Annotated in this window: 117 protein-coding genes, 1 tRNA gene, 2 other RNA genes and 4 pseudogenes (2 of these 124 cut by a window edge); 57 read left to right on the plus strand and 67 right to left on the minus strand. The window is 41.7% G+C overall.

Annotated features, from left to right (window positions below):
- Together PY04_RS03525 and topA are read left to right on the plus strand one after the other, a co-directional pair.
- Positions 1-1,135, plus strand: the 3' portion of a protein-coding gene (locus PY04_RS03525; protein ID WP_237710141.1) for a DUF460 domain-containing protein. It extends 698 nt beyond the left edge of the window; the window shows 1,135 of its 1,833 coding nt (coding positions 699-1,833); the start codon falls outside the window, past its left edge; it ends in the stop codon at positions 1,133-1,135.
- Positions 1,132-3,207, plus strand: a complete 2,076-nt coding sequence (topA, locus tag PY04_RS03530; protein WP_014733804.1) for a DNA topoisomerase I — start codon at positions 1,132-1,134, stop codon at positions 3,205-3,207. Before PY04_RS03525 ends, topA begins: the two co-directional genes overlap by 4 nt.
- Here topA and PY04_RS03535 read toward each other — a convergent pair.
- A complete protein-coding gene (locus PY04_RS03535; RefSeq protein ID WP_014733805.1) occupies positions 3,204-3,629 on the minus strand; it encodes a HEPN domain-containing protein in 426 nt (141 codons plus the stop codon). The two genes, topA and PY04_RS03535, sit on opposite strands and share 4 nt — an antisense overlap.
- Positions 3,630-3,768: 139 nt before the next feature.
- Here PY04_RS03535 and rgy point away from each other — a divergent pair, with 139 nt between their 5' ends.
- Together rgy and trmBL2 are read left to right on the plus strand one after the other, a co-directional pair.
- Complete coding sequence (rgy, locus tag PY04_RS03540; RefSeq protein WP_014733806.1) at positions 3,769-7,416, plus strand: reverse gyrase; 3,648 nt, start codon at positions 3,769-3,771, stop codon at positions 7,414-7,416.
- A gap of 247 nt (positions 7,417-7,663) precedes the next feature.
- Positions 7,664-8,458, plus strand: coding sequence for an HTH-type transcriptional regulator TrmBL2 (gene trmBL2, locus PY04_RS03545; RefSeq protein ID WP_048055954.1), 795 nt, complete (start codon positions 7,664-7,666; stop codon positions 8,456-8,458).
- On the opposite strand, the gene PY04_RS03550 is transcribed toward trmBL2, so the two are convergent.
- The 9 genes from PY04_RS03550 to PY04_RS03590 are packed head-to-tail and all read right to left on the minus strand — an operon-like array spanning position 8,455 to position 15,898.
- On the minus strand, positions 8,455-8,667 hold the full coding sequence (locus tag PY04_RS03550; RefSeq protein WP_014733808.1) for a FaeA/PapI family transcriptional regulator: 213 nt from the start codon (positions 8,665-8,667) through the stop codon (positions 8,455-8,457). The genes trmBL2 and PY04_RS03550 overlap by 4 nt on opposite strands.
- The gene (locus PY04_RS03555; RefSeq protein ID WP_014733809.1) at positions 8,664-8,981 is read right to left on the minus strand and encodes an Sjogren's syndrome/scleroderma autoantigen 1 family protein; all 318 of its coding nucleotides are present in this window, start codon (positions 8,979-8,981) and stop codon (positions 8,664-8,666) included. Before PY04_RS03555 ends, PY04_RS03550 begins: the two co-directional genes overlap by 4 nt.
- A gap of 32 nt (positions 8,982-9,013) precedes the next feature.
- Positions 9,014-9,727: an arginase family protein gene (locus PY04_RS03560; protein ID WP_014733810.1), complete on the minus strand. Its 714-nt coding sequence runs from the start codon at positions 9,725-9,727 to the stop codon at positions 9,014-9,016.
- Positions 9,728-9,737: 10 nt separating this feature from the next.
- Positions 9,738-10,574: a class I SAM-dependent methyltransferase family protein gene (locus tag PY04_RS03565; RefSeq protein ID WP_014733811.1), complete on the minus strand. Its 837-nt coding sequence runs from the start codon at positions 10,572-10,574 to the stop codon at positions 9,738-9,740.
- The gene (locus tag PY04_RS03570) at positions 10,549-11,094 is read right to left on the minus strand and encodes an NTPase (RefSeq protein ID WP_048055955.1); all 546 of its coding nucleotides are present in this window, start codon (positions 11,092-11,094) and stop codon (positions 10,549-10,551) included. The genes PY04_RS03565 and PY04_RS03570 overlap by 26 nt, the downstream gene beginning before the upstream one ends.
- Positions 11,095-11,127: 33 nt before the next feature.
- Entirely contained in the window at positions 11,128-11,844 is a 717-nt protein-coding gene (locus PY04_RS03575) for an ABC transporter ATP-binding protein (protein WP_014733813.1), read from the minus strand.
- Positions 11,837-12,838: an iron ABC transporter permease gene (locus PY04_RS03580; protein ID WP_014733814.1), complete on the minus strand. Its 1,002-nt coding sequence runs from the start codon at positions 12,836-12,838 to the stop codon at positions 11,837-11,839. Before PY04_RS03580 ends, PY04_RS03575 begins: the two co-directional genes overlap by 8 nt.
- 19 nt (positions 12,839-12,857) lie before the next feature.
- Positions 12,858-15,308 carry a tRNA(Met) cytidine acetyltransferase TmcA gene (locus tag PY04_RS03585; protein ID WP_014733815.1) on the minus strand — a complete coding sequence of 817 codons (2,451 nt, stop codon included), beginning with the start codon at positions 15,306-15,308 and terminating at the stop codon, positions 12,858-12,860.
- A gap of 41 nt (positions 15,309-15,349) precedes the next feature.
- On the minus strand, positions 15,350-15,898 hold the full coding sequence (locus PY04_RS03590) for an HTH domain-containing protein (RefSeq protein WP_014733816.1): 549 nt from the start codon (positions 15,896-15,898) through the stop codon (positions 15,350-15,352).
- Positions 15,899-16,002: 104 nt separating this feature from the next.
- On the opposite strand from PY04_RS03590, the gene PY04_RS03595 reads away from it, so the two are divergent.
- Together PY04_RS03595 and PY04_RS03600 are read left to right on the plus strand one after the other, a co-directional pair.
- Entirely contained in the window at positions 16,003-16,197 is a 195-nt protein-coding gene (locus PY04_RS03595; protein WP_014733817.1) for a class III signal peptide-containing protein, read from the plus strand.
- Positions 16,198-16,297: 100 nt separating this feature from the next.
- Complete coding sequence (locus PY04_RS03600) at positions 16,298-16,495, plus strand: hypothetical protein (protein WP_048055956.1); 198 nt, start codon at positions 16,298-16,300, stop codon at positions 16,493-16,495.
- On the opposite strand, the gene PY04_RS03605 is transcribed toward PY04_RS03600, so the two are convergent.
- From PY04_RS03605 to PY04_RS03620, 4 genes are read right to left on the minus strand one after another with little or no spacing between them, the layout of a single operon-like run.
- Positions 16,470-18,476, minus strand: a complete 2,007-nt coding sequence (locus PY04_RS03605; RefSeq protein WP_014733818.1) for a glycosyltransferase family 39 protein — start codon at positions 18,474-18,476, stop codon at positions 16,470-16,472. The two genes, PY04_RS03600 and PY04_RS03605, sit on opposite strands and share 26 nt — an antisense overlap.
- A complete protein-coding gene (locus tag PY04_RS03610) occupies positions 18,466-20,658 on the minus strand; it encodes a DUF6541 family protein (RefSeq protein WP_148266004.1) in 2,193 nt (730 codons plus the stop codon). Before PY04_RS03610 ends, PY04_RS03605 begins: the two co-directional genes overlap by 11 nt.
- Complete coding sequence (locus PY04_RS03615; protein WP_014733820.1) at positions 20,622-20,912, minus strand: MazG nucleotide pyrophosphohydrolase domain-containing protein; 291 nt, start codon at positions 20,910-20,912, stop codon at positions 20,622-20,624. The genes PY04_RS03610 and PY04_RS03615 overlap by 37 nt, the downstream gene beginning before the upstream one ends.
- A gap of 4 nt (positions 20,913-20,916) precedes the next feature.
- On the minus strand, positions 20,917-21,732 hold the full coding sequence (locus tag PY04_RS03620; RefSeq protein WP_014733821.1) for a DNA-3-methyladenine glycosylase: 816 nt from the start codon (positions 21,730-21,732) through the stop codon (positions 20,917-20,919).
- A 200-nt stretch (positions 21,733-21,932) separates the two neighbouring features.
- Between PY04_RS03620 and PY04_RS03625 the strand changes: the two genes are divergently transcribed.
- Positions 21,933-22,454 carry a multiprotein bridging factor aMBF1 gene (locus tag PY04_RS03625; RefSeq protein WP_014733822.1) on the plus strand — a complete coding sequence of 174 codons (522 nt, stop codon included), beginning with the start codon at positions 21,933-21,935 and terminating at the stop codon, positions 22,452-22,454.
- Here PY04_RS03625 and PY04_RS03630 read toward each other — a convergent pair whose 3' ends face one another.
- Entirely contained in the window at positions 22,455-23,828 is a 1,374-nt protein-coding gene (locus PY04_RS03630; protein WP_014733823.1) for an acetyl ornithine aminotransferase family protein, read from the minus strand.
- 93 nt (positions 23,829-23,921) lie between these two features.
- Complete coding sequence (locus tag PY04_RS03635; RefSeq protein ID WP_014733824.1) at positions 23,922-25,475, minus strand: sodium:alanine symporter family protein; 1,554 nt, start codon at positions 25,473-25,475, stop codon at positions 23,922-23,924.
- A 140-nt stretch (positions 25,476-25,615) separates the two neighbouring features.
- On the opposite strand from PY04_RS03635, the gene PY04_RS03640 reads away from it, so the two are divergent.
- From PY04_RS03640 to PY04_RS03660, 5 genes are read left to right on the plus strand one after another with little or no spacing between them, the layout of a single operon-like run.
- Positions 25,616-26,425, plus strand: coding sequence for a DUF4129 domain-containing protein (locus PY04_RS03640; RefSeq protein ID WP_014733825.1), 810 nt, complete (start codon positions 25,616-25,618; stop codon positions 26,423-26,425).
- Positions 26,415-26,819: a hypothetical protein gene (locus tag PY04_RS03645; RefSeq protein ID WP_014733826.1), complete on the plus strand. Its 405-nt coding sequence runs from the start codon at positions 26,415-26,417 to the stop codon at positions 26,817-26,819. The genes PY04_RS03640 and PY04_RS03645 overlap by 11 nt, the downstream gene beginning before the upstream one ends.
- Entirely contained in the window at positions 26,816-27,760 is a 945-nt protein-coding gene (locus PY04_RS03650) for a MoxR family ATPase (protein ID WP_014733827.1), read from the plus strand. Before PY04_RS03645 ends, PY04_RS03650 begins: the two co-directional genes overlap by 4 nt.
- 5 nt (positions 27,761-27,765) lie before the next feature.
- Entirely contained in the window at positions 27,766-29,013 is a 1,248-nt protein-coding gene (locus PY04_RS03655; protein ID WP_014733828.1) for a DUF58 domain-containing protein, read from the plus strand.
- A complete protein-coding gene (locus PY04_RS03660) occupies positions 29,010-29,423 on the plus strand; it encodes a hypothetical protein (protein ID WP_014733829.1) in 414 nt (137 codons plus the stop codon). Before PY04_RS03655 ends, PY04_RS03660 begins: the two co-directional genes overlap by 4 nt.
- Here PY04_RS03660 and PY04_RS03665 read toward each other — a convergent pair.
- The 4 genes from PY04_RS03665 to cgi121 all read right to left on the minus strand — a co-directional run bounded on the left by PY04_RS03665 (position 29,406) and on the right by cgi121 (position 32,552).
- Positions 29,406-30,596: an MFS transporter gene (locus tag PY04_RS03665; RefSeq protein ID WP_014733830.1), complete on the minus strand. Its 1,191-nt coding sequence runs from the start codon at positions 30,594-30,596 to the stop codon at positions 29,406-29,408. The genes PY04_RS03660 and PY04_RS03665 overlap by 18 nt on opposite strands.
- A gap of 11 nt (positions 30,597-30,607) precedes the next feature.
- Positions 30,608-30,871, minus strand: a complete 264-nt coding sequence (locus PY04_RS03670; RefSeq protein ID WP_014733831.1) for a TMEM165/GDT1 family protein — start codon at positions 30,869-30,871, stop codon at positions 30,608-30,610.
- A 12-nt stretch (positions 30,872-30,883) separates the two neighbouring features.
- A complete protein-coding gene (locus PY04_RS03675) occupies positions 30,884-32,056 on the minus strand; it encodes an aminotransferase class I/II-fold pyridoxal phosphate-dependent enzyme (protein ID WP_014733832.1) in 1,173 nt (390 codons plus the stop codon).
- 61 nt (positions 32,057-32,117) lie between these two features.
- Entirely contained in the window at positions 32,118-32,552 is a 435-nt protein-coding gene (gene cgi121 / locus PY04_RS03680; protein ID WP_048055957.1) for a KEOPS complex subunit Cgi121, read from the minus strand.
- 190 nt (positions 32,553-32,742) lie between these two features.
- On the opposite strand from cgi121, the gene PY04_RS03685 reads away from it, so the two are divergent.
- The 5 genes and pseudogenes from PY04_RS03685 to PY04_RS03705 all read left to right on the plus strand — a co-directional run.
- Positions 32,743-32,934, plus strand: coding sequence for a ribbon-helix-helix domain-containing protein (locus PY04_RS03685; RefSeq protein WP_014733834.1), 192 nt, complete (start codon positions 32,743-32,745; stop codon positions 32,932-32,934).
- Between the two features lie 21 nt (positions 32,935-32,955).
- Positions 32,956-34,197: a cell division protein FtsZ gene (gene ftsZ / locus PY04_RS03690; protein ID WP_014733835.1), complete on the plus strand. Its 1,242-nt coding sequence runs from the start codon at positions 32,956-32,958 to the stop codon at positions 34,195-34,197.
- A gap of 56 nt (positions 34,198-34,253) precedes the next feature.
- Entirely contained in the window at positions 34,254-35,021 is a 768-nt protein-coding gene (locus PY04_RS03695; protein ID WP_014733836.1) for a ParA family protein, read from the plus strand.
- Positions 35,011-35,340, plus strand: coding sequence for a hypothetical protein (locus PY04_RS03700; protein WP_014733837.1), 330 nt, complete (start codon positions 35,011-35,013; stop codon positions 35,338-35,340). The genes PY04_RS03695 and PY04_RS03700 overlap by 11 nt, the downstream gene beginning before the upstream one ends.
- A 37-nt stretch (positions 35,341-35,377) precedes the next feature.
- A pseudogene (locus PY04_RS03705) lies at positions 35,378-35,524 on the plus strand (glutaredoxin); the annotation flags it as partial.
- A gap of 187 nt (positions 35,525-35,711) precedes the next feature.
- Here the strand turns inward: PY04_RS03705 and PY04_RS09645 are convergent.
- Both PY04_RS09645 and PY04_RS09485 read right to left on the minus strand, forming a co-directional pair.
- On the minus strand, positions 35,712-35,864 hold the full coding sequence (locus PY04_RS09645; protein WP_167884978.1) for a hypothetical protein: 153 nt from the start codon (positions 35,862-35,864) through the stop codon (positions 35,712-35,714).
- A gap of 350 nt (positions 35,865-36,214) precedes the next feature.
- The gene (locus tag PY04_RS09485) at positions 36,215-36,355 is read right to left on the minus strand and encodes an energy-coupling factor ABC transporter permease (RefSeq protein ID WP_371136987.1); all 141 of its coding nucleotides are present in this window, start codon (positions 36,353-36,355) and stop codon (positions 36,215-36,217) included.
- Between the two features lie 169 nt (positions 36,356-36,524).
- On the opposite strand from PY04_RS09485, the gene acdAII reads away from it, so the two are divergent.
- The 3 genes from acdAII to PY04_RS03730 are packed head-to-tail and all read left to right on the plus strand — an operon-like array spanning position 36,525 to position 40,456.
- Entirely contained in the window at positions 36,525-37,898 is a 1,374-nt protein-coding gene (gene acdAII / locus PY04_RS03720; protein WP_014733838.1) for an acetate--CoA ligase I subunit alpha, read from the plus strand.
- Complete coding sequence (iorA, locus tag PY04_RS03725) at positions 37,899-39,845, plus strand: indolepyruvate ferredoxin oxidoreductase subunit alpha (protein WP_014733839.1); 1,947 nt, start codon at positions 37,899-37,901, stop codon at positions 39,843-39,845.
- Positions 39,842-40,456, plus strand: coding sequence for an indolepyruvate oxidoreductase subunit beta (locus tag PY04_RS03730; RefSeq protein WP_014733840.1), 615 nt, complete (start codon positions 39,842-39,844; stop codon positions 40,454-40,456). Before iorA ends, PY04_RS03730 begins: the two co-directional genes overlap by 4 nt.
- Here the strand turns inward: PY04_RS03730 and PY04_RS03735 are convergent.
- The 5 genes from PY04_RS03735 to PY04_RS03750 form a co-directional block, all read right to left on the minus strand.
- Entirely contained in the window at positions 40,434-41,783 is a 1,350-nt protein-coding gene (locus PY04_RS03735; protein ID WP_048055958.1) for a sodium:proton antiporter, read from the minus strand. The genes PY04_RS03730 and PY04_RS03735 overlap by 23 nt on opposite strands.
- A complete protein-coding gene (locus tag PY04_RS03740; protein WP_014733842.1) occupies positions 41,761-42,210 on the minus strand; it encodes a Tfx family DNA-binding protein in 450 nt (149 codons plus the stop codon). The genes PY04_RS03735 and PY04_RS03740 overlap by 23 nt, the downstream gene beginning before the upstream one ends.
- Positions 42,211-42,255: 45 nt before the next feature.
- Positions 42,256-42,311: C/D box small nucleolar RNA (locus PY04_RS09490), an RNA gene on the minus strand.
- Between the two features lie 74 nt (positions 42,312-42,385).
- A complete protein-coding gene (locus PY04_RS03745) occupies positions 42,386-43,702 on the minus strand; it encodes a DUF4139 domain-containing protein (protein ID WP_237710142.1) in 1,317 nt (438 codons plus the stop codon).
- A gap of 233 nt (positions 43,703-43,935) precedes the next feature.
- Positions 43,936-44,013 (minus strand) — tRNA-Arg (locus PY04_RS03750).
- Positions 44,014-44,102: 89 nt separating this feature from the next.
- Between PY04_RS03750 and PY04_RS03755 the strand changes: the two are divergent.
- The 5 genes and pseudogenes from PY04_RS03755 to snatA all read left to right on the plus strand — a co-directional run.
- Positions 44,103-44,453 (plus strand): annotated as a pseudogene (locus PY04_RS03755) (FAD-dependent thymidylate synthase); the annotation flags it as partial.
- 522 nt (positions 44,454-44,975) lie between these two features.
- Positions 44,976-45,056: pseudogene (locus PY04_RS09735) on the plus strand (hypothetical protein); the annotation flags it as partial.
- Between the two features lie 213 nt (positions 45,057-45,269).
- A pseudogene (locus PY04_RS03760) lies at positions 45,270-45,704 on the plus strand (FAD-dependent thymidylate synthase); the annotation flags it as partial.
- A 127-nt stretch (positions 45,705-45,831) separates the two neighbouring features.
- Positions 45,832-46,416 (plus strand): hypothetical protein, encoded by a 585-nt coding sequence (locus tag PY04_RS03765; protein ID WP_148266005.1) that lies wholly within the window; start codon positions 45,832-45,834, stop codon positions 46,414-46,416.
- A gap of 37 nt (positions 46,417-46,453) precedes the next feature.
- Positions 46,454-47,056, plus strand: coding sequence for a neutral amino acid NAAT transporter SnatA (gene snatA / locus PY04_RS03770; RefSeq protein WP_014733845.1), 603 nt, complete (start codon positions 46,454-46,456; stop codon positions 47,054-47,056).
- Here the strand turns inward: snatA and fbp are convergent, their stop codons facing one another.
- Positions 47,057-48,184 (minus strand): fructose-1,6-bisphosphate aldolase/phosphatase, encoded by a 1,128-nt coding sequence (gene fbp / locus PY04_RS03775; protein ID WP_014733846.1) that lies wholly within the window; start codon positions 48,182-48,184, stop codon positions 47,057-47,059.
- 227 nt (positions 48,185-48,411) lie between these two features.
- On the opposite strand from fbp, the gene PY04_RS03780 reads away from it, so the two are divergent.
- Positions 48,412-49,197, plus strand: a complete 786-nt coding sequence (locus tag PY04_RS03780) for an extradiol dioxygenase (protein WP_014733847.1) — start codon at positions 48,412-48,414, stop codon at positions 49,195-49,197.
- Here PY04_RS03780 and PY04_RS03785 read toward each other — a convergent pair.
- The gene (locus PY04_RS03785; RefSeq protein ID WP_014733848.1) at positions 49,187-50,323 is read right to left on the minus strand and encodes a DUF763 domain-containing protein; all 1,137 of its coding nucleotides are present in this window, start codon (positions 50,321-50,323) and stop codon (positions 49,187-49,189) included. The two genes, PY04_RS03780 and PY04_RS03785, sit on opposite strands and share 11 nt — an antisense overlap.
- Before the next feature lie 45 nt (positions 50,324-50,368).
- Here PY04_RS03785 and PY04_RS03790 point away from each other — a divergent pair, with 45 nt between their 5' ends.
- The gene (locus tag PY04_RS03790; protein WP_014733849.1) at positions 50,369-50,659 is read left to right on the plus strand and encodes a transcriptional regulator; all 291 of its coding nucleotides are present in this window, start codon (positions 50,369-50,371) and stop codon (positions 50,657-50,659) included.
- A gap of 26 nt (positions 50,660-50,685) precedes the next feature.
- Here the strand turns inward: PY04_RS03790 and PY04_RS03795 are convergent, their stop codons facing one another.
- From PY04_RS03795 to PY04_RS03815, 5 genes are all read right to left on the minus strand, one after another.
- Positions 50,686-51,054 (minus strand): ribonuclease III family protein, encoded by a 369-nt coding sequence (locus PY04_RS03795; protein WP_014733850.1) that lies wholly within the window; start codon positions 51,052-51,054, stop codon positions 50,686-50,688.
- Position 51,055: 1 nt separating this feature from the next.
- The gene (locus PY04_RS03800; RefSeq protein WP_014733851.1) at positions 51,056-52,186 is read right to left on the minus strand and encodes an iron-containing alcohol dehydrogenase; all 1,131 of its coding nucleotides are present in this window, start codon (positions 52,184-52,186) and stop codon (positions 51,056-51,058) included.
- Positions 52,183-52,857 (minus strand): hypothetical protein, encoded by a 675-nt coding sequence (locus tag PY04_RS03805; RefSeq protein ID WP_014733852.1) that lies wholly within the window; start codon positions 52,855-52,857, stop codon positions 52,183-52,185. Before PY04_RS03805 ends, PY04_RS03800 begins: the two co-directional genes overlap by 4 nt.
- A 77-nt stretch (positions 52,858-52,934) precedes the next feature.
- Positions 52,935-54,116: an MFS transporter gene (locus PY04_RS03810; RefSeq protein WP_014733853.1), complete on the minus strand. Its 1,182-nt coding sequence runs from the start codon at positions 54,114-54,116 to the stop codon at positions 52,935-52,937.
- Positions 54,109-54,408, minus strand: a complete 300-nt coding sequence (locus tag PY04_RS03815; RefSeq protein WP_014733854.1) for a PadR family transcriptional regulator — start codon at positions 54,406-54,408, stop codon at positions 54,109-54,111. The genes PY04_RS03810 and PY04_RS03815 overlap by 8 nt, the downstream gene beginning before the upstream one ends.
- 85 nt (positions 54,409-54,493) lie before the next feature.
- Between PY04_RS03815 and hypE the strand changes: the two genes are divergently transcribed.
- Complete coding sequence (hypE, locus tag PY04_RS03820) at positions 54,494-55,504, plus strand: hydrogenase expression/formation protein HypE (protein ID WP_048055961.1); 1,011 nt, start codon at positions 54,494-54,496, stop codon at positions 55,502-55,504.
- On the opposite strand, the gene PY04_RS03825 is transcribed toward hypE, so the two are convergent.
- Complete coding sequence (locus PY04_RS03825; RefSeq protein ID WP_014733856.1) at positions 55,501-55,968, minus strand: Mut7-C RNAse domain-containing protein; 468 nt, start codon at positions 55,966-55,968, stop codon at positions 55,501-55,503. The genes hypE and PY04_RS03825 overlap by 4 nt on opposite strands.
- A gap of 86 nt (positions 55,969-56,054) precedes the next feature.
- Here PY04_RS03825 and tdt point away from each other — a divergent pair, with 86 nt between their 5' ends.
- Positions 56,055-57,020: a tellurite-resistance/dicarboxylate transporter gene (gene tdt / locus PY04_RS03830; RefSeq protein WP_014733857.1), complete on the plus strand. Its 966-nt coding sequence runs from the start codon at positions 56,055-56,057 to the stop codon at positions 57,018-57,020.
- A 154-nt stretch (positions 57,021-57,174) separates the two neighbouring features.
- Positions 57,175-58,197: a M42 family metallopeptidase gene (locus PY04_RS03835; protein WP_014733858.1), complete on the plus strand. Its 1,023-nt coding sequence runs from the start codon at positions 57,175-57,177 to the stop codon at positions 58,195-58,197.
- Here the strand turns inward: PY04_RS03835 and PY04_RS03840 are convergent, their stop codons facing one another.
- From PY04_RS03840 to PY04_RS03855, 4 genes are read right to left on the minus strand one after another with little or no spacing between them, the layout of a single operon-like run.
- Positions 58,198-58,644 (minus strand): adenylyltransferase/cytidyltransferase family protein, encoded by a 447-nt coding sequence (locus PY04_RS03840; RefSeq protein WP_048055962.1) that lies wholly within the window; start codon positions 58,642-58,644, stop codon positions 58,198-58,200.
- Positions 58,623-59,141: an RNA-binding protein gene (locus tag PY04_RS03845; protein WP_014733860.1), complete on the minus strand. Its 519-nt coding sequence runs from the start codon at positions 59,139-59,141 to the stop codon at positions 58,623-58,625. Before PY04_RS03845 ends, PY04_RS03840 begins: the two co-directional genes overlap by 22 nt.
- An 18-nt stretch (positions 59,142-59,159) precedes the next feature.
- Positions 59,160-59,783 (minus strand): orotidine-5'-phosphate decarboxylase, encoded by a 624-nt coding sequence (gene pyrF, locus PY04_RS03850; RefSeq protein ID WP_014733861.1) that lies wholly within the window; start codon positions 59,781-59,783, stop codon positions 59,160-59,162.
- A complete protein-coding gene (locus PY04_RS03855; protein WP_048055963.1) occupies positions 59,780-60,373 on the minus strand; it encodes a DUF4443 domain-containing protein in 594 nt (197 codons plus the stop codon). Before PY04_RS03855 ends, pyrF begins: the two co-directional genes overlap by 4 nt.
- A 119-nt stretch (positions 60,374-60,492) precedes the next feature.
- On the opposite strand from PY04_RS03855, the gene bpsA reads away from it, so the two are divergent.
- Complete coding sequence (gene bpsA, locus PY04_RS03860) at positions 60,493-61,542, plus strand: N(4)-bis(aminopropyl)spermidine synthase (RefSeq protein WP_014733863.1); 1,050 nt, start codon at positions 60,493-60,495, stop codon at positions 61,540-61,542.
- A gap of 63 nt (positions 61,543-61,605) precedes the next feature.
- Here bpsA and PY04_RS03865 read toward each other — a convergent pair whose 3' ends face one another.
- The 4 genes from PY04_RS03865 to PY04_RS03880 form a co-directional block, all read right to left on the minus strand.
- Positions 61,606-65,013 (minus strand): CARDB domain-containing protein, encoded by a 3,408-nt coding sequence (locus tag PY04_RS03865; protein ID WP_237710149.1) that lies wholly within the window; start codon positions 65,011-65,013, stop codon positions 61,606-61,608.
- A 159-nt stretch (positions 65,014-65,172) separates the two neighbouring features.
- Positions 65,173-66,120: an ornithine carbamoyltransferase gene (gene argF, locus PY04_RS03870; RefSeq protein ID WP_048055964.1), complete on the minus strand. Its 948-nt coding sequence runs from the start codon at positions 66,118-66,120 to the stop codon at positions 65,173-65,175.
- A gap of 126 nt (positions 66,121-66,246) precedes the next feature.
- Complete coding sequence (dph5, locus tag PY04_RS03875) at positions 66,247-67,044, minus strand: diphthine synthase (RefSeq protein WP_014733866.1); 798 nt, start codon at positions 67,042-67,044, stop codon at positions 66,247-66,249.
- A 23-nt stretch (positions 67,045-67,067) separates the two neighbouring features.
- Positions 67,068-67,907: an MBL fold metallo-hydrolase gene (locus PY04_RS03880; protein WP_014733867.1), complete on the minus strand. Its 840-nt coding sequence runs from the start codon at positions 67,905-67,907 to the stop codon at positions 67,068-67,070.
- A gap of 48 nt (positions 67,908-67,955) precedes the next feature.
- Here PY04_RS03880 and PY04_RS03885 point away from each other — a divergent pair, with 48 nt between their 5' ends.
- Positions 67,956-69,101 (plus strand): M20 family metallopeptidase, encoded by a 1,146-nt coding sequence (locus tag PY04_RS03885; RefSeq protein ID WP_048055965.1) that lies wholly within the window; start codon positions 67,956-67,958, stop codon positions 69,099-69,101.
- On the opposite strand, the gene pyrI is transcribed toward PY04_RS03885, so the two are convergent.
- Positions 69,098-69,556, minus strand: coding sequence for an aspartate carbamoyltransferase regulatory subunit (gene pyrI / locus PY04_RS03890; protein ID WP_014733869.1), 459 nt, complete (start codon positions 69,554-69,556; stop codon positions 69,098-69,100). The genes PY04_RS03885 and pyrI overlap by 4 nt on opposite strands.
- Positions 69,557-70,483, minus strand: a complete 927-nt coding sequence (gene pyrB, locus PY04_RS03895) for an aspartate carbamoyltransferase (protein WP_014733870.1) — start codon at positions 70,481-70,483, stop codon at positions 69,557-69,559.
- Positions 70,484-70,598: 115 nt separating this feature from the next.
- Between pyrB and PY04_RS03900 the strand changes: the two genes are divergently transcribed.
- The 4 genes from PY04_RS03900 to PY04_RS03915 all read left to right on the plus strand — a co-directional run bounded on the left by PY04_RS03900 (position 70,599) and on the right by PY04_RS03915 (position 73,723).
- Entirely contained in the window at positions 70,599-71,759 is a 1,161-nt protein-coding gene (locus PY04_RS03900) for a CGP-CTERM-anchored Cys-rich protein (protein WP_014733871.1), read from the plus strand.
- On the plus strand, positions 71,756-72,649 hold the full coding sequence (locus tag PY04_RS03905) for a thiamine-phosphate synthase family protein (RefSeq protein WP_014733872.1): 894 nt from the start codon (positions 71,756-71,758) through the stop codon (positions 72,647-72,649). Before PY04_RS03900 ends, PY04_RS03905 begins: the two co-directional genes overlap by 4 nt.
- A gap of 108 nt (positions 72,650-72,757) precedes the next feature.
- Positions 72,758-73,201 (plus strand): flavin reductase family protein, encoded by a 444-nt coding sequence (locus tag PY04_RS03910; RefSeq protein WP_014733873.1) that lies wholly within the window; start codon positions 72,758-72,760, stop codon positions 73,199-73,201.
- A 108-nt stretch (positions 73,202-73,309) separates the two neighbouring features.
- Positions 73,310-73,723: a secondary thiamine-phosphate synthase enzyme YjbQ gene (locus PY04_RS03915; protein ID WP_014733874.1), complete on the plus strand. Its 414-nt coding sequence runs from the start codon at positions 73,310-73,312 to the stop codon at positions 73,721-73,723.
- On the opposite strand, the gene PY04_RS03920 is transcribed toward PY04_RS03915, so the two are convergent.
- A complete protein-coding gene (locus PY04_RS03920; RefSeq protein WP_014733875.1) occupies positions 73,710-74,330 on the minus strand; it encodes a M48 family metallopeptidase in 621 nt (206 codons plus the stop codon). The two genes, PY04_RS03915 and PY04_RS03920, sit on opposite strands and share 14 nt — an antisense overlap.
- 50 nt (positions 74,331-74,380) lie before the next feature.
- Here PY04_RS03920 and trm10 point away from each other — a divergent pair, with 50 nt between their 5' ends.
- The 3 genes from trm10 to arcC all read left to right on the plus strand — a co-directional run bounded on the left by trm10 (position 74,381) and on the right by arcC (position 78,827).
- On the plus strand, positions 74,381-75,490 hold the full coding sequence (gene trm10, locus PY04_RS03925; protein WP_048055967.1) for a tRNA (guanine(9)-/adenine(9)-N1)-methyltransferase: 1,110 nt from the start codon (positions 74,381-74,383) through the stop codon (positions 75,488-75,490).
- Between the two features lie 48 nt (positions 75,491-75,538).
- Positions 75,539-77,710, plus strand: coding sequence for an ATP-dependent DNA helicase (locus tag PY04_RS03930; RefSeq protein ID WP_014733877.1), 2,172 nt, complete (start codon positions 75,539-75,541; stop codon positions 77,708-77,710).
- 169 nt (positions 77,711-77,879) lie between these two features.
- Positions 77,880-78,827 carry a carbamate kinase gene (arcC, locus tag PY04_RS03935; RefSeq protein ID WP_048055968.1) on the plus strand — a complete coding sequence of 316 codons (948 nt, stop codon included), beginning with the start codon at positions 77,880-77,882 and terminating at the stop codon, positions 78,825-78,827.
- 12 nt (positions 78,828-78,839) lie between these two features.
- On the opposite strand, the gene PY04_RS03940 is transcribed toward arcC, so the two are convergent.
- The 9 genes from PY04_RS03940 to mmdA all read right to left on the minus strand — a co-directional run bounded on the left by PY04_RS03940 (position 78,840) and on the right by mmdA (position 85,835).
- A complete protein-coding gene (locus PY04_RS03940; RefSeq protein WP_014733879.1) occupies positions 78,840-79,082 on the minus strand; it encodes a hypothetical protein in 243 nt (80 codons plus the stop codon).
- Between the two features lie 34 nt (positions 79,083-79,116).
- A complete protein-coding gene (locus PY04_RS03945; protein ID WP_014733880.1) occupies positions 79,117-79,818 on the minus strand; it encodes an ABC transporter ATP-binding protein in 702 nt (233 codons plus the stop codon).
- Positions 79,819-79,820: 2 nt separating this feature from the next.
- The gene (locus tag PY04_RS03950; RefSeq protein WP_014733881.1) at positions 79,821-80,273 is read right to left on the minus strand and encodes a hypothetical protein; all 453 of its coding nucleotides are present in this window, start codon (positions 80,271-80,273) and stop codon (positions 79,821-79,823) included.
- Entirely contained in the window at positions 80,270-81,022 is a 753-nt protein-coding gene (locus PY04_RS03955) for a hypothetical protein (protein WP_014733882.1), read from the minus strand. The genes PY04_RS03950 and PY04_RS03955 overlap by 4 nt, the downstream gene beginning before the upstream one ends.
- The gene (locus PY04_RS03960) at positions 81,019-82,059 is read right to left on the minus strand and encodes a hypothetical protein (protein WP_052306413.1); all 1,041 of its coding nucleotides are present in this window, start codon (positions 82,057-82,059) and stop codon (positions 81,019-81,021) included. Before PY04_RS03960 ends, PY04_RS03955 begins: the two co-directional genes overlap by 4 nt.
- Positions 82,060-82,237: 178 nt before the next feature.
- On the minus strand, positions 82,238-83,440 hold the full coding sequence (locus PY04_RS03965) for a sodium ion-translocating decarboxylase subunit beta (protein WP_014733884.1): 1,203 nt from the start codon (positions 83,438-83,440) through the stop codon (positions 82,238-82,240).
- 5 nt (positions 83,441-83,445) lie between these two features.
- The gene (locus PY04_RS03970; RefSeq protein WP_014733885.1) at positions 83,446-83,880 is read right to left on the minus strand and encodes an acetyl-CoA carboxylase biotin carboxyl carrier protein subunit; all 435 of its coding nucleotides are present in this window, start codon (positions 83,878-83,880) and stop codon (positions 83,446-83,448) included.
- Between the two features lie 2 nt (positions 83,881-83,882).
- Positions 83,883-84,257 (minus strand): OadG family protein, encoded by a 375-nt coding sequence (locus PY04_RS03975; RefSeq protein WP_014733886.1) that lies wholly within the window; start codon positions 84,255-84,257, stop codon positions 83,883-83,885.
- 9 nt (positions 84,258-84,266) lie between these two features.
- A complete protein-coding gene (mmdA, locus tag PY04_RS03980; protein WP_014733887.1) occupies positions 84,267-85,835 on the minus strand; it encodes a methylmalonyl-CoA decarboxylase subunit alpha in 1,569 nt (522 codons plus the stop codon).
- 195 nt (positions 85,836-86,030) lie between these two features.
- On the opposite strand from mmdA, the gene PY04_RS03985 reads away from it, so the two are divergent.
- The gene (locus PY04_RS03985) at positions 86,031-87,800 is read left to right on the plus strand and encodes a ribosome biogenesis/translation initiation ATPase RLI (RefSeq protein ID WP_014733888.1); all 1,770 of its coding nucleotides are present in this window, start codon (positions 86,031-86,033) and stop codon (positions 87,798-87,800) included.
- A gap of 43 nt (positions 87,801-87,843) precedes the next feature.
- Complete coding sequence (locus tag PY04_RS03990) at positions 87,844-88,227, plus strand: RidA family protein (protein ID WP_014733889.1); 384 nt, start codon at positions 87,844-87,846, stop codon at positions 88,225-88,227.
- Between the two features lie 6 nt (positions 88,228-88,233).
- On the opposite strand, the gene PY04_RS09495 is transcribed toward PY04_RS03990, so the two are convergent.
- Positions 88,234-88,290, minus strand: an RNA gene (locus PY04_RS09495) — C/D box small nucleolar RNA.
- Between the two features lie 52 nt (positions 88,291-88,342).
- Between PY04_RS09495 and PY04_RS03995 the strand changes: the two genes are divergently transcribed.
- The 6 genes from PY04_RS03995 to PY04_RS04020 all read left to right on the plus strand — a co-directional run bounded on the left by PY04_RS03995 (position 88,343) and on the right by PY04_RS04020 (position 94,508).
- Positions 88,343-89,212, plus strand: a complete 870-nt coding sequence (locus PY04_RS03995; RefSeq protein ID WP_014733890.1) for a lysylphosphatidylglycerol synthase transmembrane domain-containing protein — start codon at positions 88,343-88,345, stop codon at positions 89,210-89,212.
- Positions 89,188-90,345 carry a glycosyltransferase family 4 protein gene (locus tag PY04_RS04000; RefSeq protein WP_014733891.1) on the plus strand — a complete coding sequence of 386 codons (1,158 nt, stop codon included), beginning with the start codon at positions 89,188-89,190 and terminating at the stop codon, positions 90,343-90,345. The genes PY04_RS03995 and PY04_RS04000 overlap by 25 nt, the downstream gene beginning before the upstream one ends.
- Positions 90,323-91,027 carry a polysaccharide deacetylase family protein gene (locus PY04_RS04005; RefSeq protein ID WP_014733892.1) on the plus strand — a complete coding sequence of 235 codons (705 nt, stop codon included), beginning with the start codon at positions 90,323-90,325 and terminating at the stop codon, positions 91,025-91,027. The genes PY04_RS04000 and PY04_RS04005 overlap by 23 nt, the downstream gene beginning before the upstream one ends.
- A gap of 40 nt (positions 91,028-91,067) precedes the next feature.
- Positions 91,068-92,420, plus strand: a complete 1,353-nt coding sequence (gene purB, locus PY04_RS04010) for an adenylosuccinate lyase (protein WP_014733893.1) — start codon at positions 91,068-91,070, stop codon at positions 92,418-92,420.
- Between the two features lie 282 nt (positions 92,421-92,702).
- A complete protein-coding gene (locus tag PY04_RS04015) occupies positions 92,703-94,058 on the plus strand; it encodes an RsmB/NOP family class I SAM-dependent RNA methyltransferase (RefSeq protein WP_014733894.1) in 1,356 nt (451 codons plus the stop codon).
- 117 nt (positions 94,059-94,175) lie between these two features.
- On the plus strand, positions 94,176-94,508 hold the full coding sequence (locus PY04_RS04020; RefSeq protein ID WP_048055969.1) for a hypothetical protein: 333 nt from the start codon (positions 94,176-94,178) through the stop codon (positions 94,506-94,508).
- Positions 94,509-94,904: 396 nt separating this feature from the next.
- Here PY04_RS04020 and PY04_RS04025 read toward each other — a convergent pair whose 3' ends face one another.
- Both PY04_RS04025 and PY04_RS04030 read right to left on the minus strand, forming a co-directional pair.
- Positions 94,905-95,828 carry a helix-turn-helix domain-containing protein gene (locus PY04_RS04025; RefSeq protein WP_014733896.1) on the minus strand — a complete coding sequence of 308 codons (924 nt, stop codon included), beginning with the start codon at positions 95,826-95,828 and terminating at the stop codon, positions 94,905-94,907.
- Positions 95,825-96,163 (minus strand): DUF134 domain-containing protein, encoded by a 339-nt coding sequence (locus PY04_RS04030; protein WP_048055970.1) that lies wholly within the window; start codon positions 96,161-96,163, stop codon positions 95,825-95,827. Before PY04_RS04030 ends, PY04_RS04025 begins: the two co-directional genes overlap by 4 nt.
- A gap of 56 nt (positions 96,164-96,219) precedes the next feature.
- On the opposite strand from PY04_RS04030, the gene PY04_RS04035 reads away from it, so the two are divergent.
- The gene (locus tag PY04_RS04035) at positions 96,220-96,639 is read left to right on the plus strand and encodes a PPC domain-containing DNA-binding protein (protein WP_014733898.1); all 420 of its coding nucleotides are present in this window, start codon (positions 96,220-96,222) and stop codon (positions 96,637-96,639) included.
- A gap of 14 nt (positions 96,640-96,653) precedes the next feature.
- Here the strand turns inward: PY04_RS04035 and PY04_RS04040 are convergent, their stop codons facing one another.
- Together PY04_RS04040 and coaD are read right to left on the minus strand one after the other, a co-directional pair.
- On the minus strand, positions 96,654-97,904 hold the full coding sequence (locus PY04_RS04040; protein ID WP_014733899.1) for an NAD(P)/FAD-dependent oxidoreductase: 1,251 nt from the start codon (positions 97,902-97,904) through the stop codon (positions 96,654-96,656).
- Position 97,905: 1 nt separating this feature from the next.
- Positions 97,906-98,379 (minus strand): phosphopantetheine adenylyltransferase, encoded by a 474-nt coding sequence (coaD, locus tag PY04_RS04045; RefSeq protein WP_014733900.1) that lies wholly within the window; start codon positions 98,377-98,379, stop codon positions 97,906-97,908.
- A gap of 67 nt (positions 98,380-98,446) precedes the next feature.
- Here coaD and PY04_RS04050 point away from each other — a divergent pair, with 67 nt between their 5' ends.
- Positions 98,447-99,784 (plus strand): acetate--CoA ligase family protein, encoded by a 1,338-nt coding sequence (locus PY04_RS04050; RefSeq protein ID WP_048056206.1) that lies wholly within the window; start codon positions 98,447-98,449, stop codon positions 99,782-99,784.
- Positions 99,785-99,810: 26 nt separating this feature from the next.
- On the opposite strand, the gene PY04_RS04055 is transcribed toward PY04_RS04050, so the two are convergent.
- Both PY04_RS04055 and PY04_RS04060 read right to left on the minus strand, forming a co-directional pair.
- Positions 99,811-100,026, minus strand: coding sequence for a hypothetical protein (locus PY04_RS04055; RefSeq protein WP_148266006.1), 216 nt, complete (start codon positions 100,024-100,026; stop codon positions 99,811-99,813).
- Between the two features lie 166 nt (positions 100,027-100,192).
- Positions 100,193-100,378, minus strand: a complete 186-nt coding sequence (locus PY04_RS04060; RefSeq protein ID WP_048055972.1) for an N-acetyltransferase — start codon at positions 100,376-100,378, stop codon at positions 100,193-100,195.
- On the opposite strand from PY04_RS04060, the gene PY04_RS04065 reads away from it, so the two are divergent.
- Complete coding sequence (locus PY04_RS04065) at positions 100,377-100,607, plus strand: hypothetical protein (protein WP_048055973.1); 231 nt, start codon at positions 100,377-100,379, stop codon at positions 100,605-100,607. The two genes, PY04_RS04060 and PY04_RS04065, sit on opposite strands and share 2 nt — an antisense overlap.
- A gap of 13 nt (positions 100,608-100,620) precedes the next feature.
- Here PY04_RS04065 and ileS read toward each other — a convergent pair whose 3' ends face one another.
- From ileS to PY04_RS04080, 3 genes are all read right to left on the minus strand, one after another.
- Positions 100,621-103,824: an isoleucine--tRNA ligase gene (gene ileS, locus PY04_RS04070; protein ID WP_014733902.1), complete on the minus strand. Its 3,204-nt coding sequence runs from the start codon at positions 103,822-103,824 to the stop codon at positions 100,621-100,623.
- A 124-nt stretch (positions 103,825-103,948) separates the two neighbouring features.
- Positions 103,949-104,548, minus strand: a complete 600-nt coding sequence (locus PY04_RS04075) for a hypothetical protein (RefSeq protein WP_014733903.1) — start codon at positions 104,546-104,548, stop codon at positions 103,949-103,951.
- Between the two features lie 6 nt (positions 104,549-104,554).
- Positions 104,555-105,319: a ZIP family metal transporter gene (locus PY04_RS04080; RefSeq protein ID WP_048055974.1), complete on the minus strand. Its 765-nt coding sequence runs from the start codon at positions 105,317-105,319 to the stop codon at positions 104,555-104,557.
- 65 nt (positions 105,320-105,384) lie between these two features.
- Between PY04_RS04080 and PY04_RS04085 the strand changes: the two genes are divergently transcribed.
- A complete protein-coding gene (locus PY04_RS04085; protein WP_014733905.1) occupies positions 105,385-106,266 on the plus strand; it encodes an acetamidase/formamidase family protein in 882 nt (293 codons plus the stop codon).
- Here the strand turns inward: PY04_RS04085 and PY04_RS04090 are convergent, their stop codons facing one another.
- The gene (locus PY04_RS04090; protein WP_014733906.1) at positions 106,267-107,136 is read right to left on the minus strand and encodes a cation diffusion facilitator family transporter; all 870 of its coding nucleotides are present in this window, start codon (positions 107,134-107,136) and stop codon (positions 106,267-106,269) included.
- Between the two features lie 103 nt (positions 107,137-107,239).
- Here PY04_RS04090 and PY04_RS04095 point away from each other — a divergent pair, with 103 nt between their 5' ends.
- From PY04_RS04095 to PY04_RS04120, 6 genes are all read left to right on the plus strand, one after another.
- The gene (locus tag PY04_RS04095) at positions 107,240-108,562 is read left to right on the plus strand and encodes an RNase J family beta-CASP ribonuclease (RefSeq protein WP_048055975.1); all 1,323 of its coding nucleotides are present in this window, start codon (positions 107,240-107,242) and stop codon (positions 108,560-108,562) included.
- A 195-nt stretch (positions 108,563-108,757) separates the two neighbouring features.
- Positions 108,758-109,006, plus strand: a complete 249-nt coding sequence (locus tag PY04_RS04100; protein ID WP_148266007.1) for a hypothetical protein — start codon at positions 108,758-108,760, stop codon at positions 109,004-109,006.
- 42 nt (positions 109,007-109,048) lie between these two features.
- Entirely contained in the window at positions 109,049-110,017 is a 969-nt protein-coding gene (locus PY04_RS04105; RefSeq protein ID WP_014733908.1) for a hypothetical protein, read from the plus strand.
- Between the two features lie 155 nt (positions 110,018-110,172).
- Positions 110,173-111,201: a polyprenyl synthetase family protein gene (locus PY04_RS04110; protein ID WP_014733909.1), complete on the plus strand. Its 1,029-nt coding sequence runs from the start codon at positions 110,173-110,175 to the stop codon at positions 111,199-111,201.
- Complete coding sequence (locus tag PY04_RS04115; protein ID WP_014733910.1) at positions 111,202-111,819, plus strand: DUF3267 domain-containing protein; 618 nt, start codon at positions 111,202-111,204, stop codon at positions 111,817-111,819. It begins immediately after the preceding gene.
- A gap of 79 nt (positions 111,820-111,898) precedes the next feature.
- Positions 111,899-112,732, plus strand: coding sequence for an NAD(+) kinase (locus tag PY04_RS04120; protein WP_048055977.1), 834 nt, complete (start codon positions 111,899-111,901; stop codon positions 112,730-112,732).
- Here the strand turns inward: PY04_RS04120 and PY04_RS04125 are convergent.
- Positions 112,729-113,373, minus strand: partial view of a homoserine dehydrogenase gene (locus tag PY04_RS04125; protein ID WP_014733912.1) — the 3' portion only. 318 nt of this gene lie beyond the right edge of the window; 645 of the gene's 963 nt are visible here — the last part of the coding sequence; its start codon lies off the right edge, out of view — the gene reads right to left on this strand; the stop codon is at positions 112,729-112,731. The two genes, PY04_RS04120 and PY04_RS04125, sit on opposite strands and share 4 nt — an antisense overlap.

A 113,373-nucleotide genomic window follows, 5' to 3' on the forward strand; every position in this document is an offset into this window, starting at 1 on the left:
AATTGGTCACCCAATAATAATTGCAACTGATGTTAATCCAGCACCCGGACTAGTTGAAAAAATAGCAAGATCCTTTAAGGCTCAGCTTTTTGTTCCCAGAGAGAGCTTGAAAGTTGAAGAGAAGAATGAGCTCCTCAGAAATCTTGGAATTAACGTGGAGGATGATCATCAGAGAGACGCACTTGCGGCGGCCTACAAAGCCTACCTTAGATACAAGCCAAAATTAGAGCATATAGAGGCGAGGTTAAGAGAATTAGGCTTGTGGAAGAAGAGAAATGAAATAAAGGCCCTAGTGCTTTCTGGATACAGCCTTGGAGAGGCCATAATGAAAGTCAAACTTTCGGACAGATTAAAGGAGGAGAAGATCCCAGAGGTTAAAGAGGAAGTCGACTTAACTCCATATGTAGAAAAAATCAAGGAATTGGAGAAAACTATTGCAGACCTTGAAAGGGAAAATGCTGAACTTAGGGCGATAATTGAAGAACAGAAGAAGATTATAGAAAGACTTGAAAGAAAGTTGGAGGAATACGATGAGAAAGTCCGCTTTGAAGTTCTTAAAGAAAGAGAGATCAAAGCCAGAGACGAAAGAATAGCAATTCTCGAAAAGAAACTTAGGGAAGAAAAGGAAAAGGTTGAAATTCTTGCAAAGAAGCTCGCTCAAACGAGGAAGATGAGAAGGCTTGAACTCAGTGGAAAGGTATACCCAATGAAAGTCATAGAGAACCTCACTTGGAGAGATGTAGAAGAGGTTGAGGAAGAAGTTGGAATCAAAAGGAACGACATACTATATATTGTAAATCCCGCGGGGGCTGGTAAGAAAATAGCTGAACACCTGGCTAAAAAGAAAATACGGGCTGTGGTGTCTAGTAAGCTCCTCCCACTTCCTGTTATGGAAGTATTTAAAGAAAAGAGAATTCCTGTTCTTCTAGAGGGGAAAGACATAGAGGTAATAAGGCTGGATGAATTCGCTGTAGTGAGGAGGGAAGATATAGAAAGGGCAATAGAGAGAAAAATTAAAGAATGGGAGGAAGAGGAGAAAGAAAAGGAACTTGAGAGCGTTTTAAAAGTTATCGAGGAGTACAGAATCGAGAGAGTCAAAGAACTCATCAGAAAGGCAGAGGAGGAAAGACAATGATACTTGTAATTGCCGAGAAGCCCAACGTTGCTAGAAAGATAGCTGGAGCTCTAGCTGAAGGAAAACCAATAAAAAAGACTCTCTTTGGAGTTCCCTATTATGAATTGTTTAGGGATGGGAAGAGGTTAATAGTTGCCCCTGCCGTTGGGCACCTTTATGGTTTAGCACCAAAGCAAGACTTCTACGGATACCCGATATTTGATATAGAATGGGTCCCGGTATATATAGCAGAGAAAGGAAAGGAATACGCTAAGGATTACATAAAACTACTTTCCGTTCTTGCAAAGAGGGTTAAGGAATTTGTAGTTGCTTGTGACTATGACACAGAGGGAGAAGTTATTGGTTATACTGCTTTAAAGTATGCATGTGGCGTTGATCCTGGGATAGCTAAGAGGATGAAGTTTTCCGCTCTAACTAAAAGGGATTTAATAAAGGCCTGGTACAATTTAGAACCGACGATAAACTTTGGCATGGCAAATGCTGGAATAGCAAGGCATATTCTTGACTGGTATTGGGGTGTTAACCTCTCGAGGGCTTTGACTCATGCAATAAAGAAAGCGAGTGGTAGATGGATAGTTCTCAGCACCGGAAGAGTTCAAGGACCCACCTTAAAGTTTCTCGTTGAGAGAGAAAGGGAGATACAGAATTTTGTTCCAAAGCCGTACTGGATTATCAAGTTAGTATTTGAGAAAAATGGGAAAAAATTCACAGCAACATACGAGAAAGACAAAATTTGGGATGAAAACGAGGCCAAGAGAATAGTCTTGGAAGCCAAGAAGGGGCCTGTAAGAGTAGCTGATATAGATGTTAAGAGACAGAAAAGAAATCCCCCCGTCCCTTTTGACTTAGGAACATTACAAAGGGAGGCTTATTCAGCGTTTGGCTTCAGTCCAAAGAAGACACTAGACCTTGCCCAAAGTCTCTATGAAAAAGGATTTTCCTCCTATCCAAGAACGGAGAGTCAAAAGCTTCCTAAGAATTTAAATTTCCGCTATATTATTCAGAACATAGCAAAGATGCCCGAATATAGACCTTATGCCCATCTCCTCTTAGGGATGCCAGAATTAAAGCCAGTTGAGGGTAAAAAGGATGATCCTGCTCATCCCGCTATATATCCTACAGGAGAAATACCGAGACCCGGGGATTTAACTAAAGATGAAGCAAAACTCTATGACATGATTGTGAGAAGATTTCTCGCCCTTTTCATGGAGTCTGCTATTAGGGAAAGCGTTAAAGTCACGATTCGTGCGGGCCCGCATAGGTTTATTTTAAGCGGTGGTAGGACTGTCAGGGAAGGATGGTTGAGCGTTTACGGAAAGTATGTAAAGTTTGAGGAAGTAACGTTGCCCACGTTTTTAGTGGGAGAACGCGTGAAGGTTCTCCAGATAAAGAGAGAGAAGAAAAAGACAAAGCCTCCAGCTCGATATTCTCCAGCGGCCGTTATAAAGAAGATGGAGGATCTTGGACTTGGTACAAAGGCTACAAGGGCACAGATTTTGGAGACTCTATATCAGAGAGGATATATAGAAGGGAAGAAAAGTATAAAAGTTACACCCTTGGGTATGAAGGTCATCGAGACTCTAGAAAAGTATGTTCCGGAGATAATAAGTGTTGAGCTGACGAGGGAGTTTGAGGAGAAAATGAACCTTATAATGCAGGGTAAGTTGACAAAAGAAGAAGTTATAGAGGAAGCTAAGGCAAGATTAATGAAGATACTTGAAGAATTCAAGAAGAGGGAACTTGAAATTGGAATGGAGCTAGCAAAAATTGTTGTTGGAGAATCCAAACTTAAGGAAGGCTTAAAGAAAGAGGAAAAGCCCCTTATTGTTGTAGGGAAGTGCCCGAAGTGTGGCGGTGATTTGGTCGTTAAGTATAATAAGAAAACAGGAAAGCGGTTTGTTGGGTGTTCAAATTGGCCAAAATGTGATGTCACTTATCCAATCCTCCAAAGGGGTGAGATAATACCTACAGGAAAAACATGTTGCAATGGAGCACCCGTTGTTATAATCCGAGAAGAAGATGGGTATGAAAGGGAGATATGTCTTGACATTAGTTGTAAAAAGAAATTCTAGTCATTTTCGTTTTCTTCAAGTTTTTGAAGAGCGATCTTTTTTGCAAATTCTATGAGCTCTCTTGAGTAATTTATCAGCTTTCTTGCTATCTCCTCTGAATAATATTCGTATGGAGAGCCCTCAGAATATGCAAGTGGATACCTTGAGGTTATGTAGTTCCTGTCCAGTTCCATTGCCATATCATAAAGCTCTGGCGGCACTTTTATTCCCTTCTCTTCTAGGGCTTTCAGTAACTTTGTTATCGAGTGTCCAGTAAGAATTATTCCTAGGGCTCTTGTTATAGCTTTCATTGCAAGTTCTGAAGCTTGTTGTGCTTTAAAGCTTGCCCATTCGTAATCCTTATGTTGTAAATCTCTCTCGGCAGATTGTAAGGTTCTTTCTGCCTGCTTTATCCATCTCTCATACTCACTACTCTCAAACATCTTCCTTCCCCAAGATATTAGTAGCCCTATTGGAAAATATAATTATTTCTAACCATTTTATGGATTATTTTTGAATTTAGAAGCCTGAGAAACCTTTTTAAGAATAAAATTAGCGAGAATAAAGTAAGAGGGAGATAGGATGAAAGCGATTTACAGGGAGATGTGTCCTAATTGTAACGGGGCAATAACTGATGAGAGACTTGCGAGCAAAAATCCCTGTGATGCTTGCTTAGATAAACCTGAAATTTCCGAGAATTACTTTGACTTAGTAACTGCTGTTAGAAATGCACTTAAGCTTAGGGGGACTTTGAAGCATTGGGAAGAGTTGTATAAGCTGAATAAAGAAGTTAAAGAGGTAGAAGATCTCTTTAAGAAAGCAACTGGATTTACATTCTGGAGTGCTCAGAGAACATGGGTTAAGAGAATAATTAAGGGCAAGAGCTTTTCGATAATAGCTCCGACTGGGATGGGAAAGAGCACATTTGGAGCTTTCATTTCGATATACTTTGCCATTAAGGGAAAAAAGAGCTATATAGTTGTTCCTACTACTCCCTTAGTCATTCAGACTGTTAAGAAGATTCAAGGGATGCTTGAAAAAGCGAATGTGAATGTTAAATTACTTTACTATCATGGCAACATGAAAAAGAAAGAAAAGGAAGAAGCATTAGAAAAGATTAGATCAGGAGATTTTGACATACTCGTCACTTCAAGCCAGTTCCTTGCTACAAGATTTGAAGAACTTTTAAGGGACAAGCACTTTGACTTAATCTTTGTTGATGATGTTGATGCATTCCTTAAGGCAAGCAAGAACATAGATAGATCCCTACTAATGCTGGGCTTCAATGAGGATATCATTGGAAAGGCATGGGAAATTATAAAGCTTAAAAAACAATTAGCAAAGCTATTGTCAAATGAAAACGCAAGTGAAGAGGTTGAAAAGCTAAATAAGGAAATTGAGAAATTAGAAAAAGAGATAGAGAAGTATAAAAAGGATCATGATATTGGAATTTTGATAGTTGCCTCGGCAACGGGTAGCGCAAAAGGAGATAGAATAAAGCTTTACAGAGAACTTCTCGGGTTTGAAGTAGGTAGCGGAAGGAGTGTTCTGAGGAACATAGTTGACACCTATATTGTTCCTCAAAAGTCTGTTGAGGAGCATATTGAAGAACTCCTGAAAAAGCTTGGAAAGGGAGGATTAATATTCGTTCCCATAGACAAGGGAATTGAATACGCTGAAAAATTAACGGAATACTTGAAGAATAAGGGATTCAGAATTGAGCTTGTTTCTGCAAAGAATAAGAAGGGTCTTGAGCTGTTTGAGAAAGAGGAAGTCGATTATCTGGTTGGCGTTGCTACATACTACGGAACGATAGTCAGAGGTCTTGACCTACCACACCTTATAAGGTTTGCAATATTTGCGGGAGTTCCAAAGTTTAGATTTTCCCTGGATCTGGAGCAGCCCACAATATATAGAGTGCTCGGTTTGATGAGTGAAATTCTAGAATTTCTCCCAGAGGACAAGAGGAGCGAAGGAGAAAAACTATATGCCAGGTTAAGGAGACTGATAAGAAACATTCCTCAGTATGATCTTATGAAAATTGAAGAGGCCTTAGCTGAAGGATTAGAACTTGAAGGGTTTTACAGCCATGTCCTTGAAGTTTTTAAACAGGCTGTTGGATTTCTTAGGGAGGCTCTAAAGGATGAAGAAGTACTCAGAAAAATAGCAGAAAATCCATTTCTGAGTCTTAAAAAAGAGGGAGAAAAGTGGTACATAGAGATTCCTGACGTAAGAACATACATTCAGGCAAGTGGGAGAACATCAAGACTCTTTGCTGGTGGAATAACTAAGGGTCTCAGCGTCATAATCGTAGATGACCAGAAGGTTTTCAACGGATTAGTAAGGCAGATGCGCTGGCGTTTTGTTGAATTTGAGATCAAGAGCTTTGAGGAGATAAACTTAGAAGAAGTTCTTAGAGAGATTGACAAGGATAGGGAGAAAGTCAGACTGGTTATAGAAGGAAAAATCAGTGAACAAGTTAAGGATTTAGTGAAATCTGCACTGATGATTGTTGAAAGTCCAAATAAGGCCAGAACAATAGCAAACTTCTTTGGACAACCGAGTAAGCGGAAAATTGGGGATCTAGTTGCTTATGAAGTTAGTATTGGAGATAAAATGCTTACAATACTTGCAAGTGGAGGGCATATGTTTGACCTTGTGACGACAGAAGGATACCATGGTGTTCTAATGCTTGAGAAAAATGGGAAGAGATACTTTGTTCCCGTTTATGACACTATAAAGAGATGTAGGGATTGTGGGCATCAGTTCGTTGACTGGGAGCAGAAGGGTGTTTGTCCGAAGTGTGGAAGTAGGAATGTTCATGACGCTCTTGAGAATGTGAAAGCGATGAGAGATCTAGCTCAAGAAGTTGATGAGATACTCATAGGTACAGATCCAGATACTGAGGGAGAAAAAATAGCGTGGGATATAAGGAATGTTCTTGCTCCCTACGCTCCTAACATAAAAAGAATAGAGTTTCATGAAGTTACAAGACCTGCGATTCTTAGGGCAATAAAAGAAGCCAGGGATATAAATGAAGATAGGGTAAATGCGCAACTAGTGAGAAGAATAGAAGATAGATGGATTGGATTTGAGCTTAGCCAAGATCTCTGGAGAGTGTTTGAAAACAGGAATCTATCAGCTGGAAGGGTTCAGACTCCCGTTTTGGGATGGATAGTTCAGAGGTACAAGGAATTTACTGAAAGTGAGACCGACTTCCTTGGAGTGACACTCGAAAATGGCATATCAGTGACAATTGAAGGTGCTAAAGGGGAATTCGAGGAGGTCTTAGTGAAAGACGTGATTATAGAAGAGAGGGAGATAAATCCATTACCCCCATACACTACCGATGCCATGCTACAGGATGCCTCAAGGTTCTTAGGCTTCTCTGCAACGAAGACTATGCAGCTTGCACAGGATCTATTCGAGCTTGGTTTAACAAGCTATCACAGAACGGATAGCACACATATAAGTAATACTGGAATTGAAATAGCAAAAGAGTATATAACCCAAGAAATTGGTGAAGAATATTTCCAGCCGAGAAAATGGGGAGAAGAGGGTGCTCACGAAGCTATTAGGCCCACGAGACCTATAGATACTGGAAGGCTGATTCAGCTGATTAGGGACGGCATAATAACTTTACCAAGGAATTTAACAAGGGATCATTTCAGACTTTATGACATGATATTTAAGAGGTTCATAGCCAGTCAAATGAAACCTGCGAGAGTTGTCTATGAGAAGGCAGTTCTAGAAACACCCTTTGGGGACGTGGAGATTGAGGGATATATAGAGGTTCTATACGATGGATGGTCTAAAGTAAGGCCGCTTCCTCTCAAACAGATTCCAAGACTCGAAAAGGGCCAAAGGATAAAGGTCAAGGAAATTAGACATTGGAGGGCTCCAAAGGTCTCCTTGTATACCCAGGGAGATGTTATAGCATTAATGAAAGAAAGGGGGATTGGAAGACCCTCGACTTATGCAAAGATAGTCCAGACGTTGCTACAGAGAGGGTATGTTATTGAGACTAAGGGAAAGAAGAAACTTGTTCCTACTGAAAAGGGTATAAAAGTATATCATTATTTAGTAAGCAGATATAAGGATTTGGTCAGCGAGGAGAGGACTAGACAGTTAGAGAGTATAATGGATGCGATAGAAGAGGCTAGGGCTAATTATCAGGATGTTCTCAATGATCTTTACGAGGAGATAAGAAGATATGTGAACAAATCTTGATATTTTACTTTTCTTTGTCGAGTTATTGTCTCATACTTGGAACACGGAATTGTCGATAGTAGATTGTCGTAGTATCAAAAACTTTATTAGGTAGAAAGGATATGCATGAACATGCAATCTTTCTATGCATATATCAAGTACTTACTCCTTCGACCATGTAAAGTTAATGCTTTATCTCTTAATTAGGAAAAATCTTATATAATCTAAAATCACCACTAATATTGACAAGTTCGTGACGGTGGTAAAGATGAGTAAGGATAGGATGGTAGAACTATTACAAGAGCACTTTGAGTTAAACTTATACGAAGCCAGAGCATATGTTGCCCTTGTTGCGTTTGGAATTCTTACACCTGCTGAGTTGGCAAGTGTTTCTGAAGTCCCTGCTCCAAGAACTTACGATGTACTGAGAAGTCTTGAAAAGAAAGGATTCGCAATGAACCAACCGGGCAAAACCAACAAGTACAGGCCAGTCCACCCAGCAAACATATTAGAGAAGTTCATTCAGGACTGGCAAGAGAGAGTTAAAGAAGAGCTTGAGGCAAAGAAAAAGGCCAAAGAAGAGCTTCTTGAGCTCATGGCACCATTAATTGAGACTGAGGTTCCAAAGTACGGTGTTGAGAGAGTGTGGGTAGTCAGGGGAATTAAGAACTCAACGCTTAAGACAAGGGAAATGCTAGAGGAAGTTCAGAAAGAGCTTCTTCTTGCAGATGATGGATTCATAGCAGTAAATCTTGAAGATGATATAATCAAGGCTGTTGACAGGGGAGTCAAGGCTAGGATAATTCTAACCAAAAACTTACTTCCGAGAATTAAGGGATCAAAGCTTGTCCAGTATGCAAATGAGGGCAAAATCGAGCTTAGAGCCCTTGACAAGTTTGACCTACCAATGCTAATCTGTGATGAAGAGGTGTTCTTCGCACTGGAAGACCTGGCAGCAAGGTACTTTAACTATGAGACCCAGGTTTGGATAAAAGACCACAGAGTGGTTAACCTATTCAAGAGCAAGTTCGAAGAATATTGGAAGAGTGCTGAGAAAGTTTAGACGTATTTAAACTTCTTTTCTTCCGGTTTTTCTTCTCTAATTCTCCAGTATATCTTCCCTCCCTTTTGAAAGCTTTCAACTTTTCCCTGTTCTGCTAATCTTAGGAGAAATCTTCTAGTCTCAATTCTTGATAATCCCGTCGCTTTTGATATTTCTTCTTCGGTTTTTTCTCCGTTCTCCAAGGCTTCTAATATTTTTATGTGCTTCATCCTTCTCCCTCCAGCTTTTTGTATCTCTCAATAATTGTCAGGAGTTTCTCCATAACTTCCAGATGAACTTTAAGCTCTTCAATTCCCTCAGGCATTGAAGAAGCTAGCTCTTTAAACTTTTCCATAAGAATCTCCTCAACTCCCTTTAATTCCTGTCTCTTTTTCTTCTCTCTGTACTCACATACTGGGCAGAAGACCCTGCCATCTTTTTCAAAGAGAGGTGACCCACACTTCGGACAATGCTTGTCGAGCATCTTTGCTCCAGAGAGGAGGAGGGGAGCTATTACCTTCCTAATCTCTTCGTCTGTTATCATCTAACCACCTCCCTTGGTGGAGCCCTTGCTACTCAAGACGAGGATATCAGCTCCCTTAAGGTAGAGAACACCTCTATCACAGCTCTCCTTCCAAGTTTTGATCTAGAAACCCTCTCAGAGATCTCTGCCATATCTGCTGCAACTATTTTAAATTCCTCTGATATAGCCTCAATTATGCTAAGAAGTTCTTTAAGTGTAAGCTCTCCATGCTGAAACCTAGCTATCCTATACTCGGGTCTCAACACATCCAGGTCTATTGTTAGGTATACTTCCTCTCCAAGAAATTCCTTGGCCTCCTTAATGACCTTACCTATTCCATGTTGCTTTAAATTGATATATCTCTTCCATTTTCCCCTAACTCTTCTTGTCCTCGGCAGAGCGGGGAATATCTTAACTCCCTTGGTCCAAAGTTTTGTTCTTTCTGTTGTTGGAACCATTAAGACGGCTCCTATTACCGATGCCCTTTCAATTCTCTCCTCCTTTAGAGCATAAGCAAGCCAAGATGCATGGTCAAAGTAGTCCTGCATTAGGTCTGTGTGTGCGTCTATACTTATCACTGCTCTCGGTTTTAGGATCTTGATTATATCATACGTTGTAGAATGGTCTCCTATTATGTAAATTTTATCTCTACTAGGCCTTTGTAGTATTTTTGGTTCATCTATGAGCCCCTGTCTCTTAAGCAACTTGGCTACATACACCACTCCTTCTTTGTTGGGATCTTCACCACTTGGAATAAAGACCGTCATTTTCCTCCACCTATTTTTTGTAAACTCTCACGTCGACTACTACATGCCATACTCCTGGAGCATATCTCTTTATTTTGAGCTCATTGAGCTTTTCAGCTTCGTATCCGTGCTCTTTTGCAATTTTTAGGAAAGTCTCAAAAGGTTCTTTGGGCATTAATTTCTCTGGCACGGTATTGTGGTAGTGTATTATGGCTTCGTCCTTAGCTATGCTTAGGGCTTTTGGTATGAATTCGTGGGTTCTAACTACATATCCCATTAGGATCCTATCCGCTATATTCTCTCCAGGAAAGTCTCGGTTGTCCATGTTGTATGCCATCATCCTATCCTCAACTTTGTTCAGCTGAATATTCTCAACGAGGAATTTGAAAGTATAGGGGTCTTTCTCTATTGCTATTACTTTTGCCTTACCATAAACTGCTATGGGAAGGCTTAGATGGCCAATTCCTGCAAACATGTCTACGACAAGTTCATGAGGTTTTGCCACTTTTGCCATTCTAACTCTCTCCTTAACGTTTGCGGGGGAGAACATAATCTTTGCAACATCAAGCTTGTATTTTATTCCGTTTTCGATGTGCACCGTTATGGTGTCGCTTCCGTAGAGAATCTCATAGTCGGGTTTTCTCGTTTCTCCCTTGATGTGGCCCTTTCTCAGGACAGCTTTAGCTCCGATAACTTGGGCGTAAACCTCTGCTATTTTGTATTTGTATGGCTCGAGCTCTTTTCGGAGGGGGAGCAGTAAAACATCTCCTATTTTAACCCATCTCTTGGGTAGAAGATCAACTAGCTCGGGAGGCAACTCTTTTGAAAGTATCTCTTTAATCCTAGGTTTTATTACCTGAGTCCTCATTTTTCCTTCCTGTGAGAATCTTTCTTATTTCAGCTAGGATTTCTGCAAAGATTTCATTTCTATTGTCAGGTGTTAACCAATAGTATTCTCCAAGAGGTCTATATCTATCAACTAACTTCCTATGAACAGTTGCAAGCAGTGGCTTCTCGCTTTTAAGTACTAAGCCAAGAGCCTTTAGGAATTCATTGCTTTTGAACTCCATTGGCCCTATTTCATCTATTATTATGAGGTCTGCCTCTCTCAAAGCTCTGGACATTGCAGGAATTGCAACTCTTTCAAAACTCTCCACATCTATGACGTATTTGCCAAGTCTTGGGTAACCGTAACCGACGTGGGCAAGTCTCCCGATTTCTCCTGTGTCTAGGGCTATAACTCTAAAACCAGTTCTTTTTACTCCACTCCTAATTTCCTCCGTTATTATTCCCCCTACCTTGAATCCATCTCGTCTTATTTCATCTGCTATTCTTTTAGCTAATGTCGTCTTTCCTACTCCGGGCATTCCGCTCACAAAGAACCTCATGGTCTAAGGTATTAACTCCCTCCTTAATAATGTTTAAGGTATGACTGCTCTTAATCCATTGTTCGATATTATCCTCGGCTTCATGTTGTAGCTTTTCTCGATGACCTCTTCTGAAAATTCTTCCCTTGGCCCTCTCCATATGACCTTTCCGAACTTGAGCACTAGTATTTCGTCTGCGTAGTTGATAGCTATGTTGAGATCGTGAAGAACTGCCACTATTATCTTCTCATCTTTCAATGATGTTAGTATCTTAATGACTTCTTTTGCATGGTTTATGTCAAGATGGCTTGTTGGCTCATCGAGTAACATTACATCACTACCTTGGGCTAACGCCCTTGCTATGAGGGCCAGTTGATATTCCCCTCCGCTTAGATTCGTTATAGGTTCATTTTTCTTATCAAGAAGGCCGACACTCTTTAGGGCTTTATTCACATCTCCCCCTGTTGCATAGGTTCCCAGTTCAACAAACTCCTCAACGGTAAATGCGAATTCTGGGAATGAACTTTGTGGAACATATGAAACAATTTTAGCCCTATCCCTTGGTTTTAGCGTTGTAAGCTCTACATTGTCATATCTTATACTTCCACTTGGCCTCAATATCCCCGCTATACACTTTAGCAAGGTTGACTTGCCAGAACCATTAGGCCCTACTATTGCCAGTATTTTACCCTTTTCTGTTGTGAACTTAACATTATCAAGGACTTTTCTTGTCCCATATGCAAATGATATATTAACATGCAACCTAGGCATAGAGCTCACCTCTCTTCCTACGGACTAATAAGTAAGCAAAGAACGGCGCTCCAAACATGGCAGTGACGATTCCTATTGGAATCTCTGCAGGAGCTATTGCGGTTCTTGATATTAGATCTGAGATAACTAGGAGCGTACCTCCAAACATTGCCGCATTTGGGAGAAGTCTCTTATGGTTTGGACCTACTATCAGCCTCATTACGTGTGGGCTCACCAGTCCGACGAACCCTATTATCCCACTCTCCGCAACTGCAACTCCTGTCATTATCGATATTGCAAAAATTATCATCTTTCTGTAGAGATTAATATCCAATCCAAGGGCTATGCTCTCCTCTCCCAGGAGAAGGAGATTTAATTCTCTCCAGCTCGTTAAAAGTAAAAATCCTCCGACTAGTGTTGCAATGAACATTATACTAACTTTCCCCCAAGTTGCTAAGGCAAATGTCCCAAATAACCAGAGCAGACCTTGGTGAATTTTATCTTTGTTTGTGTACAAAATATAAGAAGTAATGGCATGGGAGAAGAAGCCTACCGCTATCCCTGCCAGAAGTAGAACGTCAACTGGAATGTGGCCATTCACCTTCGATATCCTATAGACGGTATAAACTGCCGCAACAGCTCCCAAGAAGGCAAACAGTTCGATGTATTTAGGGTTGTAAGCTAAGGCTAGAGCCGCTCCAATTGAGGCTCCTCCGCTAATCCCCAAAATGTATGGATCAGCGAGAGGGTTTCTGAATAGGGCCTGACTAGCTGTTCCAGATAGTGCTAATGCGAATCCCACCAAATAAGCCAGAAGAACCCTGGGTAGCCTTATATCTAATATTATAAATTCTAGGCCTGATAACTTTCCTTCCCGATAGAGAGAGATCGTGGAGGGGGAAAGTGAAGAGAACACTTCTTTGAGCGGAATTTTAACTGACCCAATCGATAGTGCTATCACTATCGAAAATCCTGAGAGGAGGACCAGGAGTAGGGTTGTTTTTCTTGTGTTCACAAGTTGGATAAATATTCCATTAGCTTATATCATTTTCCTCCTTTATCATATGCTTATAGTAGTACCACAATCCCCTTATTATGTCTCTGAGCTCTATCATAGTGTAAAGCTCGGTTCTATTTATCAGTTTGGCAGTTTCCTTCCAGTCATGTGCCTGAAGAACCCTATGAATCAAGAGAATTATCTGCCTTTCATCTAGGTATGGCCTCATCCAGCCGTCGAGGAAGTACAGCTTTACGAGAGGCTTCACGGCATCGACGACGGTATCGTAGGTTAGGACTCTCTTAATGAACATCTCAAGCCTTCTCTTCTGGGTCTTGGTTAGGTAAATTGGATAACCAACTGCTTCTCCGAATGGTGTTTCAAAAAGCCATCTCGCGATTTCTGGTTCTAGGTCTTTGTGGGTGTCTCCGAGCCACTCTGTCAGTCTTAGTCTGAATTCGTCATTGGCTTTCTTCACGATTTCTTTTGCCCTTTCACTTATTGGTTTTATTACTATTGCAGTGTACTCTCCGCTAACTGGATTTCTCGTGGGGCTTAAATGCACCACGGCAAATCCATTTCTAACCCAGAATCTTATGAGCTCTGGACTCGCCCCAAATCCAGACCCAACCCAATCATATCCCTTTTCTTCTGCCTCCCTAACTAGCAACTCCAAGGCTTTGCTTCCAAGTCCAAGGTCCATTGCATCTGGATGAGTTGCTATTCTAACAACCCTGTATCCTCTAAGCCTTGCGAACTCTTTTGCATAGTGATGTTTGACCATCATATCGGGGATTATGTTCCCTGGAGGTTTGTATCCCTTGGCCATCTTGTCTATTACTCCCTTGGGTATTCCTCCTTCTCTGGCAATCTGGATTGCTGTAACTATCTTTCCATTTTTCAACCTCAGAACCCTAGCCTCATGATGGGGAGCATCTGCAAGGAGAGCAACATCGCTAGGCCTGTTTCTGTAGTGAGCGAGGACGTAAATTCCCACAAAGTGTCTTAGGTCTTCCCTATCATTTTCAAACCAATCGTCAAGATCTGGCTCCTCTAGGTATACCTCCATCTTTCTTATAAGCTCGTAATCTTCCTCAGTTAACTCAACTGGTTCTGCATCTAAAAGGAGAACGTCGAATAGCCATTTCTCTATTGGATCCCCCTCGGCGTATCTTATTGGAACTGACAAGTGAACTTCTTTGTACTCTCTCTTTTCCTTGGCTTTCTTTAGGAACTTTACGGAGAAACCTCTACCAGCACCTTCATATCCGTGTATCGTTGATGAGAATACGACCCTCCCTTTTTCGAGGTACTTGTGGAGTATTGGAACGTGTATTCCTGCAGCTTCGTCAACTATGTATAGATCTGCTTTCTGTCTGTAGCCCTTTGTTGGAGGATAATATCTTAAGGCTATCCCCCTGGCATACAACTCCTTTATTAGGCCATTTTCTGTTACAGTTTTGGTTTTGTATCCGAGAACTTCTAGGCTTTTTCTGGCAAATTTGAATAGACTTTGGACATTCTCTAATTCTGGGGAAGTAACGACTATCCTAAACCTCTTCTTCTTGCTGGTTACTGCCAGTCCAATGGACGCTATTCCTACAGAAACGCTCTTCCCCCTTCCCCTATCTGCAGTTAGGACAATCATTCCTTCTTTTTCTATTAGGTCTTCAAGAGCTTTTAGAACATCAACCTGCCCCCTAGTCAAACATAACTCGTAGAGTTCTTTAGGAAACTTTATCTCTTTAGGAATCTCGATTTTTTCTCTTTCTGGGAGCTTTGCTTGGCTCTTGTGTTTTCTTGGCTTTCTCTCTGCTTTCATCTTATCAGCATTTATAATGTAAATCCCCTTATGTTCGCTGAACTTTCTTATGAGTCTTCTATTGAATCTCTTTTTCACGTCTTCTATTGTATACGGAGGGGTAACTAGACTCTTGTGAAAACCTGTCCACATATCTTTCCACTTTTCAAAAGGGTTCGTTAGGACAAAAATTATTCCTCCTCCTCTTACAGTTTCTATTATCCTCCCGAGGTCATTTGGGGAATAGTCATAACTCAGGTCTATTATCAGAATATCAAATGTTCTTCCCAGGATATCTCTACTGTACTTGAAAGTCACCGACGTCAACTCAGCGTTTGGGGCTATGACAGAGAAGTGCTTTCTAAATTCCTCAAATCTCTTTCTCCCGTAGGTTTCTTCTCCAAGTGCATCCGTAGCGTATAGAACTTCGACTCTGTCGGTATCTCTCAGCTTTCTCTCTAATAACTCTGGAATATGTTCAGAGAGAATCCTCGCGACACCACCTGCCAGTATTCCTGCTAGCTTCGCCTTGTCAAGCTTTTCCCCTTGGAGGACTATCATCCTTCTATGAAAATTAGTTATTGCTTCGGCAAGGGCAGTTTCGGTGAGCTTGATAATTGACTCCTTAACCTTCTCTTTTCTCGCATACTCACGAATATCTTTAGGAAATCTAACTTTAAGCGTCATCTTTCATCCCAATTAAAGAGAAATTTCTGAGCTTAAAAACTTCAGCCTTCTTGATTTTTTAGTATCTGTTGAATATCGTTGTATATCGTGTCCCTTGAAACTCCGAACATTCTTGCCAGTTCAGATATGTTGAGGGCCTTTGGATTAAAGTTCACAAGCTCTAGGAGCTTTGCTAGGACTTTTCTTCTGTTTTGAAGCTTCATCTCTTCGAGGCCAGATCTTATGGGTCTGTTGTAAAGGACTACCGCTACTGCATATGTCCTCCTTGTTACGGGAGTCGTGTATGTTTCTATCTCTAGGTCAGCTATTTCCATGTCGGGTGTTATTTTAGCATTCAGTTTTTCTTGTAGCTCTTCTATCGCTCTCTCTTTGTTCCCAGAGACCGCATATTCAACTATTATCCCTGGCTTATAAGGCTCTGCAAGGTCAAAAGTTGCCATTATTGAAATAGTTAAAAATGCACCCATTGTAACTTTTATCTTTGAATTTATAGCCTTTCCTCGTGGTGGGAACTTTCTTTGAGCTAGATCTGTCAGTTTTTTTATGCATTCCCTTACATTAGCCCCCTCACAGTGGAGTAGGGTTATCATAGTAAACACCTGCAAAATTATCTATACCATAAGCAGAATTGAAGGTGAATGTATATATAGGCTTTGTTTTTTCTTAAATTTAGAAAGGCTAGGAGGTGGAAAAGATGAGGAGGGCCCAAGGAGCAATTGAGTATCTATTCATGATTGCGGCAGCGTTGATAATAATTGCAGTTGTAATAAGGTATCTTAGAAGCACAGGAGAAACTGCCGGTCAGCAGGCAAATACTACTGTCTCACAAGCAGGATCCCTTATCCAGAGTGCAATAAGCCAAGCAATTGAAAACGCTACTAAAGAGTGATAACTCTTAGTTAATTTGCTTTCCTTTTTATGAAATATGCTATTTTCTCTTTTTCTCAGAGCTAGGAGCTAGATAATAACGGGAGAGTGGAGATGATAGTATGGCAAGAAGGTCGCAGGCTGCGATAGAATATCTAATCTTGCTGGGAGTGACAATAATAATAGTTTTTATAGTTGTTGGATATGTGGTTCTTTACACTCATAGTGAAGCAAAAACCGCAAGTACTACGGGGGAGTCTGTAATTTCAAATGTCAAGAGTGGTATTCTTAATATCACTTCTCAGGAGTTAAATAAGTGACTAACATTCTGATTTTCCCATTTTTTGAATAGACCTTTATACCTTTGTTCCACTCACCTATATCCCCTTGGGTTATAGTTATATTAAATTGATTAACGAGGATTGTATTTCCAATCTTTGTAAAGCTTTTTTGTAATCTTAGAAATATGTTTTTCACGTTTTTTATCTCTATTATCTCTCTTCTTATCTCAATATCCCCTGAAATGTTTCCTTGTATGGCTACATATATACCTCCTCTCTTAATAAGAACTGTTTCTGGGGGATTTTCTGTTATGTCAAAGCTAAAAATTGGAGAACCATTATAAAACACCCATATATGTCCATTATATGTCCCTATACTTATATTTTTGTTCATTGTTCTTTTTCCATAAATTTCGAGCCCCTCACCGTCTGGGAAGGAATGTCCATAAACTAAAGAATAGCGTTCCCTAATCATTTCTAAAATCACTTTATAAACAGACCCTGGAAGAACTCTCTTCTCAGCCATCCTATATGTCCATGTTCCCAATATAATGGATGTTATATTTCTACTTTCAAGCCTTTTTAGGAACTCATAAGGATCCATATGGGCTAGGTATAGAAGGCCAAAGTTGTCTATCAATTCTGGAGGTTCCTCTATTCCAAGAAAATATGCGGTCATTGGGTTAAAGGAGTATGCATTAGTTAAATTAATGTTCTTTAGCTCCTCCCTAAGGGTATTCGTATGCTCAGCAAATGCTACGGCCATTTCTCCTCGGGGTAGAGTTGTTATGAATAGTATTGCTACAAGGATTAGAGGGGCAACTCTTCTCCAATCTTCAATCATAGACCCAAGTGCTAAGATTAAAGTTAATAGATAGGGGTAGAGAAATCTTGGGACTCCAGGCATTGGGATTAGAATGTACGCCACGGTGAGCCAGCTTATTGTTGCCCACAGGGGACTCTGAATAGTCCTACGTTTTTGTAAAGCTAGGATAAGGCCTATAAACAACAGAGTGACATAAGGATAGAGAAGCTCTAGAAAACCACTTCTAATATCTCCTATAAAATCGGAAATCAGGGAGAATAAGCCCATAAATAGAATTCCCCTCCCCCTATTCAACAGATAAACATCTCTTATGTAGGATTCCGTTGTAAGTAAGTACGGTCCCTCTATGATTGCTTTTCCAATGATGAAGCATGAAAGTAAGACTGCAATCTCCCTGAAGTTTTTAGTGATATTTACTTCAAGGGCATTGAACCTTAGAATGTAAAATATCAGGATGAGCAGAAACACAAGTAGCCCATATTTTGCCCCAACAACTTCTATTTCGCCGATTCCAGGGACGACAAATATTTTTCTTGAGATGTCTGATGGAAATTCCATAACCAGTACGATACCTATAAGAAGGTAAGTGAGATATGCCGAAAAGATCGCCTTAACAAGTTCTTTTTTGTCCCGTATCTTTATGGCTCCGATCGCTGAAAATAGCAAACCCCCAGCAAAAGGCAAAAATGTGTGCTTGACACTACTTCCTATACCAAGAACGAACGCCATCTCTCTGTACTTTCCAATGAGGTAAAGGTAGAGGGATAGAAGGGTGAAGAACTCTAGAAGGCTTTCATGAAGGACCACTGTATTCAGGTGAATTGTCAGTAAATCAAGGGTTATGAGAAGGGTGAGAGTTATACCATTATCGTTAATCCTCTTTCCAATTAAGTATGCGATTACCAGAGAGAAAGCTCCCAGTGTGAGGGATAGTGCTCTTCCAACTACGTAATAGTCTCCAAAAACTTTCATCCATCCTGCTAGTAGGTAGTAGTAAAGGGGAGGATGAACTGTGAATATCTCCTTATAAAGGGGAGTACCCTCTGAAAGCTCTTTGGCTATCATTAGGTATGTTCCCTCATCATAGTCCCAATACTCGTTCATTGGGAAGAGGAGGGGAATGCGGAGTAGGAAATATAGAACTAGAATGGGCATTAAGATGAGTATGTCATTTCGAGAGAGTTTAGTCCTCATGATTCGCTCCCCCATGTAGCTCAACAAATTTGATACCTAGTGGATTCTTGTAGGAACATCTCTTACACTCTATTGTTAGGAAGTGCAGTCCTGGGGATGTGTTGGTTTTTATTTCTATTGTTTCTGGGGTGCTCCCTACTTTTCCATTCCAAACCTTCTTTCCGTCAACATAAACGCTTATCGTCTGATTATCTTCTCCTGTTGCAACTGAAATTTTAATAGAGGATATTGCGTTCTTTGTGCTGAATGCAATGGTGGAGTTCTTTGCAACTGATATCGCGTATGGGTACTTTTCTAGTAGTAGCTTCTGAGTTGCATAGTTCTTTATTATGAATCCATGAACGAAGTACTTTGGGGAATCTAGCCACGTCATGACTCCAGATGCAGTGTAGTATTTAATTGCCTCTTCTTTAGCCTTCTGATTCGTTGAGTTTGCCCTTAAGGAAAACAGCCACAGTCCTCTCCTGAATAGAACTATCCTATATTTCCAATAGTACTTACTGACGTCAAGGGGATATGATATGAGTTCACCAGCTCCTCTGCTATCTATGTATAGAAATTCTGCATTCTCAAGGATGCTATTATCCACTCTCCCTTCCGAGTCTGAAATGCACACTATTGGTGTGTTGGTTAGTATCGGTATCCATCTTCCAGAGTCAAATATACACGCCGTTGCAACGGTTTTATTTTTGGCTACTTCATTAACTTCCTTTATGAACTCTATGACGTTTCCGTCTAGGAGGTAGGAGTTCTCATTTGCTATGTGCTCCCTGCTAATGTTTGGATAAGTAAGTAGGAGAGATGCTAAAATTAAAGATAACAGAATTTTTCTGTGTCTCCCTACAGTTTCCCACATCCCGTACCCTTCCAATATTGGAATTATTGGGGTAGTCAGCAGGAAGGCTCTCTCTGAGTTCCATATCGCTGAGAGGTAGGGAATTGGAATCCTAAAGAAAATTTTATCAGCTATTATTCCAATTATCACGGCAAATGTGAGAGTTAGAGGAACAATCTTTTCATGCTTCTTTATGAATGTCAAAATAATGCCGAAGAGAAAGGCAAGACCTAGAAGGATTTGGCCGTTTTCAAGGAATGTGTAAGAGAAGATGTAAGAGACAAACTCTAAGTTATCCTTGTTCTCGAAGTGGCTATTAAGTTTGGCCCCTGATGTAGCGTAGTTGAGTGAGGAGGGCACGAAGATTATGGGAAGAGCAATTGAAATTAGGGCTACAATAATGAAGCTCTTTACGCTTCGTTTAAGTGCAAGTAAGAAAATCAGGAGCAAAATCTCGTAGGCAATGAACTGATAAGGGTGCACCATGGCTAGAACTCCACCAAAGAGTCCAGATATAATTGGAGATGTTTTTCTTTCTCCCGTTTTATAGAGTAGAAACACAGCGAACAAAAACATTATATAGTTAAAAACTGCTGGAAGTAGCCAATATTGCTCAAAATAATAGTTTATAGCCACTAACGGTGTTATAAACGCTGATACTACTCCAACTTCTTCCTTTACAGTTCTTCCAACTAAGTATACTGCTATTGGTAGGTAGGCGATTTCGAAGAGTCTTAGCGTGTTCATTGAAAATATTATATTCCACGAGATCCCTCCTGAAAGGTATGCGGCTATTACATGATAGCCCGGAGGATATGTGATTATTCCCTTGCTGAAGTATGGGGGAACCGTGCTAAAATACGGAGAGTCTGAGGTTATCATCATCTTAACTTTTGAGCCGTGGAACCATGTATCTGCGGCTCTGTAGTCTGGTAGCAGGAAGTAGAACTTCCTCACTACAAATGCTAGGAGAACTGAGAAACCTAGAAAGGTTAAGATCTTGAAGTCTCTCTTTGGATTTAGGTTTAACTCGAAATTTCTATTTTTGTATCCGAGAAGTACTATCAGGAAAGAAACAGTGGGCCAGACGAGCTTCAGTGGAACACCAAGCCTGCCTAGTGATAATGCCAGTATAATTAGAGCTACCATTCCAGTCCCTGGAGAAAGGAGAAGTACTTCAATTCCTTCGAGACTCTTAAATAGGCCTATGTTGAGGAGAAGTCCAAAATAAATGAGCTCTATGAGGAAAAATGTTGGATTCCTGACTATTAGGGAGAGGAGAGAAACTATTAATGAGAAAATTACAACTACTATTTCTCTTCGCACTCGCAGGGCTTCTTTCCACAATAGGGACACACCCCAGGGTACTTTTTCTTTGCGGCTTCCTCTAGATCTATGTCAAGTAAGTTAGCCAAGCTTGCAAGCCATGCCAAAACGTCAGCAAATTCTTCTTCCAACGCTTCTCTGTCGTTTTTTCTTAGTGCTTCAGCCAGTTCTCCAACTTCCTCAACGAACCAGAAGAAAGTCCTCTCGATGCCTCTCTTTTTATCTTTGTGATAGTAGATCTCCTTTATCATCTGCTGGAACTCGCTTATCTTCATACTTTCACCTCCTTTCTGCTTCGGTTTTTCTGTCATAGCAGAGGATGTAAAATGCTAGCAAACTTTTCCACTTTCCGTATGGTTCTATGATCTCTCTCACGTCTTTTTCTTTAACTTCCTTCACTTTCAGGCCAAATATTTTTGCTATCCCTCTTCTCAGTCCTAAGTCACTTGCAGGGTAAACGTTTTTTCTGAGCCCATACATCAGGAAGAGCTCAGCGCTCCACTTTCCTATCCCTCTGAATTTTGTTAGGTATTTTATCGCCTCTTCCTCTTTCAACTTTTCGAGATCTAGTTTTAGCTCTTTCTTTAATACTTTCTCAGTTACCTCTAGGATGTAATTTGCTCTGTAACCTAGTTTGGCCTCTTTAATTCTACTTCCCAGGGATAGGATATCTTTTGGAGAAGGGAAGAGGTACAGATCTCCGATTTTTCTTCCAGCAAGCTTTACTAGGTTGAATATCGCCTTCTGTGCAAACTCGAAGCTTACTTGCTGTTGTGCTATTACCTCAACGATTGCCTGGTAGGTGTCTGGGGCCGCTGGAATTGTAAGTCCGTAAAATTCCTCGATTAGGAATGAGAATTTTGAATCGCTAATTTCAGAGTAAAATGAATCAAGGTCTGTGTCGAGCCCTAGGATGAATTTGATTTTATCTTTTGCTATTTTCTTTTCTTTCCTGCTTAAGGTATCTGGAAGTATAAATTCTTCCCCATTGTATCCGACTATACCTTGAGGTAGGGCTTGCCAGAAGGTTCCTTTTTCGAATTTCCAAGTTCCGTTTTTTATCATTTCATGGGTTGTTTTCTTTAGGTCTATCATTCTCCATCACGCTCAGCAAGGCCCTTTCCTCATCTCTCGGAGCAGTTCGCTCTCATCATCGCCTTAATCTTGTGTTTCACGTTGAATTTAAATAGTTCTCCCTATGGAAAGTTAGTAATTTTCTCGTCCTTTAGGGTGGAGAAAGTCAGTAGGCATAACTTTTTAATGTCTCCTAATCCAAATGGCTAGTGGGAAAAACTATGGGAAAGGCGAAGCCAAGATATTGTGAGCTTTGTGGAAGGGAAATTCGAGGGCAGGGGCACATTATAAGGATTGAGGGGGCCGAGCTTTTAGTGTGTGACGAGTGTTATAGGAAGTATGGTAGGAAGCCGGGAACTTTCAGTATAATGCCGAGGAGAGAACCTGTTAGAAGGGTTACATCTTCTAAGCCTAGACCCATTGTAAAGAGGGAGAGGCCACTGATAACTGAGGACATAGTTGAGGATTATGCCGAGAGAGTTATGGAGGCTATAAGGAAGAGTGGGCTCAGCTATGAGGAGCTTTCTCATAAGGTTGGTTTGTCGGTGAATGTTTTGAGAAGGATTGCACATGGAGAGTATACCCCCACGATTGAGGAGGCTAGAAAGCTTGAGAGGTTCTTTAAAATAAAGCTTGTTGAGAAGGTTGAGGCTGATTATGAACAGAGACCAATGATTCCTAAGGATTATGAACCTACCTTGGGGGATATAGCAAGGATAAAGGTTAGAAAGAGGAAAAAGTAATTAGTGCCACGTGACAACTTTTCTTTCAACTTTTCCTGCTATGGCATCTTTCATTGCTTGTTCAATTATTTCTAGGGCTCTTTCTGCAACTTCCCTTGTAATGACTAGGGGTGGTGTTATTCTTATGACGTTTCCAAACATTCCATAACTTGGGAGTATAAGACCAAGCTCGAATGCTCTCCAACATATTTTTCCTGTCATCTCAGGGTCTGGCTTGTTTTTGTCCTTTACTATCTCCACTCCTATCATAAGACCTTTTCCTCTGACATCTCCTATGATTTCAAATTCTTCTTTCATTTCTTCTAACCTCTTCATGATGAAGTTTCCAACGTTCAATGCATTTTCTATGAGGTTCTCGTTGTCTATTATCTCTAAAGTGGCTTCGGCTGCTGCTGAGATCACGGGATTTGCAGCGGGAGTTAGCAAGGCTGATCCGCTAGTCATGTTCATTAGCTCTTCTTTTCCAATTACCCCACTCAGGCCCATTCCACTAGCCACTCCTTTTCCAAATATTAATAGGTCTGGCTGAACGTTAAACCACTCTATCCCCCACCATTTTCCGGTTCTTCCGATTCCTGTTTGAACCTCGTCAACGACGAGAAGTATTTCGTACTCCTCTAGGATTGGTTTTAGTTCTTTGAAGAAATTGTCTGGAGGAACTACTATTCCGGCGTCTCCTTGGATTGGTTCTACGAAGAGTGCTGCAACCTCGTCTGGAGGAACTACGTGAGCAAAGACGTAATTTTCTAGATAATCCAGGAATCTGCTTATGAGTTCGTCTGGTTCTTCATATCCATTTATTCCCCATATATTTCTGTAAGGGTTTGGATATGGGAGCCAAAATACGTTGGGCATTAGGGGGGAGTACCCTCTCTTTTGGGAGACTTGGAAGGAAGCAACGGATGTTGCTCCGAAGGTTTGACCATGGTAAGCTCCAATGAATGAAAGTATCCAAGGTCTTCTTTTTGAGAATTTTGATATTTTTATTGCCATATCCACGGCATCGCTACCGCTAAGACCGAATACTATTTTTGGGTTTTCTATTGGTGAGATTTTGGCGAGCTTTTCTGCGACTCTTATTGCCCTTTCGTTGTGAGTGTAACCTATCATTGAGTGCTGGATGAGTTCTACTTGTTTTTTCACTTCTTCAACGAGTTTTGGGTGGGAGTATCCTGTTGACGCTGCTGCAGCACCTGCTAGGAAGTCAATGAACACGTTTCCATCAACATCTTCTATAAATGGACCGAATCCTCTTTTTGGAACTAGGGGGAATAATTTAACACCTATTCCTGGAGATAGGACTTTTCTTTCCCTCTCGATTAGTTCTCTGGCTTTTGGTCCGGGAGGTTTGACAATGATTTTTGGATACTCCATAATTATCTCCCTCTTAAATATTTCAAGTGTTGAAAATAAATATATGTTGGGTAATCTAATTTGAAAAAATGACAAAAAGAAGAGATAAGAGAGTCATGGATTCTTCGCTATAAACTCTTCGGTGTACTGTTTAATTATTGGGTAGAGTACTATTAGGCCTATTAGGTTGGGGATTGCCATGAGTCCGTTCATCATATCTGAGAAGTTCCAGACGTCTTCAAGTGGCTTGACTGCACCGATGTAGATGAATATCACGAAGAGGAGGTTGTAGACCAAGTGGAGCTTTGGATATAGATTTGCAAATTTCTGCGGGTCTTGGGTTATCCACTTTGCCAGGTACATGACGTTCTGTCTTCCGTAGAATGACCATGCCAGGATAGTTGAGTATGCAAAGAGAATTATTCCTATTGCTACCATTATTTCTCCAATGTGTCCAAATGCTTCGGCGAATGCTGCCTGGGTTAGTGGGGCACCGTTTAGATCTGGATACTTGGAGTAGGCTCCGGTAACTACTATGCTTATTCCGGTAAGTGAACAGATTATGAGTGTGTCGATAAATGGACCAAGCATTGCGACGTGGGCTTGTCTTGATGGGTGGTCTGTTTTAGCTGCTGCGTGAGCGAGGGTTGCTGTACCTAGGCCTGCTTCGTTGGAGAATAGACCTCTCTTTACACCCCAGATTATGACTTGTCCTATTGCTCCTCCTGCAACTGCTTTTCCTGTGAATGCATCTTTAATTATTGTAGCTATTGCACTTGGTATTTGGCCTGCAAACTTTATCCATACTCCAATTGCGAATAGGAAGTATACTATTGCCATGAATGGAACAAGCATCTCTGCAACTTCTCCAATTCTTTTAATTCCTCCAATAACTACTATGAACGTTAGCGTTGCTAGGGCAAGTCCAGTTACCCATGCTGGTATTCCAAATGCTGTTTCAATTGCATCGGCAACTGAGTTTGACTGGGTCATGTTTCCAATACCGAATGCTGCTATTGCGGCGAAGAGTGCAAATAATACTGCTAAAATCTTTCCTATGGTTGGTAAATAAGCCTCGTTGAGTAGTGCGAGGCCTAAAATCGCGAATAGGATTGCTATTATAAATGCGAGGATCTTTAATCCTCCGCTCAGTCCCAATCCGTCTTTTGCTATGAATGCTGCAAACAGTATTGTCATTATTGATGCTATAACCCTACTAACTCCAGTTCCCTTTACCTCTGCAAATCCTTTCTCTAGGAAGTTGAATGTTCCTCCTATCATTGTTCCGTCTGGAAGCTTTCCTCTGAATGCAACTCCGAGAAGTCCTTCTGAATATCTTGTAGCCATTCCCACTAGTGCTGTAACCCACATCCAGAATAGTGCTCCGGGCCCACCGAAGTGAATTGCCGTGGCAACTCCAGCAATGTTACCAATTCCTACGGTTCCAGAAATTGTTGCCATTAAAGCTTGGAAGGGTGTAATATCACCTTCACCTTCCTTTTTTCTTCCCTCGAAGAGTGTGAATCTAATGGACCATCCAAGTCTCCTGAACTGGATTCCCTTTAGGACTATTGTGAGGAGCAGTCCTGTACCTAGTAGAAGGACTATCATGGGTGGGCCCCAGACCTCTCCATCGAGCCAGTTTACAAAGTCCATTATGCCGCCCATTAATGCACCCCCATGTTAATTATCGAATTTCATTATTATAAAATGCTCTATTTAAGACTTACTTGTCCTTAATTTGTCATTAGTGAAAATTTTCATGCTTGAAATAAAGCTTAAAACTTGGTGAACAAAAATGGGTTTAAATGAGAAGCAAAATCGGTGTAGTGTTTATCATCCTCTTGCTCTTAATAGGTTTCATAAGAGGGACGGCTTTTGGTAGTTGGGAAACTCCATCAAAAGTTTGGGATAACCTTTTTGGCATTGTGATATTTATGTTCCTGTTTCTTGCATTTGTCCTCCTTATAGTTGTCATTATGTTAAGGGAAAAGGATATTAAAGGGGTGAGGAGGGAAGGAAAACTCACATTACGTGAGTTGATATTGCTTGTTATAAACTCAATAGCCGTTGCGTTCTATTTTCTTCTTATAGCGAAGCTTCTTCCCTATTTAAAATCTATGAAAAATGTTCATGAAGTTTCTGGAAACTTCACAAATAAGACTGCAAAGATAGTTCCTTTACTCAGATCTTATTCTTATTCGTCCTCTTCAATAGTATTGTACATTCCAATTGTTTTATTCTTAATAGTGTTTGTATTCCTTGGCTTAAGCTTGGGTAGAGAGATTGGAGAGAGCATGAAGAGCAGGAGAACGAAGAGGGAACTAATTGAGTTTGACAGAAAGTTATCTGACAAGGGTTTGGACTTGTTTTCTGATCCTAGAGAGGCAATAATTCAGCTTTATAAGAAGGCAGTTCTTTGGTTGGAGGTTCTTGGCATTCCATATAGGGAGAGTTGGACTCATTGGGAGCATGCTGAGAAGGTTGTCTATAAGAGAAGGGCATATCTTGAGTTAGCAAAGCTGTTTGAAAAGGCTAAATATGCCCCTCAAAAAGTTACAGTTGAGGATGCTAGAAGAGCCTATGAACTCTATATGGTGATCAAGGGTGAGGGATAGGGTATTGAAGTTTTTGATTCCCATAATATTGGGAACTTTTGCCATAGTTATTGGATCTTATGTTGTTAGGTGGTTGTTCACAATATTAACTGCGTTTGTGCTTTTTGTGTACTCCATTGAGGGATGGGAACCTAAAATTAGGATACGGATGAAGAGAGAATTTGGAGATAATGAAGTGCAGAGGCTTTCAAAGATTATTTTAAGGTCAAAATTTAGTGATGTTTCTAAGGAAATAATTAAGGATCATATTCTGGAGGCATATCATATGTTAGGTTATGAGTATAGAGTACTTAGGGAGAATCCTCCAGAGGGTGTTAGACTTTTAGTCTCGGAGGGGGATTTCGTTGAGAATCTTAAGAAGTCCCTAGATAAACTTGAGGAGGAGATAGGATGAATATTAAGAAGAAAGCTGAGAAAATCATCGGAGAGGTAAAAAAGGCGATAGTAGGTAAGGATGATGTACTAAAATTAGTTCTCGCATCGATTCTTGCAGATGGCCACATCCTAATAGAAGATCTTCCTGGACTTGCAAAGACTTTAATGGCTAAGAGCTTTGCCAAGGCCCTTGGTTTGCAGTTTAGGAGGGTTCAGTTTACCCCGGATTTATTGCCAAGTGATATTCTCGGTGTTAATGTCTTTAATCAAAAGACTCTTGAGTTCGAATTCAAGAAGGGCCCAGTGTTTACTAATATACTGCTTGCCGATGAAATAAACAGAGCTCCCCCAAAGACTCAGTCTGCTTTATTAGAGGCAATGCAGGAAAGACAGGTGACTGTCGAGGGGAAAACGTATCCATTGCCGAAGCCTTTCATAGTTATAGCGACTCAGAATCCGATTGAGCAGGAGGGGACTTATCCTCTGCCAGAAGCTCAGCTCGATAGGTTTCTTGTTAGGCTGAGGGTTGGATATCCCAGTAAGGAACATGAGAAAGAGATTCTGAAAAGGAGAATTGAAAGGAAGAAAGAGGATGTTGAGATTAGCCAGGTAACAACCCCAGAAGAGGTTCTTGAAATGCAGAGGGAAATTGAGGATGTTTACGTTAGCGATGCTATAATTGACTACATAGTCTCCCTTGTTTGGGCAACGAGAGAGGATAGGAAGGACATCGAGGTTGGTGTTTCTCCTAGAGGTAGCTTGGCCTTGCTTAAGCTCTCTAGGGCATATGCTGCAATAGAAGGGAGGGATTATGTTATTCCAGATGACGTTAAAGCTGTTGCAATCCCAACTTTGAGTCACAGGATAATATTGAAGAGAGAACTTTGGTATACGAGAGTCAGCCAGGATAATATAATTAGGAAGATCCTAGATAGGGTTCCAGTTCCAAAGTTTGAGTGATAAAAATGAGGGCAACTGGGAAAGCTTACGCCCTTTTAACTGTTGTTTGGGTCATTGTAATGTCTGCGTATGCATTACTTAGATGGGAAGCTATATCCCTAACGTTGCCAATACTTATGGTCTTCTTGTTTGCTTCGATCTTTTTTAAACCGAATCTTGATGTTGAAGTTTCAAGGAAATTATCTTTTAATAGGGTCATTGAGAATCAAGAAATCGAAATTGAAGTTAATATCAAAGCGAATTCTCCAATAAAAAGCCTTTACGTGAAGGACTTAACACCAAACTCTTTGAAGATTGTGAAGGGCAGTAACTTCAGAGTGTTTTCATTCAAAGGTGGGGATGTGAAGAGGTTCTCTTACAAGGTTAGGGTTCCTAGAGGGTTGCATGAATTTACTGGAGTTAGAATAGTTTATAGGGATCCGTTTGGCTTATTTGAGGAAGATAAAATCATCGAGCTTTATGATGAGATAGTGGGCGTTCCAAGGCTCGAGGATATTGTAACACCTTACACCACAAAGGGAACCAAGGTCACCGTTGGCCCCCTTCCATCTCCAAGACTTGGGGAGGGATTAGAATTCCACGCAATTAGGGAGTACAATCCTGGAGATCCTATGAAGTTCATAAATTGGAAGGCCACCGCAAAGACTGGGAAGATAATGGTCAACGAGTTTGAGAGCGAGAGGAAGGTTGATGTTGTTGTTATAGTTGATGCTACGTATAAGGGGAGGGAAGTGTTTGATCATCTGATGAGGGTTGCGGCATCTCTATTGCTTGACGCGTTGGAAAATGGGATGAGCTTTGGGCTTTTGATTTCTGAATCTGTCCCAATATGGGTGAATGTCGACTATGGAAAGAGGCATTTCTTTAGGTGTATAGACGTTCTGAGCATGGCAAAGCCTGATTTCAACAATATGATCCTATATCAGGTAGAGCACTTGGCTAGAACAAAAATTCCTCCAAGGGCTCAAATAGTGTTTATATCCCCTCTCTTAACTGAAGAAAGTGAGAATGCAATCGAAGTTCTCTACAGATTTGGATACAAAGTTGTGGTAGTGAGCCCAGATCCTTATTCAATCTACGAATCCTCTAGTGAGGAAGAGGAGCTTGCCATTAGAATTCTTTCCTTAAAGAGGAAGGCCAGGGTGAAAAAGTTGAAGAGGTATGCGGTGGTCGTGGATTGGAATGTGAAACAGCCTTTAAAATCTGCAATTGCATCTGCCATTAATCCTAATAAAGCGGGGGTGCTTAAATGAGGAGGTTTCCTGTGTCTCTGCTTATACTTCTAGTCTTGGATGCTCTATTGTTGCAACTCCCTTATGGTTTCATTCCAGTTGCTCTTTCTGTTTTGCTGATGTTTCCTCAGGTATCTGCAGTATTCCTAGCTATTCTTGGGGTTTATCTTGTGGTTCTTAGGGTGACGGACGTTTTTGGATTAGCTCTTATGTCTTTGGCTGTTCTTGCTTTCGAGATAAGGGAAATGGAAAAGATGAAAGCCCCTTTAAGTAATTATCTCTACGTGTTAGTAGCTGTAGCTTTAACATTCCCTCTTTATCTCCTAGTTATGTTAATTCCAGTGCCAGTGTCTTTAGAGGTCACCTGGGTTGCAACTTTGTTCATTTTCGTTCTATATGTTTTCCTCCGTCTTTCACTCTTCCACGGGTAGTTTCATTCTGCTGACTGTGATCAGGGTTATTATTCCAACTATTGGCATGAGGGTTAGCTCTGCTAGGGCAAGAGTTTCACTATGTCGTGCGAGGATGTCGGTGAGCGTTGGGGCTATTGCATTTGCTGAGTTCGAGATTAAACCTAGTGCGAAGTTTGCCCTTGGAACAACGCTTTCTGGGTACGTTGCGGGAGCACTTGTCCAGAATGCTGGGCCTGTTCCTTGAAGGGCTCCAACTAGAATGACGCTTGCTAAGGCTAGGGAATAGTTTCCTGAGAGCATAGCTTTTGAATAAATTATCATTCCGACGAAGGCTGTTGCATATGCTATTATCATCACCTTTACTATGGCATTAAAGAGTCCCCTCGGGTCGGTGTTTTTCTTGGATAGTATGTAGCCTAGGTATCCGAACCCAATGCTCCATAGGGCTTTTGAGATGCTGAGGGTTGTTGCTAGGTTTGCAACGTGTTCTTTTGTCCACCCCATTGAGTAGCCGAGTCTAGTTGAGAATCCTATTATGGTGAAGATTACCCATAGGGCTGGGAAGAATGTAAATCCTAGTACCCAGGTGAATGGGAGCTTCCAGACGTTTATTCCACCTTCGCCTGCTTTTGGATGTCTTATTTCGAAGTCTTCAACGAGGAAGAACCAAAGGGCATAGACTATGTACATTATAAGTCCTGTGAGTATGAAACCCGTTCTCCATGAAACGTATCCTAACAAGTATCTTGCGCTCATGCTTCCGAAGACGCCTCCCCAGAATATTCCTGAAAGTATTATACCTTTAGCGAATGGCCTTTCGGCGAGGAAGTATCTTGCTATTTGTGTGCTGAAGAGGGGGACAAGACCAACGACGAATCCTTGGATGAATCTTAGGAATACTACGATGTTCCAGTTTGTTGTTAGTGGGATTAGCATTTGTGGTATTGCCGCCCAGGAGATTGCTATTCCAACGCTTTTTTTGAATGAGCCTTCGTACAGCTTTGTGTGGCCTATTAAAAAGGCTATGAAAAGTCCAAAAACGTAAGCTATGTGCTGAAGCTCGTATGCCGAATCGCTTATTCCAAAGTGCTTTATTATGTCTGGCTTGGCGACACCCATGAATGTTAGGGTTGCAAATCCTGCCGTCATTAATATTGTATCGAGAATCACGAGATCCCATCTTTTTTTCATTTTAACTCACCTCACAGCTTTCCCAAAAGCATTAGAACACCAAATGTAATGAACAGGATTCCGGCTAGCTTGTGGATTACATCAACCGGGAGGGTGTCCTTAATTTTCTCCCCTATGAGTGCCCCTATCAGGTTAACAACGGCAAGCCCTAATATCGCTCCCACAAAAGCTTTAAACCAGCCATATTTCGATGCGAAGGCTATCGTAGCGAGTTGAGTTTTATCTCCAAGTTCGGCCAAAAAAATAGCTATAAAAATCTGAAGAATTTCCCTCATTAATCGCCCTCCTCAGAGCTCGCTTAGGACTTTTTCCATTCTATCCATGGCCTCGTTAAGCTTTTCCCTGCTTGTTGCATAGCTGATTCTTATGTATCCCTCTCCATTCTTTCCAAAAGCCGTTCCTGGAATAACAACTACTCTGGCTTTTTCGAGTAGCCATTCGCTGAATTCTTCACTACTCATTTCGGTTTCGCTTATGTTGGGGAATATGTAGAAAGCTCCTTTTGGTTCTCTGACTTTTATGTGGGGCATTTTCTTCAGTCTTTCTACAACGAGCTTTCTCCTTTCTGCATATTCTTTTCTCATTTCTTCTACAGCTTTCCAGCTTTCTTCGCTTTTTAGGGCTTCAATTCCAGCAATTTGGACAAAGGAGGTTACGTTTCCTATAACATAGGCATGTAGCTTTATCATGTCCTTTATTATTTGAGATGGGGCTATTGCGAAGCCCAACCTCCATCCTGTCATGGCGAATGTCTTTGAGAATGAGTTCACCAGAATTGTGTTTTCGGGGGCGAACTTTAACATTGGGTAGTGTTTTGCTCCTTCATAGAGGAAGTGCTCATATGGTTCATCACTTAGTATGTAGATGTTGTAATCTTCCGCAATATCTGCAATTGCTTTTGCTATGTCTTTATCTAAAACTGCTCCTGTGGGATTGTTTGGATAGTTTATGACTATCATTCTAGTCCTCTTAGTGACTAGTTCTAGAATCTCGTCGGGGTCTGGCATGAAGTCGTTCTCTTCTCTTAGGGGGAGCCTTATTGGTTTTGCCTCTGCAAGCTTTGCATCCTCTACATAGCTTACAAAGGCTGGGTCTGGGATTATAACCTCATCCCCCTGTTCCAAGAGGGTCTCAAATGCAATGTATGTTGCCTCGTATGCTCCTGCTGTGATTATTACATTTTCCACATCTATGTCAACGTCGTAGAATTTTTTATAATATTCAACAACAGCCTCTCTGAGCTCTAAAATTCCCGCGTTTGGTGTGTAGTGTGTCCATCCCTCTTCTAATGCTCTTTTTGCAGCTTCTTTTATGTTTTTAGGCGTATCAAAGTCTGGTTCTCCGATTCCAAGGGAGATTACATTTTCCATTTTTGATGCTCTCTCAAAAAGTTCCCTTATCTTAGATCTCTGGATGAGACCCATTCTCGTTGCTATGAAGTATTTTCTTTTCTGTTTCATAACAAACCACCTGATTTCTGGTTAAATGAAAAATTTATAAAATTTATTAAGAAGTGCTAATTCAGAGGATTTCAGTTATTGCGGCTTTTTCAAAAGACTTTTTTGCTTCTTCGGGGTTACATCTAAATAATTTTGATTCTTTTAAGTTTAATTTAGATAACATTTCAGCCAGCTTTTTGCAAGGGTCTAGTTCATCGAAGATGACTATATAGTTATTTCCTGGCTTTGCCCCTACGGATTTTATGGCATCTTTTATCTGCTTTTCACCAGCCAGTCTTAGTAGTATTTCCCCCCTAATTGTTTTTGCTATATTTCTGGACTGCTTAAATGCTTTTATTGCTATTATTGTGGCGAATATTACTTCTTCAACGCATCTTGCTGATAATATTTGACAGTTTTCTGGGCATAGGGTTAGGATATCTTCAATGTTCATGTTCTTCTCAATTTCTATGCTGGTTATGCAAATCTCCCCAACCGTTGTTTTGACTTTTAGCATGATCTTAGGTCTGTTAAGTCTTATTTAATGTTATTGGGCTTTAGTTTATAAAAGATTTTAGATATTATTGGGCAAAAACTTAAAATTTTTAAAATTTCATAATATCACAATAATAAGATAGGCCAAAAAATATTTAACTAATTAAAGAGCAGCTTTAGAATAGGAAACCTGCACATAGGGTGTTGCAGAAATGGCAAAGATGAAAATAATCAGCGTTCAGTTGCCACAAAGTATGATACATGGTTTAGATGCTCTTGTTAAGAGAGGTGTTTTTCCAAATAGGAGTGAAGCCATAAGGGTGGCTATTCGGGAGCTTCTTAAGAAGGAATTATACAGAGAAGAACTCCAAGAAGGGGAAGTACCTGAATATGTTGTTAGATAAACATGGGGGAGGAGGGGAGAAATGGTATTTAAGAAGTTGTTAGAACAGGCAGGAATAAACCTAGACCTAGAGGGGAATGGTGAAGATTCCTCGATGTCTGAGCTTTTAGATGTTCCTCAAGATCTTATAAAGATTGCAGTTATTGGAGTTGGAGGTTCTGGAAGTAATACTATATCAAGGCTGTATGATCTCGGAGTCCAAGGGGCAGATCTTATAGCAATGAATACAGATGCCCAGCATTTACATCAAGTTAAGGCGCATAAGAAGTTGCTTTTAGGAAGATCAATTACTCAGGGTAAGGGGTCAGGAGGAGATCCTAGGATAGGATATAGGGCGGCTGAAGCAAGTGCAAATGAAATTGCTAAAATAGTTAAGGATTATGATCTCGTGTTCATAACTGCTGGGATGGGTAATGGAACTGGTACGGGTGCCGCTCCAGTTATTGCTAGGGTTATTAAGGAAACTGCAAGGAATAATGCTAGATTGCAGGAGCCGTTAGTTATTAGTGTTGTCACATTCCCGTTTACAATGGAAGGAAAAGTCAGGATAGAGAAGGCTAAGGCAGGAATTGATATGCTTTTAGAACATTCAGACACAGTAATCATAATCCAGAATGACAAGCTTCTTGACTTAGTTCCGAACCTCCCAGTTCAAACTGCATTCAGATTTGCTGATGAAATAATAGCAAGAATGGTAAAAGGAATTGTCGAAACAATAAAGCTTCCAGCTCCAGTTAACATTGATTATGCGGATATCTACAGTGTAATGAAGGGTGGTGGGCCAGCTTTAATTGGAATTGGAGAAAGTGATTCAAACAATAGGGCTGTAGATGCAGTAATGGATGCTCTAAACAATAAGTTACTTGACGTAGAATTTGGATCTGGAGACAAGGCTTTGGTTCACTTTACTATTGGACCAGACGTTAGCTTAAAGGAGATAACCGATGCAATGAAGATTGTATATGAAAGGCTCGGAGAGAAGAGCGAAGTAAAGTGGGGTGTTATGGTCGATCCTGACCTGGGTAAGACGGTTTGGGCAATGGTCATAATGACAGGGGTTAAAAGTCCTCAAATACTTGGAAACAGGGAGATCCATGCTCTTACAGATTCATCCCCAATAGTATCCCCTAGGGACATTATTGCAGTAGACAGCAAGGTTGATGAAATTTTCAGCAAGATAGATCCAAGGGGTAGGAGCTATAGTAAGGAGAAAAAAGTAGAATATAACAAGTTCTTCAAGAATTTTGGAATTTACGAGCTTTGATTTTAACTCTAAAAATTTTTAACTTTTATATTTTTCAAACAATTTAGGTGGCTCTAATGGGGGTAGTCATCAGTATAGCCAACCAGAAAGGGGGAGTCGGTAAAACCACCGTCGCACTAAACCTTGGCAAAGCTCTTGCAAATATGGGAAAAAAGGTTCTGCTCGTCGACATTGATCCTCAGTTCAATCTAACATTCTCATTGATTGGGATGGATGTTGTAAACTATGAAAACAAGAACGTTGGAACTTTGATGACAAAGGAGAGCTCAATTGAAGAGGTAACGGTTGAGCTCTCGGAGAATCTTCATCTTATTCCTAGTCATCTAACACTCTCTGCCAAGGAGATAGAAATCTTGAACTCTTACAATAGGGAGAGAAGGCTGGAAAAGGCATTAAAGCCCGTATTCCCCGACTATGACTTCATAATAATAGACAATCCCCCAAGTATGGGTATATTTCTTGTTAACTCTTTAACAGCATCTGATTATGTCTTAATTCCACTGGAGCTGAGTTACTTTGGAGTCATAGGGATGCAGCTAATGTTCAACCTAATGGCAATGATAAGGGAAGAAACTAATGACGGCTTAAGACTTCTCGGTATAGTCCCAAACAAGTTCACAAAGCAGACAAAGGTTCCCCAAATGAGGCTGAAGGAGCTTAAGGAGCTCTATCCGGATGCCCCGATACTTCCAACTATCCCGAAGGCCATTGCAATAGAGAAAGCTCAAGCCGAAGGCAAAAGTATATTTGAGTATGATCCCAATGGTAGGGCAAGCAGGGCTTTTGAAAAGCTTGCGAAAGAGGTGGTCTCAATTGTCGAATGATGAGAGAAAAATTCCAAAGCTTTTTTCGGGCTCTGTAGGAGATTTAACTAAGCCAGGAAAGAAAAAGAAGGAAGAAAAAGATTTAAAAAAGGAGAAAAAGCAGAAAACTCTCTACATTTCACTAGACACGAACAGAAAACTCATAGAACTGTACGCTGAGGAAGGCAGAAGACAAAGTAACATTGTTGAGGATGCTGTGGACTTATATTACTACCTTCGAAAGGCATTAGGAGAGAGAAAGTTCGATGAGCTTATGGAGGTTGTTAAAAGAGAAGATCCGGAGTTTTTAAGGGAGTACTTAGGAAGGCTTAAACTGTGATATTATTTTAAATTCCCTGTTTTTGAATTTTCTAATGATGGATGAACTGGAGTTTATACGAAGAAAAAAGATGTTGGAGCTTATGAAAAGGGCAGGTTTTATAGAAATTAAGCCCAAAAAGAAGCTTCTTATAGAGGTTATAACCTCTCCAACATGTCCTTATTGTCCAATAGCACTTAAATTATGCCTTTTAGCACCTCTTCGTCTCCATGAGAAAAATAAAGGTTCCTTATTTCTATCAAATTAGTAACCCTCCTAGCGTTAGTATGATGAGTGGGGCAATTGTTCTGCTCTCATCGATTTTCCTTATTTTGGAAAACTCACGAAAGTTTCTTGAAAGCATTGACTTCTCTTTTTTCAAGCCTCGCCCTTCAGGGCGGGGAGGAGGTCAGGACAACTGCCATTGAGGAGGATAAGTAGGCTTTTCCTAGTAGAAGGAAATAGTTGTGAACTCCTTCTTTTGTTATATCGCCGAGAGGTGTTGATATAAGTGTTTTTCCTGGAGTAAAGAGTGCAGTTATCATTATTAGCCCTTCAAATCCAAGTAACCCACCTAGTATTTTGAATGTATTCTTTTTAGGCTAGAAAAGTAGAAAGGAAAGGATATATACTGAGAGTAAATACAAAAGTTCTTCAAAACTTCTCCTCGTTGCAACTGCAAAGGAATAAACAAAAATCAAAAGGATATACATGTTTAGGCACCCTTGGCAATCTTTGCTATCCCATAGCTAACGGCAAACACCAATAATATTCCAACTAGTCCATTCCAACTAGTCCCATAACAACTCCCTGTCCCCATCTTTCACCATAATTCAATGGAGCATTGTAGATAGGGTTCTCTTTAAGTCCCACTTTTTCCATTGTTGCCTTGATCCTATGAATGCCCCAACGATTCCCATGTTAAGAATGTTCGCTCCATTCTAAGTTTTCTCAGTGAATAAGCCACGACAGCAATCGTGATTGCATATGTTGTAACTATAACAGGCGGACTTAACAAACCATCTGGGATGTGCATTCTGTTCCCTCCTGCGTGTTATTAATTTTTAGAAGAGTAACATAAAATAAAAACGTTCTCTAAACTACATGTTACCAACTAAAAGTTTGCTCATCGGTGCATTTCAACGTCCATCAAAGCCTAAGAAACCTTATAAGGTCGTTTTACAAGCATAAAAATGGTGGGGCTAATGCTCGACTACTTCTTTAATCCTAAAGGAATAGCGGTCATTGGAGCTTCTAACGATCCAAAAAAGCTTGGATATGAAGTTTTCAAGAATTTAAAGGAATACAAGGGTGGAAAAGTTTATCCAGTAAATGTTAAGGAGAACGAAGTTCAGGGAGTTAAAGCGTACAAGAGCGTAAAGGACATTCCAGGGGAGGTCGATCTCGCAATTATAGTTGTCCCAAAGAAGTTCGTCAAGGACACCTTAATTCAATGCGGTGAGAAGGGAGTTAAGGGCGTTGTAATAATAACTGCTGGATTTGGAGAAACCGGAGAAGAGGGCAAGAGAGAAGAGAGGGAGCTCGTTGAAATTGCCCACAGATATGGAATGAGGATAATCGGACCAAACTGTGTGGGTATAATGAACACCCATGCCAACCTGAATGCGACGTTCATAACGGTAGCAAAGAAGGGAAGCGTTGCCTTCATAAGCCAGAGCGGTGCTCTTGGGGCTGGAATAGTGTACAAAACAATTAAAGAAGACATAGGGTTCTCAAAGTTCATAAGCGTTGGGAACATGGCAGACCTAGACTTCGCTGAACTCATGGAATACCTGGCAGATACCGAGGAGGACAGGGCAATAGCCCTCTACATCGAAGGAATAAAGAACGGGAGGAAGTTCATGGAAGTTGCTAAGAAGGTTACAAAGAAGAAACCCGTGATAGCTCTAAAGGCTGGAAAGAGTGAAAGCGGAGCAAGAGCCGCTTCAAGCCATACAGGTTCCCTCGCTGGTAGTTGGAAGATATATGAGGCGGCATTCAAGCAAAGTGGAGTTTTGGTAGCTAACACGATAGACGAAATGCTTAGCATGGCAAGGGCCTTTACACAACCGCTACCCAAGGGGAATAGAGTTGCAATAATGACAAACGCGGGAGGTCCAGGAGTGCTAACTGCTGATGAGCTGGATAGGAGAGGTCTCAAGCTTGCTAACCTTGAAGAGAAAACAATTGAAGAGCTCCGCTCGTTCTTACCTCCAATGGCGGCAGTTAAGAACCCCGTGGACATGATAGCTTCCGCGAGGGGAGAGGATTATTATAGAACAGCAAAGCTCCTTCTACAGGATCCAAACGTGGATATATTGGTAGCTATATGTGTTGTCCCAACATTCGCAGGGATGACCCTAACTGAGCATGCGGAGGGAATAATAAAGGCCGTAAAGGAAGTAAATAATGGGAAACCAGTTCTAGCAATGTTTATGGCGGGCTACGTTAGTGAGAAGGCCAAAGAGCTCCTGGAGAAGAATGGCATCCCAACATATGAGAGGCCTGAGGATGTTGCTTCTGCAGCTTATGCCCTTGTACAGCAGGCTAGAAATGTTGGAAAGTTGGAGGTGGAATGAATGGTTAAGGTTACGGATATAGTTTTATGGGACAAGCCAGGAGAGAAAGTTCTTCTCCTGGGCAACCAGGCCATAGTTAGGGGTGCCCTTGAAGGCAATATAGCGGTGTTTGCAGCATACCCTGGCACTCCAAGTTCTGAGGTTACGGATACAATGGCAGCTGTCGCTAAAAGGGCCGGAGTATATATGGAGTATTCAACCAACGAGAAGGTCGCGTTTGAGACCGCTTTAAGTGCTTCATGGGCTGGGCTTAGGGCAATGACGGCAATGAAGCACGTTGGATTAAATGTTGCAATGGACAGCTTCATGACTGTAAGCTACATGGGAGTTAATGGTGGCCTTATAGTAATGGTTGCCGACGATCCAAGCATGTGGAGTAGTCAGAACGAGCAAGATACAAGGGCAATAGCAAAATTTGCAAACATACCAGTTTTAGAGCCTTCAAGTGTCCAAGAAGCAAAAGATATGGTGAAATATGGATTTGAAATTAGCGAAAAGTATGGGCAGATGGTTATTTTAAGGACAACTACAAGGAGCTCCCACATGAGAGGAGATGTTGTGCTTGGAGAACTTCCGGAGGAGATAAAGCAAGGTAAGAGGAAATTTGGAGAATTTAAGAAGAATCCCGAGAGATACGTTGATATTCCTGCTTTTCAGAGGCCAAAGCATGCCTGGCTCCTAGAGACAATAGAGAAGTACAGGAAGGAGTTTGAAAACTCACCCTTCAACTGGATAGAAGGTAAAGAGGACGCAAAGGTTGGGATAATTGCTCCAGGTTTGAGCTATGCTTACGTCAAAGAGGCTTTGGCCTGGCTTGAAGTCAAGGATGTAAAGATACTCAAGCTTGGAACACCATTCCCTGTTCCCTATGGGTTGCTTGAAAAGTTCTTTGAGGGTCTCGAGAAGGTTCTGATAGTTGAAGAGCTTGAACCTGTTGTTGAAGAACAGGTCAAACTCTGGGCATACGAGAACGACATAAGGATTCCAATTCACGGAAAAGACCTCGTTCCAAGGGTATTCGAAATGACAACTAGAAGGGCCGTTGAAGCAATAGCTAAGTTCCTCAACCTAGAACTCCCGATAAACTTTGAGGAGATTGATGAAAAGTACAAGAAGGTTCAGGAAATAGTTCCACCTAGACCCCCATCATTGTGTCCAGCATGTCCACACAGGAATACGTTCTTCGCTATAAGAAAGGCCGCATCACCCAGGGCAATATTCCCAAGTGATATAGGTTGTTATACCCTTGGAGTCCTCCCACCGCTTAAAACCGTCGACACTACGATAGCAATGGGCGGTTCAATTGGAGTAGCTCATGGGCTTAGCATAGCTCTGAATGGTTCTGTGGCAGAGGAGCAAAGGAAGACTGGTAAGGAGAAGAAGATAATTGTCGCGACTATAGGTGACTCAACATTCTTCCATACGGGACTTCCAGCCCTTGCTAATGCCATATACAACAGGTCAAACGTCCTAATCGTTGTAATGGATAACCTAGTCACGGCAATGACGGGAGACCAGCCAAATCCGGGAACAGGCGAGACGCCACATGGGGAGGGTAGGAGGATACCAATAGAAGAAGTGGCAGCAGCAATGGGTGCTGACTTCGTTGCGGTTGTCGATCCCTACGATATAAAGGCCACATATGAGACGATAAAGAAGGCCTTGGAAGTTGAGGGAGTGAGCGTAGTTGTTGCGAGAAGAGCATGTGCCCTTTACAGGATAGGACAACTCAGAAGGGAAGGCAAACAGTGGCCAATCTACCAAGTTAATGAGGACAAGTGTACCGGATGTAAGATATGTATCAATGCTTACGGGTGTCCAGCAATATACTGGGATCCTGAGAAAAAGAAGGCAAAGGTCGATCCACTCATGTGTTGGGGATGCGGAGGATGTGCTCAAGTGTGTCCATTTGATGCCTTTGAGAAGGTTAGGGAGGGAGAGCTATGAGGGTAAAGGAGTACAATATAGTCATTACTGGAGTTGGTGGCCAGGGAATCCTCACAGCCGCAAACCTGCTTGGATGGGCTGCGCTTAAGGCCGGTTATAAGGTTAGGGTTGGAGAGGTTCACGGAATGAGCCAGAGGTTTGGTTCGGTAATAGCTTACGTTCGCTTTGGCGAGGACGTTTACGGTGCCATGGTTCCAGAGGGAAAAGCAGATGTAATTCTAAGCTTTGAGCCCGTTGAGGCCTTGAGATATATAAACTACCTAAAGAAGGGAGGGTTAGTATTCACTAATGCTAGACCAATCCCCCCTGTCCAAGTTTCTATGGGAATAGCAACGTATCCCAGCTTGGAAGAAATAAAGAGAATCGTCGAGGAAGAGTTCCAGGGGAAGTTTTTGGCTTTTGATGCTGAGAAGCTGGCTATTGAGGCCGGTCATGTCATAACAACGAATGTAGTTCTAATAGGAGCACTTACCCAGACGCCAGGATTCCCACTATCCCCTGAGCATGTAAAAGAAGTCATAAGGCTGAGTGTTCCTCCCAAAGCCGTTGAAGTTAATATGAAGGCCTTTGACCTAGGAGTTAAGGCTGCTAAGGAGATGCTTGGCCTTTAGATCTTTTCCTTTTCTTTTTCTCTCTTTCTCTTCTCTCAACCCTCTCCTTCACCGTTTCACCAACGTTTAGTTTATCCTTGAGGAAAGGTAGCCAGAGAGTTTCAACAATGACCGAGACTAGCACGGTAATAACAACAGCGGCCATTATTATTTCTCCCCACTCCACCGTAAGCACTTGGCTGTTATACTTCATCGCAAGGCTCAGCGGAAGGGAGGCAAGGGCGGAAGGAACAACGCCCCTGGGTCCTTCAAGAGCTATGAATAAATATTCCCTAGGAGTCCACCACTTTATTATCGGGAGCGTGGCTATTGGCCTAGCTATCAGCATGACACCAAGGGCAACTAAAATACCCTTAGAGAGATTGTTGGCTATTATTCCCAGATTCAGCTCAGCCCCAAGAACAACGAATATGAATATCGTCGCGAGAGAGGCAAGCGTTTCGTTGAAATGTACTTCCTTTTCTATTGCCTTCTGAATCCTTTTTAGTGTCCTCACGTCCTCATTCTTCCTCAGCAAAACTTTGTAATTTCCAAGGATAATTCCCGTAACTGTTGCAACCAAATACCCAGAGGCCTGAAGCCTCTCTCCAATAAAAAAGCCGAGAAAAGCTAGTGATAGCGAGAAGGCCTCTATTTCGGGGAAATCAAAGATTTTAGTCCTTTTAATAAACCAGTAACCAATGGTGCCTAGAGCAAGACCGATACCTATGGACGTTGCAACATTATACAAAAAGTACACAACTCCCCCACCATAGAGGCCGATGGATCTTGAAAGGCTGGAGAATATGCCTCCACTGGCATTGGGAATGAGCATTGCAATGGCTATCAACGTTAGAACTATGCCCAAAGGGTCGTTGAAAATCGATTCTGTAACTATTACTGTCTCTATATCCTGCTTGACCCTATACTGCCTGAATAGCGGAATTAACGTTGCCGGGTCTGTGGCTCCTATTATTGCCCCAAATAGAAACCCGAGAAGAAACGGGGCATGGAACACAAGCTCAAAGAATAATCCTGCTATAATGGCAGTTATCAACAATCCTACCGTATCTAGAACGGCTATGGTTTTGAAGTTTCTCTGAAGGATCTTCCAACTAAGGTTGTGCCCCTCTGTGAACAGTATTATAACAAGCCCAAAAACCCTAACGAAGTCAAATATGCTGTGAGCCAAATCCCTCGGGATAAGCTTTAAAACAGGCCCAATTAAAATTCCAGCCAATATGAAAAGCGGGATATAGGAGATTCCGGTTCTTCTACTTATTATCATGGAGAGCACGCCTATAAACAATATCAGAAATAAGGATTCAGCGAACGTTAGCTCTATCATCTTCCCCCACTTCCAGATCTTCGAGTATGCATTCGCTAACTCTCAGCCTATTCTTGGAGTCAAGGAACACCGTGAAGTCCCTCTTGGCAAGTCTGTCTTGAACTGGGGCATGTTCCACAAGGAAGGCGATTATTTCAGCCGTGCTGTACGGAACCTTCACCCCAACTTTGTCAGCTTCCTTAAAAAGTTTTTCAGGTATCGCAAATATGTCCTCACCAGCCCTTACCTCAACCTTAACCTTCGAATTTATCTGCTCCCAGAGGAGAATCGTGTTTCTTGCCCTTTCTATTTTTTCAAGAGCCCTCTTCTCAAGTATACTTATATTTGCCCTGCTAGTTCCAAGAATCTCAGCTATTTCGCTCTGTTTCAGCCCCTTAGCCCTCAACATTAGAACCTTAATCTGTTGCTCCGTTAGGAACGTCCTCATGATTAAGCACCGATGCTTAACTGAATAAATGAGGTTAAAATATTTTGCTCAGCCATCGCAGGCATCATCACTTCTCAGGGACGCCACCCCTCATCATCGCACCATCTCCTTCTCCTTCGCATTGAAAGCCTTTTCCCTTAATTGTTAAGAATAAAAAAAGGAAAGGAGTAAAGACTCAGATCCTGTACTCAAACACCACCGTCTTCTCTTCTCCTGGCCTTACGGACACCTTAAACTCGACATACTGGGCTGTTTCTTTAATAGGTTTTTCACTCGAGCTCAGTATTTTTCCGTTCCACTTGTAATGTCTAATGATTACATCTCTTGTCTCGTTTCCAAAGTTCTCTATCGTAATCCTCACCTTGTAGTAAATAGAATTGTCTTCTCTTCTCTGCTCTAGAATCTCAGTTTTTCCCTTTAAATCAACATCTTTTCCAAGTTTGAGCCTTAAAGTGTCTCCTTTGGCTGTGTGTTCAATCCTCTGCTCCCCAATTAGAATCCTCTCTCCTTTAACCTCCTTGTAAATCTCGACGGTTCCTGCCGGAAGAACCTTTTCGGTTTTGAAGGATATGACTTCATACACGTCACTGGCCTTGGCGTAAGGATAGCTTTCGTATAGATATTCCCTTTCAAAAGAAGTTTTTTGAGCTACGTAGGGAATCATAACCTTCTCAAAGGCGTTTATTGTAGCTGTACCGATGTCATAAAGATAAAACGCCTCAATTTTTTGAGGTTGCTGGAACTCTGGGGTTGTTCTCTCTGCATAGGAGTAAATCTGCTTAATAACTGCCTGAGGAGGAGCGTAAAAGTTTACATCCCCTGAAACTAGCATGAGCTTGAAATCTTCAAACGTTTTATTGGTAGGATTGTCGATGAGGATGTAACCATAAAGGACAGCGTTGTTGCCTGCTAAGTATAACTTGTATCTCGAGCTCCAGCCTATTGAGGAAACCCTGTAGATCAACCTGAACTTATACTCACCTTCCTCATCTGCCTTTATTACAGCATACGTCTCCGCCTTTCCTTCTCTCCCTAGATTGTTGAGCTTGATATAAGTGACTTCTTCCGGTTCAATGAGATAGTATGACTCTCCTTGAACTGCTATTCTCCCATCTTTATATCCAAGAAACTTTCCAGTTATCGTTTCACCGTTCTTCAGCTTTACGCTTATAGTTTCTCCAATGTTCGCTTTAAGGGCTCCTTCACTTGGATATGAGCGTGAGATTATCCCGAGAACCGTAACTTTGTCGCTCATGGGTTCAAGGGTGACTTCTTCAATCCTTAACCCATTGATATCCTCCAACGGAATTTCGTTAAATCCCTTCTTAAGGTTCAGGGTTATGCTCTTCTCAACAACGCCAATGCGTGCAGAATCGTACAGTACAAGCACTCCTCCCTCTCCAGTTGCCCTTGTCTGGTGAACAACAACTGCTGCAATAAGAAAAAGGGCTATAAAAATCCCACTAAGAATCTTCTTTTTCAATTTATTCACCAAGAATAATTGACGCTCTTATCCTTATACCTTTTGGGTGAAATACTAAAAATTGTAGAGCCATGTTATTTTCACTTTCAAAAACTTGGGAAGAAATTATTGTCAGGGTTTGATTGTAGTGGAGGTGAAAATTAAGTTCTTCAATGCGTAGTTCCCCCTTTATGGAGTGTTTTTATAAAACCCTGGTTTTAAGAAAATCATAAACATACACTTTTTCAGGAACAAAAAATTTCTGGCGGACCGGCGGGGATTTGAACCCCGGACCTGCGGCTTAGGAGGCCGCCGCCCTATCCTGGCTAGGCTACCGGTCCACGCCCAGCAATCATTCATTAGAATCCATTTTTAAACCTTTCGCTAAACAATAATAACCCCTTTCAACCCCCTTTCTTCGGTGGGTTCTGTGGGAAAGGGAATCAAAGTCAAACTAGTGAACTACACTCCAAGACCTCTTGAGACAGTTACATGGGCAGCACTGATAAGTTACTGGGAGGGGTGGGAAACAGAGGCTTTTGAGAGGATAACCAGTAAGGACGTTGAGATGCATCTCCCTAGGATACTTGGATATGGCCATGAGAGCATATTAGAGCATGCAGTCTTCACGTTTGCAATAGAAGGATGCTCTAGGGTGTGTACTCATCAACTGGTCAGGCACAGGATAGCCAGCTACACTCAGCAGAGTCAGAGGTACCAGTTCGTCTCAACCGCGAACCTTAAGGAGTACAAGCTTCCTAACCCCTTGGGTAGGAAGAGGCACCAGGGATGCAAACTCACGGTGAACCAGGAAAAGGAGATAGTTAGATGGTACCTTGAGGAGGGACTTTCTGAGTGGCAGATAGCTAGGATAGCGGATCTTCATCCTGAGGAAGTTCTTTCAATACTTAGGGAATATGGGGCAAGCCCGGAAAAGGCTCACAGGACTTATAACTCTCGCGTTGTTAAAGAAGAGTTTTTTGAATCCATAGACAGTCCTGAGAAGGCTTACATTTTGGGCCTCATAGCGGCTAGGGGGAGTGTTGATTCTGGAGGATTTCTTATAATTAGGGCTGATGGTTTGGAGGAGCTCCTTGAAGAAATATCTGAAAGGCTAGGAAGGGAGAGATTGAAGAGCGAGAGGTACGGAGTTTATACGAGGATATGGGTGGGGGAGAAGGTTATCAGTGATCTGAGGAAGTTGCTAGGCAATGGGAATAGTAGTAGGGTTACTGAGAGTGTTTCAAAGGAGCTTTGGCCCCACTTTCTCAGGGGGTACTTGGACGGAGCCGGAAGAGTTTTGGTGGACTTGGAGAAGGGTGAAGTTGAAGTGGTGCTCGAAGGTTCAAAAAAGGGGATTCTTGAAGATATTAGGTTTATGCTCTCATCACTTGGCTTCTCCGATATAGAGGTTGAGGATGGGAAGGTTTGGAGAGTTAGAATAAGAAGAGAAGCAAGGGAGCTGCTTGGCATTATTTATAGGGATTTTGATCCCTTCCTTGTCAACAGGTCGAATGTAATTTCCGCTTCGGCCGTGCTTCCAGAGATTGTAAGAGTTATAAAAGAGGGAGTAATGTCTAGACTTCAGGATTACGAGTTCGTTGTACCTGAGAGTATTTTGGATGATCCTTCTTTGGCCTATAAGTGGTACGACGTGATGAAGGCTGCGAGGGAACTCTACATAGAGTCCGTAAAGGCTGGGGTACCCAAGGAGGATTCAAGATTTATCCTCCCACAAGCTGTTAAAAGCAAAATTGTTGTTACGATGAACTTACGGGAGCTGAAGCACTTCTTTGGTCTTAGGCTTTGTGAAAGAGCTCAATGGGAAATTAGAGAGGTTGCGTGGAAGATGTTGGAGGAAATTGCAAAGAGGGATGAGTTGAGGCCAATAATTAAGTGGGCTAAGCTTGGACCTAGGTGCATTCAACTTGGCTACTGCCCCGAAAGAGAGCTTATGCCACCAGGCTGCTTCATGAGGACTAAAAGGAAGTGGGAATCTTTACTTCAAGGAGTTGATAAGAATTCTACCTAGTTTTTCCCTTTACTTCTTCGGTTATATTCAATTGGACAATCTTGATAATTGTTGCGTTTTGACTAATTTCTGTGGGAAAGATTTTTATTTTAATTCTTTCCATAAACTCTCTGGGATTGGTATGAACATGAAGACATCAGTTGAAAAGAGTGAAGGAACGGATGTTTCACTTCATGATCCTCTCGAGGAGATTCTTAATGTGTGGGAGAGGTTAGTTGAGGCAGATAAAGTTAGGGTTATTGGTGAGTTTAACACCTCTACATTAAATTTTGAGTGGATAGATGTTGTTGGGGAGGATTACAGTAGGGAGGATGTTGTTTTGGAAGAGGGGGATTTGATTAGCTTTTCTCTTCAGATTCCAAAGCCTTTTGTCCCAGAGGATGCCCTAATTTCGATTCTCTCAAGGATAGCCAAAAACCCTATTAAATTTTCATCTTCGGCATCTACCCTTGAGTTCTTTCTTTCCTCGAACTTTGATTCTGCATTCTCGATTTATTCACTCCTTCTCAGGAAGGAAGTTGTGTTTGAGGGCCTCCTTAAGGGACCCATATATTTGATAAAGATTCTCTCACAAATACCCGGAGAATTCTATGTGTCTGGAATAAGCCCTTCTGGTAAGTATGTTAGGATGTTTATAGAGAATGGAAGCGTAAAATTTCTTAGAAATGACAAGATACTCTCATGGGCAGTTTTCAAGGCTTGGAGAGTCTAGCGAAATCTTTTTATATTCATAAAATATTCCTCGGTTCATGGAAGCTTTGAAGTCTTTCCTGCTAATGTACGCTGGTCTTTTTGCAATAACTAACCCCATTGGGGCTGTTCCTGTTTTTATGGGTGTTGTAAGCCACTTACCCCTATATAAAAGGCATGAGGTTGCAAGAAAAGTGTCAATAACTGTTCTGGTGACTCTTGTTGTATTTGCTCTTGTCGGGCAGTGGATTTTTAGGTTCTTTGGTTCTAGCGTTGATGCTTTCGCTATAGCTGGGGGTATTCTTCTTTTTAGAATGGGAATGGAGATGCTTTCTGGAAGGTTGTCATCTGTGAAGATAGATGAAGAGGATGTCACATTAGAGGAGGTTGCTGTTATCCCTCTGGCGATTCCCTTGATATCTGGTCCTGGGGCTATAACTACCGTTATGTTGTACATGACCAAGGAGAACCCGGGGCTTGTGATCCTCACGATATTTGCAATAAGTGTGAGTGTTTATCTTATCCTTTCATCTGGAAACAAGATAATAGAAAAGATGGGCAGGGTTGGGATAAAGGTAACAACGAGGATGATGGGACTGATATTAACTTCAATGGCGGTTCAGATGATAATAAATGGAATAAAAGGGGCATTTAACTTTTGATCACTCTATGGGCTCAAATCTATCCTTAAGTTTCTCTAGAACTCCTGGTAGTGTAGTGTACTCCATCTCCTCAAGAGGTAGCCTGTGTGGCTCGAATGGCCCGTGTCTCCTCATGTAATCAGTGATCTCGAGGGCCTTTTGTCTTGCCCACTCGAATGCTGGGTCATCGAACAAGTCAACTGGACCTATGAGCTTTCCTTCTGGGCTTATCTGCCATCCTAGGGCTACAGCTCTTGGTGGGCCGTCAAACCTTGTTGGGGTCGCGTACTTGAGTGGAACTGGCATTAGTGGTCCGTTGTGCGAGCCTCTCATCCATCCACTCACTAGGTGTGGGAATGCAAAGGGCTCCAGAACTTCACCCAATGCAGGTAGTCCACTCTGGGCTCTAACTATTGCCACGGGATCGTCCTTACCCACGTATTCTCCTGCAACTTCATAGAGCTTTTCTGTTGAAACAACTGCAACTGGCTCATCCTTTGGAATTGGGTGGCCCTCTTTTGGATAGACTCTCTTTATAACGTACCTAGACTTTGCTCCGATTAGGGCTAGGATGTCGTACATTTCTTCCGGTGAGTTCATTATTACCTTCTTGTGCTCTAATATGTCCCATATCTCAAACCTGAATCCCATGTGCATCTTTGGATCAATAACGAGTCCTGCAGTGTTGAATGGGTCTGCGAACATTCTGAAGATTGGCAGGTTGAATGCTCCAGGCTCTGTCTTGTCGAGGTGGAATGTAACTATTGGCTCACTCTTTCTTAGAGTTATTTCCATCTCCGCAACGCTTGGACCGAGTCCCCTGACGTTTCCGCTGAATGCGTCCTTGAGTAGGTCTTGGCCTGCTCCATACAGGCCGAGCTCTTTGGCAACTTCGGTTGCCTTCTTAAAGGCTTCCCATGCAAGACCGTGTATTTCTGAGTTGTCTACTCCTTTCTTATGAGTCATTATGAGCTGAAGGTCATCTCCAGCATACGTTACGTAGAAGTCTATAAGCGTTCCTGCCTTTTGAGCTTCGCTAAGAACCTCCTTAGCCTTCTCGATTAAGGCTGGGTGGACTCTGGAGTGGCCTGGCCAGCCACCGACATCCGCTTTTATAACGCTAATGGTTATCTTCTCTCCTACTGCCATGGTATCACCTCCAGTGAACAAATCCGTTTAACATTAAATTTACATCTTCTTAAAAAATTTTGCCTTGTTTAATGGTTATCACTGAAAATGATAAATAATCACCAGGAGTTTTTCTTTGTATTTGTAAAGAAAACTTGATAATTTTTCGTGAAGTTTTTGAGTTTACAAACCCTCTTTACCCAAGATACACTTAAATTAGGGTGCCCAAATATTTTATGGTGGTAAAAATGCTTGTTGGAATGGCAATAATGCCTCATGGAAATGAGGCTGTTTACCCTCCAGATGATGAGACCAGAAGATTACATGAGAATCTGAAGAGAATTGGGCAGGAACTGGAAGGTGCCGATACCTATGTTTTGATAACCCCTCATAACGTAAGAATAAGAGAGCACATAGGAATAATAATGGCCGAACATTTGATCCCTTGGCTTCCTTTTAATGACGTTAAAATTCCTGTGGAAGAAGAGTATAGAACGAATAGGAGACTTGCCCTTGAAATATTCCACGGGGCTAGAACAGGATTTCCAGTTGTCGATATAAACTTCGCAACGTACTCTGGGAGATATTCGAGGTTTCCTCTAACATGGGGGGAGATAATTCCCCTATACTTCCTTAGAAAGAAGGACCTTGTTCTAATAACCCCTGCTAAACTTCCCAAGGAAAAGCTTATTGAGTTTGGGAGATTCTTAGCAGTTCTTCTTGAAAAATGGAACGAAAAAGTAGCTATAATAGTAAGTGCTGACCACGGCCACGCTCATAGGGAAGATGGACCCTATGGATACGCTGAAGAATCTAAAGAGTACGATAGAAGAGTTGTAGAGATGCTTAAAAAAGGAGATCTTAGGGAACTTTTAGAGTTTGAAGATGAGTTTATAGATAGAGCGAAGCCCGACAGTTACTGGTCCTTTCTTATGGCCTTAGGGGTCTTAGAAGAATTTGAGATGGAGCCTTCCCTAGTTTCATATGCCTGTCCAACATACTACGGAATGGCATCGGCCCTGTTCAGAAGGTAGGAACTTTTTCCTCCTCTGGGAATCTCCAATTCTCGGTAATTCTTTTTACTCTCTTCAGTATTTCCCTGTTTCCAGTTTCGGAGAGTCTACTTAGGAACTCTATCAGATCATCGTAGGTTCCCTTCTCAACTCTGAAGGGAATTCTGTCTTTACCACCAACCGCATAGGCGAACTTGAATGGATCTATGGGGTGCGTAACTGGATCTCTCCAACTCGGCTTTACGTCGTATATTAGCTCTGCAACTAGAGCAAGACCCCTTAACGTTCCTGGACCGAGGCCTTTTATAAGGAGGAAGCTTTCATAGTCCTCTACAGCCATCTCTTTTACAAACTCTAGTGCTCTAATGTTCAACTCAATTTTTCCGAGGCTCTCATATCTCCTCACAACTTTAACCACATCGACATCCCTTGGTTTGTAGAATACAATATAACCCTTTGTCATTGCCTTTATAGTCTCTAGATCTCTTACAACCTTCTTCCCTTCTTGAGCGAGGTCAATCAAAGTCTTCTGAATTTCTTTCGAATCCTTATCCACGGTGTTAAGGGCAAAATCTCTTTTAACTCCGGCTATCCCCTTGTGTGGATCTACCAGCTCATCGGCGTTGAACCAGTGATATCTCCTAGCAAGCTTCTCCCTTTCATTCATACCTTGCTGAACAACTGCCCAGTTACCCTCTTTGTCAACAAAGAATGTGTGATGGTATAACTGATATCCTGCTTGAAGGGCCACCGAATCAACTTTAGCAACAAGCCTCGATTTCCTTATGTATTCCTCCGGATCTATGTCGAATTCCTTAGCTATCATCCTGAGCTCATCTGGAGTTTTTCTACTCTTTCCTCCTTTTCCCCCAGCAACCCTTATTCCGAGGTCGAGCTTGTTTAGAACTTCCTTTAATATTCCCGTCGTTACTGTGGTACTCCCTGAAGAGTCCCAATCCATACCAATTAAATTGTTGAACGCTTGAAACCATATTGGGTCCGAGATCCTCTCGAGGGCACCTTTAGTTCCGTATTCTTCTATCAATATCTTAAGAACTATCTCGGCTAATCTCTTCATCCTAAGTGCAAGCCAATGGGGAACATGGCCCGTGTGAAGTGGTAACTCTGCAACGCCTGTTCTCATCATAAAGTATTAAACCCGATTATTTAAATCCATTATCGAGGGAAACTTATGGCTAGAAGAGAGAAAATAATAGAGCTTTTGCTCGAGAGGGACTATAGTGTAAGCGAACTTGCGAGAATTCTTGATATGAGAGGAAAAGGGGCAAAAAAGGCGATTCTAAACGACCTTAAAGTAATAGCAAGGATAGCAAAGAGAGAGGGGATGGTTCTCCTTATAAAGCCTGCCCAGTGCAGAAAGTGCGGATTCGTTTTTAGACCGGAGATAAACATTCCTTCCCGATGTCCTAGATGCAAGAGTGAGTGGATAGAGGAGCCAAGGTTTAAACTTGAAAGAACTTGATCTCTCCATCTTGGTGCGTGAAGCTTTCAGAAATGTGATTCAAGTCTTTCACTAACAATTTTCAGCAAGGGAGCTAATGCTCTTCCAATCGCTTCCTTCTTCTTAGAAAAGTCAAGGACGTCATTGGTGAGATTTTCCTTTATTATCTCAACAGCTTCCCTCTCAGTTATTAATCCCTTAAGCCATGCTTCTGCAATTAGTGCCTCGGCATAGTCTCCCTTTGCATGCTTGTCCATTCTTCTAAGCCCCTTGGATAATCCTGCAATGTCAAGGGCTATGGCAAGTGAAGCATTTGGCACCCTATCTCCAGTTGGTCTTCCTAAAAATTCCGTAAGGGCAAGGGAATATAGAAAATTTATCAAGGAGTCCCCAAACTTTGCAAGTCCCTTGTCCATTTCACTCTCCTCTAAAGGCCTTCAAATAAATTTCTTTAATCTCCTCAACACTCGGCTCAACTGGGTTGAATGCTACCAACGGGTCTTCATAAGCCTTTCTTGCCATCTCGGGTAACCTCTCCATGAACTCGTCCTCGTCTACTAGGTCTGAAAGTCTAGGAACACCAAGTCTCTCATTGAGGTCAACTATCTTCAGGTAGAGCTCTTCTACATCTTTTAATCCAAGTTCCCTAGCTAAGCTATCGTACCTTTCAGGGGCCTTCTTAACGTTGAACTCCATAACATATGGGAGAAGTATTGCGTTGATTAAACCGTGTGGCCCTATCCATGCGGCCTTGTGGCTCATTGCGTGAACTAAACCAAGCCTTCCGTTTAGAAATGCTATTCCAGCCATTGTAGCTGCATAGTGAACCATTTCCCTAGCCTCCGAGTCTCCCTCGACACTCTTCTCGAGGTATTCGAAGATTATCTTTGCCGCCCTTAGAGCATAGGCATCACTGAATGGTGTTGCTACCTTTGAAACATAGGCCTCTATTGCGTGAACAAGAACATCTAACCCCGAGTTTCTTGCGACTTCTTTTGGCATATTCTCTGGAAGCCTTGGGTCAAGAATAGCGTAGTCAGGACATAAGTCTGGGCTAACTATAGTGTACTTTGTCCCTCCTTTCTTTATTACGCTTGCAGCTGAGACCTCGCTCCCCGCACCGCTTGTTGAGGGGATGGCAATGAACTTGCTCTTAAGCTTTGGAAGCGGATTTACCTTTTGGAACCTGCTGAACACAGCAACGTTATCGAAGTCAAGATCAGGAACGTCATAGAAAACCTTTACAGCTTTTGCAACATCTATTACACTTCCCCCACCTATTGCAATGAAAGTGTCGGGTTTGAACTCTCTGACCTTTGGGAGAATTTCTTCAACATTTTCAATCGTTGGCTCGGGAGGAACGCCGACTATTGTTTCATACACTCCACCAGCATTCTCAATATTGTTTATGACCTCCTTAAGGAATCCAAGCTTCTCCATTGACTTTGAAGAAAATACTATGACTCTCTCGTTTTCTGATATCAATTTTGAGATGTTACTTAGCGATCCTCTTCCAAGAAATATTGTTGTTTTGAGGAAAAATCTCATAATCCCTCACCCTCAAAGCTGTCTTTTATGAAGTCCTTCGCTTCATCACTAAACTTATCCATTGGCACCTCTTTTCCAAACTTATCGTAAACCTTTTTGTCAACGAAGCTTATTTCCAGTATTTCGTACTTTTCCTCACTCCATTCTTTTATATCCTCTCCGTGAGATTTCATGTGTCTGGCCAAGCTGTCGATGTCAACATACTTTCCGCAGTATTTGCACTTGTGGAAGGGCCAGAACACATAGTCCCTTCCGTTAACGAGTCCCTGCTTTAGATGCTCAATTAACCTTCCTCCTAGGTAGTCATAGACGTCTTCCTGCCTTAACTTTCCATCTTCCTCAACGACTTTGAATCCTGCCCAAACTATATGATCGGCTATATCTTGGACGGTTGGTCTCAGGAACTTTAAGGACATTATAAATGCCCCATTGTTAACATAAAATGTTCCCTTGCCTGGGATAACTATTATATCCAAAATTCCAGGCTCTTTTTCTTGAGCGAGCTTATCAGCTTCTTCTTTTCCTCCAGCTATCCTTATCTGGAGCTTCATCCCGCTCTTTTTGTGAACCCCCATTATTGAGTTATCGTCAATTTGCCAGTGAAATTCGTCGATTGTTCGAACTTTTGCGTAAACTTTCTTTATCTTTTCATCCAGACTCTCAAATTTCATGCTCACCCACCGAAGAGGGATGGAATTGAAAATTAATAAATATTCTCAGAAAAGCTTTTAAAGAAAAATAGAAGGCTCTAGCTTTCTCTTGTTAAGAGCATAAGCACCATTGCAACTAAGTTCATGATGCTGGCATAGAGGAATGCGTGGGTGAGGGAGTAGTTCTGCCATAGTACCCCAGCAATGACTGATGCTGGGAACACAAAGACTCCAAAGACAGTATGATATGCACCTATTACCGTTCCTTTTTCGAACTCCTTGGCTAAATCTGCCATATATGCTCTTGGGATTGTGTCTTCAATTGCGATATAAATCCCATAGAGGATGAAAGCAAGGGCTAACTCATAGATATTCCTTGCGAATGCAAACGCTAGAGATGCCAAGGCTGCTATTCCAAAACCAGCAGTTATTAGTCTTCTCTTCCCAATATAATCTGAGTAAGCACCGAGGGGATATGCAGAGAGAGCATAAATCAAGTTGAAAAGTGCATAGAATCCTAATCCCTGAACTACTGTGAGACCAAGCTCTTCAGCCTTCCAGAGAGTGAAAGCATAACTGTACCTCCCTAAGGCACCTATTGCAACTATGATCAAGAACATTTGAAGATTTCTTGACCTCAATGCAGATATCCCTTTTATTTTCTTTCTAACTTCTCCACCTTTATCAACAACGAATAGCAGGACTATCAACACTCCTATTAGTCCAGGAAGTGCTGAAATTAGGAAGATTCTTCTGTATGCAGTAACCCTTGGAATGTTTGCAAAGAGTGAGATTAACGCTATAGATACTAATGGGCCCGCAACTGCTCCAAGAGTATCCATCATCCTATGAAAGCCAAAAGATTTTCCTGTTTTTCCTTTTTCGCTAGATTCAGCTATCAGGGCATCTCTGGGAGCAGTTCTTATTCCTTTTCCGATTCTGTCAATTATTCTCAGTCCAACAAACTCCCACCAACTACTTATGAAGGCAAGGGATCCCTTAGCAATTGCAGAAAGAGTATATCCGAGAGCAACGAACACCTTCCTCTTCCTGAACTTGTCACTGAAGTACCCGAATAGAACTTTGAAGAGTGAGCTCAAACTTTCTATGAGCCCCATTATTGATCCACTCAAAGCTTTCCCTATCCCAAGGATATCTGTTAAGTAAGTTGGAACTATTGGCATTATCATTTCACTGCTCATGTCATTAAGAAAGCTGACCAGTCCCAGAAGAAATACATTCCAGCTTATTCCAAATATCTTTCTTTCCTCCCTACTCATCGTTATCACCTAAGATTTCACTACAGAGCTCTCTAACTTTCTTTTTTCCCTCTTCAAGCACTTTAACACCCTCTTCTGTTATCTCATAAATTCTGATCCTCTTTCCATTCCTAACCTCCCATCTGCTATGGAGAAGGCCCTCCTCCTCAAGAGAATGGAGCAGGGGATAAATCGTTCCGGGGCTTATGGAGTAGCCGTGTCTTTCGAGCTCTTTCATAATAAAAGTCCCTGTTATGCCCTCTTTCTTTGCATGGTGAAGTATGTGGAGTGTTAGAAAGTCTCGGTATTTCATATCGAACACCGATATCGAAATTCGATATTGCCTTATAAAGTTTTCTTTATAAGCCCATAAAAAAGAGCATAAGTTGGGGATAGGAATGAAGATAAAGCTTGAACATGGTGCCGGAGGAGAGTTAATGGAAGAGTTAATCCGAACGGTAATTCTAAAGAACATAAAGATTAGCTCTGCAGGCGGAATAGGGCTTGAGGCATTGGATGATGGGGCTACAATACCACTTGGAGACGAGCATATAGTGTTCACGATAGACGGGCATACAGTCAAGCCGATATTTTTCCCCGGCGGGGATATAGGAAGATTAGCGGTTAGCGGGACAGTCAACGATCTTGCCGTAATGGGAGCAAAACCACTAGCTTTGGCAAGCTCTCTCATAATTGGGGAAGGGTTTGAAGTGAGCGACCTGGAGAGGATATTAAAATCGATGAACGATACAGCTCAAGAAGTTCCTGTTCCGATAATTACAGGTGATACAAAGGTCGTTGAAGATGAAATTGGAATATTCGTGATAACAGCGGGAGTTGGGATTACCCAGAGGCCGATAACGGATTCAGGAGCTAAAATTGGAGATCTTGTTCTAGTAAGCGGAACAATTGGAGACCATGGAATTGCCCTCATGAGCCACAGGGAAGGGATATCCTTTGAAACAGAACTTAAGAGTGACGTTTCTCCAATATGGGATGTTGTCGAAGCAGTGGCTAAGGAAATAGGGTGGGAGAATATTCATGCAATGAAGGATCCCACCAGAGGAGGTTTAAGTAACGCCCTTAATGAAATGGCCAGAAAAGCTAACGTTGGAATTCTGGTGAGGGAGAACGATATTCCAATAAAACCCGAAGTTAAAGCTGCAAGTGAAATGCTTGGAATAAGTCCCTACGAAGTTGCCAATGAAGGAAAGGTTGTTATGATAGTCTCCAAGGAGTACGGAGAAGACGCCCTTGAGGCTATGAAAAAGCTTGAAAAGGGAAAAAATGCTGCAATAATTGGAGAAGTAATTAAAGAGTATCCTGGAAAAGTTATACTCGAGACGGGAATTGGCGGAAAAAGATTCATGGAACCTCCAATTGGAGATCCCGTTCCAAGAGTCTGTTAATGCTTCAACTTCTTAAAGTTCTTGTCCATCTTTTCCATTTCCCTCCACTGTCTTCCGGGCCAGTAAATCTGTCCACAATTTGTGCACATATAGAACTCGTCGTAGGCTTCATAAACCTTGGGCGGAACTTTACCAGCTACATCCTCTTTCTTCACTCTAACTATTACTCCATTGCACTTAGGACACCTAGCATTCTCTGGAAACAGTTCCCCAAATTCAACCCCCTCATCCATAAGTTGCCTTATCTGCTCTTCCAGGGAATTTGACATTATTAGAATAGCCTTTACACCAAGCTTTTTTGCCCTTTCAACAAGGCCAGAATCCCTCGTCAGAATTATCCTGCCATCTTTTCTTGCTATCTTCACTATTTCTTCATCCTCTTTAATTCCATAGAGTGTATCATAACCATAAAGCCTCAGCCACCTTGCGAGTCTTCCAAGCATCATATCTGCTATGAACTTCATCGCCCAAATTTTTAGCTTCCCTCTTAAACAGGTTTTCCACCAATAAATTTAATTACCTTCATATGTATTTAATTTCAGGTGAGAAGATGAAGCTTATAAAAAACTTTCCTCCTAGCCTTTTCGCAAGCGTTATGGGAACTGGAGCCCTTGCAATTACGAGCAAAATGCTCTCAAAAGATTTTCAACAGCTAGAAGTGGTATCAAAAGCTCTTACTTACCTAAACCTAGCACTCTTTTTAGTTCTCCTAATTCCATGGGTAGCAAGATGGGTTCTCTATAAAGAGGATGCCCTAAAAGACTTAAGACATCCTGTAGTTTCTCATTTTTATGGAACAATAGCGATAGCAATGCTGATACTCTCTGCCGACCTTAGAATAGTTCTCAATTTGAAATCAGCTTATTACCTGTGGATTGCAGGAGTTATCATGACCATCGTATTTTCCCTTCTAATACCATACATAATGTTTACCGAGGAAGAGGTTAACATAAAAGCAATTGGACCAGCATGGTTTATTCCGCCAGTTGGGCTTATAGTTATTCCAATGACATGTCTCTACCCAAGAAGTGGCTTAATTGAGATGTTACTCTACTTCTCATGGAGCTCAGGCTTTTTCTTATACTTGGCGTTATTTTCCATAGTCATGCTTAGGTTCATAAGACACGAACCTCTACCATGTGGCTTGGCACCTTCTATCTGGATAAACCTTGGTCCTATCGGGGCTGGAACTGCATCTCTCTTGGCACTTTTGAACGGTGAATTAAAACTTCTTGGGGCTCTTCTCTGGGGTTTTGGAGTTTGGTGGCTCATAATGGCAATATTGCTAACTCTCTACTATCTCAGAAGGCTATCCCTCCCCTACAGTATCGCATGGTGGGCTTTCATCTTCCCATTAGGTGCTTACACTTCCGCAACGCTTAAAGTTGCTTCAATAACTGGAAATATTTTGATAAAAGAGTTTGGGATGGTTTTATATCTCCTTTTGTGGGCGTTGTGGATCATAACCTCTATAAGGAGCATAGTACATCTGGGAAAGATTATTGCAGGCGACTAACATCCCCCAAGGGCTTTCAAAAGAAAAGTAACTTTCCCTTTCTCCCACTTTATTAATACTTCTTAAAACTAATTAAAACTAAGTTAAGTAAGTTTGATAAGAGTAGGGAAAGACTTAATTTAAATTAGGTAATCATCTAAATGGTGAGATAGCCATGGAAAGAGTTGTGCAAATCCTAAAGGAAATCCTAGAAATACCTTCCCCAACGGGTTATACTAAAGAGATAATGGCATACCTAGAGAAATTTATGAAGGAAAACAACGTGAACTACCATTTTACTAACAAGGGGGCGTTGATAGCTGGAAATCATCCCAGACCTGAGCTCGTTGTGATAACCCACGTGGACACGTTAGGGGCAATGGTTAAGGAAATACTTCCAGATGGGCATATAGCATTCTCAAGAATAGGGGGGTTAGTTCTACCTGTATTTGAGGGGGAGTATTGCACGATAATAACGAGGAAAGGGAGAAAGTTCAGAGGAACATTATTACTTAAAAACCCAAGTGCTCACGTGAATAAAGAGGTTGGAAAGAAGGAGAGAAAGGAAGAAAACATGTATATAAGGCTGGATGAGCTGGTAGAGAAAAAGGATGACACAGAAAAACTCGGAATAAGACCTGGAGACTTCATAGCGTTTGATCCAAAATTTGAGTACGTTAACGGCTTCATAAAGGCCCACTTCTTGGACGATAAGGCAAGTGTTGCCGTAGTTCTTGACCTTATCTTAGATCTAAAGGATAAGCTTGACAATATCCCCGTGGCGTTCTTCTTTTCACCGTATGAGGAAGTTGGACATGGAGGCTCAGCTGGCTACCCGAAGTCGACAAAAGAGTTACTAGTCGTTGATATGGGGGTGGTTGGAGAGGGCGTTTACGGGAGAGAAACCGCAGTTTCTATAGCAGCTAAAGACTCCACAGGACCTTATGACTACGACATGACTACCCGGTTAATAGAGCTTGCTGAAGATAAGGGAATTCCCTACGTGGTTGATGTATTCCCATACTACGGTTCAGATGGCTCGGCGGCATTGAGGGCAGGATGGGACTTTAAGGTGGCTCTCATAGGACCAGGAGTTCATGCGAGTCATGGAATGGAAAGGACACATGTGAGAGGACTATACGCTACAAAAGACCTAATAAGGGCTTACATAGAGGATAAGTTTGGAGTTCCGATTTAGTTAGTCACAGAATGTCTCTATTATCCTCTGTATTATTTTACTTGTTTTAGCCCTATCTGCCTTATACAAATAAGGAAGCCTGATGACCTCGACATTTAACCCTTCCTTCTTAAGCTTCTTTTTCAAATCTTCACAGCTGAAGTCTTGATCAGGGCCAAGGGCTATTATGTCGGGTTTGAGCCGTTTTATCGTCTCTAAACTGACCTCACCGGGTTCTCCAATTACAACGTCATCAACATACTTTATGGCCCTAAGGACTTCTGCCCTATCTTCTGCGGGATTTATTGGAGGTCTCCCCTTCCTTCTCTTCACGGTTTCATCGTGGGCGACTATAACTATAAGCTCATCACCAAGCTCCTTGGCCATCTTTAGAAAGTGAATATGACCAACGTGGATTATATCAAAAACTCCTCCAACCACCACCCTTATCTTGCGGTTATTTCCCATATTTTATCCCTCGCATGATGGATTACCTTAACAGCCTTGCCCCTGTTTTTCTCTTTCATGGCTTTCCCGCTCATAAGAGCTATTCCTATCGCCAGCGGTCTTCCATAATTTTCCTCAATTATGAAAACAAAGTCTCCTTCTTTTATATTCTCGTCTGCATCAACTATTCCTGGGGCCATTACATCGGCTCCATTAAGTATGTGGGGAACGGCCCCTTCATCAACAACAACTCTTCTTGGCCACTTCTTTAAGTCTTCCTCGTCCGAAAGATTATACAGGGCTATGACAAGGGGAAATATAAGGTCTTTCCTCCTTATAAACATAGGCCTGTCATTGACAAGAATTATTTCAGTAGTTTTATCAAATTCTGCAACTTTCACGTCATCCTTCTTTTTGAGCATCTTCTGAGCTATCTCCTCACCGAACATTTCACCTAGTTGCCGTATTATTGCCTTAACTTCCTTCTTGCTCAATGGATGCTTAATCCTCAACTCCATTTTCCATCCCCTTTAAATTTAATTGACAATCTCCTCGTACAACTTTCTAGCGGCGTCCCTTGGATTTTCGGCATTGTATATGGATCTTCCAACAATTATATAATCAGCCCCAGCCTCCATAGCCTCTTTGGCCTTTCCTCCCTGCGCTCCTATTCCTGGTGTTAGAATCTTTATACTCCTCTTTAATTTTCCTCTGATGTACCTAATCCTCTCAGGTCTTGTACCCGGAGCTATAACACCAAAAGGCTCAACTTCATTTGCCATTTCTATAAATTTATCTGTTAAGGGGTTTATGAACTCTAACGCACCAGGATGGCTCATTTCAACGATCATTATTATTTGGCCAAGCTCTTTGACCGCAAGAACGCTATCCTTTCCAACGAAAGAATGAACTATGACATAATCGGCACCGGCTCCATAAATCTTCCTCGCTACAAGCCTGTTTGTGTTTGGAATGTCTGCGAGCTTTAAATCCGCTATTATCGGAAGACCTATCCCATCTTTTAATTCCCTTATTATGCTTATGCCACTTCCTATTATCAGAGGCCAGTTGACTTTGATCATTGATATATAATCCTTAACTTCCTTAGCAATTTTTATCGCTCTTTCCCTTTCATAGACATCTAAGGCGAGAATTATCACTTGATCACCTCCATTAACTCCTGAGGAATACTGTCTTCTTTCATGACGAGTGCTACATGAATAGCTGCTCTCAAGGCCTTTCCGGGGCTGTCTGCCCAGGCTATTACAATGGCATCTCCTTCTTTATAATAACCTGAAAGCTTCTCAACTATTTCTGGATATGTTTCTTTGAGCGGCCTCAGATCCTCGGGAAACACAATATCCCCGTCCTTCACTATCAGTATCATGGCTCCTTTAGCATCAAATCTTATAGCTTCGTCCCTGAGCTCTATTGATTTAAACTCACCTGGATTTTTCACAACAACGGCGAACGCTGGAAAATTCTCCACTTTGATTTCTATCGGCTCAGAAAATAACTCCTCAAGCTTGCCCTTGAGTTCCATACCTTCTTCAGTTAAGAAATGCCCTCTCTGTCTTGACTTTATGAGTCCAAGCTGAGTGAGCTTCCTTAAGAGGGTTCTTATAGTTCCCTCCCCCAGTTCTAACTTTTCTGCCATTTGCTTTCTTCCAACTGGATCCTTAAGCATGAATATTACTGCAAAGGCATCTTCAAGGGTGTATTCGGGGTATGCCCCCCGCCTCCGTTCCACTCTCACCACCAAATCAAAACTTTGCTTGGAAACTAAATAAAGTTTAACCTAGGGCCCAGAAACCTTTAAAAGGAGGTAAAAGAGAATTCAAAAAAGAACACTTCTGGAGGTGTTAGAAGATGAAAGAGATAGTAGAGAGGGTTAAAGCCAAAACAAAGATACCAGTTTATGAGAGAAGCGTAGAAAACGTATTGTCTGCCATTTTAGCGAGCAGTGATATCTGGAGAATAGTCGACCTCAGTGAAGAACCTCTTCCTCTCGTCGTTGCAATCCTAGAAGCTTTAAATGAGCTGGGTTATGTTGACTTTAAGGATGGAGTCAAGCTAACAGAAAAGGGAGAAAATCTTATAGCAGAGTACGGAATTGGGAAGAGGTACGATTACACATGCCCACACTGCCAAGGTAAAACAGTTGATCTCCAAGCCTTTGCTGACCTATTGGAGCAATTCAGAGAAATCGTAAAGGACAGGCCAGAACCAGTCCATGAATATGACCAGGCTTATGTGACCCCTGAAACGACCGTAGCAAGGGTTATACTAATGCACACGAGAGGAGATCTAGAGAACAAAGAAGTTTTTGTTCTTGGCGATGACGACTTAACGAGTGTTGCCCTAATGCTATCAGGTTTACCAAAGAGAATAGCCGTTCTCGACATAGACGAGAGGCTAATCAAGTTCATAGAAAAAGTTGCCGATGAGATTGGGTACAATGACATCGAAATATTCACCTTTGACCTGAGAAAGCCCTTGCCGGATTATGCTCTTCACAAGTTTGACACCTTCATAACGGATCCTCCAGAAACCGTTAAGGCAATAAGAGCCTTCGTTGGAAGAGGAATAGCAACACTCAAAGGTCCAAGATGTGCCGGATACTTTGGAATTACTAGGAGAGAAAGCTCTCTAGACAAGTGGAGGGAAATTCAGAAGTTGTTGATAAATGAGTTCAATGTTGTTATAACAGACATAATAAGGAACTTCAACGAATACGTAAACTGGGGATACGCTGAAGAGACTAGAGCTTGGAAGCTCATCCCAATTAAGAAGCTCCCAGAGTATAACTGGTACAAGAGCTATATGTTCAGGATTGAGACATTAGAGGGCTCAAGAGGATACGAAGAGGAAATAACTGATGAGGATATTTACAACGATGAAGAGGCATCAACAACATGATATTTCCACTTTCTTCCTTATACTTTGCTTTATGTAAAAAAAGTATAAGAGAAGAAAACTGCTTCACTTGATAATAACTTCGGCAAAGTTCGTGAACTCATCGAAATCCGTCCACTCATTGTCACTGTCGTGAAGTGCTGGTTGGTCTGGAAGTGCGTCTACAGCTGAATCCCCAATCCCTTGCCCTGTTATGTATGCGACTATGTAAATCTTCTCTGGCTTTCCACCGAGAACCTTCCATGGTATTGCTATTTCAAGTGTTTGCAGTCCGTCATCTCCACCACTGTAGGCATAGAATGCATACTTATCAAGCTTAAGATACTCCCAAGTTCCATTTCTCCAGATAGCTAAGTTGGCAGATGTTATATTGTTAGTACCTGGGCTTCCGAAGAACTCTCCATTCCAGAATAGGTATATCTGTGCATCTATTCCTCTCGTGAAGTCGATGTTCCTTCCCCATGCGTCTCCTCCGGTGGTATAGCCACCTTCCTTATAATCAAGGGAAATTCCGTAGGCTATTCTCCATGAAGCCTTGTTATTAGTCCTTAAAGCCAGATACAAGAAGTTGTCGTCGTAGTCTACATAAAGAGCTTTTAGATCGGCGCCTTCTTGTCCAAATCCAGTAGTATCCTCCACAAGTGGCTTTACACTCCAATCTGTTAAGTTGCCATCAATGTTCTTCTTTAACTCCTTCTTTAACTCCTGCATTTCTCTAGCCCATTCCAGTTCTTTAGAAGTTATAATCTCTATTATCCGTTGAAGCTTGGCGTTTATCCTAATAAGGCCCGTATATGCCCTGTATATCTTAACAGCAGTTGATATTGTGAATTTTCCTGAATTAACATCTCTTACTGCCTCATTGTATAATCTCTCGAGCTCGTAAACTTTTGAAGTGAGCTCTTCGATTTCTTTGGTAAACTCTGCGGGAACACTTAATGAGCTGAGGTTTTGGAGAAGTATAGAGTACTTGGCATACTCTGTCTGGAACCTAGATAGTCCATAGTACCTTGCAACATCCATAAATGCGTTAACGTTTCTCCTTCTCTCCTCAGCTAACCTCTCTTCAAGGTAGTTAATTACTTCCCCTCTCTCGACCCCAGCATTAAAAGTTATCTTTATGTAATAGTCAGGTATGTTATCTTTAAGTTCCTCTTCTGTTGAGGCTTCTGAAATTGTATCCACAATGTCGCTTATATCGTCGTTTGCAAAGGGATCTCCAAAGTTCCAAACTGCAGGACCATAGCTAAATGCTGTTGCAACCTGTAACTTGATAGTTTCTGAATTGTTTATTGCGGATAATGGAATCCTTATCTCTATCGTGTTCATATCTAAGTTAATTCCGACGATTGCATCACTGACTTGTATTATGTTCCCGTCTGAATCTAGTATGTAGAATAATGAAGATTTTGACGAACCTGGTCCTGCAACTACCTCCTTCTCCCCAGAATATTCACTACTGGCAAGATTTACGACAATCTGAATATCCCACGGAATTATCGTCTTAGTATCCATGTCTCCAGCGAACCAATATACACCACCGGCTTTGTAGTCTATTGGAATCGCAACAAATGTTGCCCCGTTGTCTCCAATCTTTATATTGCTCATATTTTCAAACATTAGTAGGAAGTATACGTACTTCTCGTCTTTTGTCACTCCAAACTCAACTAGGTCTGAATGTTCAGAACTCTTCCCGGGAAGGTACGGATCTTTATCTTTTCTTTGATCTCCAACTGCATCCTTCCAGATGAAGTATCCACTAGTAACTTCGTAGGAATTATCAGTTAAAGAAACCTTTGGCCAATCATCTGGATTTCCATCCACATCTACCTTTCCAACCCAGACAACGCTCACGTCTAAACTGTATTCGTTATTGTTTTCATTGAGTTCTAATACTGAATTCTCTTCATCAACAACGGCCTTTATAGTGTAATCTCCCACACTTGTAGGAGTCCAGTTGAAGGTTATCGTCTTTTCTTCTCTCGCATCTACGGAAATAGTCCAGTTCTTATAGAGAGTGTTGTTGATGTAAACCTTAACCGTCGTTTCTGAAATTGGAAGATCTCCTAAGTTTCTAACGTGTACAGAGTACTCCGCCTCCCTATTCACCCCGACAACAGTTGGGCCTGAGATGGTAACTGTAAGATCAGGGAATTCAAATGTCGTCGCTAGCATACTAAACACATCTTCATCTGTCCACTCACTCCCGATGTTCGAGTAATCAATAGCTGGATCATAGGGAGCAGTGTCAACGGCGCTACTCCCATCACCTCCGGTAACCCAGGCTATAATGGCAAACCTTTCTTTGAAGCCACCGAGAGCGCTCCAGGGTATCTTTATCTCTAGTGTTTGTAGCCCCGTAGTAGTATCGCCAGTATAGGCAAATTCTCCGCCAACTTCGCTTATACTCTTGTAATCCCATCCCTCACCAGTCCAAGTTATGAAATTATCGGCCGTTATTCCAGAAGATCCGCTCCACCAGAAGTAAATCTCATAATCTATGGCAAATCCAGAGAATGTTATTTTCCTTCCCCAAGCGTCTGTCTCCCCGACAGCGCTACTATATCCATTGTCACTTCCTGGATCTACGTCAATTCCAATTCCATATGCAACGTCCCAACTCTGAGAATTATTTGTTCTTATCGCGATGTACAAGTAATCCGCATCCCAGGAAACATATAGTGCCTCTATATCTGCTCCGGGGAGCCCACTTGGTAGTGAGGGAATCTTCTCATTTTCTGTCCAATCACTAAGATCTCCGTCAATGACTTTTGAAGATACTGAAACGACAGCTAAGTTAGTAAACGTATCGTCATCAGTCCACTCGCTTCCTATGTTGGAATAATCTATGGTAGGATCCACGGGAAGTGAGTCAACGGCACTACTACCATCTCCCCCGGCAATCCATGCAATGATGCCAATTTTTTCAGGTTTCTCACCAAAAGCACTCCAAGGAATTCTTATTTCTAGAGTCTGCAATCCATTACTCGAATCTCCCGAATATGCAAATTCTCCGCCAACTTCGCTTATACTCTTGTAATCCCATCCCTCACCAGTCCAAGTTATGAAATTATCGGCCGTTATTCCAGAAGATCCGCTCCACCAGAAGTAAATCTCGTAGTCGATTCCAAAATTATTCCCAAACGATATTTTCCTTCCCCAGGCGTCACTTGTTCCCTTGTATCCAGTCCCTGCACCTGGGTCTATGTCAATTCCAATTCCATATGCAACATCCCAACTCTGAGAATTATTAGTCTTAATTGCTATGTAGAGATAGTTCTCATCCCATGCAATGTAGAGCTTATCCAAATTGGCTCCTGCTAATCCTGAATCTTTCCCTATTGCAACAACATCAGCTTTTAGCCATTCCGTTAAGCTACTGTCTATTGTCTTTGTTCCATACATTGCAGCCACTGGTTGAAATACTGAGAATATCATAACAAGCACAAGTGAAATCCCAATTGTCCAACGCACTACACCCAAAAGTAATCACCTCAAGTGATACATTAATTCGCTGGACTTTATATATTTTATCTCTGTAAAAACTTTCACTAGAACAACCTAATACTGCATTAAAATGAGCATCTACATTTAAGAAAAAACGGAGGGAGAAAATGAAACTTTAAAACTAATTTAGAACTTTATCCCGCCAATCAATAATGCAAGAACGGCCTTTTGGGCATGGAGCCTGTTCTCGGCCTGATCCCAGACAACACTGTTTGGTGAATCAATAACATCATCAGTAACTTCCTCTCCCCTGTGGGCTGGTAGGCAGTGCATGAACATATAGTCCGGCTTTGCATGCTTGACTAGGTCCTTGTTCACTTGGAACGGCTTGAATATCTTTCTTCTCTCCTCAGCCTCGGCTTCTTGGCCCATTGAAGCCCACACGTCAGTATAGACAACATCGGCATCCTTAACCGCTTTAACAGGATCGTGGAGTAACTCGAAGCTTCCCCCACTCTCTGCGGCATTCTTTTCGGCCCACTTAATTACCTTCTCATCGGGCTCATATCCCTCGGGAGTAGCAACAACAACGTCAGCACCGAGCTTTGTTCCCGCTATCATGAGAGAGTGTGCGACGTTATTGCCGTCTCCAACATATGCAACTTTCACGCCTTGAATCCTGCCCTTCTTCTCCCAAATCGTCATATAGTCTGCCAAGGCTTGGCATGGATGTGAGAAGTCGCTGAGTCCGTTTATTACCGGAACTGATGCATACTTAGCGAGATCTTCGACGTCCTTATGATCATAAACCCTTGCCATTATAGCATCTACATACCTGCTGAGAACCCTTGCCGTATCAGCTATAGTCTCTCCCCTCCTAAGCTGTAGGTCTTGAGCGTTCAGATAGAGGGCATGCCCGCCAAGGTGAGCCATTGCAACTTCAAAGCTCACTCTAGTTCTTGTGGAGGGCTTCTGGAAGATCATTGCGAGTGTTTTGCCCTCAAGAAGTCTGTGAGGCTTTCCTATCTTCTGCCAAATCTTGAGCATCTTTGCGGTCTCGAGTATTGTCCATATCTCTTCCGGAGTGTAGTCCTGTAAACATAGAAGGTCTCTTCCGGCCAGGCTAACCACCATGTTCATCACCGCTAAAATGTTTTCAGGCATTTTAATAACTCTTTCGTCAAAAAACCTGTTCATAAACCGAATATGTTTAGGAATAACGGGAGATATTGGTTTCCAAATGTAATGGGGATACCTATCTTATCTTGCTAATTTCAGTATCTCCTGTGGAGCACCGGCAATCTCTACGAGGTACTCTGCCTCAACTATATGAAGCCTTCCTGGAACTACGAGAACGTGAGGTTGCCTTCCGAAGTCCTCCTCTATTAAATCCCTAACGTACCCGGCCCTTATCGTTGGTTCTAAAGAGCCGGCCCTTGCCAAGACAACGACCAATGTGTTCGGGGTGAAAACACCCTCACCCTTCATTTCTTCAACTTTAAGTAGGAGCTCCATAGCTTCATTGGCCGTCATGTATTTTCCCTTTTCAGCTTTTATATCTAGGAACAGTAAGGTGTGAAGGCCTCTTTCTTTATTTTCCTTTATAACGTCATAGTAGCTCGTTGGAAACCAGTTACCCTCGGGATAAGCCACGGTAGCGCTTTTTCCGAACTTATATATATGAAGACCAGTTATCGCGATTGCAGAATATATGCTGGGAGCATGAATTACATAACTCTTAACTCCCATTTTCTTGGCCCTAATCCTCAGTTCTGCATGCGTTGTTGCAACCATGGGATCTCCAGCCGTTAAAAACGCAACATCCTTTTCTTTGGCCTCCGGGAGAACAATCCTTTCAAAGTTTAATTCAACATCTTCTCTGCTTAGAACGGTTATCTCCTTTTTAATGAGTTCCTCTATCTTTTTTAGTGTAGTTCCGGCCAATAGGGAAGTATAAAATTCAGCGTAAACTTTCTCACATCTCCTTGCTATTTCCAACCCCTTAAGGGTTATGTCCTTTTCATCATATAATCCAAGACCAATAAAGTATAGGACCATTATCTCACCTCCTTCTCTGCCTTTTAAATTGAAAGTAGCCCAGATTTTCTAAGATCCTCCCCTTTTTTAATCGGGAATGCTTCATAACCAAGTCCCCTTAATAGTTTTGCAAATGCCCTAGAGTAGCCAAATATAGTAAAAACAGTTTCTGGATTAACTCTTTCAACGATTTCAACTAACTCCCAAAAATCTGCATGGTTACTGAGTTTTATGCTCCCAAATCCTGAAACTTTAATCCCTCTACTTGATGAAACGATCACATTGCTCTCCTCATCTATTTTCAACTTAACTCCAAACTTTGAGTAGATCCTTGAAACCTTCTTAATAGCATTATCAACTTTTGGAGCGTATCCATGAGCATTTAGAATTGATATTACCTCTTGAGCTTTTCCATAAGGATTGGCCATGAATACTGGAGTTTCTCCTCTGTCTAATGATTTTTCAACCTCTCCTATTATAATCTTCTCAACATGTTTAGGACTTGGAAAGGAGTACATTGGAACTCCGAAAGTTGCCTCTATGATCAGAAAATCGGCTCGAGGGACTTTAGCTTTTTTAGCCGTTCTTAATTTTTCTAATTTAATGTCGCCAGTATAATAGAGGGTTCCTTCGTCAAGCCAAATCTTTATTCCACTCGCGCCCAAAATATGGCCAGACGGATAGAGTTTTGCCTTGTAATCCCCAATATAAAATCTTTTTCCCAACTTAACAATTTTATAGAACTTTGAATTTCTCAAATGGCTGAAATATGCAGTTTCTTTTGTGGAAAATATTATTTTAGCTGAAGCGAAGTGATCTGTATGAGCATGGCTTTGGAATGCAACATTTCCCTTCCAATCTAGGGCTATTGAACCGATGAGCATACGAAAGGCTGATATTTTTTATGGGTAATATATCATTCGGTGGTTTCGATGAAGTTCGACCCACTAAAAGAAGCATTGAAAATTAAAGAAGAAATAATTGCATGGAGAAGAGACTTCCACATGCATCCAGAGCTTGCATTCGAGGAGGAAAGAACCTCAAAGATAGTGGAGGAACATCTTAGGGATTGGGGTTATAAGATCAAGAGGGTAGGAACAGGAATAATAGCCGACATTGGTGAAGGAGACAAAATAATAGCCCTAAGGGCGGATATGGATGCCCTACCCATTCAAGAAGAGAACGATGTTCCCTACAAGTCTCAAGTCCCAGGGAAAATGCACGCATGTGGTCACGATGCTCACACGGCAATGCTTCTAGGGGCTGCGAAGATAATATCTGAGCACTCCGAAGAGCTGAATAACAAAGTGAGGCTGATATTCCAACCAGCTGAGGAAATAGGAAATGGTGCTCTTAAGATGATAGAAGGTGGAGCATTAGAGGGAGTTGCTGCAATATTTGGAATTCATGTATGGGCTGAGCTTGAATCTGGTATTGTTGGAGTTAGAGACGGTCCATTCCTGGCTGGAGTTGGCAGGTTCTTAGCTAAGATAATTGGAAAAGGAGGTCACGGTGCGGCTCCTCAGTATGCAATCGATCCAATTCCAGCTGCAGCTGATGCTGTTTTAGGCCTCCAAAGAATAGTTGCTAGGGAAATTGATCCTTTAGAGAGTGCCGTCGTGACAGTTGGTAGAATTCAAGGAGGTTCAGCTTTCAACGTTATTCCTGAGAGCGTTGAGATCGAGGGTACGTTTAGATTCTTCAGCAATGAACTTGGTGATTTCATCAAGAGTAGAATTGAGGAAATAATTGAAAATACAGCGAGGGCCCACAGATGTAAAGCTGAAATAAAAACCGAGATTCTTGGCCCACCAACTATAAATAATAGGGAAATGGTAGACTTCGTTAGAGAGGTTGCAGAGGAGATTGGCCTTAAAGTTGGGGAAGTCAGAAAAACACTTGGTGGAGAAGACTTTGCCTTTTATCTTCAAAAAGTACCAGGGGCATTCATAGCACTAGGAATAAGAAATGAGAAAAAGGGAATCATATATCCCCATCACCATCCAAGATTTGATGTTGATGAAGATGTTTTGCCTCTTGGAACAGCACTTGAGGTTGCATTAGCTTTCAGGTTCTAGAGATTTGCGAGTATTTCTTCTTCTTCCATCGTTCTTTCACAGTAATGACACCTAACCTTTAAAGGCTCCTTGCTGATGACGTAAAACTTTGTAGTTACGTATTCATAGTTAGTTATGCAGTTTGGATTTCCACACTTAAGTATCCCTTCAATGACGTCAGGTATCTCAACCTTAAACTTCTCCACGACCTTGTAGTCTCTTATTATATTTACCGTTGCAGAAGGTGCAACGAGTGCAATTTTGTTTACTTCTTCTTCGCTGAGGAACTTCCCCTCTACCTTAACGATATCCTTCCTACCAAGTTTTTTGCTTGGGACATTCATTGCCAGCAAAACTGCTCCACCATTTGCTAATCTACCGAGCTTGAGTATCTCTATAACCTTTAGGCCTTTTCCGGCAGGTATATGATCTATAACGGTTCCCTCCTTAATTGCAGAAACCTTAAGCTCGGGCATTCACAACACCCCCAGAACAAGGCCAAGGAGAGCCATTCTAATTGGAACACCATTAAAAACCTGTTTGAAATATATAGCATGTTTCGTCTTGTCTACCTCGGGATGTATTTCATCGACCCTAGGGAGTGGATGCATTATCCTTAGGTTGTCTTTGACACCCTCCAAAATTTTACAGTTCACTTGATAGCTGCCCTTCACCTTGAGATACTCTTGCTCATCAGGAAACCTTTCTTTTTGAATTCTAGTGACGTACAAGACGTCGAGCTCTTTTATTACAGATTCTAGGTCTGATGTTTCATAGACTTTAACTCCTTTCTCCTTTAGCTCTTCAACTATATGTCTTGGCATCCTTAGCATCTCTGGAGAGATAAGATAAAGCTCTACCTCATAGAATGCAAGTGCTTCAGCTAAGCTATGAACTGTTCTTCCATACTTTAAGTCACCAAGGAGTCCAATTTTCAGGCCATCAATTTTTCCAAACTCTTTCTTTATTGTATATAGGTCGAGGAGAGTTTGTGTTGGATGTTGATTACTTCCATCCCCCGCATTTATGACCGGAATGTCTGCAACTTCAGCGGCAAGCCTTGCAGCCCCTTCTTTTGGATGTCTAATCACTATGACGTCACTATACTGTTCGACTGTTTTTATTGTATCTCTAAGGCTCTCACCCTTCTTAACGCTACTAGTTGATGCTTCCGCAAACCCTATAACACTACCTCCCAGCCTGTGCATGGCGGATTCAAAGCTTAGCCTTGTTCTAGTTGAGGGCTCAAAAAATAGTGTTGCGAGGATTTTTCCTCTCGCATACTCCAGCTGCCCCTTCTCTTTAAGTTCCTTTTCAAGCCTTTCGGCAGTTGCAAGGACGAACTCTATATCTTCTTTAGAAAAGTCTCTAATACTTATGACATCTCTACCTGTCCAGTCCATCAAAGCCCTTCCTCAGTGAAAGTTCACGGTTATATAAGGTTTGCTTTGACAAAAATATGTCACCATGAAAAGACATATATTATCCGAGATGGTAAAAATAGCCAGGTGAGAAAGTATGATAAAGCGTTCATTGATACCAACCGCACTCTCCATAATATTAATACTAACTCTCATGGCACCGCTAAGTGAGGCCTGTTTCTTTCCTCAAGACCTCTACGCTGTAGAAGTTGAGCTTACCAAAATCAAGGACTACAATCTTGCTCCTCTCCTTAGCGCAAAGAATGTACTTATTGAGGAAGACGGAAAAATTGTATATAGGTCACACTACGACGAAAGATTGGCTGTGATAGTCTGGAAAGATAAAGAAGGTAAACTTCATGTGAGAGTCCAAATACCAACGGAGAGAAAAATAATCTACGAATATGAAGAAATTTTTACGGCTGTTATCCCATTGGAAGATGTTAAGGAGAGAGCGAAGAGATTTGGATGGTACGTTGAAGGTAATAGAGTGGAGAAAGAAAACTTGACCATTATCTTTACTCCACTTAAAGGAAAAGAGTGTAACTCAGATCTTGACTGTAAAGTTAGTGGTTGCTCAGGAGAAGTGTGTGCTCCAAGGAATAAGACCATATATTCGATCTGCATTTACCGGGAGTGGTATAAGTGTCTTAACTTAACAAGCTGTGGATGCTACAATGGATTCTGTACTTGGAAACCAAATAAAGAATTCCTTTCTTGTCTAAAAAGCTACAACGTATCTCTAGAAGAAATAATTCAGGCAAGAACAAGAGTTAAGATTTCGATAAGAGGTGAAGAACTTGGTTATGGGGAAATAGAAGAGTTGAAGAGAGTTTTAGGATGCAACGTGCCAAGGAACTTTACGAGAACAGTTATAGATATTAAGGTTATTCCAAAAATAAATCCTGATACTCTAAACGCGGGAAAAGCTATTGAGAAAGAACTTAAGTGGCTAAGAAGTATTGGGGTAATCAAGATAAACGATAGTGACATTGAAAAAATAGTAAAGGTTGCTAAGTGGGGGTATGCGGGATATAACTCTAGAATTGGCTTTTATGATGACAAGTGGATCCCATACTCCAATGCCTCGAATGCAGTCTTGATTAGATGTGGAGGCTTAGCTTACGAGGAGTATAACCTTCCGCCCTCAACCCCAATAGTCAACTCGACGAGAACTGAAGAAACTCCTACTCGTGAAGTTTGTGGTCCAGGGGTTATCCTGCTCTTAATAATGTTAGGGGGAGTGAGGAGAAAATGAGAACACCAACATCATTTTGGGCAGAGGTGATTTTACCAGCAATAAGAGCTTTGATAGCTAAGACTTTGTATTCTCAGGGTTACTCTCAAATAAAAATAGCTGAAGAGCTGGGGGTAACACAAGCAATGGTTAGTAAATATCTATCAAAATATTCGCCTCCTGAGTTACTTGGGCCGATAATAGACGACCTTGAAATCTTGGCAATAACGATATCTGAAATGATAATGCAAGGCCAGAAGAAAGAAGAAATAGTAAAGATTCTGGAAAGAAAGTTCTTTGAGTTTTTGCAAGATGAAAAATTCTGTAGGCTATATTCAAAGTACTCAAAGATGCCCGAAAGTGTATGTAAGGAGGTATTTCCTGAAGAACATGAAAAAAGAGAAGTTCTTGAACAGCTTTCAAAGGCATTGGATATATTGCTAAAAGATGACACGTTCCCTAATCTAATCCCAGAAATAAGGAGCAACTTTGCATACTCTCTCAAAAATCCCAAGAATGAAGAAGATGTAGCCGCAATTCCTGGTAGGATAACAGTTGTAAAAGGGAAACCTTTCGCCATGCCTCCGGACTTTGGCGTTAGCAGGCACACTGCTAGATTACTTGTAAAGGTTTCCAAATATAACCCCTCAATAAGGTCAGTGCTGAATATTAGGCTTGGAGAGGACATCCTGAGGGCATTAGAGAAATCTGGGCTGAGGGTTTGTTACCTTGAGAAAAAGGATAGAACAATTGAAGAAACTGAAAACGACATAGCAAAACTCTTTGAAAAAGATGTCTGTGATGTTGTTGTTGATCCTGGAGGCTATGGGTTAGAACCTTGTGTGTATATCTTTGGTAGAGACCCGCTAGAAGTAGTAGGTAAGCTGAAAATAATTGAGCAAAATTTATGAATTTTTCTTCATAATTTTTTAGTGGTAGAAGTGGTTGAGGGATATAGACTTCTTTACCCATTAAGGACTTACCTAATTGTTTCTGGTCAAGGGAAAGAGGCCAATGTAATGGCCGCAGACTGGGTAACGGTGGTGTCCTACGATCCATTCATGATAGGAGTGGCAATTGCTCCAAAAAGGACGACTCATGGTATGATAAAGAAGTATGGGGAATTCGTGGTCAGTGTTCCAAGTCTTGAGATGCTGAAAGACGTGTGGATAGCTGGAACAAAGAAAGGTCCCTCAAAGCTTAAAGAAATGTCCATAACCTTGATTCCTTCAAAGAAGGTAAAAGTCCCAAGCATAAAGGAAGCTCTGGCCAACATAGAGTGTGAAGTCGTAGATGCCAGAGACTATGGTGATCACACATGGTTCGTTGGAAAGGTAGTTGACTTCACCTATAAAGAAGAGGCTTTTAAAAATGGAAAACCAAATTTAAAGGCAAAATTCTTGGCCCACCTATCCTGGGTAGAGTTTGTGACGTTCTCTGAAGAAATCTATAGGGCCGAGTGATAACTTTTTAGCTTTTTTCTTCTTACCTCTTCTCCTTAGAAAACGAGCTCAAAAGAGAAGTCAACTATTTAAGCTAAATCGTCATGAATTTCTGCTTGGGTGAACTCTATGAGGGTCGTTAGGAAGGAGCTACACTTCTCAACAAAAGGGGAAATAGACCTAGTGGACATAACTCATGAAGTGGAGAAATTTGTTGCAGAAAGTGAAATAACGAATGGCCAAGTTCTAATATTCGTCCCTGGGGCTACTGGGGCAATAATAGCCATCGAACATGAGGAAGGTCTGCTTGAAGACTTTAAGAGTTGGCTAAGAGAAGTGATACCCAAAGATAGGCACTATCTCCACAACAGGTTTGACGACAACGCACACTCTCATCTTAGGGCGACACTTCTTGGACCGAGTCTGGTGTTCCCAATAGTGGATGGAGAATTAATGAGGGGAACATGGCAGCAAATATTCTTTGTTGAACTTGATACAAGGCCAAGAAGGAGGAGAGTCATTCTCCAGGCTATTGGAGAATAGCCCTCCAAAGCTCATTAGAATGGACTATAAACCACCACTTCTTCAGTTCCCTCCTTATCTCCTTATAATCTGGATGGAATCTAGCAACTATACTCCAGAATTTTTTATTATGCCTCATCTCTATGAGATGGGCAAGCTCGTGCGTTACTAAATAATGAACCAGTCTTGGGGGAAGGGCGGCAGCCGCCAAATTGATAGTTATAGATCTTTTCCACGTCGCTGTTCCCCACTTTGCTTTCAGAGGTCTTATGTATATTCTGTTTGGGAATACTCCAATAATACCTCCAACTTCTTCTACAACGCTTTTGATGTACTCTCTTAATGACTCCCTGACTTCCTCCCTTAGGACTTCTGGGTCTTTGTTGACTTCAATAAACTCTCCAAAAAGAGGGAATCCTGACTTATTGAGGTTAAAAGCTTCTTCAACTATCTTAAGCTTGCTGAGTATCCATTTTTTCTTCTTTCTAAGGATGTCTTCAACAATTCTTTCACACGGTGTAGTGACGAGGAGTGAGCCATCTTCCAATATCCTTATTGTCACGTACTTAACAGGTTTCACTCTAACTATGTACTTTACGGGCTTTCCGTCAAGAAGTATAGTTGGCATGTTATAAACTTCTCAAAAATCTTAAAAACTCCTTCTCCAGCTTGGAAGCGATGAGGAAGCCAGGAGACATACTAAGGGAAATACTAAAAGAAAAAGGAATAGAAAGGGTCGGGACGCTATCAAGGAAATGGCCTTCCGGGGAGGATATATTCCAGGAACTTGCCCTTCTCCTATTAGAAGGAGATGGTGCAATAGTTAAGCTCCAAGAACCTACGGCTGAATCTTGGGATCTCTCTGGAAAAAAGAGGGGACCATCAATATATGCATATGTTAGACCTTGTATGGTTGAGAAGTTTGAGGTTGTGATTTCACGGGAAGATCTGATGAGAAGGCTTCCTGACTATCCATGGATAATAATTGACTTAATGTTCTGGCACAAGCACATTCCAAAGGAAAAAGGGAAAGTGTCTCTCCAACTTAGAGAAACTTACGCTGTAGCCAGGAGAATGTTCTGGCCTAGAAGGGTTGCAATAACGTGGGTTAATGAGGAGTTCAGAAAAATGGCCAAGCTGCCCCTAGAGAAAGTTGAGGCATCCCCTGTACCAACGGCTGAGTTCCTCAGGAGTAGGGGAATTAAAAGGGTTGTTCTTCTGGATCCAAATGCCCCAGAAGTCCTATCTAAGGAGGATCTAAAGGAGAAAGCCTTCATAATAGGCGGAATAGTAGATATGAAGGGAGACAAAAAGGGAACCACAGCAAAAATTGGAGAGAGCTTGGAGTCTCAAGGGATTGAGGTTTTGAGGAGAAAAATAGTCTTAAGGGGAGATGTTGTTGGAGTTCCTGACAGGATAAATCACATAGCTGAAATCTTGATACGGATGTTATATGGAGAGGATATGGAAAAAGCAGTCCTCGCTGTTCAGGCACCTACTCATGCGAGATGGAGGCTTAGGAAAGAGATTCCCAAGAGAAAAATCCGATATTTGATAGATGGAAAGTTATACTTAGTAGTTGAGAAAGAGCTTTATGACGAACTTAAGGAGTGGCTGAACATTAGATGGGAGGATTTTGTAAAAGTTCTCAGAGAAACTGGCATGGTGGCTCTTGAGAGAAAAAGAATTCACCACCTAAATAAGATATCGGTATACAGATTTGACAGAAGTGGAGGGAAGAGGGTGATTCTGCTTAAAAGAGTTGCCCTTCTCTGCTATAATTGCTAAACCATATACTTTTAAGGAGGGTTTATGTCTGTCTATTTTTGAAGGAAAATGAAGATCGACGACCTTCCAGTTAGTCCAAAAGTCAAGGAGGTTTTAAAAGAGAGAGGAATTAGGGAGCTTTATCCTCCACAAGAGGAGGCCCTTAAGAGTGGAGTCCTTGAGGGCAAGAACCTTCTGGTAGCAATACCTACGGCCAGTGGAAAGACTCTCATAGCCGAGATAGCAATGGTTCATAGGGTGCTTACGGAAGGGGGGAAGGCAGTTTATTTAGTCCCACTGAAAGCACTAGCTGAAGAAAAATTCAAAGAATTTAAAGACTGGGAGAAGGCAGGACTTAGAGTTGCAGTAGCTACTGGAGATTATGACTCAAGTGACGAGTGGCTTGGAAAGTATGACATAATAATAGCAACTGCTGAAAAGTTTGACTCGCTCCTTAGGCATGGTTCAAGCTGGATAGAGGACGTTAAGGTAATAGTTGCTGATGAAATCCACTTGATAGGCTCAAGGGACAGGGGAGCGACCCTTGAAGTAATTCTCACCCACATGCTTGGAAGAGCCCAAATAATAGGACTATCGGCAACTGTTGGAAATCCAGAAGAGCTTGCTAAATGGCTAAATGCTGAGCTTATAGTTAATGAGTGGAGGCCAGTAGAGCTTAGGAGAGGAGTTTTTAGCCAAGGGATGGTTCTTTGGGAGGACGGAGAAATAGACAGATTTCCTAGTTGGGAGGATCTTGTGTATGATGCAGTAAGGAAAGGAAAGGGGGCACTGGTATTTGTCAATATGAGACGAAAAGCCGAAAGAACTGCACTAGAGCTTTCAAAAGAAGTTAAAAGATTTCTAAGCAGGAAAGAAGTGACAAAACTTAGAGAATTAGCTGAATCCCTTGAGGAAAATCCCACAAATGAAAAACTGGCAAAGGCTCTCTTAGGAGGTGTTGCCTTCCATCATGCTGGGCTTGGTAGAGATGAGAGAGTTCTCGTAGAAGAGAACTTTAGAAAAGGATTAATTAAAGTCGTTGTTGCAACGCCAACGCTCGCTGCGGGGATAAACACTCCCGCATTCAGGGTTATAATCCGGGACGTCTGGAGGTACTCTGAATTTGGAATGGAACGCATCCCGGTTCTCGAAGTGCAGCAGATGATGGGTAGGGCTGGGAGGCCGAAGTATGATGATAAGGGTGAGGCGATTATTATCTCAACAACTGAGAACCCAAGCGATATCATTAACCTTTACATAAATGGTAAACCAGAAAAGCTGTTCTCTCAGCTTTCAAATGAAAGTAACTTGAGAGGACAAGTTTTGGCTTTAATAGCAACTTTCGGAGTTAAAACTTTCCCGGAGATTTTGAAATTTATTGAAAAAACTTTTTACGCTTATCAAAGGAGAGACACGTATTCAATAGAGAGGAAAATTAGAGAGATTCTGTACTTTTTGATGGAAAACGAGTTCGTTGAGGTCACACTAGATGATGAAATCAAGCCACTTCCACTTGGTACAAGGGTGGCTAAACTTTACATAGATCCCTTAACGGCCAAGATATTCAAAGATTTCCTCCCCTATATAAGTGGCAATCCCAATCCACTAGGAATATTCCACGTTATCTCCCTAACCCCTGACTTGACTCCCTTCTCTTATTCAAAAAAGGAGCTGTCCAAGTTGGAATCCGAGTACTATGAGGTGAAAACCTACATCTATGCCGATGATCCATATCTAAGCTACGATCCCTATTATGAGAGGAAGTTCTTTAGGGCTCTGAAAACGGCATTGGCTCTTAATGCCTGGATAAATGAGGTTAGTGAGGGAGAAATAGTTGAAAAATTTTCTGTAGAGCCCGGTGATCTGTACAGGCTTGTCGAAACTGCTGAATGGTTGGTATATGCCCTGAAGGAAATAGCTAAGGTGCTTAAGGCCCCAGAACATGTTTTGAAATACCTTGAGACCCTTAGGGTTAGAGTGAAGTACGGGATTAGAGAAGAACTTCTTCCCCTTATGGAGCTTCCAATGGTCGGTAGAAGGAGGGCTAGAGCACTCTTTAATGCTGGCTTCAGGACAGTTGAGGACATAAAAAGTGCAAAGCCAGCTGACCTGCTTAAAATTGAGGGTATAGGTGTGAAAACCGTTGAGGCAATATTCAAATACCTAGGGAAAGACGTCAGGATAGTTGAGAAGCCTAAGAGGAATACCCTCGACTACTTCCTTAGAGGATTTTCAGGGTAACCTAAATGAACTACTCAGTTCATTTTAGAAAATTTTTACATACACAAAGTGAAGTTAATACATAGAGAAACTTGAAATGTCGTTATCTTGCAGAATCTTCAAAAATGGATATTTTAGGGCTAACAAAGGCTTTTATTTAGGGCTTTTCAACTAATTTTGGTGGTGTTTTGTGGCTGAGAGAGTTGTTATAGCACTTGGCGGTAATGCTCTTCAACAGAGAGGACAAAAGGGAACGTACGAGGAGATGATGGAGAACGTTAAAAAGACCGCGAAACAGATCGCTGAGATAATAGAGAAAGGATATGAAGTTGTCATAACTCACGGTAACGGACCTCAAGTTGGAAGCTTACTTCTTCATATGGATGCGGGGCAAATGGTTCATGGTATCCCTGCTCAGCCTATGGATGTTGCAGGGGCAATGACACAAGGATGGATCGGTTATATGATACAGCAGGCGTTGAAGAACGAGCTAGAAAAGAGAGGGATAAAAAAGGAAGTGGTCACGATAATAACCCAAACCTTAGTTGATAAAAACGATCCAGCATTCGAAAATCCAACGAAGCCTGTGGGTCCTTTTTATGATGAAGAAACTGCCAAAAAACTCGCAAAGGAGAAGGGATGGGTAGTTAAAGAAGACGCAGGAAGGGGTTGGAGAAGGGTTGTTCCAAGTCCTGATCCTAAAGGTCACGTGGAGGCAGAGGTAATAAAAAAGCTTGTTGATAGCGGTGTTATAGTGATAGCAAGCGGAGGAGGGGGAGTTCCAGTAATTCGAGAGGATGAAGAAATAAGGGGCGTTGAGGCTGTCATAGATAAGGATCTAGCCGGGGAAAAGCTAGCCGAGGAAGTTAACGCTGACATATTCATGATACTGACAGATGTGAATGGGGCGGCAATATACTATGGAACTGAGAAGGAAAGGTGGCTGAGGGAAGTAACGGTTGAGGAGATGGAAAAGTACTATCAAGAGGGACACTTCAAGGCTGGAAGTATGGGACCAAAAGTTCTTGCTGCAATAAGATTTGTAAAATGGGGTGGAAAGAAGGCTATAATAGCTCACTTAGAGAAAGCTGTTGAGGCGTTGGAGGGAAAAACTGGTACGATCGTTGTAAAGGGATAATGACCTTCTGTGTCATCTTTTCTTATCATAGTAAAAATATTTTGACATTGCTTCCCCATATGCGGTTAATTGCTTACGTTTAAAGAAGGCTTGTATGAATATGAGAACTACGAATATTGGGGCTATATACGGATTTTCTAAAAACCATTTTCCCAGAATACTGAGTGGGAAGCCTATAACCAATATTATCAAAATTGCGACCATTACCCCTAAGAGTTTATATCCATATCTTTCCATAAATAGATCAAAGTCCATAATCTCACTCTCACCCAGTTTAAGTAAAATAATTTTATTGCCTAAATTCTTTTCGCTCAATACTAAAAGCTCTCATGACTATTCTTCTTACCTTGTTTATTGTTGTCTCTGCTGGGCCATATAATGTGATTTTGCCCCCAGCTATCATAACTATCCAATCGGCTATTGGAAATAGTGGTTCCCATATGTGACTAACAATTACGAAGTTACTTCCAAGTTCACTAAACTCTTTAATGATTCTTGTGATCCTTGGAATATTTTTAAAGTCTAACCCCGAAAAGGGCTCATCGAGAACTATGAGTTTTGGATTTCCAATAAATGCCTGTGCTATACTGAGCAACTTTCTCATTCCTGAAGAATATTTGTCAATCCTCATATCCAGGAAGTTAATTCCAAAAATTTTTGAAATTTCTTCAACATGACTTTCATCATTTCCTTTTTCATATGAAAATATCTGCAACCACTCTCTTCCGGTGATGAAGTTAGGAAAGGCTGGGGGATCGAAGGAAAATCCGATATGCTTCTTTATTTCTTTGTTAGACCATGGGTCTTTCCCGAAAACCCGAATTTTTCCTGAAGTTGGTCTATATATACCAGCTATGAGCTTTAAGAACGTTGATTTTCCTCCTCCATTTGGGCCAATAACTAAAGTTATCCCTTCTGGAATTTCAACTGAAACATTTTCCAATGCATAAATCGGACCAAACCTTTTGGTTAAGTTTTCTGCCACTATCATTTCTACCATCTCCTCAGGATTCCCACTAATATGATTCCTGAAATAAGTCCGACAGTATACATTACCCTCTGAACATCTTGAGATGGTAAGTTCTCTCTTAATCTAATAATACACGAAGTTGGAGGTGTCGCTTCTTTAGAATATACTATATATGACCCCTCGTGAGGAAACTCGAATTGTAAAATGAGTTTTCCATGAAATCTCTTTTTAAGGATGACACTTTCTGTATTTAAGTCTTCTACAACTATTGTGGCTTTTCCATTACATTCTATTTCAGCCAAAGACCATGTTGGGACGAATAAAGATATTAAATAATAATAAGTGCTGTTCTCGCTAGTATATACGATTGGATATGGACCAGCAACTTGGATTTTTTCATGGTATCTTACATAATTCATCCACATTATTGCCGGGAGTACTAAGAAAAATAAAACTAGTGATTTAATAAGTCTCACTTTACGTCCCTCCTTTCAGAGATTATAATGCCAATGATCACAAGAGATATTGGTAAGATAATTCCCCAAACCATTAAATCTTGGGATGTAACTTCTCTACCTTCGGCATATAAGAATAAAAGAGGTGGTATATTAGATATTCCGAGATAAAATGGCAAGAGAAGCAGTGTAAAGGAGACAATGAAGGAAATGAGTACACTTACACTAACCAATGAAACTACGGAAACAACGGAAGTCGTGTACAGGAGCATATAGGTGAGGGCAAGTAATCTAGATTTGATTGGTTGTGATAGAAATATGTCAATCAACTCCCGAGCCAGAGAGAAATTTGCAAATAGTGTAACTGAAAATAGCGGTATGAATATAAGGAGACATGAAAAAGTTATGAGTGTGATGTATTTTACTATAAACATCTCCCACTTTCTGTAAGGAAGAGAATATAAAGAGCTTGCATATCCACTATCTCTATCAGCCCTAAAAATTATTGCACCCAAAAGAGAAATAAATATAATTGATATCATCCAAAATCCAGGGTATCTCAGAAGGTTGCTCAACGCGAAGGTCGTTGAGAATGTTGAAGCTTCTTGCATTAAATATCTATAATCAAGCCTCGCCTGGAAATTTATAGTAACTATACTGGAATGAAGAGAAAGAAGAGCGTTATGTATCACGCTTGCATTTAACACCATTCCAACTAAGAGAATTAGAACTCTAATGGGCTCGTTCATCTCCCATTTTATGATCTTCATTGCCTTGTCCTCCTCAGAACATAGATTACCATTACTAGGAAAAGAAGGGCCAGGTATATGTAGAATAAGCGAGACTTTGGTCTAGAAGGTTCTATTTCCACTACTTTCTTTTCCTTAATATTTGTATCTAATAAGACGAGTCCTCCCCCAACTTGAATGTCCTTTTTTATTAGTTCCTTACTCTTCTCATATCCTTTCTCGTCAAATCCTACCAGCAGTGGGAACCCAGCCGCTTCAGCATCTGGAAAGTTGAGAGTAAGAAAACTAAGCAGTAATCCTGAAGATCCATCGTAGTACATGACCCCTCTTCCGAACGATCTTTCTCCAGTAGGGGTTATTTTAACGCCGAGGCTTGTCTTTATCATAATTATGGGTGGATCAAAGACCTTGTAATACGTTATTAATGAAACATTGAGAGTTTTCACATCTGTAATTTTTATCTCTCTCCCCTCATCGTCTAGGCATAATGTCTCGTTGGGCTTAATCGGATTCTGATAGTCATACCACAGAATAGTTTTTCCAAATCGCTTTCCATTTAATCCATAAACTTCTCCCGTTTCTAAATTTATTTTATAGGCGCCGTTAATTGTTAGGTTTTTGAGATAAACTTCTAAAACGCTTGTGTTAGTAAAAGAGGATTTATCAAACCTCATTTTTATTACAGTGCTATTGTCCCAAAACTTTGGAATGTTAGTTATGTTCTCTCCCATACCATAGTATAAAACTATAATGGGTCCTTTAGCGGATATCTCTATTTTAACAAAGGCAGTATTGTTAACAATTTTGGTAATATTGAACGTTACCGTAGCATTACCATAGCCCTTAATTCCGAATAGCTTTCCAGAGTAATTATAGTATATGATCAAAGTCGGCGTTGCCTCTTCGAAAGGTATTTCTGAAGTGTTTAGAGGCATTAATCTATAGACTACGTACCTTACGTATACCCCCTCTTTTACCCAATTAGGAGCCCCCAGAGAAAGATTAGAAAAACATAGTAGAACCATGATTACTCCTATGAACAGGAGTTTAATTCTCATCCTTCATCACCTTCTATAAGTTTGGAAATTAATCTTCCCCAAATTTGGAGAGTTGCTATTATCTATCTTAATAATTTACTTGATCTCTATAAAATTTTAGTTATACTGCAATATTAGTCAGGAAAGAAATATGTAGAACTTGGGCACACATCTGGAAATAAATAAAAAATAGTTAATCTCATCCAAGTGCAGAAAGGAAGACACCAGCGACAACAGCGGTTCCAATAACACCGGCTACATTTGGTCCCATTGCATGCATTAAGATGAAGTTTCCTGGATCCTCTTCACTTGCCAATTTTTGAACAACCCTCGCACTCATTGGGACTGCTGAAACTCCTGCAGCACCTATCATTGGATTTATCCTTCCTCCAGAGAGCTTCATCATAAGTTTTCCGAAAAGAACTCCTCCAGCAGTTGCTGAAGCGAATGCCACTACTCCAAGTGCGAGTATCATTAGGGTTTTTGCCGTTAAAAAGCTCTCAGCTCTCATAGTTGAACCAACTCCAAGTCCCAGGAAGATAGTCACTATGTTCATGAGCTCTTCTTGGGCAGCTTTGCTAAGCCTTTGGACTACTCCACTCTCCCTGAACAAGTTTCCAATCATGAGCATTCCTATTAGGGGAGCAGCGGAGGGAACGAGAAGTCCTATAACAATCATGCTGACTATTGGGAATAGTATTTTTTCCCTCTTTGATACTGGCCTAAGCTGTTCCATCCTGATTCTCCTCTCTTCTGGTGTTGTTAAGGCCTTTATAACAGGAGGCTGAATCAATGGTACTAGGCTCATATAACTGTACGCAGCAACCGCCGTTGCCGAAAGTATATGCGGGGCTAACTTGGTGGTTAGATAGATTGTTGTTGGTCCATCCGCACCTCCAATGATTCCTATTGAGGCGGCTTCCTTTAAGTCAAAGCCCAACACAATTGCAGCAAGCATTGCAACGAATACCCCTATCTGAGCGGCAGCTCCAAGTAGTGCTGTTTTTGGATCTGCAATCATTGGTCCGAAATCAGTCATTGCTCCAAGTCCAAAGAATATTAGTAGAGGAACTACTTCCGTTTTTATTAGGAGGTAGTAGATTAGGTCAAATATCCCTGGTGGACCATATTGCTTATTTAGATAGGATAATGTAGCAAATATATTACCTTGAACATCTGGGGGTAGTTGTGGAGCTAGGGGCCAGTTAGCAAGGTGTGAAAAAGGTAGATTAACTAGAACAGCGCTAATCCCGATAGGGAGAAGGAGAAGGGGCTCCATTTTATACCTAATCGCCAAATATACCAAGGTTAATCCAACTACTATCATTACAATGTTTCCAACCGTGAGATTTAGTAATCCCATATGACTAAAGAAGTCTATCAAAGCTTGCTCAAGGCCCATCTTCATCACCCTAGCTCTATTAATGGCTGTCCGGTATCTACGGTATCTCCTTCTTTGACTAGAATCTTCTTAACAACGCCGTCTCGCGGGGCAGGTATCTCGTTTTCCATTTTCATTGCTTCAAGGATCAACAAACCTTGGCCAATCTTAACTTCTTGTCCCTCATTGACGAGAATTTTGAGGACTTTTCCTGGCATTGGTGCTGTAACGACGTTCTCGGAGACTTGGGGTTGAGGAGTTGGAGTTGGGACCTGTACAGGAACTGGTGCTGGGGTTGGAACTGGGGTGGGAACCTTAGTCGGAGCTATCGCGGGTATTCCTAGATCCTTTGCTTCGACCTCGTAAGTCTCCCCTTGCAAAGTGACCCTGAATTTTCCTGGCACTATCTCTTCAACATCAACTTCATACTCTTCTCCATTTATGATGACCCTAACCTTCATCTTCACCACTTCCCGAGCTCATAATTAAAGTTCTCAACCTCTTCAACCTGAGTTGTTAATCCGGAAAGCCACCAATTAATGGAAGGCTTCTTTTTAATTGGAATTTCCCTCGGCTTTTTCTGATTTAGGTAAGCTAAAATTGCGGCAGTTATAATGGCAATTTTCTTTTCGTCGAGCCTTCTCTCCTCCTTAACGCTCTCTTCCTTAACTTCCTTCACCTCAACGGTCTTCTCTTTTGATTCTTTCTCGACAATCTTCTTTTCGGCCCAACCTATGCCGTACATTGTTACTGCGAGTATTGAGAGTACGGCAAAGACTACGGTCACCCCCAAAACAGTAATATAAAGGCCTTCAAGAAATTCGGCCATTGAGATCATTATCTCACCTCACAGTGGAATATTTCCGTGTTTCTTTGGTGGTAGTTTAACCCTCTTGTTCTCAAGGGCCTCAAGGGCCATGACTATCTTTGCCCTAGTTTCGGCTGGGTCTATAACGTCGTCAATGTATCCTCTGGCCGCAGCAACATATGGATTCGCAAACTTCTCTCTGTACTCCTTAATTTTCTGTTGCCTGAACTCTTCTGGATTCTCTGCCTTTGCAATCTCTTTTCTAAATATTATGTTTGCAGCACCTTCTGGCCCCATAACGGCTATCTCTGCAGTGGGCCATGCAAACACAAAGTCTGCGCCGAGATGCTTGCTTCCCATTGCTAGGTAAGCCCCACCATAAGCTTTTCTAAGAATAACGGTTACCATTGGGACTGTTGCTTCTGCATAGGCGTAGAGAACCTTGGCCCCATGCCTTATTATCCCCCTGCTCTCCTGATCTACTCCGGGCAGATATCCTGGCACGTCAACGAACGTAACTATTGGAATGTTAAATGCATCACAGAATCTAACGAATCTAGCTATTTTGTCCGAGCTGTCTATGTCTAGAACGCCTGCAAGGTGGATTGGATTGTTAGCAACAATACCAACTGTTTGCCCATTAATCCTGCCGAACCCTATTACTGCATTGGGAGCAAAGTATGGTTGAAGTTCAAGGAAGTCTGGGTTTCCATTCTCGTCTCTGTCAACTATTGAATATATCACCTGCCTGACGTCATATCCCTTGTTTGGATCATCGGGAACTATCTCATAAAGCTCAGGCGTCCTTCTGAAGGGTTCATCCTTGGGTTTAACCCTGGGTGGTTTTTCCATATTATTTGACGGTAGGTAGCTGAGTAGTCTTTTGATTAGTGCAATAACTTCTTCATCGCTCTTCCCTATTAAGTGAGCCTGACCGCTTTTTTGGGCGTGAACCATTGCACCTCCCAACTGAACTGGGGTTACTTCAACACCTGTAACTGCCTTAACTACCTGTGGTCCAGTAATGAACATGAACGTTGCAGGATTGTCAACCATAAGAATGAAGTCCCCTATCGCAGGACTGTAAACAGCACCTCCGGCACAAGGACCCATTATTGCGGTTATCTGAGGAACAACTCCACTAAGAATTGTATTCATCTTAAATATCTCTCCATACCCTTTCAAAGAGTCGACACCTTCCTGAATTCTAGCTCCACCTGAGTCGTTGAGTCCTATTACTGGAGCTCCAGCTTCAAGGGCAAGTTCCATGATTCTTTTTATCTTCATTGCATGCATTTCACCGAGAGAACCTCCCATAACTGTAAAATCCTGTGCATAGACGAACACAAGTCTGCCATCAATTGTTCCATACCCTGTTATTACTCCGTCGGCTGGAAGATCTCTCTTGTCCATGCCAAACTCCGTTGCCCTATGCTTCACGAACATTCCTATCTCAACGAAGCTTCCAGGATCTAGAAGGAGCTCAATCCTCTCTCTGGCTGTGAGCTTTCCTTTGTCATGTTGTTTTTTTATAGCCTCTTCACCGCCCATTTGCATAATTTTTTTCCTCTTTTCATAGAGCTCCTTAACTTTCTCTTCCATCGCCATGAGCATACCCCCATGGAGTCTGGCTTGATATTTGTAAAGTCCCTTAAAAGCATTTTTATTGCCATGAAACAATGTGTACAGTTCTACAATCTCCCAAAAAGTTATTATAGCAATTGCTGTAGCCTCTTTAAACAAACGTCGAATTCCAGATGAGATTTTTAAATCCTTACTCAAAAAAGCCGGCGGGGATGAAAAGTGAGGATCGCGGTCATTGATTATGACAAGTGTAATCCCGACAAGTGCGGCCACTTCTTATGTGAGAGAGTCTGTCCAGTCAACAGAATGGGAGGAGAAGCGATAATAATTGATGAAGAAAACTATAAACCAATAATCCAGGAAGCAAGCTGTACAGGATGTGGGATATGTGTTCACAAGTGTCCATTCAATGCAATAAGCATAGTAAACCTACCAGAACAGCTTGAAGAGGACTGTGTCCATCGCTATGGAATCAACGCATTCGTCCTATACAGATTGCCCGTTGTCAAAGATGGAATGGTAGTTGGAATAGTTGGACCGAACGGTACTGGAAAAACAACGGCTGTAAAAATACTTTCAGGTCAGCTAATTCCAAACCTCTGTGGAAGCAACGATAGCTGGGATGGAGTGATTAAGGCCTTCAGAGGAAATGAACTACAGAACTACTTTGAAAAGCTCAAAAACGGAGAGATAAAGCCAGTAGTTAAGCCCCAATATGTTGATTTAATTCCAAAGGCAGTCAAAGGGAAGGTTAGGGAACTTCTGAAAAGAGCAGACGAAACTGGAAAGTTTGAGGAAGTTGTTAAAGAATTAGAGCTAGAGAATATTTTAGAAAGAGAAATACAACACCTCTCAGGAGGAGAGCTTCAGAGAGTTGCAATAGCCGCAGCCCTGCTTAGGAATGCCCACTTCTACTTCTTTGACGAGCCATCAAGTTATCTCGATATAAGGCAAAGACTGAACGTTGCTAGAGCAATAAGGAGGCTTGCCGACAATGGAAAATCCGTTCTGGTCGTGGAACATGACCTGGCAGTCCTTGATTATTTGAGTGACATAATACACATCGTATACGGTGAACCAGGAGTTTACGGAATATTCTCCCAACCAAAAGGAACCAGAAACGGCATAAACGAGTTCCTGAGAGGATACCTTAAGGATGAGAATGTGAGGTTTAGACCATATGAGATAAAGTTCACAAAAACGGGGGAAAGAGTTGAAATTGAAAGAGAAATCCTCGTTGAATACCCTCGACTAGTTAAAGATTATGGAACCTTTAGACTAGAAGTCGAGCCTGGAGAGATTAGAAAGGGAGAGGTTATAGGAATAGTGGGGCCAAACGGAATAGGAAAAACAACATTTGTCAAGATGCTCGCTGGCGTTGAAGAACCAACAGAAGGAAAAATTGAATGGGACCTCACCGTGGCGTACAAACCACAATACATAAAGGCGGAGTACGAGGGCACCGTATACGAGTTACTCAGTAAAATTGACTCATCAAAGCTAAACAGCAACTTCTACAAAACAGAACTGCTTAAACCCCTTGGGATCATTGATCTGTACGATAAAAACGTTGACGACTTATCTGGTGGAGAGCTTCAAAGAGTTGCAATAACTGCGACACTTCTAAGAGACGCTGATATATACCTCTTAGATGAACCCTCCGCTTATCTAGATGTTGAACAGAGGCTGGCTGTCTCAAGAGCAATAAGGCACCTTATGGAGAAAAACGAGAAGACAGCACTCGTTGTGGAACATGATGTCTTGATGATAGACTACGTAAGCGATAGACTAATGGTGTTTGAAGGTGAGCCTGGAAGATACGGAAAGGCACTCCCCCCAATGGGAATGCGTGAGGGGATGAACAGATTTTTAGCATCAGTGGGTATAACATTTAGGCGCGATCCGGATACTGGCAGGCCAAGGGCAAATAAAGAAGGCAGCGTAAAGGATAGAGAGCAGAAAGAGAAAGGCGAGTACTACTACGTCTAAACATTTTTATCCTCTCTTATTAAATATTCTTTGGTGATCTTCTATGCCGAGGGAGATAATATACACTGAAAAAGCTCCAAAACCAATAGGTCCATATAGCCAGGCAATAAAGGCCGGCAACTTCCTTTTTATAGCTGGTCAAATTCCCATAGATCCAGAAACGGGTGAACTAGTGAAGGGAGATATAAAAGAGCAGACGAGGAGAGTCCTCGAAAATATAAAAGCAATTCTTGAAGCGGCTGGTTATTCTTTAGAGGATGTTGTTAAGGTGACTGTTTACCTGAAGAATATGGACGATTTTGCAGCTATGAACGAAGTATATTCCGAGTACTTTGGAGAATCAAAGCCTGCTAGGGCAGCTATAGAAGTTTCCAGACTTCCAAAGGATGTTCTTGTTGAGATAGAAGCTATAGCATATAAAGAATGAAATCTAGGCTCAGGAAGCCGTCCACTCCTCATCACTTCAGGTGCGGAAGGCCTCATCATCGCCATTTCTTTTTTGGTTTTAAAGTTTATAAGGCCTAATCCTAACTGAAGTCCGTATGCTAGTCGGATGGAAATTAGTTATTCGACCTGAAGATCATGCAAAGTTTTTAATATTACTACTCCTAGCAGTCATGACATATTATTTAAGTGTGCTCCTGTTTGCCATAAGGTGGAAATTTGTGCTTAAGGGTCTTGGACATGATGTTAGTCTTGTAGATTGCATAAAAGGAGTGTTTGTAGGATTATTCTTTAACAATATAACCCCTACTAGTAGAGGAGGCGGGGAGATAGCAAGAGCCCTACTCCTTAAACTCAAGCATGGAATTCCAGTTGACGAGTCAATAACATCTATAATATATGAAAGACTTCTTGAGTTCTTACCAGTCTTTGGAATGTTTCTGGTTTCTATGAATTATCTGGCACTAAAATTCCCTAATATAAAGCTCTTTGTTTACCTCTTAGGAGCCTGTGGATTTCTTTTGTGGCTAAACTTTGACAAAATTATAGATAGAATCCTAAAGTATCTGAAAAAAGCCCCATCTTCAACAAATCTAAAAGATCTGAAAAGAAATTCACATGTTAATATCATTGGAATAATTACAAGTTCTCTAGTTTGGGCACTAGACATTGCAAGATTTAAGCTAATATTTTGGGCACTATCTTTTAGCCTCCCACTAAAGAAAATAATTGTAATATCATTGGCAAACTTAATCCTAAGCCTTTTGGCCTTCACACCCGGTGGAGTTGGAATAATAGAGGGAGGCCTCACAAGCTTTTTAATTATAATAGGCTTACCAACAGGTATTGCAATAAGAACCGTGTTAATAGAGAGATTTATATCATATATCCTGGGAACTCTGACTGGAGGTATAATAACATTCCTAGAAGGAGGCTTAACTGTATGGAGAGCCTTAAAATCGCACTAGTCTCAGATTGGTACTTTCCAAAAATAGGCGGTGTCGCTGTTCACATGCACAATCTCGCAATAAACCTAAGGCTTCTTGGGCATGAAGTTTCAATAGTGACAAACGATGTTATAACGGGAAAAGAAAAAGAGCTTGAATCTTTAGGTATAGACTTGATAAAAATCGGTGGCATAGTTTATAATTCTCTTAATATCAACTGGAGTGTTTTTGCAAAAGGATATGACATCCTTTTTGACCAAATAAGAAAGTTTGACGTAGTTCATGGCCAACATTCTTTCACACCACTTTCCCTCAAGGGAGTAGCTGCGGCTAGAGATCTGAGAAAAGCCTCCATAATAACAAATCACAGCATAGATCTTGAGAACTCTAGCTTATTAAGGGCTATTTCGAGAGTCTCGTGGCCATATTTTAAGAGATACCTTTCAAAGCCACACAGAATAATAGCCGTGAGTAGAGCTGCCAGAGAATTCATAAAGCAATTTTCCAAGGTTCCAGTTGAAGTAATCCCGAATGGTGTGGATATTTCATATTTCTCTCCTAAAGATAGAGATTATGCCAAGGAAGTAATCTCAGATAAGTTGAACATTCCAAAAGAGAACATAATATTGTACGTTGGTCGTTTAGAGCCAAGGAAGGGGGTTTCATACCTAATTTCAGCAATGCAAAATGTGAATGGTAACCTCCTTATAGCGGGAGATGGAAGTTTAAGGTCAATACTAATAAAAAAAGCAAGCATAGTTAGTAAAAACAAGATCATATTCCTAGGAAAAATTAACTATAGTGACCTCAGCCTTCTATACAAAGCTGCAGATGTTTTCGTTCTTCCCTCCCTAAGTGAGGCTTTCGGAATAGTTCTCCTCGAAGCAATGGCCAGCGGGACTCCAGTAATTGGAACAAGAGTTGGAGGAATACCCGAGATAATAGATGGTTGCGGGATATTAGTTCCCCCAAGAAATTCAAAGGCACTTGCAAGTGCAATAAACTTAGTCCTCTCAAACCAAAACTTAGCAAGGAAACTGGGGAAGCTAGGAAGGAGAAGAGTTGAGAAGATATACTCATGGCAAAGCGTAGCGAAAAGAACCGTAGAAGTCTACAAGGAGGTTCTGGACAATGAATGTACTCATAACGTTTGACGTAGAACAGGACTGCCCTCCCTTTATAAACACATGTAGAGGAGTCGAGGAGGGCATTCCAAAAATAGTCGACCTCCTTAGAAAAGAAGACGTTAAGGCAACATTTTTCATAACGGGGGAAATAGCGAAAAGATATCCAAACATGCTCGGGGAGCTAAAAGAAGATGGGCATGAAATCGGATGTCATGGACTCAAACATGAGCGCTTCGATAAGTTATCAAGAGAAGATGCAGAAAAAAGACTGAAAGAAGCCGTTAAACTTTTAGGGAAGCCCAAATCGTTTAGAGCCCCAAATCTAAAGTTTCCGATGGACTTTTATGAGATTCTGGCAAACCTTGGGATAAAGGTTGACTCATCCAAAGCGACCTATAAGGGATTTAGAGAAGTGAGGTTCATAAACGGTATTCTCGAAGTCCCAGTGGACATTAGCTCAATAATCTCACGCCTCCCCTGGAAGGTACAGCTCAGCGTTCATAAACGCATAGTAAAAAAAGGCCTCGCTGTTTACATGTTCCATCCTTGGGAGTTTGTGAGAATGCCAACCCATTATAGGATGGACTGCTGGTTTGGAACCGGTAACCATGCACTAAAAATGCTGACCAAAATAATAGAGTTTTACAAATCAATGCAAGCAGAGTTCCTAACGCTTTATGAATTTTACAAATTATATGTAAAAGAATAAACGTTAAAACCCCCTCCTTTTACAAACTCTTGGTGATCTCATGGCCGTTCATCCAATAGATTATAGGTATGGTAGTGAGGAAATGCGAAGAATATGGGATGAAGAGAATAAACTACAAAAACTCTTAGACGTCGAGGCTGCACTAGCGAGGGCTCATGCAAAGCTGGGTAATATACCAGAAGAAAGCGCAAAAGTAATCTCCGAGAGAGCAAACACCAAGTGGGTGAAGCTTGAGAGAGTTAAAGAGATAGAGGCGGAAATACACCATGATATAATGGCAGTCGTAAAGGCCTTGAGTGAGGTGTGCGGAGAGCACGGAAAATACGTTCACCTTGGAGCAACATCCAATGACATAATAGATACTGCAAACGCCCTCCTAATAAAGGAGAGTCTGGAGATAATTGAAAAAGACCTAAAAGAATTGAGGTCAATACTCAAAGAACTTGCTAAAAAGCATATAGACACTGTGTGTATAGGAAGAACTCACGGTCAGCACGCGGTTCCAACGACTTATGGCATGAAGTTCGCCCTCTGGCTAGATGAGATCCAAAGGCATATAGAAAGATTACAACAGCTTAAGGAAAGGGTTCTCGTGGGTAAGATGAGAGGGGCCGTTGGGACGGCTGCATCCTTCGGGGAAAAGGCATTCGAAATCGAGAGACTAGTAATGGAAGATCTCGGTCTAAAACCGGCAAGAATAACAAACCAAATAATTCAAAGAGACGTTTATGCAGAACTAATGTTCTTCCTAGCTCTAGTTGCCTCTACACTTGATAAAATGGGACTCGAAATAAGAAACCTTCAAAGAACAGAAATCCTTGAAGTTAGCGAACCCTTCGGAGAGAAGCAGGTTGGCTCATCAACAATGCCCCATAAGAGAAATCCAATAAGGACCGAGAAGGTTTGTGGACTTGCTAGAGTTCTCTACTCAAACGTAATTCCAGCACTCCTGAATAACCCCCTGTGGCATGAAAGGGATCTAACAAACTCCTCTGTAGAAAGAGTTATACTTCCAGAAAGCTTCGTTTTATTGGATGAAATGCTTAAAGTCATGAAGAAAGTTCTGAGTGGTTTAGAATTCTTCCCTGAGAACATAAAAAGGAACCTCTATCTTACTAAGAACCTCATCATGGCCGAACCCCTTATGCTTAAGCTTACTGAAAAGGGAATGGGAAGGCAAGAAGCCCATGAACTAGTTAGACAGCTATCGATGAAAGCATTTCATGAAAACAGGGATCTCCTTGATGTAGTTAGGGAAAGTGAGGAAGTTAAGAAGTATTTAAGTGAAGAGGACATTGAAAGTCTCAAACCAGAGAATTACATTGGAAAAGCTAGAGAAATTGTCGAAAACGTCATTAAATACGTTGAAGAGATGGAAAATAAGGGTCTTTAATTTTATTTACAAATTGTTATTTTTATTTCAACTTCTAAGCTTTAAACTGAGACTTCAAATTGTTACTATTTTTTGTATAAATATATATGGGAAATTAATGGATAACTGCTATCACTACTAATTTATGTATTTTAATAAAACAATATGAAATATTTCAGATAATGATTAATTATCTTAAAAACACTCAATTTTTTACTATAAGTAAGAGTATAAACTCAAACATTTTTACTCTTTAAAATAATAAACGTTGAATTTAAAAATAAAGAAGAAAAGGCAAGAACGATGGAAGCTAAGGAAGAAAAGAAACTTTCAATTCCCCCAAGAGGCATAAGGGCAATAATAGAGGCGGTAAGATTAGGGGAGATAATAAAACCGAGCCAATATGCAAAAAGGGAGGCCTTCAAGAAGCATGAGATAAACGAAGCCTGGTTAAACAGAGTTTTAACAATGATATTTTATGACATAATGAAGAAACAGGGGTTAATAGACAAGGCAATAAAAGATGTAGTTGGGGTAACTCCTCTAATCCTTGATCCATGGCTAAGAGCTGCCCTGAGAGTTGCATTTGACATAATCCTATTCCACGAGCCAAATCAAAACACCCTAAAAAACCTAAGATGGAAGGCCTCGGATTTTGTCTCAGCAAGGACACATCCATACGTTGGAATGTACTACTGGGATTTAATGGATAAAATCCTCGAATACAAGCCAAATCCAAAAACCGAGCTTGAGAGACTTGAGTGGGAATATCTTGCTCCAGCATGGCTAATTGAGAGGGTCAGAAAAATTCTTGGAGAAGAAACAGAGGAATTCTTTAAGGCGGTGAACAAGAGACATGAATGGATCAGTGTAAGGGTGAATACACTTAAGGCGGATGTAGAGGATGTTATTAAGGAGTTTGAAGATGAAGGGATTGAGGTCAGAAGAAGCGAAAGGGCTCCAACGGTTGTAAAGATAAAGGGGCCATATGATTTTGATTCTAGCGATCTCTTCAGAAAAGGGAAGATAATAGTTCAAGAAGAAGCATCTGCAGTGGCCTCCCTAATCCTGGATCCAAAGCCTGGAGAAATCGTTGTTGATTTGGCGGCGGCCCCTGGAGGAAAGACTACTCATATGGCGGAGCTTATGAACAATAAGGGAAAAATATACGCGTTTGATATAGATAAAGCTAGAATGAAAAGACTCAAAGAATTTGCTAGCAGAATGGGGATTAAGATAATAAAGCCAATAATAAAGGACGCCAGGAAGGCTCCCGAGATAGTTGGGGAGGAGATTGCTGACAAAGTTCTTCTAGACGCTCCATGCACATCCTCAGGAACGATAGGGAAAAATCCAGAACTCAGATGGAGACTTAGAGAAAGTAAGATAGAGGAGATGGCTAGCCTTCAGAGAGAGCTTCTCGAAAGTGCAGCTAGGCTAGTGAGGCCGGGTGGAAGGCTTCTCTATACAACGTGTAGCATATTTACGGAGGAAGATGAAGACAACGTTAAATGGTTCTTAGAAACGCATAAAAACTTCAAGCTGGTGAAACTCTCCTCTCCCTACAGTCCAGGATTTTTGGAGGGAACGATGAGGGCGTGGCCTCATAGACATGATACTATAGGATTTTTCTATGCACTCTTTGAAAAAACGACATAATGATACCTTTGATTTTTAGCATTTTGATTAATCATTTAGAGGATTTCTCATTTTGGGACACTTTACATTCAGAAAAACATTAAAACTTTTACAGCCTAGTAAAAGTGGTGTTCAACGATGCTCGAGATACTTTCATTCATGTTCTTTACAGGTGGAGGTCTAGTGATGCTCTTTATAGCAGCCTTTGCAGTGACGTGGCCTCAGAGGATAGCGGCTCTCCTTGGTGCAATAGGCTATGGGATACTTGGATTTTTAGCTGTTGAAAGTATGTCCGTTGATATAAGAAAGAGAAAATCTGCGGATAAAAACATGATTTTGCTGATAACCTTGATATCCTTTGCTTTCAGCTATTATGCGTTATCGTCATATCTAAAGAACTACTTCGCTCCTCTCCTACTAGTTGGGCCAGGTTTGCTAGTGGGGCTTTGGATATTCTTCAAGGGAAAGTAGATCCAGGGGGCTTCGCTTCTCACAAGAATTCTCCTTACCTCTTTTGTAACTTTGTTTGATCTTTTGTCTTATCATTCTCTCCTGGGGTGGGTTTGGGGGTATAGGTACTGTGTTCATGTTTGTACATAATTCAAGATATAAGGCTGATTATATCTTGAATTATGTACAAACATGAACATGCAAAAAAGCCATTCACAACACCATCAACCTCAAACAGTAGCAGGAGGACTGAGCATTCAGGCTTACCATCTTAAATCGTAACAAAAAAGTTTGCCATATAACCCGGCTTATCTCTAACCCTAAACCAAATCCCAGAAAATGTTCACATTAGAACATTCTAAATACTATAGACGATGGTATAAAACCAAAACTTTCTAATATTCATAAGTAGTTTATTTATTTCTCATCCAAAATAACATTAATATTAAGCTTTGCCCAAGTTTCATTATTGACTTTTTTAAGTGTTAAAATTCCTAACCTTTCAAGTCTTTTTAGTATCCTCCAAGTAGTTGTTCTAGGAATACCAAGTTCATTCCTAATATCTGCCTGTCTCACTTCGCCCCCATGCTCAGCAATGTACATTATTACTGCCCTCTCATCCTCGTTAAGATTAAACCTCTCAGCGAGCTCCTTTAGTGTTAATGAGCCGCTAAGTTTTCTTTTTTCAAGAATTCTCCTACCAAAAATCGGTAAGGCTATAATCAGAGCTCCTAAGATGATGCCAACGATTATTCCAGCCTTTGATGTCTTCTCAACGGTTTCCCTGACTGTTTTCGTTACAGTCTCCGTAAGAGTCGTAACTTCCCTAACTGTTACTGTCTCAACGCTCGTCGTTGTTAAGGTTACAGTCACTATTTCCTGATGGGGAAACACGTATTCTATGTACTGTCTTCCCCTTGGCATGATAACAGAGTTCCCTCTTATCCTTAGAGGAATTCCTGAGAGACCGACTATTACTGAGTCTTGGGGGAGTATTACGGTTTTAGTTTCATTGAAGGGGAGATCTATCTTCCACACTTTCCCCGTCTTTGAGGTAAGGTTGGGAGTTAAATAAGAAACTTCTAATTTCCCAGGCTCCCCAGGGTAGATAACTATCCCATTGTTTGAGAACAAGAATGAAACTTCCCTTCCGTTGAGCTTTACACTAAGGTTTTCAAAATTGTATACTGGGAGCTGAATTGAAACGTTCTCACCAGCGCTTACGTTCATGACGAGCTTAACGAGGGCATATCCATCTGGAAATACCTTTATCGTAACGTTTCCGGCTGATGCTAGGGGGAGAAATAAGAACAGGATCAGTGCAAGCAGTGCTTTTCTCATTCCTCATCACTCACCACTTCATTCCCCTGTGGAAGTATTATAAGCTCTCTCCCTTCAACTAACATTTGAGCAACTTTCTTTCTGGCTGAGGTTAGGGCTCTCCATACGGTTCCTCTGGAAACTCCCATTCTTTGTCCCGCCTCCTCCTGAGTTAGACCCTCATAGTCTACCAATCTTAGGGCTTCAAACTCTTCATACGTCATTATTATTGGTGGTTTAGGCGGGCCTATCTGGGGCATTGCTGGATAGAAGTGTCTAACCTGAGGAATAAATCCTATCATTCTCATTTTCCTTCTTCTTCCTCTCCCTCTTCCCCACCCCATTCCTCTTGGCATGGCTATCATTGGAAAGTTTAATGAGGCCCCTTTTATAGTTTTATTCTGGTGATATTATGGGCTCAATTGGGGGGGTCTATCTCTTCAGGATTCCTGAAGGTGAAGAATTTATCAGCTATGTGACGAAGTTCCTTGAGAAGGAAGACATTAAAGCGGGTGTCGTGAAGGCAGTGGGAACTTTGAGGAACCCTAAAATAGGTTATTTTTTAGAGAAAGAGAAGAGATACAAAATCAACGAGCTCGAGGGAACTTATGAGATCGCCTCCCTCATGGGGAACATCAGTATTAAGGATGGGAAACCTTTCCTTCATGTTCACGTTGTTCTCGGGGATGAGGAAGGGGTTGCTTATGGTGGCCATTTAATTGAGGGGGAAGTTTTCGTAGCTGAGGTTTTCGTTATGGAAATAGTTGGAGTTGAGTTGGAGAGGAAGATGAGGGAAAATGGGTTAGCTCTCTGGGATGAAATGAGACTCTAAGGATCTTTTTATTTTTATAAGTACCATTCGTGGAATGTTCCCAGTTTGAGCTTTTCAAGAACCTTCATTACCCCCAAGGCTATTCCGTCCACCTCTATTCCTCCCTGGGGCCTGTAGCCGTCTCCGACTACATAGATCCCTTCAAGAGGCCATTCTACATTTATACCTGCCCTAGTTCTGTTTACTGGGTTGCTACCCCTGTAGACTTGAGCAAGGATTGGCTCTCCGTCCGGGAATAGCTCCAGCAGATCGTTCCACCCTTCTTTTATCGCCTTTTTAATGTTCCTGTCTTTCAAGGCCATGTGTGCCATTATTAGAGAATATCCTTTCTTTGATAAGCTCTTGTCTAATGCTGAGGGTTCGTTGAATCCGTTGATCCTTAACTCGGGGGTAAAGACAACCGTGTTCCCAATTACACTATCCCTCTTTATCGCGAGGTTAAACTTTATGCCTTCGCTTGGTTCTATTTTATTGATGGTTTTCAGGAAGTCTTTGTCAAAATAGTCTTTACCAATTAAATTAACGGTCTCCTTTATTCCAATGTTAGAGATTAATACGTCAAAGCTAAATTCTTCGTTGTCCTTCGTTATGACAACTTTCCTCTCGGCGTCTATTTCAATAACTTCCTTTTTCGTTACTATCTCTCCTTTGTTTTCTCTTATTATCCTTGAGAGCTCGTCGATTATGGCCTTACACCCACCCTTTATCAGGCCGGGTCCTCCCCATCTTAGGGTCGCTTTTATTTCCTTTGCTAACTCTATAGCCGGAAGCTCGGTCAGAGACACGCTATCTGCCCAGCCCGTAAAGCTTTCCAAGAATTTAATTATGAACTCTCCTTCTCCAATTTTCTCTCTTATCCACTCATCCGCGGGCATCTCGGCCTCTTCACCTTTTGGTAGTCTGTTGGCCTTTATCTCAGCAAGGAGTTTGAGGGCTTTTGCTTTCTCTTTTAGTGTCAGGAACTTCCATCCTTCCCTGTAGTGTCTTATTTTGCCCTCCCACAGTATTTTTCCCTTTGGGCTGGAGTTCACTATTTTGACTTTGGCCCCGAGCAGTCTTAACAGGTGTGCCAGCGGGCCGTCCTCTCCATGTGGAATCATGTGAAGCGCCCCTGTAGAGAGCTGGAAACCGTTGTATGGCAAGTTCGTAAACCTTCCTCCGATTATTGGTGATTTTTCTAAGACTGTAACCTTATGCCCATTTTTAGCTAGAAATGCTCCGGTCAATAGACCTCCAAGACCTGCTCCCACAATTACAGTTTTCATTCTATTCCCTCCTCACGGGGTTTCCAAATGGATCTATGAGGCCAGCTCTTATTAATGAAGAACTTATCTTTTCTCCCAGCTTACTTTTTACAATTGGAATCACAATGATCTCTAATGGCTTTAGCCCAGCTTCTTCTCTCGCCCTGTTAACTATTAGGGCTCCCTTATATGTTTCCTCGCTAACGACTATTGCTTCGAGGCTCTTTATTTTGGTAGTGAATCCTATTGCGTTGTGAATTTTAATAATCCTATAATTTCGGAATCCGTTGACTTCAAAGAACTTTATAAGATCGCTAAGCCTCCTTTCATATGGGAGTATTTTTTCAGCATAGGGCTTGTCCTTTACCATTTCGTCAGAGGTCAGGCCTATATACACTATATCCCCTATTTCAAAGGCCTTTCTTAGGAGTGCTTTGTGACCCAGATGTAATCTGTCGAAGGTTCCCCCTACGACGACTTTTTTGAACTTCTTCATCTTGCCTATATTTTTCGCGGCAAAAATATAAACCTACTTGAAGACGGGTGTGGTGGTGGTTCAAATGCTGGACTACTTTTTCTATCCAAAGAGCGTCGCGATATTTGGGTCATTTAGGGAGGGAAGTATTGCTAGGGAGATCCTTAGAAACATTGTAGAAGGTGGCTTTGAGGGGGAGATAATCCCAGTGAATCCGAAAGGTGGTATTATCGAGGTTGCTGGAAGGAAGTTTGAGGTTAAGCGAAGGCTTACCAGTAAAGTTGATGTTTCTATTATAGTCATTCCTGCAAAGCTGGTTCCTGGGCTTATAAGAGAGCTCAAGGGTCTAACTAAGGGTGCTGTTGTCATTTCGGCCGGATTCTCGGAGGTTGGCAACGTAGAACTCGAAAGAGAACTCATAAACGCAGCCAGAGAGGCGGGCATAAGGGTAATAGGACCAAACTGTGCTGGCATATTCGGGGTTTATGGGAAGTTCTTTGGCTCGTTTGAGGTTAGGGTTAGGAAGGGTGGTCTTGCCCTGATAAGCCAGAGCGGGGCTTTTGGTGGTGCCGCTTTGGCCATGGGAAATGAGGAGGGTGTTGGCTTCTCTGCGTTTGTTAGTTATGGGAATGCTGCAGATTTAAACGAGAGTGACTTTCTTATGTACTTTGCAGATGATCCAAATACGAAGGTCATAGCTTTGTACATTGAAGGTGTGAAGGATGGTAGAAGGTTCTTTGATGCGCTCAGGTATGCCTCTTCTAGGAAGCCTGTTATAATCCTCAAGGCTGGGAGAAGTACAAGCGGTGCAAGGGCTGCGGCTTCACATACGGGGTCATTAGCAGGTTCTTATGAGATTTATCGTGCCGTATTTAGGCAGGCTGGGGCGATAGAAGTTGAAGAAATGGAGGAACTTTTTGATGCTGCAAAGGTTTTCGAGATGTATGAAAGCTCTGGAAAAAGGGTTGCTGTAATAACGAATTCTGGGGGCCCAGGGGTTTTGGCAACTGATAAGCTTGAAAAGCTTGGGCTCGAGATTGCGAAGTTAAGAGAAGATACAGTAGCGAGGCTTAAGGAGTTCCTTCCTCCCCAGTGTTCGGTGAGGAATCCAATTGATCTAATAGCAGATGCAGATTACGAGAGGTATAGGAGAACTATTGAAATAGTTTGTGAAGATGACAACGTTGATGCCTTGTTAGTTATTTGCGTTCCTCCGATATTTATCTCAAGTGGGGAGATAGCAAGGGCAGTTATAGATGCTAAGTGCAAAAAGCCAATAGTAGTTAACTTCATGGCGGGAGCCCTTGTCAGGGAAGGTGTAGCTTTATTGGAGGAACATGGAATTAAGAACTTTCCAACACCTGAGAGAGCGGCCAAGGCAATCTATTGGCTCAGCTTAAGGAAGGGGGATAGAGTAATTTCCTAATCCTGGGTAGCTTAAAAAAGAGAAAGTCAGTAGAAGTTGTATCTCTTTGAAAGGATTATCAATGGTTTTATTTTTTCATATTCTATTGCAATGTCTTTTGGTGGTCCTCGTCCGAGTATTTTTCTTCTTTTTCTGTTCTTGATGCTCACTAGGATTTCTACACCTCTACCTATGAGCCTGCCTGCTTCTCCAAATATTCCTGTGGATGCCCTAACGCCAACTCGTCTCATCTCAATCACCACTTAGAGTGATACCATATTGGAATATAAAGATTTCGCAGATATTTTATATAAGCTATGATTACCTATATAGATGTTTCCAGAAATGTATAGTCTATTAGGCAGTTTGGAAAAGAAAAGGAGACGACCTTTACAATGATTTGACTTTTCTTTTTTCAAGCCTCGCCCTTCAGGGCGGGGAGGAAGTTGGCATTCTGTAGAGCACTACATAGTTTCCTTCTCCGGCCTTCACTTTGTATTCCTTCTCAATTGAGTACCCTAACTTCCTGTAGAGTGATATTGCAGGTTCATTATCCTTTTCAACATGCAGTACTATTTTCTTTTTTAGTAAACCAATATCAGGGGATTTAAGCATGAAGTTTATCATAGTGAGGAAGTTTAGGAACGCGGAGGAGGTTGAGGAATTCATTAGTAGCAACAATGAAGGGCATCCATCAGGGTTACTGAAACTAGCTATATTCTTGTTGGGAAGTTTTGGTATCTCAAAACTCCCCTCGCTGAGTAATGAGGGCAAAAATATCCTAATCCTACTCTGGGGCGTTTTAATCTTCGTCTTGCTCCCAAAACTGTTAAATAAGAAGTGAAAAAAGTGGCAAATCAGTTTTCAACTCTCTCAATCCCTATCTTCGCCTGAACCTCAGGCCATTCGACAACGTAGCCTTTTGCTTCTTCAAATTTAACTTCTATAGCTCTGGTTTCTTTCTTTATGTAGTCAAGCCTTTCCTTGAGGAGCTCTGCATTCTCCTCACTCGTCTCTATCGTGACGATAATTCTGTCATTTACGTCAAGGTCAAGTCTTTTTCTCATCTCTTGTATTCTTCTCACGAATTCTCTTGCAAGACCCTCTGAGAGCAGGTCTCTTGTTAGTGTCTTGTCTATGTAGACTCTTCCCCCTTCAAAGTCTTCCGCTTCGAGGAAGTCTGGGAGTGTCTCTTCTACTATTATATGCTCCCTGGTGAGGTGGAATGTCTTGCCTCCTATTTCAACGTCCATCTCTCCTGCCTCATAGAGATCTTTTCCGTGTTCGTTTATCCAGCCTGCTATTACCTTTGCATCTCCCTTGAATTCGGGTCCTAGTTTTGCGAAGTTGGGCTTTATTATTAGCTCCCTCTCTACTTTGCCAACGACGACTTCTTTGGCGTTTAGCTGGTCTCTAAGTATTCTGTTAAGCCTTTCAACAGCTCTCTTAACGGTTTCATTTTCTGTTTCCACTATAACTCTCCTAACTGGGTATCTCAGTTTTATCTTTGCCCTCTGCCTTGCTGAAGATCCTGCTTCAACTATTTTCCTTACAACCTCCATCTCCTTTTCGAGCTCGCTGTCGATTGCTTTTTCGTCGGGTTTCGGCCAGTCTAACATGTGCACGCTTTCAACGTTTGTGAATGGTCTTATTAGGTTTTGATAAATCTCTTCGGTTATATATGGGGTGAATGGGGCTAGTAGTCTTAAGAGAATGTCGAAGACTTTCCAAAGCGTGTAGTATGCTGCTAATTTGTCTGGATCTTCTCCTTCGACCCACAGCCTCTTTCTTATCAGCCTCACGTACCACCTGCTGAGGTCTTCGACAACGAACTCATACAGAGCTCTGGTTGCCTTTGTCAGGTAGAATGTTTCTATTCCTCTTTCAACTTCTTCTATTAGGCCGTTCACTTTTGAGAGTATCCACCTGTCCTCCTCGCGGAATGGAAGCTCTTCGGGTTTAACCTTTCTCGGGTCGAAATTATCGAGGCTCATGTAGGTGGCACTCAGGACGTAAACGTTCCACAGTATGTTTAGCATCCTTCTTACCTGCTCAACGCCTTTCCAGCTGAACTTTAAGTTTTCCCAGGGGTTCGTTGCCCAGAGCATGTAGAATCTGAATGTATCTCTTCCTGCCTTCTCCACGACCTCTTCTGGCCTTATTATGTTTCCTAAGCTCTTGCTCATCTTGTCTCCCTTTTCGTCCAGTACATAGCCGTGCATGGCGACTCTCAGGTAAGGAACTGTGTCAAAGGCTATGACGCTGGCCGCTTGTTGAGAGTAGAACCACTTCGTAACTTGATCTTCACCCTCAACGATGAAGTCCGCAGGCCACAACTTTTCAAATAGCTCCTTGTTTCTCGGATAGCCTAGGGAGGCCCAACTTGCTATTCCGCTGTCGAACCATACATCAACAACATCTTTCACTCTTCTCATTTCTTTTCCATTTACTTTGATTATAAAGGCATCTACGTAGGGTCTGTGCAGATCTTCTGGGCCAAGTTTTTCTTCTATCACTTTGAGTTTTTCTTCAAAGCTTTCTGGAAGGTTGATCCTCTCTCCATTGACCTCTATCGCTACTGCAAGCTCCACAAGCTCTTTCCATGAGCCGACCACATATATCTCTCCATCATCGGATTGCCATATGGGGAGGGGTATTCCCCAGTACCTCTGTCTGCTTATCACCCAATCCCCACTGTCCCTGACTCCATTGTCGAATCTTATCTTCACCCAGTCCGGGTACCATGTTACCTTTTCGTCGTTTTCCTTGATTATCTTGTCCTTAACCTTACTGACCTTCAAGAACCATTGATCGGTGGCACGGAATATTAATGGGGTCTTACAACGCCAGCAGTGTGGGTACTTGTGCTCTATTTCGCCTGCCTTGAGTAGATATCCCTTCTCTTTCAAATGCTGTATTATCTGAGGGTCTGCGTCTTTAACGTAGATGCCTTTCCACTTTCCTTCAGTGTACTTGCCCTGATCGTCGAGTGGGGAGTAGACGGGCAGCCCATACTTCTGGCCGACCTCAAAGTCTTCCTCACCATGTCCTGGGGCTGTGTGAACGAGTCCTGTACCCTCTTCAAGCGTCACGAAGTCTGCAAGAATTACTTTGTGGGCCCATTCATATTTTTCTCTGAATTCCTTCTGTCTTGGATATTCATCCATAAGTATGTGAACGTACCTTAAGCCTTCGAGTTCCTTTCCCTTGAACTCTTCAACAACCTCTCCCTTAACACCGATCTCGCTGAGCACTTTGTCTACGAGTGCTTTAGCTAAAATCCAGTATTCTTCCTTTCCTTCCCATTTAACCCTTACCTTTACGTAATCATACTCTGGGTGTGCCGAAACTGCAAGGTTGGCGGGCAGTGTCCATGGAGTAGTTGTCCAAATTATGAGGTATTCGTTATCCTTGCCCTCAACGGGGAATTTTACGTATATGCTTGGGTCTTTTCTCAGCTTGTACTCTCCCCTCACCTCGTGCTCTGCCAGGGCGGTTTCACATCTCGGACACCAATGTAGGACTCTTTTATCTTTTTCGAGAAGACCCTTTTCCCAGGCTTTCTTTAGTGTAAACCATGCCGACTCTATGTACTCGTTCTTTATCGTCATGTATGGGTTGTCCCAGTCCATCCATACTCCAAGCATTTTGAACTGCTCGGTCATTATTCTTAGATTGTTAAGTGCGAATTCTTTACACTTGGCTATGAAGTTCTCTATTCCTATTTTCTCTTCTATTTCTTTTTTTGTTTTTAAACCAAGGGCTTGTTCGACTTTAACCTCTATGGGAAGGCCGTGCATATCGTAACCTGGCTGTCTCCAGACGTTGTATCCTTGCATTGTCCTAAAGCGGATTATCATGTCTTTTATTATCTTGTTCCACGCTGTTCCTAGATGTATTGCCCCACTAACATATGGGGGACCATCTAGGAAGTAGTATTTTGGCCCCTTCTTTCTAAGCTCCTTTACTTTTTCATAGACCTTGTTTTCTTTCCAGAACTCCTCAATTTTTTCTTCTAGTTGGCTTGGATTGTATTCTCTAACCTCTGGCTCCTTTATCATTTCAGAACCCTCCTGTGAGTTATAGGAACAGCTAACCTAGAAAAGGCTGAACGCATTATTTCAGCATGAGTCGAGGATAAATAAATCCCCCCTCATTAACATCGGGCAAAGTTCTCTCATTAGCTTATAAGGTTTTCTGGTGTAATGGCAATGCTTCCTCTAGTCTTCTAAGCTTTTCTTTAAATCTTCTAAGCTGGGCATTCGCGATCTCAATGACTTTTCTTAGGTACTCTTCGGGGACTAGAAGATTACCATCTTCTCCGAGAAGAACGTCAAGCCTCTCTGTCGATCTTATCTCAACAATAAGCTTCCTATCGCTTATACTCTTTATATTCGAGTACTTGAAGCCGCATGAGACTGCTAGATTTACTAGCTTAACAGCGTCCTCTAGCGTCTTTGCACCGACATGGAGAATTGGGCTTCTAACAAGTAGCCATAGCTGTCCTTCTTTATGTTTTTTCACTGCCTCGAGTACCTCATCGAAGGAAACTTCTCTGTGCCATTTTCCAAGCCATTTTGCATTTACTTTGTCCCCGAAGTTTGGCATCTCCATGATAGATATTCTTCCAGAACATGAGGAAGTCGTGAAGTAGTTTTCCATAGAGTTTATCTTCTGGAGGAGAGGAATTATATCTTCGTCGACTTCTCCTCTTCTAAGGGCTATTTGAAGACTTGTAAGGGCTTCTTTTTTAGCTCTCTCGAAGTTTCTTTCAAACTTGAACATAATTCATCACCCTAGCGTTGAGTCCAAGAACAGCATAACGTAAAAGCCCGTTAAAAATCCCAACGTCACTATGGTTTCCTCAGTTTCCTCACGGTATATTTCTGGGATTAGCTCTTTTATGGTAACGTATAGCATGGCGCCTCCAGCTATCCCCATTCCATATCCCAACAATCCAGAAAATACAGAGAATAGTGAGTATCCCAGTATCACCATGACCATTTCGGCTATCCCACTTATGATACCGAGGGTTATAGGCCTCAGCAACTTTCCCTCAACGGCGGCTAGTGGTAGAGAGACTGCTGTACCCTCTGGGAAATCTTGTATTCCTATTGCGAGTGCAGTTATTATACCATCTTTAGAGCTGAAGGCTATTGATGTTCCCACTGCAAGACCTTCTGGAAGATTGTGAATTATCATAGCTATGGCCAATAACCATGCTCTTCTCAGCTTTTCTCTTAGTCTTGCTGGGCCTTCGTATCCCTTAGTGAGGTGCTCATGAGGGAGATATCTGTCAAGGGCGTAAACTAGAATTATCCCGAGTAGTATCCCAATAGAAACCTGTACAAAGCCTCCATGCTCTATTCCTGGTAGGATCAAACTCGTGAAGCTTGCAACGAGCATTATTCCAGCAGCAAACGCTAAGCTGAAGTTTATTCCCCAAGAAGGGACCCTTTTTACAAAAACAGCTAGCAGAGAACCTAAAGATGTCATTAAGGCTACAAACAATCCTCCAACAATGGCTAGACTTAGTCCACTAAGATCTTGTAGCATGGAACTTGTTTCCAAATGAAACTATTATTAAAGTTATCTTATGATTAATATCTATGGTGGGGGAAATGATAGTTGTTCCGAGAGAGAAACATGTATACTCTTTCGGCCCAAATATGAAAGAGGTGGCTAGGGCCAAGCCGGGTGATATAATAGTTTTCGAAACTCTGGATGCCCTTGGGGGACAGATAAAGAGTGAGGAAGATACAATTGAGAAAATTGATTTTTCCAGAGTTAATCCAGCAACGGGCCCAGTTTACATTGAAGGCGCTGAGAAGGGAAAAACATTGGTCGTTAAGATCCTGGATATAGAGGTTGAGAAAAAGGGAGTCATTGTAACAGCTCCAGGAGCGGGTGTTCTTGGTTCAAAGGTTAAAGAGCCAAAAACAAGGATCTGTGAAATAAAAGGAAACTTTGTTTACTTTGGTAATTTAAGAATACCATTAAAGCCAATGATCGGCGTTATAGGCGTTGCATATGAAGAGGAAACACCAACCGGAACTCCCGGACCTCACGGTGGAAATATGGATACAAACCTGATAACAATTGGTTCGACAGTTTACTTCCCTGTATTCAAAGATGGGGCATACTTGGCCTTGGGCGATCTACATGCGGTAATGGCGGATGGGGAGGTTTGTGTGTCCGCTTGTGAAGTTGCTGGAAAGGTGATGGTGAAAGTTGATGTCGCCGAGTATAAGCTTAAATGGCCGGTGGTTGAAGATAGAGATTCGTACTACCTATTGGTCTCCAACGAGAACCTTGAGAAAGCTATAGAGGAAGCGGTTTCTCTTGGAGTTGAGATGCTCAAAAAGGCTAACAATATAACCTGGGATGAGGCCTATATGCTGGCCAGTTTGGTCATGGACGTTCAGATAAGCCAATTAGTTGACCCAAGGAAAACCGTGAGGATTAGGTTGCCCAAGCAGTACCTTCCTCAGCTACAGCCCTAGCTATTTTGGGCATATGATCCCTTCTTCCTCACATCTATCCACCTCAAGCTGAATTGTGACATGCTTAATTCCATGCTTCCTAAGTATTTTCTCTACTTTATCGATTATCTTCTGAGCTTCGCTAAGCATCATATCCCTCGTTGCTATGTGGCACTCGAAGTGGATTTCATCCTCTCCAACCCTCCAGACATGGAAGTGGTGGGCGTTTCTAACTCCGGGAATGCTTTCTATCTCCTTCTTTATGCTCTCAAGGTTTATGTTGGGGGAAGCTTCCATGAGAACTTCGATGCTCTCCTTGAGAATGTAATATGCTTCTCTTAGAATGTATAGAGATACGGCTACTGTTATTGCTGGGTCTATCCACAAGACCCCATATTTCATTAGCATTAGCCCTCCAACTACAACTGCAATCGATGAGAGCGTATCGCTGAGTAAGTGGAGGTAAGCTGATCTAACATTCATGCTTTCGTGGGAGTGTTCATGAAGGAGGGCAACGGAGATCAAATTTGCAAAAAGTCCAACAGTTGCCACCGGAAGCATTATTCTGGCATTGATGGGTTTTAAATTTGAGAATCTTCTGTATGCTTCAACTATGAGAAAAAGCGAAACCCCAACTAAAATAGTGGAGTTTAGAAATGCAACGAGTATTTCAGCCCTCCTATACCCGAACGTGAACTTTTCATTTTTCTTCATCTTTCCTATCCTGAGGGCTATATAGCTAGCCAAAATCCCCATGGCATCGCTGAAGTTATGAAGAGAATCACTTAGAAGAGCCAAGCTACCAGAAAGGATTCCTCCAATAATTTCTGCAATCGTTATTCCCACATTTAATACGACTGAAATCAGCATCTTTCTTTCGAGCATCAACATACACTAAATGCACACCTTTTTAAGCTAATTCTTCAACTTAGCATCAGCTTTCCCCCGTGCCCATTAGGGCTCGGGGGAGCTAAGGGGCAGGAGGATGACGGGAATGATAAAGATATACACTCTGGGAGGATACGAGGAAGTAGGGAAGAACATGACAGCTGTTGAGTATGATGGGGAAGTGGTGATAATCGATATGGGGATAAGGCTTGATAGAGTCTTAATTCATGAAGACGTTGAGTTTCAAAAAATGAGTTCAAAGGATCTGAGGAAGCTCGGGGCGATACCAGATGACAGGCCAATTAGGGACAAGAAAGTCGTTGCAATAGCCCTTTCTCATGGCCATCTTGACCACATAGGGGCCATTGGAAAACTTGCTCCGCACTATCCAGACGTTCCTATCTATGGGACTCCATACACAATAAGGTTAGCCAAGAGTGAGATAAAGGGAGAGGAGTACTTTGAGGTAACGAATCCCCTATATGAGACTAACTATGGGGAAATAGTCCAAGTGAGCGAAAATCTCGCGATTGAATTCGTCCAGATAACCCACTCAATACCCCACTCCTCAATAGTTGTTGTCCACACACCTGAAGGGGCTGTGGTCTATGCCTGTGACTATAAGTTCGACAATAATCATCCTTATGGGGAAAAGCCTGACTATAAGAGGCTCAAAGAGCTTGGCAGGGAGGGAGTTAAGGTTTTGATAGCTGAATCAACGAGGGTCGCTGAAGAAACCAAAACGCCAAGCGAGGCAGTCGCGAAGATGCTCCTTGAAGACTTCTTTTTGTATGAGGGGATGGAGGCGGATGGGTTAATAGCGACGACCTTCGCTTCCCATATAGCGAGGCTCCAGGAGCTGATAGAGATAGCAAACAAAATGGGTCGGCAGGCCATTTTCATTGGAAGATCTCTGGCTAAGTATACTGGAATAGCAAAGCAGCTTGGACTCATAAAGATGAAGGGGTCAAGAGTCCTAAGAAGCCCAAATGCTGTAAGCAAAGTGCTTAAAGAAGTCTCTCAGGCAAGAGAAAATTACCTTTTAATAGTGACCGGTCACCAAGGAGAGCCAGGGGCAATATTAACAAGGATGGCGAACGGTGAGCTTTATGACATAGGTTCTAGGGACACCGTCGTTTTCTCGGCCGGCGTGATCCCGAATCCCCTAAACATTGCCCAGAGATACGCCTTGGAAACGAAGCTCAAAATGAAAGGTGTTAGGATGATAAAGAACCTTCACGTCTCGGGTCATGCGAGCAGGGAAGATCATAGGTATTTGATCAGAATGTTGAACCCCGAAAATATTGTTCCAGCTCATGGGGAATTCAGGATGCTCACCCACTATGCAGAGCTGGCAGAGGAGGAGGGGTACATGATTGGAAAGGATGTCTTCGTGTCGAGGAACGGCTACAAGGTGGAGATTCCGTAGAGTCAGGTATGGAGGTTCTTTTCTTTGGTTTTCGTTTTCATCTGTTAATATAATTAGTTACATATTTGTACAACTCTTTTACTCTACTATCTTCTAAGTTAAAGCTAAAATCTTGAAAATAACAATTAAACTATTTTAAAAAAATAAAATTACGCAAAATTGATGAAAAAATTTATAAGAATAAGTTTTTTATATGTGAACGCAAAATCCGAGGGAGGTAGTCCTAATAAAGTGGAAGAGCTCAATGTAGTCCTCTCAGGACTGCTAATATTGGGAGTTAGTGGAACACAAATCGCTGCTGTTTTTGGCCAAGACTCCGAGGCAATGCCAGATATAAACCTGACGAAAATACCCTCTTCAGGATACGTTGAGCTCAAAGAAATTTATGATTGCAATGAAACATTTATTGTTAAAGTTGAACATCCTGGCCTAAATGGTCTTTAATTCATGGCGTTGTACTGGAGAGAATTGAGGGGGTGATGGAGAGTGGAGAAAACTTTTGTAGTTTTATTTCTGATCTTTCTAGTTTTTTCATCTGCATGTATTGGAAGGCAAGGAAATGTTGGCAATACTAAATCCTACGAGGTTCCCTCTAAACCAGAGAATGAATGCAGATTAGAAAAGCTTCCGGGCGAAAACATTGAGTTGAGTCCAATAGCGAAGTTTGGAAACATTACAATCATAAATGCGACCTACGGATACGTAATTTCAAAGAATGGCACTAAGGTTTTTCTGAACGTATCCAAAGCCTATTTCTTCCCATGGGGGTTTGTATTCATTGAAAAGACTCCCGAAGTGAGAACCGTTATTTTCGATAAGGTATGGATTGAAGACCATGTTTTCAAGAAAGACATAAAGAATATCACGACAATTGTAGAAGTTACAAGGATAAAGGCCTGCAGTTATAGAGGAAATGTCTTATGGGAACATGAAGTTCAGCTTCCCTATGTGTGGGAGTTCTCAAAAAACGATACAAGAGAAAGTTTCTATATGAAAGGTATTGCCTATCCAAAGGTTCTTATATCGAACAATACTGAGTACCTTTTCATAGCGGAGCTCCCTCAGAGCATAAAAGGTCTAATATCCCTCCCAACGGCTAAAGGAGTTAATAATTACCTCTACATTTATGGTGGTGAAGGATTAGTTAAAAAGTTCTCCATCCCGAGCATGTTCAAGCTAAGGAATGTATTCCTGATTTCTGCGTGGAATTATACGGTATTTGGCTATGAAAAACCCCAAGAAGATTGGAGTCCTGACTATGGGGAGGTGATTATATTCAATGGTTCCCAGGTTATCTTCAGGAGAAAGTTCAAGTGGGCTCCCGGGTGCCTGTGCAACGTAATCCACGGGTGGGCGGAAATATATCCTGGTGGCTGTGTATACTTTGGGCTCCTTGAGGGGGAGGGATTATACTGCAACGGAACTTTCAGATACATCAAAAGAGAAAACGGTTAAAGTTCGCACAATTGAATCTGCTGAGGAATTTTCCGTGATTCTTCCTTAAAAGCTTCGGAGGTATGCATGGGGTGGAGAGTACTTGATGGCAAAGCTCATAAAGGTTAGGCCTTTTTTCTTCCTTAGCTACTTATGTTCATCTCGGAGGGATGCCTATGGGAAAGTACGATGAGCTGTTTGCTAGAATTAAAGAGAAGGCCAAGCACGTTGATGAAAAGATATTTGAGCTCATACCGAAAAAAGAACCAGCAATTCTCTATGATGCGGCGAGGCACTACCCCCTAGCTGGTGGAAAGAGGGTAAGGCCGTTTGTTGTATTAACGGCTACTGAAGCCGTTGGCGGGGAGTGGGAGAAGGCGATTTATCCAGCGGTTGCTGTGGAGTTAATTCATAACTATTCCCTCGTGCACGATGACATAATGGATATGGACGAAACCAGGAGAGGCAGGCCGACTGTTCACAAGCTGTGGGGAATAAACATGGCAATACTAGCTGGAGACCTGCTATTCAGCAAGGCTTTTGAGGCAATATCTAGGGCAGATATATCTCCTGAGAAAAAAGCCAAGATCCTGGAGACAATTGTTAAGGCATCCAACGAACTCTGTGAAGGACAGGCCATGGATTTAGAGTTTGAAAACAGGGATACCGTTACTATTGATGAGTATATGAGAATGATAAGTGGAAAGACAGGAGCCCTATTTGATGCTTCCGCTAAGGTCGGAGGGATAGTTGGCACAGAAAATGAGGAGTACATTGCAGCACTATCCACATGGGGAAGGAACGTTGGGATAGCATTTCAAATATGGGATGACGTGCTTGACCTGATAGCTGACGAGGAAAAGCTTGGAAAGCCTGTGGGAAGTGATATACGGAAAGGAAAGAAAACATTAATAGTTGCCCATTTCTTTGAGAATGCTGATGAAGAGGCAAAGAAGAGGTTTCTCAAGATATTCGGAAAGTACGCTGGGGATGTTAAGGGACAAGGAATAATTGAAGAGGATGTTAAGGCAGAAGTTAGAGAAGCCATTGATCTCTTGAAGGATTATGGCAGCATAGACTATGCAGCTAGAATAGCCAGAGAAATGATAGAGAGGGCTAACAAAGCCCTGGAAATTCTGCCCGAGAGTCCTGCAAGGAAGGATCTGGAACTCTTGGCAAAGTTCATAGTTGAGAGGGAATATTGAATGGAAAGGCTTAACCTCGAGGATTACATGAACGATATAGTAATCCTGTATCTTATGGTTTTTCTTCTCTCCGCCAAGCTCATTTCATATATAGTTGGAGATCTCGTTATAAGTGTGAAATCCATTTATGAAGCCTTCTATTATTCTGTCCTTCCGTTACTTGTGGTTGTAATTCTCCATGAAGGAATGCATGCCCTCGTGGTACTCCTATATGGAGGAAAAATTAGGGTTGGCACAAAGGTTATTGACAAAATCATCTTAACACCCTACGTTGCCACTGACTCAAAATTACCCGCTAGAAAGTACTTAAAAGTCGCGTTAGCTCCACTTGCGCTCTCTCTAGTTGCGATAGTCCTAGCAAAGGCATATAATTCTCTGTTCTGGTCCTTAGTTTTCATATATAATACAGCTGGATTTGTGGGGGATTTACTCGTTGTTACCTCCCTACTTAAAATGCCAAGAGAAGCTTTAGTTTGGGACTCCGGGACTTCCTTGTACTCCACCCATCAAATTCCCAGACCCTATTCACGTAGGGTATCCATGATAATAAAATTAGCCTTTGTCCTTATGCTCTTAATATTCTCTCGGGAAATTAGAATTGTCGTAGAGACGAGCTAGCTAAATAAATGTTAATGTGCGTTTGGTCAACTGATACATTAAAGTTAAAAATTCATTCCCTAGATATAACTCGATTTTTATGAAGTTCGGTATAGTCGCTAGAAGAGACAAAGAAGAAGCCCTGAAACTAGCATACAGGGTTTACGACTTTTTGAAGGTTAGTGGATATGACGTAGTTGTTGACAGGGAGACTCATGAAAACTTTCCTCACTTTAGAGAAGAAGATGTGATCCCCCTTGAGGAGTTCGACGTTGACTTCATAATAGCAATCGGTGGCGATGGTACAATTCTGAGGATAGAACACAAAACCAAGAGAGACATCCCAATATTGAGCATAAATATGGGTACACTGGGTTTTCTCACTGAAGTCGAACCTCCAGAGACATTTTTCGCCATTAACAGGCTTCTTGAGGGAGATTATTATATAGATGAAAGGATAAAGCTCAGGACGTTCATAGATGGCAAGAACAACGTCCCCGATGCCCTTAACGAGGTAGCGATTCTAACTGGAATTCCTGGAAAGATAATACACATGAGATACTACATCGATGGTGGCTTGGCTGATGAGGTTCGGGCAGATGGTTTGGTAATATCAACTCCAACGGGCTCAACCGGTTACGCGATGAGCGCCGGCGGACCGTTCGTTGACCCCAGGCTTGATACCATAGTCATAGTACCCCTCTTGCCCCTACCCAAAACTTCCGTTCCAATGGTAGTTCCCGGAAACTCAACAATAGACGTTAGGTTGGTTACCGAAAGGGAAATAATACTGGCCATAGACGGTCAGTACTACGAACACCTCCCACCGGAAGTTGAGATAAGGGTCAAAAAAAGCCCAAGAAAAACAAAGTTTGTTCGCTTTACAAAGGAAATATATCCAAAATACACCATGAGGATAAAAGAGAGACACTAGCGTGGACTTGGAAAGCCCAAAGCAGCTTTTATTATATCACTGTAAACACCGCTCGCAGTTACTTTCCCGCCTCCTCCTGGGCCTCTGAGAACAATTTCCCCAAGGTTGCTCGTTTCAATAATTGCTGCGTTGTAAACTCCAGAAACAAGGAGAGGACTTCCGTCTTCCAGCTTTACTGGCTTTACGCTTATCCTTCCTCTCGATACCTCTGCGACTAACCTTACATTTTTGGCCTCCCTTACGTTTCTTATTCCAATTCTCTCCTCTTCTTCCGGCGGAATTCCATAAGAAACCCAATGAAGGATCTTTGCCTTATAGAACGCATCGATTCCATCTATGTCCTTTGATGGATCCTCCTCAAGGACACCAAGCCCTTTAGCCTCTTCAAACGCTTCCTCAAAACTCTTTCCACTCTCCATTCTTGTGAGAATGAACGTCGTGCTTGCATTCACTACAGCCCTTATCCTACTAATGTCCTCCCCGAGCATATTTTCCCGAAGCAGCCCGATTATTGGTGTTCCAGCCATAACAGTTGACTCAAAAAACAGCCCGGCCTTCCCTTCTCGTGCAACCTCCACAAGTTTTCCGTATTCTCCTGCTATCGGAGGCTTGTTGCTAGTTACAACGCTCACTCCTTCTTT

Source organism: Pyrococcus sp. ST04 (assembly GCF_000263735.1).
Lineage (GTDB): Archaea > Methanobacteriota_B > Thermococci > Thermococcales > Thermococcaceae > Pyrococcus.

Coding starts and splice junctions, on each gene's coding strand:
- PY04_RS04060 (WP_048055972.1), bottom strand. CDS start 100,378: ATGCTTAAATCCCCTGATATTGGTTTACTAAAAAAGAAAATAGTACTG.
- PY04_RS03940 (WP_014733879.1), bottom strand. CDS start 79,082: ATGGACTTTGATCTATTTATGGAAAGATATGGATATAAACTCTTAGGG.
- PY04_RS04080 (WP_048055974.1), bottom strand. CDS start 105,319: ATGCTACAAGATCTTAGTGGACTAAGTCTAGCCATTGTTGGAGGATTG.
- PY04_RS03640 (WP_014733825.1), top strand. CDS start 25,616: ATGAGAAGCAAAATCGGTGTAGTGTTTATCATCCTCTTGCTCTTAATA.
- mmdA (WP_014733887.1), bottom strand. CDS start 85,835: ATGGCGATGGAAGAGAAAGTTAAGGAGCTCTATGAAAAGAGGAAAAAA.
- PY04_RS03785 (WP_014733848.1), bottom strand. CDS start 50,323: ATGATGAGAACAGGCGTTGCAGAGTTACCACTTCACACGGGCCATGTT.
- PY04_RS03590 (WP_014733816.1), bottom strand. CDS start 15,898: ATGATAACCCTACTCCACTGTGAGGGGGCTAATGTAAGGGAATGCATA.
- PY04_RS03920 (WP_014733875.1), bottom strand. CDS start 74,330: ATGCCAACTATACTTCTTGACGGAAAGCCCGTAAAGTACATAGTTAGA.
- PY04_RS04000 (WP_014733891.1), top strand. CDS start 89,188: ATGGAGAGCCTTAAAATCGCACTAGTCTCAGATTGGTACTTTCCAAAA.
- PY04_RS04030 (WP_048055970.1), bottom strand. CDS start 96,163: ATGCCAAGAGGAATGGGGTGGGGAAGAGGGAGAGGAAGAAGAAGGAAA.
- PY04_RS03990 (WP_014733889.1), top strand. CDS start 87,844: ATGCCGAGGGAGATAATATACACTGAAAAAGCTCCAAAACCAATAGGT.
- PY04_RS03965 (WP_014733884.1), bottom strand. CDS start 83,440: ATGGGCCTTGAGCAAGCTTTGATAGACTTCTTTAGTCATATGGGATTA.
- PY04_RS03685 (WP_014733834.1), top strand. CDS start 32,743: ATGGCAAAGATGAAAATAATCAGCGTTCAGTTGCCACAAAGTATGATA.
- PY04_RS04020 (WP_048055969.1), top strand. CDS start 94,176: ATGCTCGAGATACTTTCATTCATGTTCTTTACAGGTGGAGGTCTAGTG.
- PY04_RS03795 (WP_014733850.1), bottom strand. CDS start 51,054: ATGGACAAGGGACTTGCAAAGTTTGGGGACTCCTTGATAAATTTTCTA.
- PY04_RS03605 (WP_014733818.1), bottom strand. CDS start 18,476: ATGAGGACTAAACTCTCTCGAAATGACATACTCATCTTAATGCCCATT.
- PY04_RS03790 (WP_014733849.1), top strand. CDS start 50,369: ATGGCTAGAAGAGAGAAAATAATAGAGCTTTTGCTCGAGAGGGACTAT.
- PY04_RS03575 (WP_014733813.1), bottom strand. CDS start 11,844: ATGCCTAGGTTGCATGTTAATATATCATTTGCATATGGGACAAGAAAA.
- PY04_RS03880 (WP_014733867.1), bottom strand. CDS start 67,907: ATGCTCATCGGTTCAATAGCCCTAGATTGGAAGGGAAATGTTGCATTC.
- PY04_RS03970 (WP_014733885.1), bottom strand. CDS start 83,880: ATGAAGGTTAGGGTCATCATAAATGGAGAAGAGTATGAAGTTGATGTT.
- PY04_RS03800 (WP_014733851.1), bottom strand. CDS start 52,186: ATGAGATTTTTCCTCAAAACAACAATATTTCTTGGAAGAGGATCGCTA.
- cgi121 (WP_048055957.1), bottom strand. CDS start 32,552: ATGCTAAAAGTCAAAACAACGGTTGGGGAGATTTGCATAACCAGCATA.
- PY04_RS03825 (WP_014733856.1), bottom strand. CDS start 55,968: ATGAAGTTCATAGCAGATATGATGCTTGGAAGACTCGCAAGGTGGCTG.
- PY04_RS03535 (WP_014733805.1), bottom strand. CDS start 3,629: ATGTTTGAGAGTAGTGAGTATGAGAGATGGATAAAGCAGGCAGAAAGA.
- ftsZ (WP_014733835.1), top strand. CDS start 32,956: ATGGTATTTAAGAAGTTGTTAGAACAGGCAGGAATAAACCTAGACCTA.
- PY04_RS03765 (WP_148266005.1), top strand. CDS start 45,832: ATGAAGACATCAGTTGAAAAGAGTGAAGGAACGGATGTTTCACTTCAT.
- PY04_RS03835 (WP_014733858.1), top strand. CDS start 57,175: ATGGAAAGAGTTGTGCAAATCCTAAAGGAAATCCTAGAAATACCTTCC.
- ileS (WP_014733902.1), bottom strand. CDS start 103,824: ATGATAAAGGAGCCAGAGGTTAGAGAATACAATCCAAGCCAACTAGAA.
- PY04_RS03630 (WP_014733823.1), bottom strand. CDS start 23,828: ATGGAGTATCCAAAAATCATTGTCAAACCTCCCGGACCAAAAGCCAGA.
- PY04_RS03675 (WP_014733832.1), bottom strand. CDS start 32,056: ATGAAACAGAAAAGAAAATACTTCATAGCAACGAGAATGGGTCTCATC.
- PY04_RS03930 (WP_014733877.1), top strand. CDS start 75,539: ATGAAGATCGACGACCTTCCAGTTAGTCCAAAAGTCAAGGAGGTTTTA.
- PY04_RS03585 (WP_014733815.1), bottom strand. CDS start 15,308: ATGACGCTTAAAGTTAGATTTCCTAAAGATATTCGTGAGTATGCGAGA.
- PY04_RS04095 (WP_048055975.1), top strand. CDS start 107,240: ATGATAAAGATATACACTCTGGGAGGATACGAGGAAGTAGGGAAGAAC.
- PY04_RS03635 (WP_014733824.1), bottom strand. CDS start 25,475: ATGGGCGGCATAATGGACTTTGTAAACTGGCTCGATGGAGAGGTCTGG.
- PY04_RS03555 (WP_014733809.1), bottom strand. CDS start 8,981: ATGATAACAGACGAAGAGATTAGGAAGGTAATAGCTCCCCTCCTCCTC.
- PY04_RS03665 (WP_014733830.1), bottom strand. CDS start 30,596: ATGAAAAAAAGATGGGATCTCGTGATTCTCGATACAATATTAATGACG.
- PY04_RS03905 (WP_014733872.1), top strand. CDS start 71,756: ATGAGAACACCAACATCATTTTGGGCAGAGGTGATTTTACCAGCAATA.
- PY04_RS03995 (WP_014733890.1), top strand. CDS start 88,343: ATGCTAGTCGGATGGAAATTAGTTATTCGACCTGAAGATCATGCAAAG.
- pyrI (WP_014733869.1), bottom strand. CDS start 69,556: ATGCCCGAGCTTAAGGTTTCTGCAATTAAGGAGGGAACCGTTATAGAT.
- PY04_RS03655 (WP_014733828.1), top strand. CDS start 27,766: ATGAGGGCAACTGGGAAAGCTTACGCCCTTTTAACTGTTGTTTGGGTC.
- PY04_RS09645 (WP_167884978.1), bottom strand. CDS start 35,864: ATGATAACTGCACTCTTTACTCCAGGAAAAACACTTATATCAACACCT.
- PY04_RS04035 (WP_014733898.1), top strand. CDS start 96,220: ATGGGCTCAATTGGGGGGGTCTATCTCTTCAGGATTCCTGAAGGTGAA.
- PY04_RS03810 (WP_014733853.1), bottom strand. CDS start 54,116: ATGAGTAGGGAGGAAAGAAAGATATTTGGAATAAGCTGGAATGTATTT.
- PY04_RS04085 (WP_014733905.1), top strand. CDS start 105,385: ATGATAGTTGTTCCGAGAGAGAAACATGTATACTCTTTCGGCCCAAAT.
- trm10 (WP_048055967.1), top strand. CDS start 74,381: ATGAGGAAGCCAGGAGACATACTAAGGGAAATACTAAAAGAAAAAGGA.
- PY04_RS03650 (WP_014733827.1), top strand. CDS start 26,816: ATGAATATTAAGAAGAAAGCTGAGAAAATCATCGGAGAGGTAAAAAAG.
- PY04_RS03955 (WP_014733882.1), bottom strand. CDS start 81,022: ATGAAGATCATAAAATGGGAGATGAACGAGCCCATTAGAGTTCTAATT.
- coaD (WP_014733900.1), bottom strand. CDS start 98,379: ATGAAGAAGTTCAAAAAAGTCGTCGTAGGGGGAACCTTCGACAGATTA.
- PY04_RS03695 (WP_014733836.1), top strand. CDS start 34,254: ATGGGGGTAGTCATCAGTATAGCCAACCAGAAAGGGGGAGTCGGTAAA.
- fbp (WP_014733846.1), bottom strand. CDS start 48,184: ATGGCAGTAGGAGAGAAGATAACCATTAGCGTTATAAAAGCGGATGTC.
- PY04_RS03910 (WP_014733873.1), top strand. CDS start 72,758: ATGGCCGCAGACTGGGTAACGGTGGTGTCCTACGATCCATTCATGATA.
- PY04_RS03840 (WP_048055962.1), bottom strand. CDS start 58,644: ATGGGAAATAACCGCAAGATAAGGGTGGTGGTTGGAGGAGTTTTTGAT.
- PY04_RS04115 (WP_014733910.1), top strand. CDS start 111,202: ATGGAAAGGCTTAACCTCGAGGATTACATGAACGATATAGTAATCCTG.
- purB (WP_014733893.1), top strand. CDS start 91,068: ATGGCCGTTCATCCAATAGATTATAGGTATGGTAGTGAGGAAATGCGA.
- PY04_RS03900 (WP_014733871.1), top strand. CDS start 70,599: ATGATAAAGCGTTCATTGATACCAACCGCACTCTCCATAATATTAATA.
- PY04_RS03915 (WP_014733874.1), top strand. CDS start 73,310: ATGAGGGTCGTTAGGAAGGAGCTACACTTCTCAACAAAAGGGGAAATA.
- PY04_RS03660 (WP_014733829.1), top strand. CDS start 29,010: ATGAGGAGGTTTCCTGTGTCTCTGCTTATACTTCTAGTCTTGGATGCT.
- PY04_RS03885 (WP_048055965.1), top strand. CDS start 67,956: ATGAAGTTCGACCCACTAAAAGAAGCATTGAAAATTAAAGAAGAAATA.
- PY04_RS03670 (WP_014733831.1), bottom strand. CDS start 30,871: ATGAGGGAAATTCTTCAGATTTTTATAGCTATTTTTTTGGCCGAACTT.
- PY04_RS03730 (WP_014733840.1), top strand. CDS start 39,842: ATGAGGGTAAAGGAGTACAATATAGTCATTACTGGAGTTGGTGGCCAG.
- PY04_RS04025 (WP_014733896.1), bottom strand. CDS start 95,828: ATGAGAAAAGCACTGCTTGCACTGATCCTGTTCTTATTTCTCCCCCTA.
- PY04_RS03845 (WP_014733860.1), bottom strand. CDS start 59,141: ATGGAGTTGAGGATTAAGCATCCATTGAGCAAGAAGGAAGTTAAGGCA.
- rgy (WP_014733806.1), top strand. CDS start 3,769: ATGAAAGCGATTTACAGGGAGATGTGTCCTAATTGTAACGGGGCAATA.
- PY04_RS04120 (WP_048055977.1), top strand. CDS start 111,899: ATGAAGTTCGGTATAGTCGCTAGAAGAGACAAAGAAGAAGCCCTGAAA.
- PY04_RS04040 (WP_014733899.1), bottom strand. CDS start 97,904: ATGAAAACTGTAATTGTGGGAGCAGGTCTTGGAGGTCTATTGACCGGA.
- PY04_RS03960 (WP_052306413.1), bottom strand. CDS start 82,059: ATGAGAATTAAACTCCTGTTCATAGGAGTAATCATGGTTCTACTATGT.
- PY04_RS03615 (WP_014733820.1), bottom strand. CDS start 20,912: ATGAAGATAAGCGAGTTCCAGCAGATGATAAAGGAGATCTACTATCAC.
- PY04_RS04015 (WP_014733894.1), top strand. CDS start 92,703: ATGGAAGCTAAGGAAGAAAAGAAACTTTCAATTCCCCCAAGAGGCATA.
- tdt (WP_014733857.1), top strand. CDS start 56,055: ATGAAGCTTATAAAAAACTTTCCTCCTAGCCTTTTCGCAAGCGTTATG.
- PY04_RS03560 (WP_014733810.1), bottom strand. CDS start 9,727: ATGACGGTCTTTATTCCAAGTGGTGAAGATCCCAACAAAGAAGGAGTG.
- PY04_RS09485 (WP_371136987.1), bottom strand. CDS start 36,355: ATGCACATCCCAGATGGTTTGTTAAGTCCGCCTGTTATAGTTACAACA.
- PY04_RS03620 (WP_014733821.1), bottom strand. CDS start 21,732: ATGATAGACCTAAAGAAAACAACCCATGAAATGATAAAAAACGGAACT.
- PY04_RS03815 (WP_014733854.1), bottom strand. CDS start 54,408: ATGAAATACCGAGACTTTCTAACACTCCACATACTTCACCATGCAAAG.
- PY04_RS03975 (WP_014733886.1), bottom strand. CDS start 84,257: ATGATCTCAATGGCCGAATTTCTTGAAGGCCTTTATATTACTGTTTTG.
- PY04_RS03735 (WP_048055958.1), bottom strand. CDS start 41,783: ATGATAGAGCTAACGTTCGCTGAATCCTTATTTCTGATATTGTTTATA.
- PY04_RS03565 (WP_014733811.1), bottom strand. CDS start 10,574: ATGAGGACTCAGGTAATAAAACCTAGGATTAAAGAGATACTTTCAAAA.
- PY04_RS04065 (WP_048055973.1), top strand. CDS start 100,377: ATGAAGTTTATCATAGTGAGGAAGTTTAGGAACGCGGAGGAGGTTGAG.
- PY04_RS03600 (WP_048055956.1), top strand. CDS start 16,298: ATGGCAAGAAGGTCGCAGGCTGCGATAGAATATCTAATCTTGCTGGGA.
- PY04_RS04090 (WP_014733906.1), bottom strand. CDS start 107,136: ATGTTGATGCTCGAAAGAAAGATGCTGATTTCAGTCGTATTAAATGTG.
- PY04_RS04005 (WP_014733892.1), top strand. CDS start 90,323: ATGAATGTACTCATAACGTTTGACGTAGAACAGGACTGCCCTCCCTTT.
- hypE (WP_048055961.1), top strand. CDS start 54,494: ATGAAGATAAAGCTTGAACATGGTGCCGGAGGAGAGTTAATGGAAGAG.
- trmBL2 (WP_048055954.1), top strand. CDS start 7,664: ATGAGTAAGGATAGGATGGTAGAACTATTACAAGAGCACTTTGAGTTA.
- bpsA (WP_014733863.1), top strand. CDS start 60,493: ATGAAAGAGATAGTAGAGAGGGTTAAAGCCAAAACAAAGATACCAGTT.
- PY04_RS03570 (WP_048055955.1), bottom strand. CDS start 11,094: ATGAGGTTCTTTGTGAGCGGAATGCCCGGAGTAGGAAAGACGACATTA.
- PY04_RS03945 (WP_014733880.1), bottom strand. CDS start 79,818: ATGATAGTGGCAGAAAACTTAACCAAAAGGTTTGGTCCGATTTATGCA.
- snatA (WP_014733845.1), top strand. CDS start 46,454: ATGGAAGCTTTGAAGTCTTTCCTGCTAATGTACGCTGGTCTTTTTGCA.
- dph5 (WP_014733866.1), bottom strand. CDS start 67,044: ATGGTCCTATACTTTATTGGTCTTGGATTATATGATGAAAAGGACATA.
- PY04_RS03550 (WP_014733808.1), bottom strand. CDS start 8,667: ATGAAGCACATAAAAATATTAGAAGCCTTGGAGAACGGAGAAAAAACC.
- PY04_RS03780 (WP_014733847.1), top strand. CDS start 48,412: ATGCTTGTTGGAATGGCAATAATGCCTCATGGAAATGAGGCTGTTTAC.
- PY04_RS04075 (WP_014733903.1), bottom strand. CDS start 104,548: ATGTTCAAGTTTGAAAGAAACTTCGAGAGAGCTAAAAAAGAAGCCCTT.
- argF (WP_048055964.1), bottom strand. CDS start 66,120: ATGGTGGTTAGCCTGGCCGGAAGAGACCTTCTATGTTTACAGGACTAC.
- PY04_RS03625 (WP_014733822.1), top strand. CDS start 21,933: ATGGGAAAGGCGAAGCCAAGATATTGTGAGCTTTGTGGAAGGGAAATT.
- pyrB (WP_014733870.1), bottom strand. CDS start 70,483: ATGGACTGGACAGGTAGAGATGTCATAAGTATTAGAGACTTTTCTAAA.
- PY04_RS03805 (WP_014733852.1), bottom strand. CDS start 52,857: ATGAAATTTGAGAGTCTGGATGAAAAGATAAAGAAAGTTTACGCAAAA.
- PY04_RS03740 (WP_014733842.1), bottom strand. CDS start 42,210: ATGAGGACGTTCCTAACGGAGCAACAGATTAAGGTTCTAATGTTGAGG.
- acdAII (WP_014733838.1), top strand. CDS start 36,525: ATGCTCGACTACTTCTTTAATCCTAAAGGAATAGCGGTCATTGGAGCT.
- PY04_RS04110 (WP_014733909.1), top strand. CDS start 110,173: ATGGGAAAGTACGATGAGCTGTTTGCTAGAATTAAAGAGAAGGCCAAG.
- topA (WP_014733804.1), top strand. CDS start 1,132: ATGATACTTGTAATTGCCGAGAAGCCCAACGTTGCTAGAAAGATAGCT.
- PY04_RS03595 (WP_014733817.1), top strand. CDS start 16,003: ATGAGGAGGGCCCAAGGAGCAATTGAGTATCTATTCATGATTGCGGCA.
- iorA (WP_014733839.1), top strand. CDS start 37,899: ATGGTTAAGGTTACGGATATAGTTTTATGGGACAAGCCAGGAGAGAAA.